The sequence below is a fragment of the Bordetella tumbae genome, from assembly GCF_965139195.1.
GTDB classification, from domain to species: domain Bacteria; phylum Pseudomonadota; class Gammaproteobacteria; order Burkholderiales; family Burkholderiaceae_B; genus Bordetella_A; species Bordetella_A tumbae.
Window position 1 is genome coordinate 169,803 of record NZ_CBCSJH010000003.1, and the last position, 112,635, is coordinate 282,437.

Annotated in this window: 106 protein-coding genes, 2 pseudogenes and 1 riboswitch (2 of these 109 running past the window's edge); of the genes and pseudogenes, 62 read left to right on the forward strand and 46 right to left on the reverse strand. The window is 58.2% G+C overall.

What is annotated here, in order from left to right; genetic code table 11:
* Positions 1-312: the 5' end (the start) of a TauD/TfdA family dioxygenase gene (locus ACNA0J_RS06125; RefSeq protein WP_415817450.1), read on the reverse strand. The gene continues 771 nt to the left of window position 1, outside the view; only the first 312 of its 1,083 coding nucleotides appear in the window; it begins with the start codon at positions 310-312; its stop codon lies off the left edge, out of view.
* Positions 313-358: 46 nt separating this feature from the next.
* Complete coding sequence (locus ACNA0J_RS06130) at positions 359-1,666, reverse strand: CaiB/BaiF CoA transferase family protein (RefSeq protein WP_415817452.1); 1,308 nt, start codon at positions 1,664-1,666, stop codon at positions 359-361.
* A gap of 104 nt (positions 1,667-1,770) precedes the next feature.
* On the opposite strand from ACNA0J_RS06130, the gene ACNA0J_RS06135 reads away from it, so the two are divergent.
* Positions 1,771-2,517, forward strand: coding sequence for an IclR family transcriptional regulator (locus tag ACNA0J_RS06135; protein ID WP_415817454.1), 747 nt, complete (start codon positions 1,771-1,773; stop codon positions 2,515-2,517).
* Between the two features lie 74 nt (positions 2,518-2,591).
* Here ACNA0J_RS06135 and ACNA0J_RS06140 read toward each other — a convergent pair whose 3' ends face one another.
* Both ACNA0J_RS06140 and ACNA0J_RS06145 read right to left on the reverse strand, forming a co-directional pair.
* On the reverse strand, positions 2,592-3,566 hold the full coding sequence (locus tag ACNA0J_RS06140; protein ID WP_415817456.1) for a Bug family tripartite tricarboxylate transporter substrate binding protein: 975 nt from the start codon (positions 3,564-3,566) through the stop codon (positions 2,592-2,594).
* 187 nt (positions 3,567-3,753) lie between these two features.
* Positions 3,754-4,575, reverse strand: a complete 822-nt coding sequence (locus ACNA0J_RS06145) for an AraC family transcriptional regulator (RefSeq protein ID WP_415817458.1) — start codon at positions 4,573-4,575, stop codon at positions 3,754-3,756.
* 114 nt (positions 4,576-4,689) lie between these two features.
* On the opposite strand from ACNA0J_RS06145, the gene ACNA0J_RS06150 reads away from it, so the two are divergent.
* Positions 4,690-5,640: an alpha/beta fold hydrolase gene (locus tag ACNA0J_RS06150; RefSeq protein WP_415817460.1), complete on the forward strand. Its 951-nt coding sequence runs from the start codon at positions 4,690-4,692 to the stop codon at positions 5,638-5,640.
* Positions 5,641-5,822: 182 nt separating this feature from the next.
* On the opposite strand, the gene ACNA0J_RS06155 is transcribed toward ACNA0J_RS06150, so the two are convergent.
* Both ACNA0J_RS06155 and ACNA0J_RS06160 read right to left on the reverse strand, forming a co-directional pair.
* On the reverse strand, positions 5,823-6,791 hold the full coding sequence (locus ACNA0J_RS06155) for a tripartite tricarboxylate transporter substrate binding protein (protein ID WP_415817462.1): 969 nt from the start codon (positions 6,789-6,791) through the stop codon (positions 5,823-5,825).
* Between the two features lie 59 nt (positions 6,792-6,850).
* Positions 6,851-7,759: a TauD/TfdA dioxygenase family protein gene (locus ACNA0J_RS06160; RefSeq protein ID WP_415817464.1), complete on the reverse strand. Its 909-nt coding sequence runs from the start codon at positions 7,757-7,759 to the stop codon at positions 6,851-6,853.
* Between the two features lie 172 nt (positions 7,760-7,931).
* Here ACNA0J_RS06160 and ACNA0J_RS06165 point away from each other — a divergent pair, with 172 nt between their 5' ends.
* Positions 7,932-8,663 (forward strand): GntR family transcriptional regulator, encoded by a 732-nt coding sequence (locus ACNA0J_RS06165; protein ID WP_415817466.1) that lies wholly within the window; start codon positions 7,932-7,934, stop codon positions 8,661-8,663.
* A gap of 116 nt (positions 8,664-8,779) precedes the next feature.
* On the opposite strand, the gene ACNA0J_RS06170 is transcribed toward ACNA0J_RS06165, so the two are convergent.
* A partial coding sequence (locus ACNA0J_RS06170; protein WP_415817468.1) for a PhoX family protein occupies positions 8,780-10,720 on the reverse strand: 1,941 nt, incomplete at its 5' end.
* A gap of 373 nt (positions 10,721-11,093) precedes the next feature.
* Between ACNA0J_RS06170 and ACNA0J_RS06175 the strand changes: the two genes are divergently transcribed.
* The 5 genes and pseudogenes from ACNA0J_RS06175 to ACNA0J_RS06195 all read left to right on the forward strand — a co-directional run.
* On the forward strand, positions 11,094-12,029 hold the full coding sequence (locus ACNA0J_RS06175; protein ID WP_415817470.1) for a helix-turn-helix domain-containing protein: 936 nt from the start codon (positions 11,094-11,096) through the stop codon (positions 12,027-12,029).
* Positions 12,030-12,096: 67 nt separating this feature from the next.
* A complete protein-coding gene (locus ACNA0J_RS06180) occupies positions 12,097-12,756 on the forward strand; it encodes a 2Fe-2S iron-sulfur cluster-binding protein (RefSeq protein ID WP_415817472.1) in 660 nt (219 codons plus the stop codon).
* 4 nt (positions 12,757-12,760) lie between these two features.
* Positions 12,761-13,753 (forward strand): FAD binding domain-containing protein, encoded by a 993-nt coding sequence (locus ACNA0J_RS06185; RefSeq protein ID WP_415817474.1) that lies wholly within the window; start codon positions 12,761-12,763, stop codon positions 13,751-13,753.
* A gap of 14 nt (positions 13,754-13,767) precedes the next feature.
* A pseudogene (locus ACNA0J_RS06190) lies at positions 13,768-14,130 on the forward strand (xanthine dehydrogenase family protein molybdopterin-binding subunit); the annotation flags it as partial.
* A 1-nt stretch (position 14,131) separates the two neighbouring features.
* Positions 14,132-16,020, forward strand: a pseudogene (locus tag ACNA0J_RS06195) (molybdopterin cofactor-binding domain-containing protein); the annotation flags it as partial.
* 6 nt (positions 16,021-16,026) lie between these two features.
* On the opposite strand, the gene ACNA0J_RS06200 reads toward ACNA0J_RS06195, so the two are convergent.
* A complete protein-coding gene (locus ACNA0J_RS06200; RefSeq protein WP_415817476.1) occupies positions 16,027-17,004 on the reverse strand; it encodes an Abi family protein in 978 nt (325 codons plus the stop codon).
* A 393-nt stretch (positions 17,005-17,397) separates the two neighbouring features.
* Here ACNA0J_RS06200 and ACNA0J_RS06205 point away from each other — a divergent pair, with 393 nt between their 5' ends.
* From ACNA0J_RS06205 to ACNA0J_RS06225, 5 genes are read left to right on the forward strand one after another with little or no spacing between them, the layout of a single operon-like run.
* The gene (locus tag ACNA0J_RS06205) at positions 17,398-18,339 is read left to right on the forward strand and encodes an ABC transporter permease (RefSeq protein WP_415817478.1); all 942 of its coding nucleotides are present in this window, start codon (positions 17,398-17,400) and stop codon (positions 18,337-18,339) included.
* On the forward strand, positions 18,339-19,172 hold the full coding sequence (locus ACNA0J_RS06210) for an ABC transporter permease (RefSeq protein WP_415817480.1): 834 nt from the start codon (positions 18,339-18,341) through the stop codon (positions 19,170-19,172). The genes ACNA0J_RS06205 and ACNA0J_RS06210 overlap by 1 nt, the downstream gene beginning before the upstream one ends.
* Before the next feature lie 2 nt (positions 19,173-19,174).
* Positions 19,175-21,019, forward strand: coding sequence for a dipeptide ABC transporter ATP-binding protein (locus ACNA0J_RS06215; RefSeq protein ID WP_415817482.1), 1,845 nt, complete (start codon positions 19,175-19,177; stop codon positions 21,017-21,019).
* Between the two features lie 30 nt (positions 21,020-21,049).
* Entirely contained in the window at positions 21,050-22,642 is a 1,593-nt protein-coding gene (locus ACNA0J_RS06220; protein ID WP_415817484.1) for an ABC transporter substrate-binding protein, read from the forward strand.
* Positions 22,643-22,660: 18 nt separating this feature from the next.
* Positions 22,661-24,205, forward strand: a complete 1,545-nt coding sequence (locus tag ACNA0J_RS06225; RefSeq protein ID WP_415817486.1) for a M81 family metallopeptidase — start codon at positions 22,661-22,663, stop codon at positions 24,203-24,205.
* On the opposite strand, the gene ACNA0J_RS06230 is transcribed toward ACNA0J_RS06225, so the two are convergent.
* The 11 genes from ACNA0J_RS06230 to ACNA0J_RS06280 form a co-directional block, all read right to left on the reverse strand.
* Positions 24,202-25,146, reverse strand: coding sequence for a LysR family transcriptional regulator (locus ACNA0J_RS06230; RefSeq protein WP_415817488.1), 945 nt, complete (start codon positions 25,144-25,146; stop codon positions 24,202-24,204). The genes ACNA0J_RS06225 and ACNA0J_RS06230 overlap by 4 nt on opposite strands.
* Positions 25,147-25,257: 111 nt before the next feature.
* On the reverse strand, positions 25,258-26,865 hold the full coding sequence (locus tag ACNA0J_RS06235) for an ATP-binding protein (RefSeq protein ID WP_415817491.1): 1,608 nt from the start codon (positions 26,863-26,865) through the stop codon (positions 25,258-25,260).
* A gap of 163 nt (positions 26,866-27,028) precedes the next feature.
* Positions 27,029-28,381 (reverse strand): MmgE/PrpD family protein, encoded by a 1,353-nt coding sequence (locus ACNA0J_RS06240; RefSeq protein ID WP_415817493.1) that lies wholly within the window; start codon positions 28,379-28,381, stop codon positions 27,029-27,031.
* Positions 28,382-28,455: 74 nt separating this feature from the next.
* Positions 28,456-29,322, reverse strand: a complete 867-nt coding sequence (locus ACNA0J_RS06245; RefSeq protein ID WP_415817495.1) for a polysaccharide deacetylase family protein — start codon at positions 29,320-29,322, stop codon at positions 28,456-28,458.
* 14 nt (positions 29,323-29,336) lie between these two features.
* A complete protein-coding gene (locus ACNA0J_RS06250; RefSeq protein WP_415817497.1) occupies positions 29,337-30,086 on the reverse strand; it encodes an ABC transporter ATP-binding protein in 750 nt (249 codons plus the stop codon).
* Positions 30,087-30,093: 7 nt separating this feature from the next.
* A complete protein-coding gene (locus ACNA0J_RS06255) occupies positions 30,094-30,927 on the reverse strand; it encodes an ABC transporter permease (RefSeq protein ID WP_415817754.1) in 834 nt (277 codons plus the stop codon).
* 75 nt (positions 30,928-31,002) lie between these two features.
* The gene (locus tag ACNA0J_RS06260; RefSeq protein ID WP_415817499.1) at positions 31,003-31,980 is read right to left on the reverse strand and encodes an ABC transporter substrate-binding protein; all 978 of its coding nucleotides are present in this window, start codon (positions 31,978-31,980) and stop codon (positions 31,003-31,005) included.
* 77 nt (positions 31,981-32,057) lie between these two features.
* Complete coding sequence (locus ACNA0J_RS06265) at positions 32,058-32,858, reverse strand: enoyl-CoA hydratase (protein WP_415817501.1); 801 nt, start codon at positions 32,856-32,858, stop codon at positions 32,058-32,060.
* A 16-nt stretch (positions 32,859-32,874) separates the two neighbouring features.
* Positions 32,875-34,071, reverse strand: a complete 1,197-nt coding sequence (locus ACNA0J_RS06270) for a CaiB/BaiF CoA transferase family protein (protein WP_415817503.1) — start codon at positions 34,069-34,071, stop codon at positions 32,875-32,877.
* Positions 34,059-35,453 carry an amidase gene (locus ACNA0J_RS06275; RefSeq protein WP_415817505.1) on the reverse strand — a complete coding sequence of 465 codons (1,395 nt, stop codon included), beginning with the start codon at positions 35,451-35,453 and terminating at the stop codon, positions 34,059-34,061. Before ACNA0J_RS06275 ends, ACNA0J_RS06270 begins: the two co-directional genes overlap by 13 nt.
* Complete coding sequence (locus ACNA0J_RS06280; RefSeq protein ID WP_415817507.1) at positions 35,450-35,653, reverse strand: hypothetical protein; 204 nt, start codon at positions 35,651-35,653, stop codon at positions 35,450-35,452. The genes ACNA0J_RS06275 and ACNA0J_RS06280 overlap by 4 nt, the downstream gene beginning before the upstream one ends.
* 78 nt (positions 35,654-35,731) lie before the next feature.
* Between ACNA0J_RS06280 and ACNA0J_RS06285 the strand changes: the two genes are divergently transcribed.
* The gene (locus ACNA0J_RS06285) at positions 35,732-36,403 is read left to right on the forward strand and encodes a GntR family transcriptional regulator (protein ID WP_415817509.1); all 672 of its coding nucleotides are present in this window, start codon (positions 35,732-35,734) and stop codon (positions 36,401-36,403) included.
* A gap of 60 nt (positions 36,404-36,463) precedes the next feature.
* Here the strand turns inward: ACNA0J_RS06285 and ACNA0J_RS06290 are convergent, their stop codons facing one another.
* The gene (locus ACNA0J_RS06290) at positions 36,464-37,213 is read right to left on the reverse strand and encodes an SDR family NAD(P)-dependent oxidoreductase (protein WP_415817511.1); all 750 of its coding nucleotides are present in this window, start codon (positions 37,211-37,213) and stop codon (positions 36,464-36,466) included.
* A 114-nt stretch (positions 37,214-37,327) separates the two neighbouring features.
* Between ACNA0J_RS06290 and ACNA0J_RS06295 the strand changes: the two genes are divergently transcribed.
* A complete protein-coding gene (locus ACNA0J_RS06295) occupies positions 37,328-38,248 on the forward strand; it encodes a LysR family transcriptional regulator (protein ID WP_415817513.1) in 921 nt (306 codons plus the stop codon).
* A 30-nt stretch (positions 38,249-38,278) separates the two neighbouring features.
* Here the strand turns inward: ACNA0J_RS06295 and ACNA0J_RS06300 are convergent, their stop codons facing one another.
* Both ACNA0J_RS06300 and ACNA0J_RS06305 read right to left on the reverse strand, forming a co-directional pair.
* Positions 38,279-39,031 (reverse strand): anti-sigma factor family protein, encoded by a 753-nt coding sequence (locus ACNA0J_RS06300; RefSeq protein WP_415817515.1) that lies wholly within the window; start codon positions 39,029-39,031, stop codon positions 38,279-38,281.
* Entirely contained in the window at positions 39,028-39,582 is a 555-nt protein-coding gene (locus ACNA0J_RS06305) for a sigma-70 family RNA polymerase sigma factor (protein WP_415817756.1), read from the reverse strand. Before ACNA0J_RS06305 ends, ACNA0J_RS06300 begins: the two co-directional genes overlap by 4 nt.
* A 236-nt stretch (positions 39,583-39,818) precedes the next feature.
* Here ACNA0J_RS06305 and ACNA0J_RS06310 point away from each other — a divergent pair, with 236 nt between their 5' ends.
* Together ACNA0J_RS06310 and ACNA0J_RS06315 are read left to right on the forward strand one after the other, a co-directional pair.
* Positions 39,819-40,922, forward strand: a complete 1,104-nt coding sequence (locus ACNA0J_RS06310; protein WP_415817517.1) for a catalase family peroxidase — start codon at positions 39,819-39,821, stop codon at positions 40,920-40,922.
* On the forward strand, positions 40,919-41,473 hold the full coding sequence (locus ACNA0J_RS06315) for a cytochrome b (protein WP_415817519.1): 555 nt from the start codon (positions 40,919-40,921) through the stop codon (positions 41,471-41,473). Before ACNA0J_RS06310 ends, ACNA0J_RS06315 begins: the two co-directional genes overlap by 4 nt.
* 20 nt (positions 41,474-41,493) lie before the next feature.
* Here the strand turns inward: ACNA0J_RS06315 and ACNA0J_RS06320 are convergent, their stop codons facing one another.
* A complete protein-coding gene (locus ACNA0J_RS06320) occupies positions 41,494-41,865 on the reverse strand; it encodes a Rap1a/Tai family immunity protein (protein WP_415817522.1) in 372 nt (123 codons plus the stop codon).
* A 13-nt stretch (positions 41,866-41,878) separates the two neighbouring features.
* Positions 41,879-42,232 carry a DUF7079 family protein gene (locus ACNA0J_RS06325; RefSeq protein WP_415817524.1) on the reverse strand — a complete coding sequence of 118 codons (354 nt, stop codon included), beginning with the start codon at positions 42,230-42,232 and terminating at the stop codon, positions 41,879-41,881.
* A gap of 194 nt (positions 42,233-42,426) precedes the next feature.
* Between ACNA0J_RS06325 and ACNA0J_RS06330 the strand changes: the two genes are divergently transcribed.
* Together ACNA0J_RS06330 and dbpA are read left to right on the forward strand one after the other, a co-directional pair.
* Positions 42,427-43,377 (forward strand): Bug family tripartite tricarboxylate transporter substrate binding protein, encoded by a 951-nt coding sequence (locus ACNA0J_RS06330; RefSeq protein WP_415817758.1) that lies wholly within the window; start codon positions 42,427-42,429, stop codon positions 43,375-43,377.
* Between the two features lie 109 nt (positions 43,378-43,486).
* Complete coding sequence (dbpA, locus tag ACNA0J_RS06335; protein WP_415817526.1) at positions 43,487-44,875, forward strand: ATP-dependent RNA helicase DbpA; 1,389 nt, start codon at positions 43,487-43,489, stop codon at positions 44,873-44,875.
* Here dbpA and ACNA0J_RS06340 read toward each other — a convergent pair.
* Together ACNA0J_RS06340 and ACNA0J_RS06345 are read right to left on the reverse strand one after the other, a co-directional pair.
* Positions 44,832-45,758, reverse strand: a complete 927-nt coding sequence (locus tag ACNA0J_RS06340) for a LysR family transcriptional regulator (protein WP_415817528.1) — start codon at positions 45,756-45,758, stop codon at positions 44,832-44,834. The two genes, dbpA and ACNA0J_RS06340, sit on opposite strands and share 44 nt — an antisense overlap.
* Positions 45,759-45,861: 103 nt before the next feature.
* Positions 45,862-46,773 carry a LysR substrate-binding domain-containing protein gene (locus tag ACNA0J_RS06345; RefSeq protein WP_415817530.1) on the reverse strand — a complete coding sequence of 304 codons (912 nt, stop codon included), beginning with the start codon at positions 46,771-46,773 and terminating at the stop codon, positions 45,862-45,864.
* A 108-nt stretch (positions 46,774-46,881) separates the two neighbouring features.
* Between ACNA0J_RS06345 and metC the strand changes: the two genes are divergently transcribed.
* The 9 genes from metC (at position 46,882) to ACNA0J_RS06390 (ending at position 55,967) form a co-directional block, all read left to right on the forward strand.
* On the forward strand, positions 46,882-48,033 hold the full coding sequence (gene metC, locus ACNA0J_RS06350; RefSeq protein WP_415817531.1) for a cystathionine beta-lyase: 1,152 nt from the start codon (positions 46,882-46,884) through the stop codon (positions 48,031-48,033).
* A gap of 73 nt (positions 48,034-48,106) precedes the next feature.
* Positions 48,107-49,186, forward strand: coding sequence for an amino acid ABC transporter substrate-binding protein (locus tag ACNA0J_RS06355; protein WP_415817533.1), 1,080 nt, complete (start codon positions 48,107-48,109; stop codon positions 49,184-49,186).
* Positions 49,187-49,210: 24 nt separating this feature from the next.
* Positions 49,211-50,353, forward strand: a complete 1,143-nt coding sequence (locus tag ACNA0J_RS06360; protein ID WP_415817535.1) for an amino acid ABC transporter permease — start codon at positions 49,211-49,213, stop codon at positions 50,351-50,353.
* Positions 50,350-51,444 (forward strand): amino acid ABC transporter permease, encoded by a 1,095-nt coding sequence (locus ACNA0J_RS06365; RefSeq protein ID WP_415817537.1) that lies wholly within the window; start codon positions 50,350-50,352, stop codon positions 51,442-51,444. The genes ACNA0J_RS06360 and ACNA0J_RS06365 overlap by 4 nt, the downstream gene beginning before the upstream one ends.
* 50 nt (positions 51,445-51,494) lie before the next feature.
* Positions 51,495-52,202: an amino acid ABC transporter ATP-binding protein gene (locus ACNA0J_RS06370; RefSeq protein ID WP_415817760.1), complete on the forward strand. Its 708-nt coding sequence runs from the start codon at positions 51,495-51,497 to the stop codon at positions 52,200-52,202.
* A gap of 145 nt (positions 52,203-52,347) precedes the next feature.
* Positions 52,348-53,553, forward strand: coding sequence for a chromate efflux transporter (gene chrA, locus ACNA0J_RS06375; RefSeq protein ID WP_415817539.1), 1,206 nt, complete (start codon positions 52,348-52,350; stop codon positions 53,551-53,553).
* A 27-nt stretch (positions 53,554-53,580) separates the two neighbouring features.
* Positions 53,581-53,973, forward strand: a complete 393-nt coding sequence (locus ACNA0J_RS06380; RefSeq protein WP_415817541.1) for a VOC family protein — start codon at positions 53,581-53,583, stop codon at positions 53,971-53,973.
* A gap of 134 nt (positions 53,974-54,107) precedes the next feature.
* Positions 54,108-55,064: a Bug family tripartite tricarboxylate transporter substrate binding protein gene (locus ACNA0J_RS06385; protein ID WP_415817543.1), complete on the forward strand. Its 957-nt coding sequence runs from the start codon at positions 54,108-54,110 to the stop codon at positions 55,062-55,064.
* A gap of 18 nt (positions 55,065-55,082) precedes the next feature.
* Positions 55,083-55,967: an amidohydrolase family protein gene (locus tag ACNA0J_RS06390; RefSeq protein ID WP_415817545.1), complete on the forward strand. Its 885-nt coding sequence runs from the start codon at positions 55,083-55,085 to the stop codon at positions 55,965-55,967.
* 125 nt (positions 55,968-56,092) lie between these two features.
* Here the strand turns inward: ACNA0J_RS06390 and ACNA0J_RS06395 are convergent, their stop codons facing one another.
* The 3 genes from ACNA0J_RS06395 to ACNA0J_RS06405 form a co-directional block, all read right to left on the reverse strand.
* A complete protein-coding gene (locus ACNA0J_RS06395) occupies positions 56,093-57,484 on the reverse strand; it encodes a type III secretion system effector BopA family protein (protein WP_415817547.1) in 1,392 nt (463 codons plus the stop codon).
* A gap of 214 nt (positions 57,485-57,698) precedes the next feature.
* A complete protein-coding gene (locus tag ACNA0J_RS06400; protein WP_415817550.1) occupies positions 57,699-58,571 on the reverse strand; it encodes a phosphonopyruvate hydrolase in 873 nt (290 codons plus the stop codon).
* 164 nt (positions 58,572-58,735) lie between these two features.
* Positions 58,736-59,077, reverse strand: coding sequence for a hypothetical protein (locus ACNA0J_RS06405; protein WP_415817552.1), 342 nt, complete (start codon positions 59,075-59,077; stop codon positions 58,736-58,738).
* Positions 59,078-59,309: 232 nt separating this feature from the next.
* Between ACNA0J_RS06405 and ACNA0J_RS06410 the strand changes: the two genes are divergently transcribed.
* The 5 genes from ACNA0J_RS06410 (at position 59,310) to efeO (ACNA0J_RS06430) (ending at position 64,229) form a co-directional block, all read left to right on the forward strand.
* Positions 59,310-59,720 (forward strand): lysozyme inhibitor LprI family protein, encoded by a 411-nt coding sequence (locus tag ACNA0J_RS06410; RefSeq protein WP_415817554.1) that lies wholly within the window; start codon positions 59,310-59,312, stop codon positions 59,718-59,720.
* A gap of 306 nt (positions 59,721-60,026) precedes the next feature.
* Positions 60,027-60,860: an iron uptake transporter permease EfeU gene (gene efeU / locus ACNA0J_RS06415; RefSeq protein ID WP_415817556.1), complete on the forward strand. Its 834-nt coding sequence runs from the start codon at positions 60,027-60,029 to the stop codon at positions 60,858-60,860.
* A gap of 24 nt (positions 60,861-60,884) precedes the next feature.
* Entirely contained in the window at positions 60,885-62,042 is a 1,158-nt protein-coding gene (gene efeO, locus ACNA0J_RS06420; RefSeq protein WP_415817558.1) for an iron uptake system protein EfeO, read from the forward strand.
* Positions 62,043-62,065: 23 nt separating this feature from the next.
* A complete protein-coding gene (gene efeB / locus ACNA0J_RS06425) occupies positions 62,066-63,361 on the forward strand; it encodes an iron uptake transporter deferrochelatase/peroxidase subunit (protein WP_415817560.1) in 1,296 nt (431 codons plus the stop codon).
* 40 nt (positions 63,362-63,401) lie between these two features.
* Positions 63,402-64,229: an iron uptake system protein EfeO gene (gene efeO / locus ACNA0J_RS06430; RefSeq protein WP_415817562.1), complete on the forward strand. Its 828-nt coding sequence runs from the start codon at positions 63,402-63,404 to the stop codon at positions 64,227-64,229.
* A 68-nt stretch (positions 64,230-64,297) separates the two neighbouring features.
* Here efeO (ACNA0J_RS06430) and ACNA0J_RS06435 read toward each other — a convergent pair whose 3' ends face one another.
* Positions 64,298-65,203: a dihydrodipicolinate synthase family protein gene (locus ACNA0J_RS06435; protein ID WP_415817564.1), complete on the reverse strand. Its 906-nt coding sequence runs from the start codon at positions 65,201-65,203 to the stop codon at positions 64,298-64,300.
* A gap of 137 nt (positions 65,204-65,340) precedes the next feature.
* Here ACNA0J_RS06435 and ACNA0J_RS06440 point away from each other — a divergent pair, with 137 nt between their 5' ends.
* The gene (locus ACNA0J_RS06440) at positions 65,341-66,408 is read left to right on the forward strand and encodes a LacI family DNA-binding transcriptional regulator (RefSeq protein WP_415817566.1); all 1,068 of its coding nucleotides are present in this window, start codon (positions 65,341-65,343) and stop codon (positions 66,406-66,408) included.
* A gap of 11 nt (positions 66,409-66,419) precedes the next feature.
* Here ACNA0J_RS06440 and ACNA0J_RS06445 read toward each other — a convergent pair whose 3' ends face one another.
* The 4 genes from ACNA0J_RS06445 to ACNA0J_RS06460 are packed head-to-tail and all read right to left on the reverse strand — an operon-like array spanning position 66,420 to position 70,298.
* Positions 66,420-67,325, reverse strand: coding sequence for an ABC transporter permease (locus ACNA0J_RS06445; RefSeq protein WP_415817568.1), 906 nt, complete (start codon positions 67,323-67,325; stop codon positions 66,420-66,422).
* Positions 67,322-68,275: an ABC transporter permease gene (locus tag ACNA0J_RS06450; RefSeq protein ID WP_415817570.1), complete on the reverse strand. Its 954-nt coding sequence runs from the start codon at positions 68,273-68,275 to the stop codon at positions 67,322-67,324. The genes ACNA0J_RS06445 and ACNA0J_RS06450 overlap by 4 nt, the downstream gene beginning before the upstream one ends.
* A gap of 8 nt (positions 68,276-68,283) precedes the next feature.
* The gene (locus ACNA0J_RS06455) at positions 68,284-69,255 is read right to left on the reverse strand and encodes an ABC transporter ATP-binding protein (protein WP_415817572.1); all 972 of its coding nucleotides are present in this window, start codon (positions 69,253-69,255) and stop codon (positions 68,284-68,286) included.
* A complete protein-coding gene (locus ACNA0J_RS06460; protein WP_415817762.1) occupies positions 69,252-70,298 on the reverse strand; it encodes an ABC transporter ATP-binding protein in 1,047 nt (348 codons plus the stop codon). The genes ACNA0J_RS06455 and ACNA0J_RS06460 overlap by 4 nt, the downstream gene beginning before the upstream one ends.
* Before the next feature lie 336 nt (positions 70,299-70,634).
* Between ACNA0J_RS06460 and ACNA0J_RS06465 the strand changes: the two genes are divergently transcribed.
* The 4 genes from ACNA0J_RS06465 to ACNA0J_RS06480 are packed head-to-tail and all read left to right on the forward strand — an operon-like array spanning position 70,635 to position 76,463.
* Positions 70,635-72,263 (forward strand): ABC transporter substrate-binding protein, encoded by a 1,629-nt coding sequence (locus ACNA0J_RS06465; protein ID WP_415817574.1) that lies wholly within the window; start codon positions 70,635-70,637, stop codon positions 72,261-72,263.
* A gap of 12 nt (positions 72,264-72,275) precedes the next feature.
* Positions 72,276-73,616, forward strand: a complete 1,341-nt coding sequence (locus tag ACNA0J_RS06470; RefSeq protein WP_415817576.1) for an amidase — start codon at positions 72,276-72,278, stop codon at positions 73,614-73,616.
* A gap of 12 nt (positions 73,617-73,628) precedes the next feature.
* A complete protein-coding gene (locus ACNA0J_RS06475; RefSeq protein WP_415817578.1) occupies positions 73,629-75,083 on the forward strand; it encodes a DHA2 family efflux MFS transporter permease subunit in 1,455 nt (484 codons plus the stop codon).
* A gap of 39 nt (positions 75,084-75,122) precedes the next feature.
* A complete protein-coding gene (locus ACNA0J_RS06480; protein WP_415817580.1) occupies positions 75,123-76,463 on the forward strand; it encodes an amidase in 1,341 nt (446 codons plus the stop codon).
* A 34-nt stretch (positions 76,464-76,497) separates the two neighbouring features.
* On the opposite strand, the gene ACNA0J_RS06485 is transcribed toward ACNA0J_RS06480, so the two are convergent.
* Together ACNA0J_RS06485 and ACNA0J_RS06490 are read right to left on the reverse strand one after the other, a co-directional pair.
* Positions 76,498-77,280, reverse strand: coding sequence for a GntR family transcriptional regulator (locus tag ACNA0J_RS06485; protein WP_415817582.1), 783 nt, complete (start codon positions 77,278-77,280; stop codon positions 76,498-76,500).
* Positions 77,281-77,355: 75 nt separating this feature from the next.
* Complete coding sequence (locus ACNA0J_RS06490) at positions 77,356-77,553, reverse strand: hypothetical protein (protein ID WP_415817584.1); 198 nt, start codon at positions 77,551-77,553, stop codon at positions 77,356-77,358.
* Positions 77,554-77,636: 83 nt separating this feature from the next.
* On the opposite strand from ACNA0J_RS06490, the gene ACNA0J_RS06495 reads away from it, so the two are divergent.
* From ACNA0J_RS06495 to ACNA0J_RS06535, 9 genes are all read left to right on the forward strand, one after another.
* Positions 77,637-78,782 carry a YbfB/YjiJ family MFS transporter gene (locus tag ACNA0J_RS06495; protein WP_415817586.1) on the forward strand — a complete coding sequence of 382 codons (1,146 nt, stop codon included), beginning with the start codon at positions 77,637-77,639 and terminating at the stop codon, positions 78,780-78,782.
* Positions 78,783-78,816: 34 nt separating this feature from the next.
* A riboswitch (TPP riboswitch) is annotated at positions 78,817-78,908 on the forward strand.
* A gap of 69 nt (positions 78,909-78,977) precedes the next feature.
* Positions 78,978-80,060, forward strand: a complete 1,083-nt coding sequence (locus ACNA0J_RS06500; protein WP_415817588.1) for a LuxE/PaaK family acyltransferase — start codon at positions 78,978-78,980, stop codon at positions 80,058-80,060.
* Positions 80,057-81,520 carry an acyl-CoA reductase gene (locus tag ACNA0J_RS06505; protein ID WP_415817591.1) on the forward strand — a complete coding sequence of 488 codons (1,464 nt, stop codon included), beginning with the start codon at positions 80,057-80,059 and terminating at the stop codon, positions 81,518-81,520. The genes ACNA0J_RS06500 and ACNA0J_RS06505 overlap by 4 nt, the downstream gene beginning before the upstream one ends.
* Positions 81,517-82,281 (forward strand): ABC transporter ATP-binding protein, encoded by a 765-nt coding sequence (locus tag ACNA0J_RS06510; RefSeq protein ID WP_415817592.1) that lies wholly within the window; start codon positions 81,517-81,519, stop codon positions 82,279-82,281. The genes ACNA0J_RS06505 and ACNA0J_RS06510 overlap by 4 nt, the downstream gene beginning before the upstream one ends.
* Positions 82,278-83,042, forward strand: coding sequence for an ABC transporter permease (locus tag ACNA0J_RS06515; protein WP_415817594.1), 765 nt, complete (start codon positions 82,278-82,280; stop codon positions 83,040-83,042). Before ACNA0J_RS06510 ends, ACNA0J_RS06515 begins: the two co-directional genes overlap by 4 nt.
* A 19-nt stretch (positions 83,043-83,061) precedes the next feature.
* On the forward strand, positions 83,062-84,078 hold the full coding sequence (locus ACNA0J_RS06520) for an ABC transporter substrate-binding protein (RefSeq protein ID WP_415817596.1): 1,017 nt from the start codon (positions 83,062-83,064) through the stop codon (positions 84,076-84,078).
* 1 nt (position 84,079) lies between these two features.
* Positions 84,080-84,859: a 3-oxoacyl-ACP reductase gene (locus tag ACNA0J_RS06525; protein ID WP_415817598.1), complete on the forward strand. Its 780-nt coding sequence runs from the start codon at positions 84,080-84,082 to the stop codon at positions 84,857-84,859.
* A 4-nt stretch (positions 84,860-84,863) separates the two neighbouring features.
* A complete protein-coding gene (locus ACNA0J_RS06530) occupies positions 84,864-85,487 on the forward strand; it encodes a cysteine dioxygenase family protein (RefSeq protein WP_415817600.1) in 624 nt (207 codons plus the stop codon).
* A 92-nt stretch (positions 85,488-85,579) separates the two neighbouring features.
* On the forward strand, positions 85,580-86,527 hold the full coding sequence (locus tag ACNA0J_RS06535; protein WP_415817602.1) for a LysR family transcriptional regulator: 948 nt from the start codon (positions 85,580-85,582) through the stop codon (positions 86,525-86,527).
* Here the strand turns inward: ACNA0J_RS06535 and ACNA0J_RS06540 are convergent.
* A complete protein-coding gene (locus ACNA0J_RS06540) occupies positions 86,499-88,172 on the reverse strand; it encodes a thiamine pyrophosphate-binding protein (protein ID WP_415817604.1) in 1,674 nt (557 codons plus the stop codon). The two genes, ACNA0J_RS06535 and ACNA0J_RS06540, sit on opposite strands and share 29 nt — an antisense overlap.
* Before the next feature lie 244 nt (positions 88,173-88,416).
* Here ACNA0J_RS06540 and ACNA0J_RS06545 point away from each other — a divergent pair, with 244 nt between their 5' ends.
* From ACNA0J_RS06545 to ACNA0J_RS06555, 3 genes are all read left to right on the forward strand, one after another.
* Positions 88,417-89,661: an alpha-hydroxy acid oxidase gene (locus ACNA0J_RS06545; RefSeq protein WP_415817606.1), complete on the forward strand. Its 1,245-nt coding sequence runs from the start codon at positions 88,417-88,419 to the stop codon at positions 89,659-89,661.
* 117 nt (positions 89,662-89,778) lie between these two features.
* A complete protein-coding gene (locus ACNA0J_RS06550; protein WP_415817608.1) occupies positions 89,779-90,777 on the forward strand; it encodes a Bug family tripartite tricarboxylate transporter substrate binding protein in 999 nt (332 codons plus the stop codon).
* A gap of 270 nt (positions 90,778-91,047) precedes the next feature.
* A complete protein-coding gene (locus ACNA0J_RS06555; RefSeq protein WP_415817610.1) occupies positions 91,048-92,610 on the forward strand; it encodes an ABC transporter substrate-binding protein in 1,563 nt (520 codons plus the stop codon).
* Between the two features lie 29 nt (positions 92,611-92,639).
* Here the strand turns inward: ACNA0J_RS06555 and ACNA0J_RS06560 are convergent, their stop codons facing one another.
* A complete protein-coding gene (locus ACNA0J_RS06560) occupies positions 92,640-93,554 on the reverse strand; it encodes a LysR family transcriptional regulator (RefSeq protein WP_094822782.1) in 915 nt (304 codons plus the stop codon).
* A 184-nt stretch (positions 93,555-93,738) separates the two neighbouring features.
* Here ACNA0J_RS06560 and ACNA0J_RS06565 point away from each other — a divergent pair, with 184 nt between their 5' ends.
* The 8 genes from ACNA0J_RS06565 to ACNA0J_RS06600 are packed head-to-tail and all read left to right on the forward strand — an operon-like array spanning position 93,739 to position 101,494.
* A complete protein-coding gene (locus ACNA0J_RS06565) occupies positions 93,739-94,878 on the forward strand; it encodes an NAD(P)/FAD-dependent oxidoreductase (RefSeq protein WP_415817612.1) in 1,140 nt (379 codons plus the stop codon).
* The gene (locus tag ACNA0J_RS06570; RefSeq protein WP_415817764.1) at positions 94,859-95,155 is read left to right on the forward strand and encodes a (2Fe-2S)-binding protein; all 297 of its coding nucleotides are present in this window, start codon (positions 94,859-94,861) and stop codon (positions 95,153-95,155) included. The genes ACNA0J_RS06565 and ACNA0J_RS06570 overlap by 20 nt, the downstream gene beginning before the upstream one ends.
* A complete protein-coding gene (locus ACNA0J_RS06575; RefSeq protein WP_415817614.1) occupies positions 95,152-96,552 on the forward strand; it encodes an FAD-dependent oxidoreductase in 1,401 nt (466 codons plus the stop codon). Before ACNA0J_RS06570 ends, ACNA0J_RS06575 begins: the two co-directional genes overlap by 4 nt.
* Positions 96,549-97,688 carry an NAD(P)/FAD-dependent oxidoreductase gene (locus ACNA0J_RS06580; RefSeq protein WP_415817616.1) on the forward strand — a complete coding sequence of 380 codons (1,140 nt, stop codon included), beginning with the start codon at positions 96,549-96,551 and terminating at the stop codon, positions 97,686-97,688. The genes ACNA0J_RS06575 and ACNA0J_RS06580 overlap by 4 nt, the downstream gene beginning before the upstream one ends.
* On the forward strand, positions 97,685-98,626 hold the full coding sequence (locus ACNA0J_RS06585) for an ABC transporter permease (protein ID WP_415817618.1): 942 nt from the start codon (positions 97,685-97,687) through the stop codon (positions 98,624-98,626). Before ACNA0J_RS06580 ends, ACNA0J_RS06585 begins: the two co-directional genes overlap by 4 nt.
* On the forward strand, positions 98,623-99,495 hold the full coding sequence (locus ACNA0J_RS06590; protein ID WP_415817620.1) for an ABC transporter permease: 873 nt from the start codon (positions 98,623-98,625) through the stop codon (positions 99,493-99,495). The genes ACNA0J_RS06585 and ACNA0J_RS06590 overlap by 4 nt, the downstream gene beginning before the upstream one ends.
* A complete protein-coding gene (locus ACNA0J_RS06595; RefSeq protein WP_415817622.1) occupies positions 99,492-100,487 on the forward strand; it encodes an ABC transporter ATP-binding protein in 996 nt (331 codons plus the stop codon). Before ACNA0J_RS06590 ends, ACNA0J_RS06595 begins: the two co-directional genes overlap by 4 nt.
* Complete coding sequence (locus ACNA0J_RS06600; RefSeq protein ID WP_415817624.1) at positions 100,484-101,494, forward strand: ABC transporter ATP-binding protein; 1,011 nt, start codon at positions 100,484-100,486, stop codon at positions 101,492-101,494. Before ACNA0J_RS06595 ends, ACNA0J_RS06600 begins: the two co-directional genes overlap by 4 nt.
* A gap of 63 nt (positions 101,495-101,557) precedes the next feature.
* On the opposite strand, the gene ACNA0J_RS06605 is transcribed toward ACNA0J_RS06600, so the two are convergent.
* The 5 genes from ACNA0J_RS06605 to ACNA0J_RS06625 all read right to left on the reverse strand — a co-directional run bounded on the left by ACNA0J_RS06605 (position 101,558) and on the right by ACNA0J_RS06625 (position 106,120).
* On the reverse strand, positions 101,558-102,373 hold the full coding sequence (locus tag ACNA0J_RS06605) for an aspartate dehydrogenase (protein ID WP_415817626.1): 816 nt from the start codon (positions 102,371-102,373) through the stop codon (positions 101,558-101,560).
* Positions 102,374-102,479: 106 nt separating this feature from the next.
* Positions 102,480-103,046: a FumA C-terminus/TtdB family hydratase beta subunit gene (locus ACNA0J_RS06610; RefSeq protein WP_415817628.1), complete on the reverse strand. Its 567-nt coding sequence runs from the start codon at positions 103,044-103,046 to the stop codon at positions 102,480-102,482.
* 9 nt (positions 103,047-103,055) lie between these two features.
* On the reverse strand, positions 103,056-103,898 hold the full coding sequence (locus ACNA0J_RS06615; RefSeq protein WP_415817631.1) for a fumarate hydratase: 843 nt from the start codon (positions 103,896-103,898) through the stop codon (positions 103,056-103,058).
* Positions 103,899-103,917: 19 nt separating this feature from the next.
* Entirely contained in the window at positions 103,918-105,084 is a 1,167-nt protein-coding gene (locus tag ACNA0J_RS06620) for an enolase C-terminal domain-like protein (protein ID WP_415817633.1), read from the reverse strand.
* Positions 105,085-105,157: 73 nt separating this feature from the next.
* The gene (locus tag ACNA0J_RS06625) at positions 105,158-106,120 is read right to left on the reverse strand and encodes a Bug family tripartite tricarboxylate transporter substrate binding protein (RefSeq protein ID WP_415817635.1); all 963 of its coding nucleotides are present in this window, start codon (positions 106,118-106,120) and stop codon (positions 105,158-105,160) included.
* Positions 106,121-106,294: 174 nt separating this feature from the next.
* On the opposite strand from ACNA0J_RS06625, the gene ACNA0J_RS06630 reads away from it, so the two are divergent.
* The 3 genes from ACNA0J_RS06630 to ACNA0J_RS06640 all read left to right on the forward strand — a co-directional run bounded on the left by ACNA0J_RS06630 (position 106,295) and on the right by ACNA0J_RS06640 (position 109,110).
* Entirely contained in the window at positions 106,295-107,077 is a 783-nt protein-coding gene (locus ACNA0J_RS06630; protein ID WP_415817637.1) for a GntR family transcriptional regulator, read from the forward strand.
* A gap of 59 nt (positions 107,078-107,136) precedes the next feature.
* Complete coding sequence (locus tag ACNA0J_RS06635) at positions 107,137-108,153, forward strand: MBL fold metallo-hydrolase (RefSeq protein ID WP_415817639.1); 1,017 nt, start codon at positions 107,137-107,139, stop codon at positions 108,151-108,153.
* Positions 108,154-108,219: 66 nt separating this feature from the next.
* The gene (locus tag ACNA0J_RS06640; RefSeq protein ID WP_415817641.1) at positions 108,220-109,110 is read left to right on the forward strand and encodes an alpha/beta hydrolase; all 891 of its coding nucleotides are present in this window, start codon (positions 108,220-108,222) and stop codon (positions 109,108-109,110) included.
* Between the two features lie 25 nt (positions 109,111-109,135).
* Here the strand turns inward: ACNA0J_RS06640 and ACNA0J_RS06645 are convergent, their stop codons facing one another.
* The 3 genes from ACNA0J_RS06645 to ACNA0J_RS06655 form a co-directional block, all read right to left on the reverse strand.
* Positions 109,136-110,434, reverse strand: coding sequence for a TRAP transporter large permease (locus ACNA0J_RS06645; protein WP_415817644.1), 1,299 nt, complete (start codon positions 110,432-110,434; stop codon positions 109,136-109,138).
* On the reverse strand, positions 110,431-110,895 hold the full coding sequence (locus ACNA0J_RS06650) for a TRAP transporter small permease (RefSeq protein ID WP_415817646.1): 465 nt from the start codon (positions 110,893-110,895) through the stop codon (positions 110,431-110,433). The genes ACNA0J_RS06645 and ACNA0J_RS06650 overlap by 4 nt, the downstream gene beginning before the upstream one ends.
* 95 nt (positions 110,896-110,990) lie before the next feature.
* Positions 110,991-112,007 carry a TRAP transporter substrate-binding protein gene (locus ACNA0J_RS06655; protein ID WP_415817648.1) on the reverse strand — a complete coding sequence of 339 codons (1,017 nt, stop codon included), beginning with the start codon at positions 112,005-112,007 and terminating at the stop codon, positions 110,991-110,993.
* Between the two features lie 253 nt (positions 112,008-112,260).
* Here ACNA0J_RS06655 and ACNA0J_RS06660 point away from each other — a divergent pair, with 253 nt between their 5' ends.
* Positions 112,261-112,635 carry the beginning of a LacI family DNA-binding transcriptional regulator gene (locus ACNA0J_RS06660; protein WP_415817650.1) on the forward strand. It continues 693 nt past the right edge of the window, so only the first 375 of its 1,068 coding nucleotides appear in the window; it begins with the start codon at positions 112,261-112,263; the stop codon falls past the right edge of the window.

Below are 112,635 nucleotides of genomic sequence, written 5' to 3' on the forward strand. Positions count from 1 at the left end.
GCCAAAATAGATGCGCGTCATGTCGTCATCCGAATAGGCCTGGCGATTCAACCCTCGCAGCATCAGGAACCCGCGGCCATGACGAAGACGCTCGGGCAACGCGCGCATCAGGTCGCCCACCTTGTCCAACGGAAACGTCTCCGGCGTGATGTTCGGAAAATCCAGATTGCCCTGCGTCAGCAGATGCTTTAGCGCCAGGTCGATCTCGCGTTGTTCGTTATCGCTCAGGATATGCAGGCCTTCTTTCATCCAGTCGATATCGGGGCCGTTCCAGGCACCCAGCGTGTCGATCTGTGTTCCGATTTTGCTCATGATTGGGGTCTCCTTCGATGTCAGTATGCGGTGCGGGTAGATGCGGTCAGGCTGTCTGGGGTAGGGCGGACGCGGATGGTACGGAGGCTTCGGTTTTATTGGCGGTTGATGTTTCCCCAAAGATCACGCCCTGGTCGAACAGAGGCTGCAAATCGGTGCCGCCCAACAACTCTGTTAAACATTCTGCGGTGTGCTGACCCTTGCGAGGTGCGGGTCTGCGTAATGCGCCCGGGGTGGTAGACAGCCGTGGCACGACGTTATGCATGGGCATGTAGTCCATGTCGGGGTCTTCTACGTCGATCAGGCTTTCGCGTGCGATCACATAGTCGTCGTGCAGCAGGTGGGACGCGTCGTAGATTGGCCCTACGGTGACTTCTGCGGCTTCGAAAATTTGCAGGTTCTCCGCCAGTGAGCGTTGGGCCACGAACTCGGACACGACAGCATCTACGTCCTGCACGTGTTCCAATCGCGCCACGTTCGTGCTGTAGCGCGGATCCGCATTCATGTCGGCACGCCCGATGGCGCAGAACAGGCGGGCTGCCATGGTCTGCGTCGACGTGGATACGCACACCCATTGGCCGTCTGCTGTCTTGTAGGTGTTGCGTGGTGCCGTGGTGCTGGACCGGCTGCCGGTGCGAGCCTTGACCTTGCCGGTAATGCGGTAGCTTGCAGCCTGCGGACCCAGTATGGAAATCATGGGTTCGAACAAAGACAGGTCGATGTCCTGTCCCTGCCCGCCGTTGATACGGACTTCCCATAATGCGGTCATGGTGGCGCTGGCGCCATATAGTCCGGCAGTCATGTCACCTAGAAACATGGGCGGCAGCACGGGCTCGCGATCCTGGAATCCGTTCATGGCCGCAAAACCGGAATACCCCTCGACCAGCGTGCCAAAGCCAGGGCGGCGTTTGTATGGACCCGATTGGCCCCAGCCAGAAATACGCACAACCACCAGTTTCGGATTAGTTTGGCGCAGCGTATCCGGCGCCAAACCCATTTGCTCCAACACGCCGGGACGAAAGCTTTCGACCAGTACGTCGGCGTGGTCGATCATTTTTCGCAGCAGGCCGATGGCGCGTTCGTGGCGGAAATCCAGGCACACACTGCGCTTGTTGCGGCAATAGACCTTCCAGAACGTTTCGACATCACGAGTCTTGAATGCGCGCAGCGTGTCGCCATTGCGGGGTTCCACCTTGATGACATCGGCGCCGAAATCGGCCAGTTGCAATGTCAGCATATTGCCCGCCACTAACCGTGACAGGTCGATGACGCGCAGACCACGCAGTGGACCGTGAGAATTCGCCGAGTACGACGTGCGTTTCAGACTATTGGCAGCAGGTGTTTTCTTGTCCATGATTTTGAGTTTATCAACAAAATAGACATGATGTCTATTTTTGAAAATATATAATTTGAGGCGTTTTTGCCGATCAGCGAACCTTAGAAATCCAGGAGTCCTTTATGCCGAAAGCCGCCGACTCGGGCGTGGCGTCAGTCAATCGAGCCCTTTCCATCCTGATGGCCTTTCAGGAAAGCGTCGAAGGCATGACCCTGACTGATTTGATGAATGCAACGGGCATGTATCACAGCACCATCCTGCGGCTGTGCGAATCGCTGGAGCAATTCGGCTTTATCAAACGCCTGGAGGACGGCCGCTACATGTTGGGGCCTACCCCGTTCTATTTGGGCATGCTGTATCAGGAGTCCTTCCGATTGTGGGATTACGCCGCGCCGGTATTGCGCGACCTGATACGCCAAACCAAGGAAACCGCAGCCATCTATATCCGCGAAGGCGATGAACGCATCTGCTTGCATCGCATGGTGCAACCGCGATCGGTGCGTATGCACGTACGCGAAGGCGATCGCGTCGATCTGGATAAAGGCGCCGCGGGCAAAGTGCTATTAGCGTTCGACGGTAAAAAGGGCGCTGTCTATGACGGCATTCGTAAAGCCGGGTATGCGATTTCGTTGGCGGAACGCGAAACGGAAAGCGCGGCGATTTCATGTCCCATCTTTGGGCCGGGGCAACGGTTGATCTGCGCCCTGTCGTTGGGCATGCCACTGTATCGCTTCAACAAATCCGTGTTCGAGAACTATCTGCCTATCGTGATGGAAGCCGGCGCGAAACTGACGCGTGATTTGGGAGGCGACACTGCGTTGTACGCGCCGCCCTATGCCAAGCTGGAAGGCGTAAAACTGCCGACGTAATAAATAGAGGGCAGTCCCGGCCGGTCAGCGTAGGCTGTCCGGTCTCGGCACCATGGTGGCGTACACCCATCCCACTATTTGCTCGCAACGATGTGCCGTTCAGATGCCAGCGTTTGCCACTTCGACAATTCTGTCTGCACATATTTTGCCGCGTCAGCGCTGTTCATATCTGAGGGTTCAGTGGCTTCGCGAGCGAACAACTCACGCATATCAGGCTCGGCACTGACCTTGCGTATGGCGGCATTCAGGCGATTCACGTAATCGGCCGGGGTACCCGCGGGCGCATAGACGCCCCACCATACATCGACGGAATAGCCTGGCACGGTTTCCGCGATAGTGGGTACGTCGGGAAAGAATTTCGAACGCGTGGTCGACGTGGTCGCCAGTACGCGTATGTCCTTGGCCTGCAAGGGACCGCTGACTGATGCGGGCGTGGTGATCATGGATTCCAGCCGGCCGCCTATCATGTCCGTCACGGCGTTCGAGATGCCTTTATAGGGCACATGGACCATATCTGTGCCTGTTTGTTGGCTCAGCAATTCCGAGCTCATTTGCCCGATGGATCCGATGCCGGCCGAGCCATAGTTCAGCTTGCCTTGCTGAGATTTGGCATCATCGATCAACTGTGCCACGCTGGTATACGACGTGGACTTGCTCACCACGAGCACCATGGCGCCGCGCGCCACCACGGCAATAGGCGTGAACGACTTTATCGCGTCATACGGCAGCTTTTCCTGCGTGGCTGCGTTCGTCACGAATGACACCGAACTGAACAACAGCGTGCTGCCATCCGGTTTTGCCCGTGCCACTTCGGACGAGCCAATCACACCGCCCGCGCCCGGCTTGTTCTCGACGATGACGTTTGTGCCTAGTTCCTTTGATAGCTTGGCGCCTAGCGCGCGGCCGAACATATCGTTGCTGGCGCCGGGTGAGAACGGCACGATCACCTTGATCAGATCGGGCAGGGGAGCTTCGGCGCGCGACGGCGCCGAGAGCAGACAGAGCGCACTGGTCATCAGCGCGCCGGCCAGGCGGGGAAGGGGTTTCATCGTTGTCTCCATTTTTAGACATAATGTCTATTATTGAAAAAGTATAGGCATATGTCGCGAGCCTGTCGAGCACGGGAATGCGGCGTTGGGTGACGCACAGGCGTGTTCGGGCCCACGTTTTCTCTATGAAGACGTGATGTTTTCTAGGGGTTTTCCTGTGGTGGGGAGGGGTAGGTATTGCGAATGTCTACCCAACCGACTTACGCCATTGCCCGGGTGATTGCCCCGTGTGTGCTTTAAAGGCGCGTGATAAGGCGACCTCGCTGCCATAGCCGACGTCGGCGGCGATGAGTTTGAGCGGTTGGCCTTGGCGTAATGCGCGTTGAGCCAGGCCGATGCGCCAGCTCTGTAGATACTGACCCGCCGTGATGCCCACCACCTCACGAAACGCCGTAGCGAACGCACTGCGTGACATGCCGGCGGTGCTGGCTAGATCCTCTAGCGACCATTCCCTGGACGGATGCTCATGCATGGCCACCATTGGGATGCGCAGGCGGGCATGCGCCAGTCCAGCCAGCATGCCGCTTTGCATCTGATTGCTCTCCATCAGTTGCCGCAGGATTTGGATGATCACTACCTCGAAGAGCCGATTTACCACGGCATGCCTGCCGCAGCGTTGCTCGAATGCTTCGTCGAACAGTATTCGCAGCACGTCGGTCGCGCCGGCAATTGAATCCAGTGGCAGACAGATGAAAGGCGGAAGGGCCGCACTGATTGGGTTGTGCAAACCCCCTTCGAAGCGCAAGTTGGCGCACACCATGTCCGCGCCCTCCACAGCGTCCGTGATAAATCGATGCGCCATCGGACGTGGATACAGCAGGAGGCTGGGTGTTTCGACGGTCAGCGAGGTATCGTCGTGAATCACCTCGGCCGGGCCGCGCCGTATCAGGTGCAATTGACCCAAGCCATCTTGTGCTTCCAATAGGTTGTGGCCGCATAGGGTCCCGGCGTGAAACACCTGCGCGTTAATGGCGAAGCGCTGCAACAGTTCCGCGAGTCTATCTGTCATTTTGTACTTTAAGTTAATTTTTTCGGATTTTATATCACCAATCGTCGTTTTTGGTCGAGCAGAATGTCGTTAAGCCACTCCGGCCCCTAACGAATGACTACGACGAGGTTGATCATGAACACCCTATCCAAAACTGTTGCGACGACATTGCTGGCTGCTGCTGTACAGGCCGGTGCGCCGGTTCAAGCTGCTCCGACGGAAGACGCGGTCCGCGTGACCAACGTCACTAAGAGCGGCAACTACATCACGACGCGCGATGGCGTACAGATTTACTTCAAGGACTGGGGCCCTAAAGACGGCCCCGTAGTGGCCTTCAGCCACGGTTGGCCACTGAGTTCGGACAGCTGGGAATCGCAAATGATTTTCCTGGCGTCTCAAGGTTATCGTGTGGTGGCGCATGATCGCCGGGGTCATGGTCGCTCCAGTCAACCCTGGGAGGGTAACGATATGGATCACTATGCCGACGATCTGGCCGCTGTGATTCAAGCCCTGGACCTGAAAGACGTCACGTTAGTGGGCTTTTCCACGGGAGGCGGTGAAGTGGCCCGCTATATCGGCCGCCACGGAACCAGCCGCGTCAAGAAGGCCGTACTCGTCAGCGCGGTGCCCCCACTGATGCTCAAGACCGCCGATAATCCCGGCGGCCTGCCTATCGAGGTTTTCGACGGCCTGCGCAAGGCATCGCTGGAGAACCGCTCGCAGCTATATCTGGACATCGCTTCAGGCCCGTTCTTCGGTTTCAATCGTCCTGGTGCCAAGTCCAGCCAAGGATTGATCCAAGCCTTCTGGGTGCAGGGTATGCAGGCCGGCCACAAGAACACGTATGACTCTATCGCTGCATTCTCGGCGACTGACTTCCGGGCAGATCTGCAGAAGTTTGACGTTCCCACCTTGGTGATCCATGGCGACGACGACCAAATCGTCCCGATTGATGCCGCGGGCAAGGCGTCCGCTGCGCAGATCAAGGACGCCAAGTTGATCGTTTATCACGGTGCTCCTCACGGCCTGACAGATACGCACAAGGACCGTTTGAACCAGGATTTACTCGAGTTCTTGCGCGACTGATCTTGGTTACGCAATGCTCTTATCGAATCGGCCAATCGCACAGGATTGGCCGATTTTTCCCACGTCACTTCAACGCTTTACTTCAACTTGATCGCACTCACATCCGCCGTCAGGTATCCGACATAAGCGCCATTCCACATCGTTGCTGGCGCCAGGCGAAAACGGCACGATCCGCTTGATTATCAATTGGGCTTGATGCCGACTTCTTTCACGACCTTGGCCCAGCGGTGGACCTCATCCTGCACAAAGCGGTCTGCTTCTTGTGGCGTGCTGGTTTTTACTTCTGCACCGAGTTTCGCCAGCTTGTCGGTCAGTTGCTTGCTTACGAGAATGGTGTTGAGCCCTTGGTTTAATTGATCTACGACATCGGCCGGCGTGCCGGCGGGAGCCAACAGGACGAACCAGCCTACGATATCGAAGCCTGGATAACCGCTTTCGGCTACTGTTGGACTATCAGGCAGGAGTGAAGACCGCTGTGCTGTCGTTACCGCAAGGGCATTGACCTTGCCGCTTTTGATATGTGGCAACATGACTGCGATGTTGTCGAACATCAGTCCCGTGCGGCCCGCCACGAGATCAGGCAAGGCGGCGGCGCTGCCTTTATAAGGCACATGCAGGATATCGACCTGTGCGGCTTTCTTGAAAACTTCTCCGGCCAAGTGTTGGCCTGTTCCAGCACTGGCTGACGCGAATGCGACTTCACCGGGGTGCTGCTTTAGATAAGCGACTAGCTCACCGACCGAACCGCTTTTCAGCTTGGGGTTAACCACCAGGACATAGGGCGTCGTTGCCACCATACCGACCGTTTTGAAGTCTCGCAGCGTATCGAATGGAAGGTCGGAGTAGATCGAGGCGTTCACCGCATGACTGCTAGGAGCGAAAAGCAGGGTATTTCCATCCGGTGCCGCCTTGGCTACTGACGCGGCGGCAATATTGCCACTCGCCCCTGCGCGGTTTTCGACAATGATGTCGCGATTGATCTGTGCGGAAAGTGCATTCGCAACGAGCCTGGCCATGACGTCGGTGGTGCCGCCGGGTGGGAATCCAACCTCGAGCCGGATGGGCGGGGCGGCATATGCAGGAATGGACAGCAGGTTCAAACAGGTCAGCACAGCGAGTACGCGGGCTCGGCGAAAAAATGGTCCGGGCATCTCAGGTCTCCTCCGAAGGTAATGGAGATTGTTGTAGTAGTGTTTAAGCGCGTGTCGTATCAGGACACTGACGCGAGTGCGCTTTTAAGCGATGCGCCGTCTTCTTTTTCGGGAGCAATGACGTAGCCCGATTTTTCGCCACGCATTGAGCAGCGCATCATGTGCCGAGCTTGATTCTGGTCGAAGTCCTTCAGCGCAATGTGCAGGGTGCAGCGGTTGTCCCACATCACGATATCGTTGAGCGCCCATTGATGCCGGTATACGAACTCGGGCGACGTAGCATGGCTATTCAGGAATTGCAGTAGCGGTTGGCTTTCTTCTTCCGTCATTCCGACGAAATTCCGGATGCGCTCGCTCACGAATAGCAGTTTGCGACCCGTTTCCGGATGCGTGCGAACCACGGGATGGGCGATAGGGGGATTGGCGCGCTTCATTTCTGCTATCTGGGCGGGATCGCGACGCTCGAAACCCTTGATCAATGTGATGTCGTGCACCGCATCCAGCGTCTCAATGAAGTCGCGCAGCACCGGGCTGAGCGTGTCGTATGCCATGTACATATTGGCGAACATGGTGTCGCCGCCTATGACAGGTTTCTCCTTGCACATCAGAACCGAGCCCTTGGCCGGCCGATCGGTATAGGTGAGGTCGGCGTGCCAATTACGGCCCGTATTTCGGGTTTCTGAAGGCTTGCCGTTGCGAGGTTTGTTCGATACCAGTAGCACTTCCGGGTAGTCGGGATCCCGGTAATAGGGCACGTTGTCATTGCGTTCGACTTCGCCCATTTGCCCCGTGAACGTGATGAGCTGCGGCGCAGTCAAGTCCTGGCCGGGGAATACCAGGATCAGGTGCTTGTGCCATGCGGCCTGTACGGCAGCTACTTGCTCCTGGGTCAGCGGATTGCGTAGATCCAGTCCTGTTACTCGTGCCCCAGCGGCATAGCCCAACGGCGTAATAACGAGAGAAGTCATGAAAAAAGGTCTCCTTTTATCGGCGGCAAATCACCGTCTGAGAACAGTATAGATTCGTCGATTGTCTTTTGTCGACAAAATATTTTTAGTGGAATTAACCCGTCTTTTATGCCGTTAGTCCCGGGGGCGGCAGGTATACTCGCCTACAACGTCCCTCATATCCTAGAGAGCCATGCCTGGCGCGCACGCCTACTTCAGCAAGAAATCGACACAGATCGGCCGCTTGGCAAAATCGTTACCAGAGCAGGTAGCCGAATCGCTGCTGGCGGCTATTCAAGACGGCGCGGTGGCTCCTGGTGAGCGCCTGAAAGAGGAGACCTATGCCGAGCTCTTCGCTGTCAGTCGCAGTACAGTGCGCGAAGCGATGTCGTTACTTGAGCGGCGGGGGCTGGTCGAACGTATTCCTCGGTATGGCGTGCGCGTCATTGCGATCGACGCCGAAGAAATCGAGGAAATTTTCAATATTCGGGCTCAATTGCTTGGACTGGCTGCGCGGCTGGCCGTGGAAAAAGCGTCAACTGACTTTGGGCCGCAGTTATTGGAGCGCGCTGCAGAGTTACGACGGTTGGCCGAAGCTCCCAGTACGGCGCCTGCAGATTACGCAGCATTATCGATCGATACGCAGCACATGCTGATCGGAGCGAGCCCTAGCAAGCGGTTGCGTGCCATTTACGAGGGGTTAAGTGATCAGGCGCTATGGCGTTATGCCATTCGCGAGAAGTCGATCAGTTTTCGCACTCAGCAACGGCGCCTGGAATCAGCAAATGATTGGATGAGAGTCGCGCAGGCCGTAGCTGCCGGAGACGCTGACGCGGCGGAAAACGCCGCCAAGACGTTGTTGCAGGCGTCCTATCGTGCCGTAGAGTCAAACGCGTCCGTGGCAGAAGATACCACCAAGAAATAAGTACGGCGGTGTGCCGCTAGGAGCGAGGTGGCGAGCACGGGTATCCGGGCAGAATGCGCCTGACGTAGGCGGCGTTGGCATGATGTGCCATCGCCTGCTGTGCCACCTCGCGCGACTTACTTCAGTTTGATCGCGCTCACATCTGCGGTCAGATACCCCACATAGGCGCCGTTCTTGTCCTTGAAGTTCTCGTCGATGGCCTCATCGATCTGGGTCATGAGCGCGGCCGGCAACCCACCGGTGGTGATCGATGATCCCGCCTCGTCGGCCTTGTTCATATAGCGTGCCCACTCGTCGCCCGCGTGTTGGAAATTGCTGGCGATGTAGGTCCAGCCGTTGATCTCGTCTACTGCATGCAGGCCGGTCGATTCGGCGCCGGCCGGGCATGACAATAGACGGTCCAGCGATTTGGTATCGACGTTGTATGCCCACAGGAAATTGTTCAAGTGGTTGCCACTGTCTTCGCCGATGAACAAGGTGCGCAGCTGCTCCGAGAACTTGAGATTGTCGGCGCTGGCGATCAGGTCGGGGTTGCTGGTGTTGCCCAGGCCGTCGGCCGTGCCGGAGGGCAAGTCTTCTCCAGCGATGAGCACGGCGGTGCTTTGCGGAGCCCATTCGCTGTTGATGGCATTGCCATCCGAGTCCACCATGCCGCCACCCAGGAAATGCTGCAGCACGCAGCCCGCATTGACTTTCTTCGGGAAATGCACATTGTGCTCGGCCACGTAGCCGGACAGGCCTACGATCATTGAGTCGGTGAGGTTAGCGATGGCCGAGTAGGCGATTTTGTCCTTGGCGTTCACCGTCGTGCCTTCCATTTTGGTGAAGGCCATGCTGCCGCCTCGGAGCGCGGCATAACGGTGGGTTTCCAGGAATGCAGCGGCTTTATGCGTCCTGTCGCTATCGTTGGCCAGCTTGACCCAACGCTGCGTTTTGTTGAGCGTTACTGATGTGTAGGTGCCGTCCGGCGCGGTGGCCGCATTGACCACATCCATAATGTCTGTGGGCTGGATATTGTCGGTGTTTACCAGTGCCGAGATTTCGTCGCTCGTGGCATGGCCGAGTTTGATCCATTGGATCTTGCCGGCGGTGGCCTGGTCGACAGACTGGTCGCTCAATACCGAGGTGTACTTGGCGACGTACAAGGTGCCGGCAGACAGATCGGCTTCCTTGTCGGCGACAAACATGAACAAGCCGCCGTTGGTGTAGTCGTCGCCCATCAGTACGGTGCGCTGATCGGGCATGACCTGGACCAGTTCGTGCGAGATGCGGCCGAGGCAATAATGTTTCTTGGCCGTACCGGTACCGTCGGGGTTCACGACGATCTCGGGCAAATGGCAATAGTTGTAGGGGTTGGCACTGTTCTCGTTGCCGTAGGTGAATTTGCTGTAGGCCTTGAGCGTGGACAGCGATTGGCCACCTTGATTCATGTCGAAGGCGTCCGGTTCGTATTCCTCGCTGGACAGGTGCGTGCCCCAGGGCGACAGGCTCGCACCACAGGTGATCCACAGTCCATGGACTTTCGACGTGTCGACGTTGTGATACTTGACCAGTGTCAGCTTGCCGGTTTCCGGATCCTGATCCAGCGTCAACACCGCAATCGGCGACGGTAGCGCACCGTAGGTACTGGAGCCGTCTTTTGCTTTGCTCTTGTACTCGAACTGCACGACCGCAAATACGGTATTGCCCTTGACGCCGTCGACTTTTGCGCCGTCGACTGTCAGGAACGAGGTGCCGTCCGGACAGTCCGAGTAGAACTGGCTGATATCTCCAGGCACTGAGGTGTCCATCAATGGCTGGTTGTTGATGTCATAGTAGCCGCCCGCGAGAATCTCGCCGCCATTGCCGTCCGGCACCATGTCGCCGGTCATGAAGAACGGCTGGTAGGCCAGCTTGTAATTGACGGTGCTACCATCAGTCAGCTCCAGCACCAGTTCCGATTTCACCGAGGTGGAGGCCAATTCGGCAGGGCTGCTTGCGGTGGGGGCCGGCATGCCGACGAACCTCGCGGATTTGATCTGCGGGGTGGGGGTAGGGGTCGACTCATCGTCGTCGTCNTCATCACTGCCGCTGCCACAGGCCGCGAGCATCGCGGTGGCGGCAGCGCCCAGGGGGAGAAATGCTGGGGTGCCAGCAATGAATTTCAGTAATTGACGGCGGTGGATATTTTTCAGTGAGTCAGGCATGTTCGTCGATTCCGGTTTGGGATATGCGGGCATTGAGGACGCAGAGCTAGTGACATGCCGTCGTTACATCCGTAGTCTCTGGCGCTTGCGTGAGAGGGGCATGCTAGGGAACCGGGGTGACACCTTCATGAAGCTGTCCTAACTGTCAGCTGAACGACCGCAAATTGACCGGCTTTTTTATGTACTTTGAGAGGATGAGGTGGTTCAGCAGCCCATAGCCCGCATCGACGGGGAGGATGATGGAATGGACACGACGCATCGAGCGACGGCACGATTGCTGCAGCCGTTGGTGGGCAATGGACACATCCACGCGCACCAGCCTGACGGACAGGCGTTGCAGACGCATTCGCTGTACGATGGGCAGATCACCATCGACCGTCGCCGCTGGACTTGCCGGGAGGCGGAGTTTCGCTGGACGGCGCCACAGCACGTCATCATCTTGACCGAGCGCGGCGGCACTGCGCGCACCCACATTCGTGACGGCGCGAAACCGATCTATGATGGCCGCGACCGCTCGGGAGTGATCAGTTTCGTGCCTGCCGGGGTGGAGCGTAATGGCTATTTCCGCGATGCCGATCTGGTCTACACCGCGTTGTGGGTCGATCCGCATCTGGATCTGCCAGGCTGTTCGCAATTGTCCACCGCGCCGTTGCGCGTCAATACCGGAGACTCCGTCATCCGGGCGCTGATGGCGTCGCTCGGTGCCGAAATGGCTGCCGGCCAACTGCCCGAGGCTGTGTACCTGGAACATTTGCTGGCGCTGATATCGCTGCGAATAGGTGGCAGCGGCGTTGGCAGGCAGTCTGCCGACGCTGCGGCCACAGTGCCTCGCCTGGGCCGCGGCGTAATCAAACGGCTGGATGACTATATCGAGTCTCACATCGAAGTCGGGATCTCGCTCACCGAACTGGCCCGATTAGCTGGCATGCCCATCGATACTTTTGCGCGGCGCTTCAAAGCCGAGACCGGCATGGCGCCCTATGCGTATGTGATCGAGCGCAGAGTGCGGCGGGCCGAAATATTGCTGCGTACCGCCACTATTCCTATCAGTGAGATTGCTTTCGGATTGGGTTTTTCCAGTCAAAGCCATCTCACTTCGACTTTCCGGCGCGTGATCGGCATTACGCCCCATGCCTACCGCCAACGCGCGGGCTTCCAGGATTCTGATATCGCGTCCTGATTCCTGAAAGAGCGGCAGGGCGATCTTATCCATACTGAGCGCCTGCCCCTTCTTTCAGGAGAAACTCATGGATAACAATGCGCCGACGCGTCCTTCTCGACGCGCGCTTCTGCAGGCTGGCGCCGCTACTGGCCTGTTGTTCGCAAGCGCGGCGCCGACTGCGGTGCGCGAGGCGCGCGCTGCCCAGACGGTGCCAGGCACTGCCACGCCATTGCCGACTCGTCCCGTTAGCTTGCGAGTTAATGCTGAGGTGTATGCGCTGTCGCTGGACCCGCGCACCACGGTCCTGGATGCGTTGCGCCACGAGATCGGGCTGACTGGCTCCAAGAAAGGGTGTGATCACGGCCAGTGCGGCGCCTGCACCGTACTGATCAATGGCCGCCGCATTAATTCGTGCCTGACCTTGGCGGTGATGCATGAGGACGATGACATTACCACCATCGAGGGCCTTGCCAATGATGAAAAACTGCATCCCATGCAGGCTGCTTTTATCGCACGTGACGGCTTCCAATGCGGCTATTGCACGCCCGGTCAGATCTGTTCGGCAGTGGGCATGTTGCAAGAGGTACGCGCCGGTTGGCCCAGCCATGCCAGCCAGGATGTAGCCACGCCCATGACGGCACTGACCGATGCCGAGATCCGCGAGCGCATGAGCGGCAATATATGCCGCTGTGCTGCGTATCCCAACATCGTTGCCGCCATCCATGATGCGGCCAAGGAGGCCTGATCTCATGATGCCCTTTACCTATGAGCGAGCTGCCAGCCCGGTTCAGGCCTCGGAAGCGGTCGCGGCAAAGCCACAGGCGCGTTTTATTGGCGGCGGTACGAACCTGCTGGACCTGATGAAGTTGGAAATCGAAAAGCCTGATCACCTCGTCGATATCAGCCGGCTGCCCATGGCCATCATAGAAGACACTGCCGAGGGTGGCCTGCGTATCGGCGCCCAGGTACTCAATAGCGACTTGGCCGCCGACAGCCGCGTGCGTAGCCGGTACCCTGTGCTGTCGCAGGCGCTGCTGGCAGGGGCTTCGGGCCAGATTCGCAACAAGGCCACGACCGGCGGCAATCTGCTGCAGCGCACGCGTTGCCCCTATTTCTACGATCCCAATACGCCCTGCAACAAGCGCGAACCGGGCGCGGGGTGCTCAGCCATGCAGGGCCATAATCGTATGAACGCGGTGATAGGCGCCAGCGCTGAATGCATCTCGGTGCATCCGTCGGATATGGCCGTGGCGCTGACGGCATTGGATGCCACAGTGCAAACCATCATGCCAGATGGCCAAGCGCGCAGCCTGCCCATCACCGAGCTATACCGGTTGCCCGGCACGACGCCGCATATTGAAACCCAGCTGGCGCACGGCGAGATGATTGTGGCGGTCACGCTGCCGCCTGCGCCGCGCGGCCACCAGCTCTATCGCAAAGTGCGCGATCGTGCGTCGTATGCGTTCGCGCTGGTCTCGGTAGCGGTGGTGCTAGATGCCTCAGGTGGCCAAGTGCGCACAGCCCGCATCGCATTAGGAGGAATTGCGCCCAAACCGTGGCGTGCCGTGGCCGCAGAGCAGAGCCTGACAGGACAGCAGGCCGCGGCAGGAGCCTATGCGGCTGCCGCCGAGGCCGCCCTGGCTGCAGCGCAGGGCCACGGCGGTAACGATTTCAAGATTCCGTTGGCCAAGCGGACCCTGCAACAGGCGTTGGCGACAGCCGCCCAAAACTCGCGAACCTGACCATGACCACATCCATGCAAACTCAGAGCCTCATCGGCCAGCCCGTCGACCGCATTGATGGTCGGTTGAAAGTCACAGGCCGGGCTACCTATGCATACGAACACACCGAAGCCGGGCAGGCTGCCCATGGCTACATCCTGGGGGCGTCCATCGCCAAGGGGCGCATCACGGACATTGATGACAGCGCCGCACGCCGCGCGCCGGGTGTCTTGTATGTCATGACCCATCGCAACGCGCCCGCACAGCCGGAATTCGGCCCTGCCGTGCCTCCCAAGGTGCCGGATGTCTTCACACGTGCCCGGCCCGCCCTGGCCAACGACCGCGTACGCTATTACGACGAACCGGTTGCGCTCGTCGTGGCCGAAACTTTCGAGGCCNCCCGGGCGGCCTCCCGTCTGATACGTGTGCGCTACGACGAGGAAAAGGCCGATGTCGAACTGACGTCACGCTTGGGGCAGGCCTATACGCCGCCACGTGTCAATGCGGGGATGGCCCCCGACAGCGCGGTGGGAGACTTTGAGGGCGCGTTCAAGCAGGCAGCGGTCGCCTTGGATCTGACGTACGCGACACCGTATCAAAGCCATAATCCCATGGAGCCGCAGGCTACCATCGCGGTATGGCGGGGCGATGACCTCACTGTATACGCGTCAGCGCAGACCCTGAATAACTTTCGTGCCACGCTGGCCAACACGCTGCGCATTGCACCTGAGCGTATCCGTATCATCAGCCCTTACGTAGGCGGAGGCTTTGGCGCCAAGCTGATTCCTCATGCCGACGCCATTCTGGCGGCGCTGGCCGCGAGGGTATTGCAGCGTCCCGTCAAAATTGCTCTGACACGTCAACAGATGTATGCCAACGCTGGCTATCGTGCGGCCATGGTGCATCAGCTGCGCCTGGGCGCGCAGCCGGACGGCAGGTTGACGGCGATGGGCTATGACGTGTATTCCGCTACCTCTCGCTTTGAGGAGTTTTGCGAACAGACCGCGGTTTTCGCCCGTCACTTGTATGCTGCCCCCAATCGTCTGACCCGTCATCGTCTGGTGCCTGTGGATCTGAATCGCGGCGAATGGATGCGCTCGCCGGGGGAGGCGCCTGGCATGCTGGCCTATGAGTGCGGCATGGACGAGCTGGCCGAGCACTTGGCGTTGGACCCGATCGAGCTGCGTGTGCGTAACGAACCCGCTCAAGACCCCGAGCGCGGTGTGCCGTTTTCTGCCCGCAATCTGGTGGAATGCATGCGCACCGGTGCCGAGCGTTTCGGCTGGAAGCATCGTAATCCCAAGCCGGCCAGCGTGCGCGAGGGGCGAAAAATGATCGGCATGGGTATGGCGGCTGCCATCCGCCCCAACTACATCGGGGCCTCCACCGCCCGCGTCGCTATCGATGCGATGGGCCGGGTTACTGTCAGTATGGACATGACCGATATCGGAACTGGTACCTACACGATCATCACTCAGGTCGCCGCTGAGAACCTCGGGGTTCCCATGTCGGCGGTACGAGTGCAACTGGGCGACAGTCGCCATCCTCGCACTGCCGGTTCGGGCGGTTCGTGGGGCGCCGCCAGCACGAGCAATGCGGTGTTAGCGGCCTGCCAAGCCATCAAGCGCCAGATTGCCGAGGCTGCAGGATCACCATACCGCGAGGCCGATGCGGCCACGCTGCGTTTTGCTGGCGGGAGGATCATCGCGGGTGCTCATTCAGAATCGCTTGCCACGCTGATGGCGCGCGTAGCGCCCCGTGGCCTGCAAGCCGACGGCAGCGTGGGTCCTATGGGTGAGTCGTACAAAGCGTACTCGCAACATTCGTACGGTGCGCATTTTGTCGAACTCGAAGTCGATATTGATACTGGCGAGATCCGCATGCGCCGCATGCTGTCGGTGATCAGTGCCGGGCGTATTCTCAATGCCAAGACGGCGCGCTCGCAGATCCTTGGAGGGATGACGTGGGGCATCGGGGCAGCATTGATGGAACAGACTCTGTTGGATACGCGTCATGGGCATTTCGTTAATCACGATTTGGCCGAATACCTGGTGCCGGTCAATGGCGACATCGCGCAGATGGATGTCGTGTTTCTCGAGGAGCCCGACGAACACGCCAATGCGCTGGGCGTCAAGGGTCTGGGCGAATTGGGGGTGTGCGGTGCGGGTGCGGCGGTGGCCAATGCTGTCTACAACGCAACGGGCGTTCGCGTGCGTGAGTTCCCGGTTACGCTGGATAAAGTGATGGCAGGTTGGACGGAAGCGGCCAGCGATCGGCCGAACGATTAAGCCAGGTCAAAGAGTTCGCCAGCCAAGCACATTGGGCCAGCCCTCTGGAAATCCGAGAGCACTGTCATAAGGAATTGTGGGATATCTTGAAAACAATGCCTCTAGATCTGATTTCCATCGGGGGCCGCGTCGTATGCTGTTGCACACGTAATTGATAACGGTTGCTGTTGCGAAGAAGGCTCGTGCCTGCGTGCCTTTGAACTGAAGGTGTCGTTTGTGATAGTCCCGCGGTGTCACACTGGTTTGTGCTCCGAGTAGACGGCCATGGTGAAAAACCGTATTTCGCATCACCGAAAAAGCATGTAACCATGAGGCAAATACTTCAGTATCTTCGACCTTGAATTGCCGGCTGATTTCTTTGCGGTATTCGACATTGCTCAGCGTCGGGTAAACAGTAGACCATGCGCCAAACGAAAGGCACTCACTGATCGCCCAACTCGGTGGAAATGCAGGTTCGTTGTACTGTTTCAAGTAATGCGCAATAAAAGGTTTGTGCCGCATTCGGCTGACTTCTTCAATCACGAGTTCGTATAGTGTCCGTTTGCGTGGTCTTTGTTTAACCTTCGCGGATCTTTCGACAGATGAGGGAGATGTTTTGAAGAGGGAGTCCTTCATGAACCAATGCGGGCCCTCGTGCTTGCTCATGGTGTTCGAGATCGAGGCGCGCACCATTAGCTCGATTCGCTCCAGCGCGTCACCGGTGATGCGCCGCAACTCTCTGTCGAACTCGTAGCGCTCGATGACCTTATCGAAGGAGGTTCCTTGTTGAAACCTCCTCGATTGCGGATCGATCCACTGATACCAATATCCTTTCATGCGATAGCCGCCGACCTGGGTCAAATAGGGAAGGGCTGTCCCGGCGTCGACTACCATGCCCCGCGCACGTAGTTTGGCTAACAGTTCTTTGGGATCTAGGTGCGGTTTGCTGAACGCTCTTTGATTGTTTTGAACAACATCTGGTGGCCGTGTATGGCTAGAAATCATGTGTTGCACAGGATATAGACGTGAAAAACCCGCCTTTTGCACTAGCCTCAGGAGAGGCACATTGTCCGAAGACAACAAGTGTGGCGGGTTGCGTTAGGAATATTTTCGCCTAGATCGAGGTGATGAGTCAACTGCGGAGGGGGGGCGGTTTGCGGTCGCAGCGCCTAGGGAATTCCCTAGGCGCNGCGGCGTCTTTCTTTCCGCAGAACCAACAACGCTAAGGCTTTGCTCAAGCCTTCCAATAAAAGCAACGTTGTTTTAGAAATATTGATATGGATTGAATGCTCCCCTCTATCTAGAATCCGGCGCAAGTCGTTCTGCGTAGTTTTGCAGGGCAATCCGGGGTAGCCGTCGGCGGTCGTGAGCCGCGGCTTGACTAGATAAAGGGAAACAATGCTTTCGTACACATTGCGGCGGCTGTTCATGACCTTACCCGTCATGCTGTTCGTCGCGCTATTCGTGTTCGGCTTGCTTGACCTGGCGCCGGGGGACCCCGCTGCCTTGCTGGCGGGGGAAGACGCAACGCCCGATGACATTCTGCGCATCCGGGCCACGTTGGGGCTGGATCAACCGTTCCTGCAACGCTTCGGTGTCTGGAGCTGGAACGTGTTGCACGGCGATCTCGGCATGTCGTTATTCACCGGTCAACCGGTGGCCCACATGATCAGCCAGCGGCTCGCCCCGACTTTCTCGCTAATGCTGATGACCTTGATCGTCTCGGTCATCATCGCCATTCCAATCGGTGCATTGGCGGCATGGAAGCATAACCGCCTGCAGGATCGCACCATCATGGTCCTGGCGGTATTCAGTTTCTCTGTGCCTTCGTTTGCCGTGGGTTACTTGCTGGCCTGGTTCTTTGGTCTGCAACTACGATGGTTCCCGGTGCAGGGGTACGTTCCTCTGTCGACGGGATTCTGGGCCTCCGTACATACCTTGGTATTACCGGCTCTGGCGCTGGGTAGCGTGTACGTCGCGCTGATTACGCGGATCACACGCGCCACGCTGTTGGAAACGTTGAGCCAGGATTACGTGCGCACCGCGCGTGCAAAGGGCGTAAACAATCGCGGCCTGCTGTTTCGCCATGCGTTAAAGAACGCCGCCGTGCCCATCATTACCGTGATCGGCAGTGGCGTCGCGTTGCTGATCAGCGGCACGGTGGTGACCGAGACTGTGTTTTCCATTCCCGGGCTGGGCCGGCTGGTGGTCGATGCCATTCTGCGGCGCGACTACCCGATCATTCAGGGCGTCATTTTGCTCTTCAGCTTTATGTACGTGTTGGTCAACCTGTTGGTCGATCTGTTGTATCGCGCCTTCGATCCGAGGATCAAATACTGATGATTACTTTTATCGGTTTTTTCAAGCGGCATCCGACGACAGCCATCGGTGGTCTGCTGCTGTTGTTGCTGTTCCTGACCGCGATTTTTGCGCCTTTTTTAGGAACAGTGGACCCGACGGCGCTGTCTCCTATTCATCGTACGCGTGCACCTAGTGCGCAGTTCTGGTTCGGCACTGATCTGCTTGGCCGCGATGTGTACTCTCGCGTGATCTATGGCGCGCGCATCTCGTTGATCGTCGGATTCTCGGTGGCGGCGTTGTCTACCGTGATCGGGGTCGCGATCGGCTTGGCTGCGGGTTTCGTCCGGTGGGTCGATGCGGTGGTGATGCGCATTATGGATGGCTTCATGTCCATTCCTACGATCCTGCTGGCGATTGCATTGATCGCACTGACGCGCGCGTCGTTGCAGAATGTGATCATCGCCATCACGATCGCCGAGGTGCCGCGCGTAGTGCGTCTGGTGCGTGGATTGGTGCTGTCGTTGCGTGAGCAACCTTATGTAGAGGCAGCAGTGGCCGCTGGTGCCAGCCCGTTGCGTATCGTGTTGCGCCATATTTTTCCCAACACCTTGGCAGCATTGATGGTGCAGGCTACCTATATCTGCGGCGTAGCCATCCTGGCTGAAGCCAGCCTGTCCTTTATCGGCGCCGGTGTACCGCCCTCGGTGCCGTCGTGGGGCAACATCATGGCCGAGGGCCGTGCACTGTGGCAGATCAAGCCGCACTTGATCGCTTTCCCTGCGCTGTTTCTGTCGATCACGATCCTGGCTATCAACATGCTGGGCGACGGACTGCGTGACGCGGTGGATCCGCGCATGGCCAAGAGGATTTGAAGATGGATGCACATACCTCAAAGACCCGGCGCGTGCTCGAGGTCGAGAATTTGTCGATCGCTTTTGGCCAGGGTGAAAAGACCTTCCGCGCGGTCAATTCGCTGAACCTGCACGTGGATCGTGGCGAAACGCTCGCTATCGTAGGTGAATCCGGTTCGGGTAAATCGGTAACCTCGTTAGCGGTGATGCGGCTAGTGGAATTTGGCGGCGGCCGTATCGAAAGCGGGCGCATGACCCTGCATCGTGCCACTGGCGAGGCCGTGGACCTGGTCGCAGCGTCCGAAGACAGTATGCGGGCCATGCGAGGCAACGATCTGGGCATGATTTTCCAGGAGCCCATGACGTCGTTGAACCCGGTATTCACGGTGGGAGCACAGATCGTCGAGGCCATTCGTTTGCATCAGCCCGGCGATGCCGCGACGGCGCGCGCTGCGGCCATTCGTATCCTGGATCAGGTTCGCATCCCTGGTGCCAGTGCCATCATGGGGCGCTATCCGCATGAACTGTCCGGTGGCATGCGGCAGCGCGTGATGATTGCCATGGCCTTGTCATGCAAACCGACACTGTTGATCGCTGACGAACCGACCACCGCACTGGATGTCACCATCCAGGCGCAAATCCTGCAGCTCATCCGCGAGCTGCAGCGCGAGATGGACATGGGCGTCATCTTCATTACGCACGACATGGGCGTGGTGGCCGAGGTAGCCGACCGCGTGATGGTGATGCGTAAAGGTGATGTGGTCGAAAACAACGATGTCCATGGACTGTTCAAAGCGCCCAGCCATCCGTATACGAAAGCGTTGATGGCGGCGGTGCCACGACTAGGTGCGATGCGCGGCACGACCTTGCCGGCGCGGTTTCCTCTGCTGTCGGAAACCGGCCAAGCGGAGCCGCCGCCCGCTGTGGCGGCCAAGCCGGACGTCGTGCTGGGCGTGCGGGATCTGGTGACCCGGTTCGACGTGCGCGGCGGCGTGTTCGCTCGCGTCAAGAAACGCGTCCATGCCGTGGAACAGGTCAATTTCGACTTGCACGGGGGCGAGACGCTGGCATTGGTAGGGGAGTCCGGGTGCGGAAAGACTTCGACTGGCCGGTCATTGCTGCGTTTGGCCAAAACCACACGCGGCACGATCACCTTTGAGGGGCGGCCGATCAACCAGGACGACGCTGCAGGGCTGCGTTTGCTCCGTCGCAATATGCAGTTCGTGTTCCAGGACCCGTTTGCCTCGTTGAATCCCCGCATGCGGGTGGGCGATTGCGTCAAAGAGCCGATGCTGATCCATGGTCTCTACGGTGGCGCTCAGGCAGATCGCCGAGCGGCGGAGCTATTTGAACGCGTGGGGTTGGATGCATCGATGCTGAGACGCTGGCCGCACGAGTTTTCAGGCGGCCAACGGCAGCGCATCTGCATTGCGCGCGCGCTGTCGGTTGATCCCAAAGTATTGATTGCCGACGAGTCCGTGTCTGCCCTGGACGTGTCCATACAGGCACAAATCGTGAACTTGCTGATTGATCTGCAGCGCGACCTGGGCGTGAGCCTATTGTTCATTTCCCACGATATGGCCGTAGTGGAACGGATCAGTCATCGCGTCGCGGTGATGTATCTGGGGCAGATCGTCGAGATCGGCCCGCGCCAGGCGATTTTCGAGAATCCTCAACATGCTTATACCCGCAAGCTGATGCAGGCGGTACCCATCGCGGATCCGAGCGCTCGTCGTGGTGGCGTGTTGGAACTGAGCGAGTTGCCCAGTCCTGTACGAGCCGTGGGTGATGAGCCCGATGTGCAACCGCTGGTTCAGGTCGGCGACGGCCACTTTGTTGCGCGGCACCGGATTGGCGGTGCGTACTGAACGTTTTTCCTTTTTATCCCGGAGATCAAAATGGATCGTAGAAGTTTTCTGCTGGCCTCATCTGCATCGGCTGCCGCCTGGGCGTTGCCGGGTATGTCTTTCGCACAATCTGCCAAACTGGCGTTTCGCTGGGTGCCGCAAGCCGACCTGACGTTGTTGGATCCGGTGTTCACGACTGCTGCCGTGACGCAGGTGCATGGACAATTGGTATTCGACACCTTGTACGGCCTGGATAATGACTATCAGCCCAGCCCGCAAATGGTAGCCAATCACGTCAGTGAAAACGACGGCCTGATATGGAAACTCACGCTGCGTGACGGTTTGGTGTTTCACGATGGCTCGCCGGTACGTGCGCAGGATGCGGTAGCGAGTATCTTGCGTTGGGCCAAGAAAGACCTGATGGGGAAATCCCTGATGCAGTCGACGGAATCGTTGACGGCCTTGGACGACAAGACGCTTCAGTTCAAGCTGAAGAAACCTTTTCCATTGATTCTGAACGCACTTGGGCGCCAGTCGGGCAACATGGCATGCATCATGCCGGAGCGCCTGGCCCAATTGCCAGAGACCGAGGCTGTCAAGGAAATGGTGGGCAGCGGTCCGTTCAAATTTGTCGCCGACAAATGGATGTCCGGTTCACGGGTGGTGTATGAGAAGTTCGCCGGCTATGTGCCGCGTCCGGATGACCGTAAACCCGAGTTCACTGCCGGGCCGAAGGTCGCGCACGTAGATGAGGTGCGTTGGCACATCATCCCTGACCGTGCTACCGCTATCGCGGCATTGCAGGCGGGTGAGGTCGACGGCGTAGAGATGGTGGACAACGATTTCCTGCCTATTTTGACCGCAGATCCCAGCGTTCATTTGGTCAAGCGCAGCCTGCCAACCATCGGTGTGATGCGTTTCAATCATCTGCATGCACCGTTCAATAATCCTGCTATTCGCCGTGCCGTACTCAGCGCGGTGAATCAGACGGAATATATGACCGCCATGAATGGCGCGGATTTCCCTGAATACTGGAGCGATAAGTGCGGCGTGTTCGTGCCTGGTTCGCCGATGGACAGCGATGCCGGCATGGAGAAGATCACCGGCAAGCGTGACATCGAGGCGGCTCGCGAGGCGATCAAGGCTGCTGGATATAACGGGGAAAAAGTCGTGTTGTTGGACCCGGTGGATTTTCCTACGTGGCACGCCGCTGCGCTCGTCACGGCCGATTTGTTCAAGCGCCTGGGTTTCAATGTCGATTTGCAGACGATGGATTGGGGCACTGCCGTACAGCGCCGCAACAATCAGGATGCGCCCACCGCAGGCGGCTGGAGCGTCGCTTTCACGGGCAATACCGGTCCGAACAACCTGGACCCTGCAGGTCACCTGGCACTGCGCGGCAATGGTAAGCAAGCCTGGTTCGGATGGCCGACCAGCGAACGCATCGAAAAGCTGCGTCTGGATTGGTTCAACGCGCCGGACCTGGAAACACAAAAGAAAATATGCCGCGAAATCCAGCTGCAGGTATTTGAGGATGTGCCGTACATTCCGCTGGGCGCGAGCTATCCCGTCAGCGCCTTGCGCAAGGAATGGAAGGACTTCCAGCCGCAAATGTCTTTGTTCTACACCGTGCACAAGGGCTGAGGCAAAAGGGAGATCCACATGAGTAGCAAAACACCGAAAGTCGCTGTTCTGGGCTTTCACCTGGAGGCCAACGCCTTTTCTCCCCTGTCGGTAGAGGAAGATTTCCGAGCCCAATGCTGGGAAGAGGGCGAGACGATTACCGAACTGGCCCGTGGCGTGAGCCGCTTGCCTAGCGAGGTGACGGGGTTCTATGCCCGTATGGACGAGCTAGGGTCCTGGACGCCAGCGCCATTGATCGTGGTCGGGGCGCCTCCGGGCGGCCCGGCCAGCACCGAGGTATGGGCAACTTTTGTGGCAGAGGTGGAACGCCGCCTGTTGGCTGCCATGCCTGTGGACGCGGTGTACGTGGCGAACCACGGTGCTTCGTCGGCAGAGGGCGAAGACGATACCGAAGGCGTTCTGGCGCAGCGGTTGCGCCACATCGTGGGGCCAGACGTGCCCATCATCGCCACGCATGATTTGCATTGCAATGTGTCTCAGGAAACCGTAGACGCGCTGGACGCATTGGTGGCATACCGTACCAATCCGCACGTCGATCAGCGAGAGCGTGCAGCTGATGCGGCCGACCTGATTCATGAGATGCTGGGTGGAACGCGCATGGAGACGGCATTCATACGTTTACCATTGACACCACCGTCGGTCACGTTATTGACGTCTAGCGGGCCTTATGCGGATATGGTAGCAATGGGCACGCGTTTGACGCAGAAACGCGGCGAAGGCCCCATCGCCCACGTTTCCGTTTGCGCAGGTTTTGTGTTTTCCGATCTGCCTAAATGCGGTGTCACCATCACAGTGACGTCACGCGGTGATCTGCAAGCCGCGCGTCGTACGGCGTTGCAAGTGGCCCGCGCGGGGTGGGCGGATCGGGCGCGCTACGTGGCTAACACCATCTCTGTCGAGCGCGCAGTCGAGTTGGCGCGAGAGGCCAGCAAACCTCTGCTATTTGCCGATGTTGCGGATAACCCCGGAGGCGGCGGTCGAGGCAATACGTCATGGTTGTTGACGGCTTTCGACGAGGCGCGTATCCCGAACGTCGTGCTCGGTGTGTTCGTGGATCCGGCGTTGGTGGCCGACGCAGAGAAACTCGGTGTCGGCACGGAGTTCGATGCCGTATTTAATCGCGAGGAAAGCCTGTATTCGCGGCGCTATACCTCGCGTGCTCGAGTGCTGAAACTGACCGATGGCGAGGGTATGGGGCGGCGCGGCATTATGCGGGGACGCAAGTTCTCGTTAGGGTCGACTTGTCTATTGGAGTTGGTTGAATCAGGGATGTTGGTGGTGGTGGGCAGTCTGCGCCGTCAGTTGGCCGAACCGGCGATCCTGGAGATGCATGGCGTCGATATTGCTCGCGCTGGCCACGTCATTGTCAAAAGCCGCGGTCACTACCGAGCGGGGTTTGACGAGTTCTTCCCTGACGAGCGTATTCACGACGTTGATAGTCCCGGGCTGACCACACCCAATCTGAAACAGGTCGACTTCAAACGCCTGCCGCGGCCGGTATGGCCGTTGGACAATGACGTTGTCTGGCACGAGCCGGAGTGGGCATCAGAAGTTACCGACTAGCGCGGTGTATCGGTCTCGATGGCGGCCATCATCCACGCCGGATGGTCATAGGCCGCCTCGATATGCTCGCGCAACATGTCCACAAAGCGCACCACGCTGCTGGGCAGGTGACGGTCAGCCATGGTCTGAATGTGACAGTTGCGCTGGTGCAAACTGCTGTTCGATAGCGGGACGGCGATAAGCTCGCCGCGTTCGGTCAGCCCCCTGACCGTCAGGTCGCTGGAAAAGCCAATGGCGCCCCAGTCCGTGCAGCTGGTGTGAATGCCCTCTTGGTTATTACAGGTGAGGGCCACGTTGAGCTTGATATTCTCATGCATGCAGCATAGATCGACCATGAAGCGTATCGTGCTGCCTGCCCCCATGAGTGCCACAGGGTGATCTTTTAATTCGCGTAGCGACAGCACTTTGTGTTTCGCGAGCGGATGAGCAGGCGACATGATCGCAAATACGGGCATTTTCCTGGCATATTGAACATCCACCCCTTGCGGCGGAGACAGGTTGTAGCTGACACCGATGTCGTCTTCGCCCTCGCGCACGCGGCGATTGATTTCCAACGACTGCAGGGTAGTCAGTTCAAAGCGCAGGGTAGGTTCCATGGCCAGAGCCTTGCCGATGACACGGGGCAACAATTCGCGGCCAAACGCCTGATTGGCGGAAATTCGGATGAGTTTCTGGCCGACTTGGCTTAATTCACGGATGTCTGCGCGGGCACGCTCGGATTCCAGAGCGGCGCGGCGCGCATAGGCTTTGAGCAGTTGTCCTGCCTCGGTCAGCACCATGCCGCGCGCATGACGATCGAACAACAGCGTCTGGTGCTCTTCTTCCAGTTTGCGGATCATCCGGCTGACGGCTGATGGCGCAACATGCAGTTTTTGCGCGGCCCCGGTCAATGATCCTGTATCTACGACTCCCAAGAAATACTGCAAGGCGGTGTTTAGCATGACGTGAGCCGGGGCTGGTCGAAATGGATTGGGTCCTTATACTAACTGACAGTTGCCGGTAGAGCGTCCGTGCTGGCTCGATGGGCCAGCCGGCGCAAGGGCGGCCGCCCCTTAGGGAGCCGCATGGGGTCTTGTGGCGCCTTTGCGCAACACCTGCCTCAGCATGTCCAAGGAATACGGCTTCTGCATCAATGGGAATTCAACGGCCTCTGGTCCCGTTATGACGTCGCTGTATCCGCTCGCTAGTGCGATGTATATGCTGGGCCACTGCGTGCGAATTTGTCTCGCTAGGTCGACGCCGTTCATGCCCGGTAATACGACGTCCAAGATGGCGATGTCGAACTGCCCGTCATTTTTTTCTAGAGCACGTAACGCAGACGGAGCGTCTTTCTGCCAAACCGGATGCTGGCCGAGGTCCTTGAGCATGGCAAAAACGACCTCGCCGACCATGACATTGTCCTCAACCAACAGGATGTCATTTTGAGCGCCAATGGCATGACTCAGGTCTTTGTCGATGGATGTGCCGGCGATGCGCAGCAGAGGCTCCGCGGCAGGTAGATATAACGTGAGTTCCGTTCCTTGTCCGGGAACGCTCTGCACTCGTACGTCGCCGCCCGATTGCCGCACAAAACCTTGTACTTGGCTAAGCCCGAGTCCGGAGTTTTCGTGAGCACTTTTTGTCGAGAAAAACGGCTCAAAGACATGTGTCAGAATATCCGGCTCGATGCCTGTTCCCGTATCGCGCACTGACAGAGCAACATGACCTTCTGGCTTATTGGAAACGGCAGTAGAGGAAGGAATATTCTCAATATGGCGGACAGCTATGGTCAGTGTGCCTCCTGCCGGCATGGCATCTCGTGCGTTGATTACAAGATTGAGTAACGTCGATTCAAGTTGACCGGGATCGGCGAATATCGTGCAATTCCCTGGGCCCAGTTCATAGGTCAACGCGATTGACGATCCGACCGAGGCCTCAAAGAGTTGCCTCAGCGCTGATAGATTCTCTCGTACGTCGAATACATGCGGCTGGAGCGGTTGTTTCTTTGCATAGGCCAGCAACTGCCGGGTCAATTGCGCGGCGCGTTCGGTCGTATCCCAAATGACATCGACATAGTGCTTCATCGGCTCTGGAAGGTCCTTCGACCTTTTCAGGAATTCTGCCGAGAATCTGATCGCAGTCAGGAAGTTGTTGAAATCGTGTGCCACACCGCCAGTTAAGCGGCCTATGGCTTCCATCCGTTGCGCATGGTGCATGGAGTCGCGAGCGGCCTGCAGTTCCTCGCTATGGGATTTTTGCTCCGTAATATCCCTGGTAATTTTTGCAAATCCGATAAGTTTTTTTTGGTCGTCGTAGACGGGGTCAATTACGACGCTGCACCAAAATCTGGTTCCATTCTTACGGACTCTCCACCCCTCGGCTTCGAATCGGCCGTCTGTTCTCGCGGTGGCCAAGGCTAGCTGCGGAATACCGGCAGCTCGGTCCTCTTCGGTATAGAAAACCGAAAAATGCTGGCCGATAATCTCGTCCGCTGAGTAACCTTTGAAGCGCTCGGCGCCCGTGTTCCAGCTGATAATCTGTCCGTTGATGTCCAGGAGATAGATCGCGTAGTCCCGGACCGCGTCGATCAATAACCGATATAGATCTTCCGTCGGAAGTTTTGCCGAGAAATCCATTTTTTTCCCTCGCCCTGAATAGCCCAGGTAGGCAGCAAGAATCATGCCGGAGTGTTGCGACGAAGCATTCCAGTGCAATTACGCGGAATGCTTCGCTCTGGCAAGTATTTTATTCAGGTCAAGGCAATCTCGCCCTCAATCCAGATTCAACACAACCCCCGTAAGGGGAGGCTTTCAGAGGAGGTGCGAGCAGGGGCGTTCACGCCGATTATGAGCTCGGCGATGTATCCCTGGGCCGTAAGGGGGATAGCGCGGCCACCCCTGTTCCTGTTGTGTCTTGAGTCAGTGCGCAGGTGTGTGCGAGCCGTGCATGGCGCTCGGATTCCTGCCAGCCCGCGCTCGCCAATGCGTTATCGGCAATGCCCAATAACACCGTCTCACTTAATGGGCATTCTGGATCGCCCAATGTGTCGTGCACCGCATGACTCAGGCATTTGCCGTTGTGCCAGTACACCGTCACCCTGGCACCGAAGTGAAGCGGGTAGCGTTGACAGTATTCGGCATCGGCGACTAAACGGACCGTCTTGCGCAACGTGAAAATCTGCGGGTCTGCGATGGCAGGTGCGTCGAACGCTGCCGGTGAGGGGGCTCCATGACAGAGCGCGACGGCCACGCCGTGCTGCAAACTGAACCGTGCCTGAGCGGCATCGCTTGGATCGGGGCGATCGCAAAATGCAATGGCATCGTCATAGGTCCGGATTTCTATGTGTTGCACTTCGGCCCAAGGTAGAGCGTCGGCCTGGGACGACCACGTATCACGCAAGCCGACTGCGGCATGGATGGCCGGATGGGCATGGCGGCAGGCTGCCCAGGGTTTGAAGCTGGTCGCGTGGATCTGCCAGTCGGCATCCAGCACTGCGGCCAACATTTCTGGCCGCGCGTCAGGGCAGGTCGCGGCGAAGAATCCCTTTTTTCCCTCCAAGGCAAAGGCGGGACCGCGAAGGCCTGCTTGAGCCAAATAGGCAGCTTGCACCCCCGTTTGTGCAGTGCGTGACAGGTGCCATGGTTTCGCATCGCAGGGATCGAGCCGCGTTTGCCATAGTCCGGATGTCTGCACCAGCGCAAGACGGATAGCGTGTGCCGTTTGCTCGGCACTCAGGCATAGCAGATGAGCAGCGGTAACAGCGGCGCCCACCGTACCGCATGTGGACGTGTTGTGCCAGTAACGGTAGTGTGTGGGTCCGACACTCATGCCCATGCGAATCATCGCTTCGTAACCGCGCACCATTGCGTCGAGAATCGCCTGGCCACTGGCACCGTTCTGGCGGGCAACGGCGAGCGCGACAGGGACGATGACCGGGGCGGGATGCACCAGCGCCTGACGATGCGTGTCATCCATTTCGAAAAGACTGCCCAGGCTGGCCTCGAACAATAGCGTGTGCCACGGATCGTCAGGCAATGATAAGGCCTTCAAGCCCTGCCAGAATGGCTGGGCAGATGGTGCTGACGCGGCCAATGCTGCGGCACCGGTCCACGCCACCAGGTGCAAACTGGCACGTTTGCGATCGCCTGCGCGAATCGGGCGAGCGCAGTGTTGGGCCAACCGGTCGGCGAGCGTCATGTTGTTTGCCGCGCTGCGCCTGCATGGACATGAATCGCGAGGCGTATATCGCGGCGATGGGATGCAGGCATGGGTTATATCTCTTGGCCCATGAACCAATCGGCTATGGCGCTGCCATTCATGAAGACCACCTGTGGATGCTGCACTAGTAGATCCAGCATTTCTTCGAAATAACCGAAGCGGTGCGGTACTCCCATCAAATGGGGGTGAAGGCCGAGCGCCAACACTCTGGGTTGTTTTTCAATCTCGCGTTCGAACAGTGCGAGCGTGCGCTGCAGGCGCAGCAAGAACTCTGGCGATGAGTGCTTTTCAACAGCGTAAATGACCGAGTCGTTCAGCTCCAGGTTGTAGGGCATCTGAACGAGGCGGCCTTCTTTGACCTTCATCCAATTGGGTAGGTCGTCGATGACCCAGTCGCAAACATAATCAACCCCGTTGGCGGCCAGAATATCGGCCGTATCGTATGTTTCGCGCAACCCGGGGCTGAGCCAGCCGCGCGTGCGTTGACCGGTGAACGATTTGATTTTCTCCAGACATGCCTGGATCGTCTCGAGTTCAGAGCCGCCATGGTTGATGGCTTTCTGGTGCATGCCGTGACCGATGAATTCCCAGCCAGCCTGCAGCATGGCTTGTGCCGCGCGGGGATAGGCGTCGATCACACTGGCATTGCAGCTCGTCGACGCAGGCAGGCCGCGGGACGTGATGGCCTCCAACATGCGCGGCAAGCCGGCGCGCATGCCATAGTCGGCCCAACTGAAGTTGGGCACATCCGGTACCGTTTCTTTGCCATGCGGCGGTGTGATAATGGTTCGCGGCATGGGGTGGTCGAGGCTCCAGTTCTCGACATTGACCACCAGGTGCACGAGAATCTTGCCTGCGTCCGGAGGTGTCAACGGGGGACGATCATTTGAAAACGCATAGGGAACTCGAGGATTTGCCATGAGGGTGGTCCAGGTCAGTGACGCATCTGTTGCATGATGTCGCGCTTGAGGCCGTTGAAAACCTTGCTCGTGATGAGATCCAGGCTGCGCGGACGTTCGATGGGAACGGTGATTCGAGTGGCGATGCGTCCTGGACGTGCGGACATGACATAAATCGTATCGGCCAGCAGGATGGCTTCATCGATGTCGTGGGTCACAAAGACCACGGTTGTTCGCAGCTTTTGCCAAACCGACAGCAGCAGTTCCTGCATGGTCAGGCGGGTCTGCGCGTCGAGTGCGCCGAACGGTTCGTCCATCAACAGGACCTTCGAGCCCAGTGTCAGGACACGGGCTATGCCTACGCGTTGGCGCATGCCTCCCGATAATTGCACAGGCAGGTGTTTTTTAAATGCGGACAGCCCCGTAATGTTCAGCATGTCTTCGGCCCGTTCGACATATTCCTTTTTGGGCCTTCCTGCGATCTTTGGGCCAAATACGACGTTCTCCCATACATTCAACCAAGGGAATAGCGCCGCTTCCTGAAAGACAACACCGCGAGCAGGACCTGGGGATGCGACGGGTTCGCCGCCGACTTTCAAGGTGCCGGACGACGGTGTCTCGAAACCGGCAATGAGGTTCAATAGCGTGGATTTTCCACAGCCAGATGGGCCTAGTAGCGCCACAAACTCACCTGCCTCGACCGTCAAATCGATGTTATCGAGCGCCTGGACTGGGGAGGCTCCGCCGTAGGTCTTGCTGAGTTCATTTACAAAAATATCAGACATGGGTTTCTCAATGATTTTGCAGCATGCGCCATACCAGGACCTTGCGCTCCACCGCGACGATCAAGCGATCGCTGATGAAGCCCATCAACCCAATGGATGCCATATCCGCCAGCACGATGTCCATGCGGCCGACGTAATACGCGTCCCACAATACGTAGCCCAGCCCCGATTTCACGGCCACCATTTCCGAGACGATGACGGCGGTCCAGGAAATGCCCAGCCCGATACGCAGACCCGTGAAGATCGAGGGCATGGCCGCAGGCAGAACGACTCGGCGCAGCAACTGGCTCGACGAGGCTCCCATCATCGAGGCTGCACGCACCAGATTTCGATCAATGTCGCGTGCGCCTTGGGTGGTGTTTACGACGATGGCATAGAAACCGCCCAGGAAAATGAGAAAGATTGAGCCCATATCGCGAATGCCGAATACGGCAATCGAAAAGGGCAGCCATGCTGTGATCGGTATGGGTCGCAGGCCCTGTACCATCGGATCCAGCGTCAGCGATGCAATACGGCTCCAGCCGATCGCCAGCCCTAGCGGTATACCCAGCAGCATCGCCAGTGCGAAGCCCTGAATTACGCGCATGGTGGAGTACTGAACATTGCTGAACCAGGTACCCAGATAGGGATTCAGTCCCATTCCCGCCTCGGCGAAGATCCAGTCATACCACGCCGAGGCGACACGTCCAGGTGTGGGGACCGCACCGGCGAACTGGTCAGATTGGCCAATCACCTGCCAACCAATCAAGACGAGTACGGGTACCAATAGCGCCAAGGCTGTTCGCTTTACCGCGGCGTTATGGCGCCGATCGGCTCGCCCAGCTACGGTCGGGACGGGAATTTTTACACTTGATTCGCTCACGCGCGACTCCTCTGTCCTGCTCGTTCCCTTCTGGAAACGAGCAGGACGTAGTGATTACATGACTTCTTTCAAGAGGCTGGGGTCCCAGACTTTGCCTATCTCGCCGCTGACATCTTTGGGGATGACGCCTAGTTCATTGAAGGTCTTGGCTTGACGTTGCAATTGTTCGAGGTCCAACACTCCACCCAGGTTGATGAGCTTGACGGATTCACGAGTGACCTCGACGGGCAGGCCGGTATATTTCGAGTAGGTCTGTGCGAAGAGCTCAGGGTCCTTGGCCAGTTTTTCTTCCGCTGACTTGTAGGCCCACAGAAAGCACTTTACGGCTTCACGCTTATTGGTCACCGCATCGCGAGTCGCGGCGAGCAGGCCGAGTTCCGCACCCACGGCTTTTGATTGGCTGTATTCGAGATTCTTGGAGAATGTCGCGGTGCCGTCGGCCACCAACTGGGATTCGAAGGGTTCCCATAGCGCGACGGCATCAATGTCTCCACGCTTGAGCGCTTGCACGAATGCCGTACCGCCGCCTTGTATATTCACCGCCGTGAAACTGTTGTATGGAACACCTTTTTCGGCCAGTGTGGCCGCCCATTGGAACCATACCGCGGAACCCGGTGCAATACCGATACGCTTGCCCGCGATATCCTTCCACTCGTCGATCTTTACCCCTTTACGCGTGACGAGATATTTAGGCGAGGCCGCGACGCCTGTCAGGCCGATCAGCTTGTCGCTGCCTTGCGCCAGCGCAATGGCGAGATCCGCAGGGCCTATGCCCGAGATGTCGACCGATCCCGACAACAATGCGGTACGCGCGTCGGCATAGCGCACGAACTCGATGGGTTTGATTTCGACGTTGCACGCTTTTACTGCCTCAGGGACGTCAATAATGGGAGAAAGATGCCCCACCTTGACGAAGCCCACAGTCAGTACTTGTTTTTCTTTGCCTGCGGGAGGCTGAGGGCCCACTGCCTGGGCCAGACCGCAGTACATGCCGAGAGCGGCGACCAACATCAACACATTGCACTTTCTCATTTTCACTTCCCCTGATCATTTATTAAGGACCGCAAGGTGTACCAACGAAGCTTCGGATGATGACTCGATATTGAACGCTATCGCCCGTTGAACGCTGGCGGGCGCTTGTCGCGAAAGGCTTGTTGCCCTTCTTGGTAATCCTGACTCAAAAAACAGGCGTCGGTGGCGGCGTCGACCTCGCTGCTGGACGGCGCATTCTCGCCTCCCGCCAGATGACGTAATGCCAGCTTGGCTGCTGTTATCGTCAACGGCGCGTTGCCAGACACTGCGGCAATACGCTCGGCGACGCTTTGATCGAAACTCGCGCGGGCAAATACTTCATGCACCATTCCAATACGGGCGGCTTCGATACCGTCGAAGGTGCGTGCGGTCATAAAGAGCTCTGTGGTGCGGGCGCTGCCTAGAACTTCGCGCATCCGTTGGACCCCTGGGCGGGCATAGCCCAATCCCAATTTTGCTGCCGGCATACGAAAACGTGAATCATCCGTGCAATACCGTAGATCACACGCCAACGACAGGCCCATACCGCCGCCCATGCAGATGCCGCGAATCACGGCAATGGTCGGATGCCGCGTTTCACTGAGCGCGTTCTGGGCATTGTTCACGGCCAGGCCATAACGCGCTATCTGCTCGGGGTCATTGCGTAATCTGCCGAACTCGGAAATATCCGCACCCGACATGAATGCACGGTCACCTTCGCCGGCCAACACCAGAGCTCTGGTAGTCGTTGATCGTTCCGCTTGCGCGACTATGACGGCCATCTGTTCCCACATCGAGAGCGACATTGCATTAAAGCGTGCCGGGTTGCAGATATGGATCGTGACGATGCCGTTTGTCTCATCGACTTTCAAATGCCCTGGTTGAGTATGCACGCTCATCTTGGTCACCTCCCACTCAGACAGCGCCTGCGCCGCGCAGTGCTTCAATGTCCCGCTCGTCATAGCCAATCTCGCGCAGTACCTCATCAGTGTGCTCACCCCAACCAGGCGCCGTGCGGGCGATGTCGGCTGGCGTACGTGCGAGTGTGACGGGCTGTGTAATCATGGTGCGCTGCCCTCCTTGCCAGGCGGCTACGGTCTTGGCCACTCCTAGATGCCGGACCTGTTCGTCTTCGAACATTTGTGGGACCGAATACACGGGCCCCGCGGGGACGCCCGCGGCGTTCAGCCGTTGGACCCAGTCTGCCACCGTCGCCGTCATGAAGACGGTTTGGATCATTTGATTCAAGCGCTGACGATGTTTCACGCGCAGCTTTTCATTTTCGAACTCGGGATCGTCCATCCATTCGGTGTGTCCGATGGCCTCGCAAAAACGCCTCCAGTTGCCCTCGCCCGATGCTCCCAAGTTGAATTGACCGTCTTTCGCGTGAAACAGGCCCATCGGACTGCTGGTCGGATGATCGTTGCCTTCTTGACGAGGGATGTCCCCGTCATTGAGATACCGCGCCCCTTGGAAATCCATCATCGCAATCTGCGCATGGAGTAGGGACGTATGTAGCCATTGGCCTTCCCCAGACTCTTCGCGTTCGAGCAATGCCGTCAATATGCCGAGCGCCGCGTATAGACCGGCGCTGGAGTCAGCCACGGCCAAACCCGCGCGCACTGGGCCTTGTCCGGGAAGACCGGTAACCGACATCAGACCGCCCATGCCTTGGATGATCTGATCGAACCCTGGCCGCTTGGCATACGGACCATCTTGGCCGAATCCGGAGATGCTGGCCAGAATGATGCGAGGATTGATCGATCGCAATGACTCATAATCCACACCTAGGCGTGCTTTGACATCGGGACGCCAGTTCTCCACCAGCACGTCGGCACCAGCGACCAGACGCTTGAGCACCTCGCGGCCTTCGGCAGTCTTGAGATTCAAGGTCAACGATCGTTTGTTGCGGTTTAAATTTTGAAAGTCGCCGCTCCACCGGTCAGCTGCGAACATGGCCTCATTGGGGTCTATGCCCGCCGGCGGTTCGACTCGGATCACATCGGCCCCGAAGTCGGCCAGCATACGTACACAAGTCGGGCCTGCGCGCACACGCGATAAGTCCAGCACACGGAAACGCTGCAAGGCTTTTGATGCAGTTATTTGAGGCATGTCTGGTTTCTTTCTTTATTTGAAGTGGACAGAGATGAAAAGGCGTCTGGCCAACGTTGTTCTACCTGCTGTGCCCATGCGATCAGCAGCCCCTCCTTGCCCGGACGGGCGATCGCCTGGACCGAAATCGGCCGTCCGCCTATATCGCAAGCAATGGGCAGAACGATGGCGGGTAAACCCAGGTAATTCACAAACGACATCCAACTGAACATCGCCACGAGTTCGCGTGGTTGAAAGTCGGCAGATGTCGTCGTGACAAGTCCGCTGTCTGGCACGCCGCGCGGCAGGGCAGGGGTGAGCAGGATGTCGGCATCGGATAACGCAGTGCTCAAGAATTCCCGGCATCGGCTTGACTGCTCGCGGCGGGCATTCAGATACCAAGTGACCGGGATGGCTGAGCCGGTCAGCGCCAGGTTGCGAACCAGGGTGGGCAGATGTGTGCGAGCACGCAGTGCCGGTGCATGGACGCTGGCTGCCTCGGCATACAGAGATATTTCTGCCAAACGCTGCAATTCGCGCAAGTCTTTTATCGAACGCTCTGCCGGGACGTTTAGCGCGCAGGCCAACGAGTCCAGCGCTTGCGCGACGCCGGGCGAAAGCTCACCGATTGGATTCGCATGTGTCCAGCTCACCGCGATGCGTAAGCCGTCGCGTTGCGCCGCGTCATACGTGGCATGCAGTTTGCGCGCTTGAGCGGCGGTCAACGCGCAGCTTAGGGTTGTCATCACATCCGAGCTGCTGCGCGCCAGCAGCCCTACTGTATCCAGTGACGGCGCCAGCGGTGCTACGCCTTGGGCAGGAACCAGGCCATGGGTAGTTTTCAGGCCTACTATGCCGCATGTCGCGGCAGGCATGCGTACGGATCCCGCCGTATCGGTGCCTAGCGAGGCGTAACACAATCCGGCCGCTACGGCGACGCCTGATCCACTGGACGAGCCGCCCACGGCGGCACCGGGGTCGATCGGATTGTGCATAGGCGGATACGCGCTATTTTCGGCGGTTGCTCCGCCGGCGAATGGTGCCATGCCCAACATCGCCAACGGGGGGGCTCCTGCCTTCGTCAGGCGCTGCACTACGGTTGCGTGTCGTGTTGCCGACCATCCTGACGGTGGGCCATCCACACCGCAGCTGGGGAGCCGGTTCGGCAGGACAAAGATATCTTTGTGCGCCACGCCCACGCCGGCGAGGGGCAATGACGCATCCAGCTGTACTTCGGGCAATTCCGGTATGTGCGCGACACAATGCCAGCGGTCTTTGCGCAACGCTTGCTGTTGGACGGCCAGCGCCTCGGGTACGGTCAATTCGCCGTCGCGCAACAGGGCACGCAAGGCGTCAATGCTGGCGGGCAGTCCTGCAGGTGTTCGGAGAGCGGTCTGGGTCACGCCGATTTCCTCGGCAGCACTTCACTGTCGGGCGGAGCAATGCGCCGCAAAGATTTTGCGATATGTGCGCACTCCGCCTCGCTTGCAACGATGTGCTGGAGAGAGAGTGTATGTTGCAATGCAACAGCGATGACGTCCTCCTGGGGAGCGGTCTGAGCCAGGTTCACATCAGCGATGGGGCAGGCGAGTGATCTCTTCATGTATTTTCCGATCTCTTAAATATATTTATAAATCACCTTATAATTTTTCTATATCAGTGTTTGTATGTATTCATAAACGTGAAAATCAGCGAACAAATCCGCCTGGCCATCGAGGACGACATCCGAAACGGTGTTCTTTTGCCTGGCGACGCTATCGATGAAAATGAACTGGCGGCGCAGTTCAATGTGTCGCGCACACCGGTGCGCGAGGCGCTATTGCAGTTGAAAGTCCAAGGCATGCTGAACAGCTTGCCGCGTAACGGGATGACCGTCGCAAAAATGGACGTACAAGAGCTACTTGCCGTGTGGGAGCTGCTGGGGGAAATGGAGGCTGTGGCGGCCCGCATGGCTTGTCAGCGGATGACGCAGCAAGAACGTGCCGAGTTGGCGCGCGTCCATGCTGACGCGGCAGCGGTGATTGAAGCGGAAGACGCAGACGGCTGGCGTCAGGCTAATCACGACTTTCATGAGGTGCTTTACAAAGGCTGTCGCAATCCGTATTTGCGCCAAGAGCTGCTACGGTTGCGCGCGCGTACTGGCGCCTATTTGAAGCATGCCTTCACCGCGGTGGGTCGTTTGCGTGAGTCGTACGATCAGCACGAGGAGTTATTACAGGCGATTCTGGCGGGCGACGCGATGCTTGCTCAGGAGAAAATGTCACACCACATCAGCCTGTCGCAGAGTTCCAAAGGATTGGCGGACTTTCTGATCAATCTGCCTCGCTCCATGCTGACGCAGGCGGGGGACTGAAGGCGTGGCGTCTGTCACGATAGGTGAGGGGGGCGATATTGCGCCCGCTTCACTTGACGCTTAAGTCAACGCAATCCCTCCATCAACATTCAACACAACTCCTGTAATGAAGCTCCCGTCATTACTCGCTAAAAACAACGCAGCCCGCGCCAACTCCTCTGGTTGACCCAAACGCCCCAGGGGAATCGCCTGCGCAACCCCCGCCTCAAACGCCGGCCGATCGGCAGCAGCGACGCCCAGCTTCGCGAGAATCGGCGTATCGACTGGTCCCGGACTAATGACGTTCACCCTGATGCCGCGGTCCTTGAATTCCAGCGTCCAACTGCGTGCAAAGGCCTCAATCGCGGCCTTTGTCCCTGCATAGACGGCATGTCCTTCCAGGACCTTGCCGCTCGCTATCGAACTGGTCAGCAAGATCGCGCCACCGTTACGCATCAGCGGCGCGATCTTTTGCACGCCGAAGAATACGGCTCGAGTGTTGGTATCGAACTGAGCGTCGTACTCTTGGATTCCGACCGCGTTTGAAGGCGTAATCGTGTTGACGCCCGCGTTGGCCATATAGATGTCAGCGCCGCCAAAGCGTTCGGCTACTAACGCTGCGACGCGGTCATGCGTCGTCAGGTCGGCCAGATCGCCCGTGACGCCCAGCGCCCTGGGCCCGAGTTCCGCGACAGCGCCATCGACCGCGTCACGACGGCGCCCGACGATCACGACGTATGCACCTTCCTCGATGAAAAGCCTTGCGGTGGCCAAGCCGATGCCGCTGTTTCCGCCAGTGATGATGGCGACTTTATCTGTCAGTTTGTTCACGTCAAATTTTCCTTTCAGGCGGTGCCTGTTGTGATGTGTGACGCCAATGTAATTTGGAACAAAATGACGCAATAGTCCTACAATGGTGCTTTGATTTATGCCTGATAGTCATTAATGACGGTCGAACATTTCCACGGCTTGTCCGCCTTTGTGCGGTCCGTTGAGGCTGGCTCATTTACTGGCGCTGCCCGGTTGCTCGGTACGACACCGTCGGCCGTCTCGAAAAGCATCGCCCGACTGGAACGGCGCTTGGGCGTCAGGCTGTTTCAGCGCTCAACTCGCGCTTTCATTTTGACCGGCGAGGGACAAGCCTATTACGAGCGCGTCGCATCGCTGGTGCGCGGCCTCGAAGACGCCGACGAGTCACTGAAAGCGCCAAATACCGCGATCGGGACATTGCGGGTGAGTATGCCGGTCGATCTCGGGCGCTTGCTGCTGGAGCCGATCACCTCGCAGCTCATGCCTGATCATCCCGCCTTGGCGCTCGATGTCAGCCTGAGCGATCGATATGTCGATCTGATCCGAGAGGGTTTTGATCTGGCGCTGAGAGCCGGGACGGTAATGGATAGCGGGTTGTACGCCCGCAAGTTGATCGATTTGCCGCTGGTGCTGGTCGCATCACCGCAATATCTCGCCCGGCATGGTGAACTGCAGACAGTCGCCGATCTCGGCGCGCATCGTCATGTGCGTTATCGATTAGATGGTCACGTGTTGCCGATCATGTTGGCCGACGGCACGCGCGTTCCGATTGAAGGAGTGTTCGACGCCGATAGCGGCCAAGCGATGCAAATCGCGGCAGTCAATGGACAAGGCATCGCGCAAATCCTGAGGACGACAGTGCAGGATGATCTCGATTCCGGAAAATTAAGCCATGTGTTGCCACATGTGCCGCTCATGCCTGTACCTCTGCAGGTGGTGCATGGATTCGGCCGCAATCTGCCGATCAGGGCAAAGATGTTTATAGACTTTATTGCCTCGCATCTCGCACCATTGGCCACGTCGACGCGCGCAAAATCACGCCGTCTGGGCCGGTGAGGTGTTGGCCGTCATCCGTGGTTTCGTTGCCTAACTACGAACGGCGCCCGATGGCGGCAGGACTCCATCTGCTGCGCCATCGCCTGATGTCACCAATGCATAGTTATATCCCTGTCCAGACCAATAGCGAGCCAGCAGATTCCCATCGCGCCGGCTGCCTTGCGGCAGAAACTGTTTGCCGGGCCCTGGCGGGCGGATGTAGAAGGTCGCGCGCTGTCCAGCATTGTCGTAAATCACGATCGCGGCGGGCCCTTGATCAGTCGCCAGCAGGCGAGCCGCAACGGGCTGAAAGCCGCTGGCACTCAGATTAGGCAGACGCTCGGCGTTAGCAAAATACTCGTCCAGCCAGCCTTGCAGATCCGCCGTATCGGCACGCACATCGGGCTGTGGAGCGTCCGCTGAGGCAAACAGGCGATAGGCTTGCATGGCATCCTGCATGGGCAGGATTCGGTTGGCGACGACTGTGGTGTCGCGCATGCTCCATCCGGTGACGCCACCGATAGCTAGCGCCATGACCAGACTGGCCGCCATCGCCAGGCGACCCCGTGCACGGTTGCGCAGCCGTGCGCGTACTGCCGTGGGGTCCAGGGCTGGATTCGGCGGCAGGCTATCGTGACTAGCCATCGCGCGCAGCCGCTGTGTATCGCGCTGCCAGGCGTCGAGTTCTTGCGCTTGTTCGGGGTGCTCCCGCAGGTAGGCTTGCATGGCTTGCCGCTGTGCGGGATCAAGTTGCCCATCCACAAACGCATTACGCGCCAGATCGTCCATAGAGCGTTCGTTCATTTTAGGATCCTCAGGCGGGGCTCGCCTGCCCGGCCTTCATGCAAATCGCGCAACGCACTGCGTGCACGGGACAGGCGCGACATGATGGTACCCAGCGGGACATCGAACATGTCGGCCACAACCTTGTAGCTCAGCCCTTCCACGCAGACCAGCCACAACAAGGTACGCTGCGCCTCGGGAAGTCGTTCGAAGTCGTCCAGCGAGGCGCGTGCCATTACCTCTCGCTCTGCCGACGGCGCCGTGACGTCGGATCCTGTAAACCAGTCGAGCAGCCGCGCATAACGGCGCGCGCGGCGCTGGGAGTCCAGGAACTGGCGGTACAGAATGGTGAATAGCCAAGCGCGCACATTGCCCTGCGGACGTCGGCTGGGCCAGCGCGTCAGGGCTCTTTCCAGGGTGGACTGCACCAGGTCGTCAGACGACATGGCATCACGAGTCAGATGCAGCGCAAACCGTCGCAGCCGAGGCAATAGCTGGCGCACGACGGCATCAGACAATTCGTCCGCCTCTATCGCGTCATCATCGGAGGGTACCGCTTCGTGTATCGGCATGCGTACCGGCTGATTCATCAAATGCCTCAATAAACCCCGGTATCCAAACCGGGGAGGAGGGCGCAGAGAGAAAGGAACAGCCAGGCTGTTCCTGTCCGGGCGCTGCGCCCGTGGCGTCAAAGACTGACAGGCTAATGTCGTAAGACGCCGCTCAGGTGAGTTTATTCCGTCGCGGAATAAATTTTTTGGCCTCCCGTCTTACAGGGGTATTCAACGCCCCATGGGCAAGGAACCTCATGCACCAAGGACCTGAACGCGAAGCCCGGCCGCTCAATGCCCGGCAAACCTGCCTGCGCCTGGCCGCGATCGGCGCTATTGTGGTGTGTTCTGGGGCGGCGTTTGCCTATGTGGGCGGCTGGCTGGACCCCGATCGTCTGACTCCCGACCGGGTGGTGGATGCCCTGGAAACCAATAGTGGCGTTCACGCAGGCTTTCGACGAAATCACGCAAAAGGCGTATGTGTCATAGGCCATTTTGAAAGCAATGGGGCGGCGCATGCCTTGTCCGCGGCAGCCCTGTTCGAGCGCGGTAATACGCCAGTGATAGGGCGATTGGCGCTACCCGGCGGCAATCCCTATGCTCCGGACTCCAGTGTCCCTATTCGCAGCTTTGCCCTGCAATTCACCTCGCCCAATGGCGAGCAGTGGCGCACCGGGATGAACAGTATGCCGGTATTCCCGCTGGCGACCCCGCAAGCGTTCTATGACCAGCAGCTTGCTGCTCGTCCCGACCCGAATACGCACAAGCCCGATCCAAAGCGGATGGGGGCGTTTTTCGCAGCGCATCCCGAGGCAGGGGCCTTTCTCGCGTGGGTGAAGACGGCCAAGCCTTCGGCCAGCTATGCGACGGAAAGCTATTACGGCCTGAATGCCTTTTACTTTGTCGATGCGCAGGGCAAGCGGCAAGCCGTGCGCTGGCATCTGGAGCCTTTAGGTGCAGAGGCCGCGCCTGCCGCTCAGCCGCAGCATGACGCCAATTACTTGCAGGGTGACTTGCAGCAGCGCTTGGCACAGGGACCGTTGCGCTGGCGCTTGGTAGTGACGCTGGCCGCCTCAGGTGATCCCACCAACGATGCGACGAAACAGTGGCCGGCAGATCGGCCCACTGTCGACGCGGGCACTGTGGTGATAACCCGCAGCGCGCCGCAAGACGACGGCCCGTGCCGTGACGTGAACTATGACCCGACCATATTGCCACGCGGCATCGCGATTTCCGATGATCCGCTGCTGCCGGCGCGTTCTGCGGCCTATGCCTCGTCTTACGAGCGCCGCACCAGTGAGGGGCCACCTCAAAGCGCGTTGGCCCCATCTCATTCCAGTCAACCGGAGCGTGCGCAATGAACTTTTCCGCTTATCCCATTCATCGAGCGCCCGCTAAATTCAGCCTGTTTGCACGCCTGTTGCATTGGTTGATGGCTATCGGCATGGTGGCGATGTTATTCATCGGCGTGGGCATGGTGGCCTCGGTTTCGGAGCGGCATCAATGGCTGATGCAGATTCACAAACCATTGGGGCTGGCGTTATTGGCGTTGGTGTGCCTGCGCCTGGGCAGGCGCCTTATTTACGGCGTCCCGGCCTTGCCTGCGGATATCCCGGGCTGGCAACGCGCGGCAGCGTTGGGGTCGCATATTCTGTTGTATGCGCTGATGTTTGCGATGCCGCTGATAGGATGGGCGATGGTGTCTGCTGGAGGTTATCCGGTGATCGTGGGCAGTTGGCAACTGCCGCCTATTGCGCCGACCGATGCTTCGTTATTTGCGTGGTTGCGTGGTGCTCATCGGTATCTCGCATTTTTGCTGTTTGCCACGGTACTGCTGCATCTGGCTGCTGCATTGTTCCATGGCTGGATACGGCGTGACGGTGTTCTGGAATCGATGACTCGAGGCCGCTAGCGGTCTTTGCCGTGACGATCTCAGGGCTTTGAGCAGGGCAGTTCTTTCTGCAAGGCCTCGCCCACCAGCGAGGCCGCATTGCCACGCAGCTGTTCGGCCGACAGTCCCGACAGATAGGTATGGACGCGATCCGCCATCTCGTGTGGCAGGATGCCCGTGCTGGAACACCAACGCTTGCCGCGCGTGTCGTCAGCCACGCCGAGGATATAGGCTTGCCCATACGCGCTCGAAAATTGGCGTTGCGTCTCACCCTCGTGAAATTGCGTGGGCATCTTGCCTTCCAATGCGCGCGCCAGGTCAGAGCCTGACATTGCCCATGTGCGGGTCGTGTCAGCATGACAAGCCGCAGCAGCACTCAGCCCGAGGAAAACTGCCAGAATCTGTTTACGCATCAATATCTCTCTGTCACTCGTGTTTCCAATCAGGAGGAAGGCGATTTTCCACCTGTTTCCAGCATCTGTCGATCTCCCTGGCAATAAAGCCTTTCGGCATTCTCACTGTTTCCGTACACGGGCGTAAATGCTCCACGAGCCACTCGTCCGGCCATCCCGCCCATTCCCCGGCAAGACTCCTGAGATTGGCCTTCAGAACAGGAAAGACTTCTCCCCACAGAATGTGATGTACTTCCCGCTGCGAATACCCTGTTTCGAGAACGACACGTGCAATATAGGAAAAGGTCGTATCGTCGGCCTCAGTATCCAGGAACAGCGTGGAAAGCGCTTGCCAGATCTTGATGCGGTTCGGATCAACGGCTTGCATAATAGGCGTGTTTCTAGAGGCGATATAAAAAGAGTATCAAGGCTGAATTTTTAAATATTAGACACCGATAATCGCCCGGCATAGAGTCTCCCAGGCAATAGCAACGCCAAAAAAGGCAGAAGGCGCTTTCGCGCCGTCGAGGCCATTACTCAAGGAGACACGCCGTGCATCAACGCAGATGTTTTCTATCGGCCATGCTGGGTTTGGCGTTGGTTGGCCTGGCCGGGCAGACGCCTCAAGCTCTTGCGCAGGCTTTCCCGAACCGGCCCATTAAATTTATTGTGCCATTCGGACCAGGTAGCGGCACCGATACGTCAGCCCGATATTTCGCGCGTCAACTGCAGGAACTCACCGGCCAGCCTGTGGTGGTCGAAAATAAGCCCGGCGCCAACGGCTTTATCGCGGTCAAGAGCGTGCTTTCCATGCCACCCGATGGTTACACGGTATTCATTGGCAGCAATTCTACGTTGGCTGTCAATGCTGCGCTCTTTAAGGCGTTGCCCTACGATCCCGTCAAGGACTTCTCGCCGCTGACAATGATGATGCGCTCGCCAGCGATGCTGGCAGCTAGCCCCAAGGCTCCCTATAGTACGCTCCAGGAGCTGATCCGTTACGCACGCCAGAACGCAGGCAAGGTGAATTTCGGTGCCGGTTCGGCAGGCTATCAATTGATGGGCGAGCTGTTCAACGACACAGCCGGCATAAAGACGGTACATGTGCCGTTCAAAGGGGCAGGCGAGGCGATCACTGCCGTCGCGTCTGATACGGTAGGCTATACCTTTGCTGAGGTGACCGCAGTCCAAGAATTGGCCAAGAGCGGCAAGGTAAAAGCGTTGGCCGTAGCTGCCGACCAGCGGGTCGGCACGTCGCCCGATGTACCAACGGCGGCAGAGGCGGGTTTGCCGGGTTTTGAGGCCTACACCTGGGTCGGAGCCGTGGTCAACGTCAAGACGCCTGCCGCGGAAACCGCAAAACTGGCCGAGCTATTCACGACGATCTCAAAGATGCAGGAAACACGGGAGTTTTACGAGCGCCTGGGGGCTACGCCCATGACCGGTGGCCCGATGCAAATGCATGAATTCCAGAAAAAGGAAATCGCGTTGTGGCAACGCATCGTCCAGAAGGCCCACGTGCCGCAGCAGTGAATGTGCTGCTGAACTACGTTGCCTCGGCGTTGGAGCGATGATCCGCCCAATACAGAAAAGACCATGAGCGCATACACTGTCGGTCAATTCAGCTTTTTCGCCCCTTATTGTGACCAACGCTCCTTTTTCCTCTCTGCCCCTCTTGCCCGCCTTGCTGGACAACCTGCAAGGCCTGGGTTTCGAACAGATGACGCCCATCCAGGGGCAGAGTCTGCCGCTCATCCTCGAGGGCCGCGACCTGATTGCGCAAGCAAAAACCGGCAGTGGCAAGACCGCGGCGTTCGGCCTGGGCGTGTTACAAAAGCTGGATGTGAATCGGCTGACCCCGCAATCGCTGGTGCTTTGCCCCACCCGGGAGCTGGCCGACCAAGTGGCGCAGGAGCTGCGCCGATTGGCTCGCCAAATCCCCAATGTCAAAATCTTGACCCTGTGCGGCGGTGCCGCTGCGCGGCCTCAGGCCGAGTCGCTGGCCCGCGGGGCACATCTGGTGGTGGGCACACCCGGCCGAATCCAGGACCACTTGCAGCGCGGCAGCCTGGATCTGTCCGGTCTGACTACGCTGGTGCTCGACGAAGCCGATCGCATGGTGGACATGGGGTTCTACGACGATATCGTCGCCATTGCCTCGCATTGCCCGACCAAGCGCCAGACCTTGCTGTTTTCGGCGACTTATCCCGATAATATTCGCAAGCTCAGCGCACGTTTCCTGCGCAATCCGGCAGAGGTCAAGGTCGAGGCCCAGCATGATGCCAGCCGCATCGAGCAGATTTTCTACGAGATCGATGAGGGCGACAGATTGGACGCCGTCGTGACGCTGCTGGCGCATTTCCGTCCGGTGTCGACGCTGGCGTTCTGCAATACCAAGATCCGCAGCCATGATCTGGTCGAACGCCTGCAGGCTGAGGGTATCAGCGCACAGGCGCTCAACGGCGATCTTGAACAACGAGAGCGTGACGAAATCCTGATCCAGTTCGCAAACCAGAGTTGCGCCGTGCTGGTCGCGACCGACGTTGCCGCCCGTGGCCTGGATATCCAGAATCTGGGCGCCGTGATCAATGTGGATGTGACCAAGGATACCGAGGTCCACGTACATCGCATCGGCCGCAGCGGCCGTGGCGACCAGAAGGGACTGGCGTTAAGCCTGTGTTCCCCCAACGAAATGCGCTGGGCCAATCTGATTGAGGAATATCAGGGTTCCCCGTTGAAGTGGGCCGATATCAAATCGCTGCGCGCGAAAGCCGATCGCCCCTTGCGCGCGCCCATGATCACCCTGTGCATACAGGGCGGAAAAAAAGACAAACTGCGCCCCGGCGATTTGCTGGGCGCACTGACTGGTGATGGTGGCCTGACATTCGAGCAGGTCGGAAAAATCAACATCACCGAGTTCAACTCCTATGTGGCGTTGGACCGCCAGATCGCCAAACAAGCGTTTTCGCGGCTTTCCAACAGCAATATCAAGGGGCGTCGGTTCCGGATGCGGTTTTTGGAAGAGTTCTGATTTTCTTGCTCGAGCCCTGAAATCGAGCGGCAGCCTCCGCAATACGTTGCGCCAGCAACGTCGCGACAGGTTGCCTCCGATCGGAAGGGCGTTCGACCAAGCCGATTTCTCTAAAAAAAGTGGCATCGCCTAAATCGATGGCGGCGACCCCTTTCGGTATCCGGAGCGCGTCGCTCATCGGCAGCAGCGCGACTCCCACTCCCAGGCGTACGAGTTGAGCGATGGCCTGCAACTCGTCGAGCTCGATGGTTTCTCTGACGGTGAAACGCGCGTGCCGCAAAAATTGATCAACCAGCCGTCCTCCAAACGAACCTCGGTCGTACCGAATAAATGGTTCGGTTTCCAATAGATCTTGCCAGCTGCGATCTTGCATCTTTTGAGGTGCGAGCAAGGCGAACGGCTCGGCGTAGAGTTCGCGCCATTGCAAGTCCGACGGCAACGCAAAGGGCGGCTTGAGCATCACTGCAATGTCGATCTCACCGGAGTCAACCTGACCCAGCAGATTGAGTGATATGCCTGGCACCATGCGAATCCGGTATCCCGGATTGATTTTCCAGAATTCCGCCAGGGCCTCGGCCAGGAACGTTTCCTGCGCAGACGCGATCGACCCGATACGGATCAATCCCGTTTTCGGGACATCCGTATTGCGTCCAAATTTTGAGTAAACCGACATCAGTTCTTCTGCAACAGCGAGAGCCTCACGTCCATTGCTATTGAGATTGGCAGACCTGCCCGTCCGGTCAAAAAGGGGATAACCCAGTTCCTCTTCCAACCGCTGGATTTGAGCACTGACTGCGGACTGTGTGAGGCCGATGTGAGCGGCCGCATTGGCAAAGGTGCCATACCGCACCACCGCCATGAAGGTCTGTAGTTCTCGGAGCATGATGTCGTTAAATCAAAAGTGCGGTTCAGGCCAAAGATACATTGTTTGATGTGAAGCATAGCCTTTCAGCGCAACGAGGAACATAGTCGCCAGGCTGACCGGCTTAACCCAAGGCAGCCTGCATCTTTTTGAGATCGTTCTCCAACTGGATGCGCATGACTTTCAACATCGCTTTGGCATTGCCTGACAGAGGTGTACCGGAGCGAAACACCAACAAACACGTGAAGCTGACTTCCAATGACAGCCGTTTGATCGTCAGGCCGCGAGAGAGGTAGTCCAGCGCCATGATGGGATGCACCATGCCTATACCGACGCCATTGAGAGCGAATTCGCAGACTGAGTTCGAATACGGTGTCTCCAGCATCGGACGAAGATTGAGATCAACGGTTTGAAGCGCAGCCTCGAGTCGTCGCCGGCTGGCATCCTCCGGATTGAGTGCTATGAATGGGTGTTCGACCAGATCGCGAGCGTCGATGACTTTCTTGTTTGCCAGCGGATGGCGGCTGTGCATGGCGATCACTCCTGGCGTACGCAGGAATACCGAATGCTCCAGGCCCGCAACGGACAGCTCATCGGCCATCAAGCCAAAATCGAGTTGGCCTGCTGCTACCTGGCGCAGCACCTCTCGCGAGCTCATGATCTGAAACGACATTTGCAGTCCGCGATCGACCAAGCCGAAAGCGGCAATCGCGCGCGGCATGAATCCCGTGCCTAGCGCGGGCAGCGAACCAATGGCCAGGCGGCCTACGCCAAAGGACTTGAGGCTGCGGATCCGGTGTTCGATCAGCTCAAAGCCCGCGAAGCATCGGTCGACTTCCTCCATCAGCGCGCCCGCCTCGGGCGTGGCGACCAGCCGCCCACGCACCCGTTCGAATAGGCGCAGCCCGGAGGATTCCTCGAGCTTTCGAATCGATTGGCTGATGGCCGGCTGAGATATCCCGAGCAAATTGGCGGCTTTGCTGGTCGTGCCAGCTTGCATGACGGCGCGGAAGACCTGGATTTCACGCATGTCCATGTATAAGTCCTGCTTATTGACTAAGTTACTTCAATTGTTGAACGAATTGCCTCGGCAAATCAAACTGCGCCTCATCGAAACACCTCTTAAGCTCAGCGCATAGACCAAATGAACTCTATCAGCCCTTCTAATACCGACTTCGCCAGTTTGTCCCCGGCCGTCCAACGCGCCTCCACGGTGGTATTCGACTCATTGGCCGATTTTGTCAATCGCAAGCAACGCCAACCCGACGGCTACAGCTACGGGATCACGGGAACACCTACCGCGCGGTTGCTGGAACAGCGCATCGCGGCGCTCGAAGGCGCCCGGCACTGTGTGATCACGCCCTCCGGCGCTTCTGCCCTGATGACCGTGGTGATGGGATTTGTGCGCGGTGGTGATCATTTACTGGTCTCGGCCGCCTGCTATGGCGCGCTCAAGACCTTCGCCGAAAAGTGGCTGGCATATATGGGGGTGGACGTCGAGATCTATCCACCCGCGATGGGGGCGGAGATCGAGGCACTGATTCGCCCCACAACCCGGATGATCTGCATGGAAGCTCCCGGGACTGTCACGATGGAGATGGCCGACATTCCCGCCATCTCAGAGGTGGCGCGCCGCCATAAGGTGTTGACGATGATGGACAACACGTGGGCTAGTCCACTGGGATTCCAGCCGCTTGCCCATGGTGTCGATTTCAGTGTGGAGGCCGCTACCAAGTTCTTCAGCGGTCATTCCGATGTATTGATGGGAAGCATCAGCATGAACGACGCCGAGCACTATGCGGTGCTGCGTGAAACGCAGAGCATCCTGGGTCAGCAGGTCAGTCCAGACGATTGTTTCCTGGTGCTCAGGGGATTGGAAACGCTGGCTTTGCGGGTACAGGCGCAGAGTGCTGCGACTTTGGACATCGCACAGTGGTTACAGGCACAGCCGCAAGTGGAGCGTTTGCTGTATCCGCCGCTGGAAAGCGATGCGGGGCACACCCTCTGGAAGCGCGATTTTCGTACTAATGGCTGCCTGTTTTCAATGATTCTGAAACGGGGGCCAGAATCAGCCTTCAGTGGTTTCTTCGATACGCTGCAACATTTCTCCATTGGCGCCAGCTGGGGGGGAGTGCACAGTTTGGCTGCTTATTATCCGGCGTCGTTACAAGCCAACCGGGTTCATCCTGCAACAGACCAGCCAGTGGTACGCCTGTCCGTAGGCCTGGAAGACGTGCAGGTGTTGAAAGACGACTTGCGCAATGCGCTGGCTGCCTATGAGAGCCAGGCGCGCTGAATCCCGCTTTTAGGGCCAATAGCCGTTACGAGTTTCATGGCCCGTCTACTTATACATTGCAAGGGGAATTGCTATGCATCGCATTCGTACGCTTCAGGGCGCGTTTGTCCTGTTCGCAGCTGCTGTATTGCCCAACGTGTCTCACTCGCAGCAGGCTGCTCCCGCCGAGCCGGCTTCGCCGGTTACCCCGGCCACGAGCAACAGCCCGACGGTGGACCAGATCCGCGCACGCGGCTATGTTATCTGCGGTTCGGGTCACGGCACCACAGGATTTTCGGCACCCGACAAGGATGGCAATTGGAAAGGCCTGGACGCCGAAACCTGCCGTGCCATCGCGATTGCGGTCCTGGGCGACGGCAGCAAGGTCAGGTTCGTACCGCTGACCGGCCAGCAGCGTCTGACTGCACTGCAGACTGGCCAGATAGATGTGCTGCCGCGCACCACCTCGTGGACGCTGCGGCGCGATGCCAACGGGATCAATTTCACCTATCCCAACTACTACGAATATGATGCCTTCATGGTTCGCAAGGACCTGGGCATTACGCAAACCAAAGACATGCAGGGCGCCACGATCTGCGTCCAGACAGGCTCGACCAACGAGGTCACGGTCGCAGACCTGTCACGTAAATTCAACTTGGGCCTGAAGACAGTGCTGTTCGACAACGTCGCCGCATCACGCCAGGCGTTTTTTACCGGACGTTGCGACGGTCTGATCACCGATGCGTCGGCTCTGGCTGCCGTGCGAGCCACTCAGGCCCAGAATCCCGATGACTACATCATTTTTCCCGCCAGCGGCAACAGCGAAGCCCTGACACCGTCGGTGCGGCATGGTGACGACCGTTGGTTCGATATCGTCAAGTTCGTCGTCCAGGCACCCATCGCGGCAGAAGACATGGGTATTACTCAGGCCAACGTGGACACCATGTTGAAATCCGATGATCCGCGCATCGCACGTTTCCTGGGCGTGGAGCCAGGCAATGGCAAGGCGCTGGGCCTGGACGAACGCTGGGCGTACAACATCGTCAAGCAATTGGGCAACTATGGCGAGATGTTCGAGCGCAACGTCGGAAAGAACAGCCCCATGAAGCTCGATCGTGGCCTGAACCGGCTCTATCGCGATGGCGGGCTGATGTATCCCTACGTTTTCAATTGAGCATCACGCCGAGCGAGACGACGCATGTTCAAGCGACTTTGGTACAACTCGCGGGCACGTTCCGTCATGATGCAGGTGCTCATCGCCTGCCTCTTTTTCGGGACGCTGGCCTGGTTGGTGTGGAATGCCCACTACAACCTGACCCAACGCGGAATCGCGACCGGCTTTGGCTATCTCTCCGACGCGGCACGATTCCCTATCTCGGAAAGTCTATTGGCTTATCGACCGACGGACAGCTATGCGAGAGCGTTCGCGGTCGGTCTCATGAACACCTTGTACATCTCAGTGCTCGTGATCGTGGCATCGACCGTGTTGGGGTTTCTGCTCGCATTGGCGCGTCGCAGCCGGCATCCGCTGGTGAATGGTATCGCGACCTTCTATCTGGAAATCACACGCAACACGCCGCTGGTAGTGCAGTTGTTGTTCTGGTACAGCCTGGTCACGATCAATCTGCCTTCTCCGCGACAGGCGCTTAATCCGCTGCCGGGCGTATTCCTGTCGATTCGTGGCCTGTTCTTTCCCAGCGTGCAGGTCGAGGGCGATTGGCTTGCCCTGGTCTGGGTAATACTTGCGGCCGCGCTGGTCTGGCTGGGGCTGCGCCCGCTGCGTCGGCGCCGTCCGGCACTGCCATTAGGCCGCATCTATTTTGCCGTGGTACTGCTCGCCTGCGTGCTGGCGTGGCAGTGGGGTGAAGTGACGCTCATCAGCCATTCGCCGCAGTTGCGTGGGCTCAACTTCGTCGGTGGTACCGCACTGACTCCGGAGTTCACCGCGCTATTGCTCGGCCTGACTTTGTATTCGGCCGCTTTTTCCGGCGAGATCATTCGCGGTGGTATCGAAGCCGTTGCACAAGGGCAATGGGAAGCTGCTCAATCCCTCGGACTGCGGCCGTGGACGACGTTACGGCGTGTCGTTGTGCCTCAGTCCTTGCGCGTGATTGTGCCTCCCATGACGAGCCAATATCTGTCCATCGTAAAGAACACCACCTTGGCTTTGGCAGTGGGTTATCCGGATCTGTCGTTCGTGATTACCACCACAATCAACCAGACCGGGCAGGCGATCGAGGGGCTGGCGATCCTGATGGGCGTATATCTATGCATCAGCTTGAGCGTTTCGCTGTTTATGAATCTCTACAACCGTCGCATCCTGCGGACTGAGCGAAAATGACTACGATCTCGATATCCCCGGATGTCTCCGCACGATCAGCCCCGATTGATCGTCGGGATGGCACCATGCATCGCTTGTTCGGTACGGCGATCAGCAGCGTCGCGACTGTAGTCGCATTGGGATTGGGTTTATACGCGCTGAGCCGATTCGCAGACTGGTCGCTTATCAACGCGGTATGGCCAGGGGAATCCGGTGCCATGTGCCGCGAAGCCACCGGAGCATGCTGGGCTTTCCTGGGCGAGAAACTGAATCAGATTCTGTTTGGAATCTACCCGCCGGCTCAGCAATGGCGGCCTGCGCTCGTGTGTGTCTTCATCCTGTTCATGGTCGTCATGTCGCTGAATCCTCGGCAGTGGCGGCTGCGCACGGTGGTGCTTTGGCTGGTTGGCATGGCCGGTTCACTCGCGCTGATGCAGGGTGGCTGGTTCGGATTGGAGCGTGTGCCGACTGCCTCCTGGGGCGGCCTGCCTGTCACGTTGCTGTTGGCAGTCTGTGCGTTGGGAATAGGCATGCCCCTGGGAATTCTGCTGGCGCTGGCGCGGCGGGGCTCGTTGCCAATGGCGCGTTTCATCGCGACGTGCGTGATTGAATTGATCCGTGGCTTGCCGCTGATCAGCCTGCTGTTCATGGCCTCGATTGTGTTGCCCATCATGTTGCCGGCAGGAATGACGATAGACAGCCTCCTGCGGGCGGGAATTGCCCTGACAATCTTCTCGGCCGCCTACTTGGCCGAGGTGATTCGTGGCGGGTTGCAATCGTTGCCGGCCGGGCAGCTGGAGGCCTCGCGAGCGCTCGGCCTGTCATGGTGGCAGATGACACGATTGGTGGTGTTGCCGCAGGCCATGCGAAAGGTGATCGCGCCCCTGACCAATACCGCCATTGTGATGATCAAGAACACCAGCCTGGTGTTGATTGTGGGGCTATTTGATCTGCTGAGTTCCGGACGTGCGGCGCTGACTGACCCCGCCTGGCCGACTCCGTATGTAGAGACCTATTTCTTTATCGCTGCTATCTATTTTTGCATTTGCTTCGGTCTTTCCCGTTATTCAATGTGGCTGGAGCGGCGCTTCAAAAAAGGGGAACTTCGTTGAATAGGCAGAATAGCGGCGCGTCCGTGCCTTTGGCCGTGAACATCGCCGGGATGAGCAAGTGGTATGGCGACTTCCAGGTCTTGCGTGACATCGATCTGCAGGTCGCGTCCGGAGAACGTCTGGTGATATGCGGACCGTCAGGTTCAGGAAAATCCACCATGATCCGTTGCATCAATCGGCTGGAGCGCCATCAAGAGGGCAGTATCATCGTCAATGGAGTGGAGCTGGCTGACGATCTGCGGGCCATTGACGAAGTACGTGCCGATGCGGGCATGGTGTTTCAACACTTCAATCTATTTCCGCATCTCACGGTATTGGAAAACTGCATTCTTGCACCTATGCACGTCAAGCGTATGCCGAGAGACCAGGCTACGGATCTGGCGATGCAGTATCTCGCGCGAGTACGTATCCCCGATCAAGCCAGTAAATTTCCTGCGCAATTGTCTGGCGGGCAACAGCAACGCGTCGCCATCGCCCGCTCGTTGTGCATGCAGCCACGCATCATGCTGTTCGACGAGCCGACCTCTGCACTCGATCCTGAGATGGTCAAGGAGGTACTGGACACGATGACTTCCCTGGCCGAGGACGGCATGACCATGCTGTGCGTCACCCACGAAATGGGTTTCGCCCGCAGCGTTGCCGATCGTGTTGTGTTCATGGACGGCGGACGCATTCTGGAGTCAGCCGATCCGGGTTCGTTTTTTGATCACCCTCAACACGAGCGAACCCGCGCGTTTCTTGAGCGGATATTGCATTGAGCATTGTTCGTATAGGGCTGTTCGATATGGCGGGAGCGGGGGATGGCCGCGCGGTGTTGCGTTGATCTTACGATGCGCGATGTAATGGCGCGCACTGGTCCATTTTCGATTAACGTTGGCCAGTCCACACCATGCTGCGCCAATCATGACCGAAACCCCCACGAACGACCACAGTCCTTGGACTGTCTTTCTGATTTTTCTGCGATTAGGCTTGACCTCATTCGGCGGGCCTATTGCACATTTGGGCTACTTTCGTGACGAATTCGTGACACGCCGGCAATGGTTGACCGAGCGCAGCTATGCGGACTTGGTTGCCCTATGCCAGTTTTTGCCGGGGCCTGCCAGTAGCCAGGTAGGACTGGCGATCGGATTGTCTCGCGCGGGATATACGGGAGCTCTGGCTGCCTGGGCCGGTTTTACGCTGCCATCGGCGATCGTCTTGATTCTGTTTGCCCTGGGTATATCCAGCTACGGAGACGTGGTGCCATCTGGGGTGCTGCACGGTCTGAAGGTCGTTGCCGTGGCCGTCGTGGCGCAGGCCGTATGGGGCATGGCTCGTAATTTATGCCCTGACGCGCCACGCGCCACCCTCATGGCTGCTGCCAGTTGTTTTGTGTTGCTGGTTCCATCGATTTGGAGCCAAGTAGCGGTCATTGTCATGGCAGCCGTCGTCGGTCTGTTGTGGTTCAAGCCGCAACAGGCGTCATCGGACGATCGGTTTCCCATCCCGATCAAACGCCGGACTGGTGTGCTGTGGCTGACCATATTCTTTGCCTTGTTGATTGTGCTGCCAATGCTGGTAACGGTATTCCCGAATCAGGCATTGGCAATGGTTGACGCGTTTTATCGTGCGGGGGCTCTCGTTTTTGGCGGTGGGCATGTCGTTCTGCCGTTATTGCAAGCCGAGGTGGTGCCTACTGGATGGGTCAGCAATGAGTCTTTTCTGGCGGGCTATGGTGCCGCGCAAGCGGTTCCGGGCCCATTGTTTACCTTTGCCGCGTTTCTCGGCGCGTCGATGAATGCGGCGCCTTCGGGTTGGCTGGGAGCTTGGATTTGCCTGCTCGCTATCTTTGCGCCCGCGTTTTTGCTGGTGGCAGGTGCATTGCCATTCTGGGAAAGCTTGCGCCGCAACGCGCGTATGCAAGCCGCTTTGTCCGGAATCAACGCGGGCGTAGTGGGTTTGCTGTTGGCTGCGCTTTATCAACCCGTATGGACGAGCGCAATTCTCGCGCCGCAGGACTTTGCACTGGTATTGGTGGCACTGGTTGCCTTAATGTTCTGGAAACTGCCCCCATGGCTCGTCGTCCTGGGTAGTGCGTTGGGCGGTTGGTTGTTGAGTATCGTTCTATAGAGGTACAGAGCCAGGGAGGAACTGACCATGTTTTCACATGTATTCGTCGGCGTTACCGATTTCGAGCGGGCCTTGCGTTTCTATGATCGCTTGTTTTCCGTATTGGATATAAAGCGACGGTTTTACGATGCGGACGTGCCTTGGGTTGGCTGGTGTCCCGCCGCAGGAGGGCGTCCGTATTTCGTGATCAGCAAACCATTCAATGGCCAGCCGCACGACGTAGGCAATGGCCAGATGTCGGCCTTTCTTGCTTCTTCCCGTGAACAGGTTCGCCAAGCCTATGCAATCGCACTGGCCGAGGGCGGTACGAGCGAGGGGGAGCCAGGTTTGAGACCTCAGTATCACCCCAACTATTTCGGCGCCTATTTCCGAGATCCCGACGGCAACAAGCTCTGCGTGGTGTGCCATCAGCCTGAGTAAGACGCTTTCTTTTCATCAGGCAGAACGTGTTGCGCATCTCGCGACAGTGTTGTATTAAATGAAACGTCATCCCACAATACGCGGGCCTGCCAGACGTCAGTCGGCAGAGCACATAATGATCCTGGGAGACATAATTGAAAAAATCCATTGGCGCCTTCGCCTTGGCCGTCTTGGCCACCCCCACGTTTGCCGCAGCTGCTTATCCCGACCAGCCTATTACCCTTGTGGTGCCGTATGCGCCGGGCGGAACAGCTGACGCATTGGCTCGCGTCATCGCGTTGAATCTGGGCAAAAAGCTGAATCAGAGCGTGATTGTCGAGAATAAATCCGGTGCGAGCGGGATGATAGGCGAGGCCTACGTCGCCCGGGCAAAGGCGGACGGCTATACCGTGCTCTACGATGCAACGCCGTTGTCGATCAATCCGGCGTTGCACAACATGAATTTCGACCCCGCAGCCGATCTGATGCCGCTGGCTATGGTGTCGGTCACGCCCAATATCCTGGTAGTGCCCAAGTCGTCGGCATTGAACAGCTTGAGCGATGTGGTGGAAACCGCAAAAGCAAAACCTGGGCAATTGACCTTCGCTTCAGGCGGCACGGGAACGGTGCAGTTCATGGCAGGCGAGTTGTTCCGGCAGGGCCGCGATTTGAACATGTTGCACGTGCCTTATAAGAGCGGCGGCCCCGCCATCATGGCCACGGTCGGTGGGCAGGTGGATATGATGTTCACGAACATTTCTTCTTCGCTGCCGCTGTACCAGAGTGGGCAGGTCAAAGTCCTGGCCATCACCTCTCCCAAGCGCAGTGCGCTGTTGCCGGACGTTCCGACCGTTGCCGAGTCGGGATTGACGGACTATCAGGTCTACGAGTGGAACGGCATGTTTGTACCGAAAGGCACGCCCGCGGACATCGTCGACAAGCTGCAGGCAACCATTCGCGAGGTGTTGAAGGAGCCCAGCGTCAAAGAGAAATTCGACTCTCTGGGCGCGGATATCGTCGCCGCCGGTCCAGCGGATTTCAAGCAGTTCCTCGACAAGGAGTTTGCCAAATGGGCAGGTGTTGTGAGCAAATCCAATCTCACAAAGCAATGACATCCATATCCGTATTCAATGAACATGTCTCGTCCTGACATAGCGGTTCCTCACTCCCTCGGCGTGAATCTGCCAGCGCATGTGTTGCCGGCGGGGGCGTGTGACAGCCACATGCACATTTTCGATCCACGGTTTTCACCGTCGCCGCATTGGACGCGTACCCCTCCCGTGGCCGAGGTGAGCGCGTATCGAAAATTGCAGCAGAGGCTGGGCACGTCGCGCACGGTTGTCGTCACGCCGTCGACATACGGTACCGATAATGCCTGCACTGTCGATGCGCTGTCGCAGCTAGGTGACAGCGCCCGTGGCGTTGCGGTGGTCGATGCCAGCGTGTCACCCGAGGCGCTCGATCAGCTGGCCGCGAGCGGTGTTTGTGGTCTAAGAGTCAACTTTGTGACCCCACAGTCTTGGGGGGAAACAACAGTTGATATGCTGACCACACTGGCACGCAAAATCGCGAGACTCGGATGGCACATACAGATCTTTGTGCATCCCGAGCAACTCATTGCGTTGGCGCCGGTCTTGTCCAGCCTGCCTGTGCCATTAGTGATCGACCATATGGCGAGAATTTCGCCCGCTGAGGCCGATCATGGGGAGGCTCATACGACCCTGCGCCGCTTGCTGGACGAGGGAAATACCTGGGTCAAGCTATCAGGTGCTTATATGCGATCGGCTGTGGGAGAACCGGATTACGCGGACACCCTGCCGCTGGGGCGCGCGCTGGTCAAATCCGCTCCAGAACGACTGGTCTGGGGTAGCGATTGGCCGCACACCACTCAACCATTGAATAGCGTCAATGATGCAAGTCTCGTTGACGTGCTGTGGCAGTGGTGTGAAACGGAAACCGCCCTGCGTCGAGTCCTGGTTGATAATCCATGCCTGCTCTACGGCTTTAGGTCCTGACTGCCCATTAAACCGGCGCATCGTTTGATGCGCCGGTTTAAATGATTCCTTGCCGTTAGTCGTAACGGCGAGACGATCTCTCGATACAAGCAGCGACGACTCGCCGTTTTTTCCTACTTGGGAATTCAAGCTCGCCGTACGAATTTCTCTGGCATGCCGAAATTGAAGGTGTTGGAGACTTGGAATGGGGGGCGAACACGCTCTCTGCCAGTAACGGCGAAACTGATCATTTTTGCTTGTTCGCTTCGATTGATGTCTTGTCCCCGTTCCACGGTTTCATCATCATGCAGTGTCCACGAGCCCTGCTCGCATCGACTATACATATAGTAGTGGCCTGCGGTGTCAGATTCGCCGACAGCGCCTCCTGCGTGAATGATGATGTCCCTGGGCTCCAACGTGAGCATCCATTCGACACCCGTTTTTTGGTCGATGACGGGGATGCGTACCGGTTTCGTGACATCCGCATTCAGGATGAGACGTGCCAGGCCGTCGCTATAGTCCATTGCATTGATATGCAGGTTGAATCGGTCCACTTCCTGGATGCTTGGCGTAGTCCATTGCTGAACGCGGGTAACCGTCGTGTTTTCGCTGTCGTTGTCATTCCACCTGACGCTGACATCATCCTGCCTCGTAGTGAGTGTGTCCACGATTTGCTGCAAACTGAAGTCCACTTGCTCGCGGCTCGACAGGTTGGCATCCTGGCAATACGCGGCATCGGCGATTTTGGGATCGCGTTTTTCTTGGCCATTGACCAAAGTCGTCTGTATCTGCAAGACGTTGGTATTGAGATTTCCGAGGTCAAAGCAATCGGAAAGTTTCATCAGAAACTCTTGTGCATCATTCTGATCGCCGACGACGGTGAACCCTGAGCCATTCGGCCCGTCACGAAAATTTTCCTGCGCCTGCAAGCTCTTGAAGAAATCGTGCAGTTCTCGACGCAAGGGTTTTTCGCTATCGTAGGCGGCCTTGATCAAATCGATGAATTTTTTCGCACAATCCTGCTTGTTTGGGTCAGAGGCATTTTGCCGGATTTGTTCCAGGTGTGCGACGAGTCGATTTTCGCCAATAGAATGGATCAGGAACTTCAAACCCGTATTGGCATAGCAAGTATTTCCCAGATTATCGAACCCGCAAAGGCTCGGTCCTTTCTCCGCGATTTCAATAAGGCGTTCGATCGTGCGGCTTTGCAATGCGGTAGCGCCCGTCAGGTCCAGATTGCGAATCGCATTTTCCGCATTCGTCTGGCCGTAGCGTGCCGATAGCGATTGAATGAGTACGCCGAGAACCTGAGCATTTTTTATCTCGAGTTCCCGGGTGAAATTCGCTACGGGCTCCCAGTGCTTCAGAACAGGGACGTAGCTCAATGCATAAAGAATTCTGTCGTTCAGGGTGAGCTGTGCGGCTCGCAGCGCGGGGTCTCCATCGATGTCATAAATTTCCATGTGGTGACCCGCGTCGGCGAGGGCGCGGAAACTGTCAGGCGAGAGGAACTGGTTGTGGTACGTGTGGGTGATCATGATGTTTTGCGTGTCGGCGTGAATGTCGGAGCCGCTTGCTGGCGCGGTGATGTGCGGACCTCGTTCTCCCCACCTTGGTAACGCTGTGTTGCTTACAGTTCCATAACTCCCTGATGTCACGTCATTTTTTCGTGAGCCAGGCTAGCTGTCGCTAAGCGCAGCAAGGTGCCTGCCTACTTGTGCAATGACCCGATCACGGTCAGGCCCGGGAATATCAGCGCAGGTATCCGGTTTCTATCGATCGCATCGCATTGTCGCCTTGCAGTTCAATGATTTCCTTGACGCTCGGTAGCTGGCTATCCACCGTTTTAATTCCGCCATCTCGCCGGATCTGTGCGAACACCTGCCGCATTGCGCCTACCGCTGCCCGGATAGCATGATTGCCGTAGATAACCACACCGACTTTACCCAGTGCGGCAATATCGGACTCGGTGAGCTGCGGATAGGCAGTCGGTACCAATACCAGCGGTACGTGGCCCGGCCAGGCGCGCACGAACGCCAGAATCTCGTCGGGTGTTTTTTGCTTGGAATGAATCAGGATCGCGTCGGCGCCGGCCTCCTCGTAGGCGATGCCGCGCCGGATAGCCTCATCCTGTCCTTGGCCTGCAATGAGTGCCTCTACGCGGGCGATCACTACAAAGTCTTTATCACGGCGTGCATCTGTGGCTGCAGCGACCTTGCCTTGAAACTCTTCGATGCGCACGAGTTCCTGGCGGCCATCGGCGCGCAAGCTGGTGTCCTTGGGAAAAGTCTTGTCTTCGATCACAATGGCCGATGCACCAGCAGCTTCGTACTGGGGCACCACATAGTGCACATTCACGGCGTTGCCAAACCCTGTGTCGATATCTGCGATCAGTGGCACCGACACAATAGAAGCGATGGCACGCATCATGTCCAAATGTGTGCTCATCGACAGGATGCTGGCATCGGGTACGGCATAGCTGGCTGATAACTCAAAGCCGCTGCCCCAGATTCCGTCAAAGCCGGCTTCTTCCGCCAATTTCGCGGCTAGCGGGTTGTGCGCAGCCATCGCAGTGAAAAGCTTGCCACTTTCCAACGCAGCACGCAGCGCCTGATTCTTGTTCACGAGCGATCTCCTTGGACGGACGGCGAAGCAATATTTGGACGTGCATCGACTGATACTGCCGAATATAAACGAACCCCCAGCGATTGGAGGGATGTCCAATCTGCTGGGGGCTGCTTGCCGTTCGTTTAAATCAACGAGCCTGTGTTGACTCCATCGCAATGTATTCAGTCGCGATGACGTTTCCAGTGCTTGTTGCCACGATGCCTGTCATGATCTCGATAGTTCGCGCGTCTATAGGAATCACGGTGGCCGCGATCCCGGTCCCAGTGATGGCGACGGCCGCCACGGTCATCGTCTGTGATCACATGTCCCAGTACACCACCCGCAGCTGCGCCGCCCAGCGTGTATAGAGGGTCGCCCTCAGATAGCAATGCGCCCGCTACGCCGCCCAGACCCGCACCGATGATCGTGTTACGGGTTTGTTTGTCGGCCAGTGCAGTTGTGCTGATGCCTAGCGCCAGCACACTGGCGAGCATGGCCTGAATCAGTCGTTTAGTCATAGTCATATCTTGTTCTCCTATGTTGGCTGTCCCTGCGATGCAGCCAGCATGTCGTATCGAGTTGGACGGTAAGTCACTCGTGTAGGATGAAGTTAGCATCTCAGGCCTGTATCAGTCGCGCAGGCCGGGCTACGGTGTGTATAAGCTGTTTCAGTCGCTTTCTCGGCGAAAAAGCTGGCAGTATCACTAGTCAGTAATAGAATCAGTAAATCCCAACCAGCAACGGAGCCGTCCCGTCATGCGTCGACAGTTAATGCTCTTAGCCGTTCCTCTGATGGCCCTTCATAGCATCGCGTCCGCGCAATCCGATCCCTGCGCTGATGCGGCCACACAAGCGGATATCAACGAATGTGTAGGAAAAGCTTACAAAAAGGCCGACGCTGACCTGAACGCTGCCTATAAGCAGGCGGCTACGCGCCTGAAGGGCGATGATGACCAGCACAAGAAGCTGATCACTGCTCAACGAGAGTGGATCAAGTTTCGCGATGCCGAGTGCGATTTCGTCACTGCTGATGCCGGTGGAGGCTCTGCTTATTCAATGGCTTTGTCGGCTTGCCTAACTACATTGACGCAAGATCGTACAAAACAACTGAAAGGCTATCTGGCGTGTCCGGAAGGCGACATTTCATGCCCCATTACCAAACCGTAATCTAAAAAGATTTATGCAGTTTGCTTTGAGTCGCCGGCTGCCGAATTTTCGCGCAGTTGAGGGTCTCTATCACTCTGGACGAGTGCAGATATCGAGTCTGCAGCCGGCCTAAAAAACGCCATCGTAAAACTCGAAAAAATACGGCGAAATTTACTCTCTTAACCCTTCATTAGAAGGGCTTTTTACTTACGTAGTCCTGAATCAAAAAAGCAGCCCTAACAGGTCTGTGGACTTCGTATATGCTTCGCGCTTTGGTTTGTAAAATAAATAGCTTCTTATTCTCATTCTGCTCTTGGACGGTTGTTAATGTTAGTGCCATTTCTGATCATGCTTCGGGAAGGGATCGAGGCCGCGCTGATTGTTGGCATTGTTGCCAGCTACCTTAAACGCAGCGGTTCTTCTTCGATGATGCCCGGCGTCGTGATCGGCGTGCTGTTGGCAGTTGCCCTTTCTTTTTTTGTTGGCGCAGGACTGCAAATCGCGATGGCCGAGTTCCCTCAGAAAGAGCAGGAGTTCTTCGAAGGCGTGGTCGGTTTGATCGCCGTCGTGATGCTGACGTCCATGGTGTTCTGGATGCGCAAAGCAGGCCCCTCGGTGCAGGGTGATCTACAGGAGTCTGTGCGTTCGGCGCTGGCTGGTGGCAAACGTCGCGAATGGGCGCTGATCGGCGTGGTGTTTCTTGCTGTGGCTCGCGAGGGGCTGGAGTCTGTGTTCTTTCTGCTTGCGATCTTTCAGCAGAGCGCTGGTTGGCATGCGCCATTGGGGGCGGTGCTGGGATTGCTCTGCGCAGTCGTGATCGGTTATGGCATCTACAGTGGTGGCCTGCGTTTGAACTTGCGCCGGTTTTTCCGCATTACAGGCGTGTTCATTTTGCTGGTCTCCGCGGGGCTATTGGCCGGCGTGCTGCGCAAGTTCCACGAGGCAGGCGTGTGGAATCATTTCCAGCATGTCGTGTTTGACATCGATCATGTTCTGCCGATGGATAGTCCCGTGGGCGCAGTACTGTCGGGCATGTTCGGCTATCAGTCGGCACCGGTGACGGGCGAGGTCGTCGTGTATCTCGTTTTCCTGGCGGTGAGTCTCTATTTCTTTCTGCGGCCTAGGCCCCAAGTCTTTTCTCAGCCGAAAACTTCTTCCTGATTCTGGGCTAGCACCTTATTTACGATGTCATCCTCACCACAAAAAAAGCGCTCTCCTCTGATATGGGTCGCCGTTCTGGCGTCTGCTGTGCTGGCCGTAGCCGGCCTGGCCACGTTCTGGTGGGCCTCGACGGCGAAACGCCCCGCGACGCAGGCTGATGCCAACGCCGTCAAGGTCACCATCCGTGATGATGTTTGCGAGCCGAACGATATTACGGTGCCGGCCGGACGGACCACGTTCGTGATTACGAATGCTTCCAAGCGGATCCTGGAGTGGGAAATCCTGGACGGCGTCATGGTGGTCGAGGAGCGCGAGAACATCGCGCCTGGTTTCTCGCAAACCATGAAGGTGAAGTTGCAGCCGGGCAAATTCGAGATCACCTGCGGTCTGCTGAGCAATCCGCGCGGCACGCTGACGGTGACGCCGTCGGCCGCTTCTGATGCCGAAGCTGCGAAGCCGTCCTTGGTCGCCTATATAGGCCCGCTGGCTGAGTACCGTGTGACGCTGTTGACCCAGGCCGCCGCCTTGCAAAAGGCGCTGAAAGCACTGGACGCAGCCGTCAAGGCAGGCAATCTGGACCAGGCTCGCCAAGCGTACCTGCAGGCTCATCAGGCCTATGCACGGCTAGAGCCTATGTCGGATCTGTTCTCCGATCTGGACGCGCGCCTGAACGTACGTCCGGAATATCTGGAAAAGCGTGAGGACGACAGCGCTTTTGTGGGGCTGTTCCGTTTGGAGCGTGAGTTGTATCGCGCAAACAAACTTGATCAAGCGCAACCCGTCGTGGATGGCTTGATTGCAGATGCAGACACGTTGCGTGAACGTGTGCGCGCGCTGAACATCGAGCCGCCGCGTCTGGCCATCGGTGCGTCGCGTTTGATGCAGCGTTCGGCTGACCGATTTGCCAACGATGCGCAATCGTTGCCGGCAGCGGTTGCCGTCAATTATCTGCAGGGCAGTATCGCCGGCGCCAAGGGGATCGCACAGTTGCTGGCCCCGCTGGTGACCAAGGCGGACGCAGCGTTGCAAGAGCAAGTCGATAGCGCGTTTGCCGCAGTCGAGTCGCAGCTGAGCGCTTATCAGCAAAAGCAGGACGACAGTACCAGAGAGGCATTGACCCAGGCGCTGAGGCACGCTGCCGCGACGCTGGAGCAGATCAACGCCAAGCTCGGACTGGACTAACTTTATTTGTACAGGTTTTCATCATGTCAGGCAGTCATTCAGATTCCCGCGGGCCGTCGGGTTCGCTATCGCGCCGTCATTGGCTAAAGGGCGCAGCGTCCCTGGCAGGCCTTGGCGCATTGCCCGTCCATGCGCAAACGCCGCCTGCCGACAGCCAGGTCACTGATGCGCCGCACAGCTTGCGTACAGATGAGCATGTCAGTTGCTGGGGAGAACACCAAGCCGGCATCGTGACGCCACGGCCATCAGCGGGGATGTTGGCATCATTTGATGTCATCGCTACCGACCGCAAGGAACTGGAACGTCTGCTGCGTGGACTTTCTGAACGCATTGCGTTTTTGACGCAAGGTGGCGACGTGCCCAAGCTGGATCCTCGCTTGCCGCCCGCGGACTCCGGGATCATGGGGCCACATGTACAGCCGGACGGCTTGACGGTTACCGTGTCTGTCGGCGAATCGTTGTTTGATGACCGCTTTGGTTTGCAGGATCGCAAGCCGCGGCATCTGCAACGCATGAGCGCGCATTCGAACGATGCACTGGATGCTGCGTTGTGTCATGGCGATCTATCGATTCAGTTTTGCTCGAATACGCCCGATACCAATATTCATGCACTGCGAGACATCATCAAGCAGTTCCCGGATTTGTTGATCCTGCTCTGGAAGCAAGAAGGCACCGTGCCGCCCGTGCCGGAAAAACCCGGCGTTCCGGCGGAAAGCGCCAGGAATTTCCTGGGTTTCCGTGATGGGTCGGCCAATCCCAATGCCAATGACAATGCGGCGATGAGCCAGATCGTGTGGGTGGGGCCGGATGACGAGGGCGAACCGGCCTGGGCGCATGGTGGCAGTTATCAGGCGGTACGGATTATTCGGAACTTCGTCGAGCGTTGGGACCGCACACCGCTACAGGAACAAGAAGCCATCTTCGGCCGTCAGCGCGACAGCGGTGCGCCACTGGATGGCGGCAAGACCGAGCACGACGTCCCCGATTTCACCAAGGATCCAGAAGGCAAGAAAACGCCGCTGGATTCACATATCCGCTTAGCCAATCCCCGCACTAAAGGGTCTGAGAAAAATTTGATTCTGCGCCGTCCCTTCAATTACTCGAATGGCGTGACCAAGTCGGGCCAGCTCGAGATGGGGCTGCTTTTCATCTGTTATCAGTCCAACCTGGAAAAAGGCTTTATCACTGTTCAGAAACGACTGGATGGAGAGCCGTTAGAGGAATACATCAAGCCGATTGGCGGTGGGTTTTTCTACACGCTTCCAGGGATGCGCGACAAACAGGATTGGCTCGGACGCACGCTTCTGAGCGCTGCCTAGTTCGTCGTTGGCCATTGTTTACATCACACAAGGAGATCTCATGCCGTTTTCCCGCAACCGTCTGCTCGCCGCAGCGATTTTTGCCGGCGCGATGACGATGCAAGCCCATGCTGCCGTGGCGCCGCTGGAATTGGTCGGGCCGGTAGCCGAGTACAAGCTTTACGTGAACGAAAACATCGACAAATTTGTCGAGGACGTTCGCAAGTTCACCGATGCCGTCAAAGCCGGCAAGATCGACGAGGCCCGTGCGCTATTTGCGCCTACGCGGATGAGCTACGAGCGTATCGAGCCGGTGGCAGAGCTGTTCAGCGATTTGGATGCGTCGATCGACTCACGTGCCGATGACCATGAGAGAGCCGAGAAGGACCCAGGCTTCATCGGTTTTCACCGCATCGAATATGCACTGTGGGAAGAAAAGAACACCGACAAGGTTCGCGACGTAGCGGACAAGTTGATGGCTGATGTCCTGGAGCTGCAAAAGCGCTTGTCGCAGTTGACCTTCCCGCCGGAGAAAGTCGTGGGCGGTGCTGCCGTGCTGATGGAAGAGGTCGCCGCCACCAAGATCTCGGGCGAAGAAGACCGCTATAGCCACACTGATCTGTGGGACTTTCAGGCCAACTTCGAAGGGTCGTATCACATCTTTGAATTGCTGCGCCCCTTGGTAGAGCGCGAAGACAAAGCCTTTGTCGAGAAGACCGACGGCAACTTCAAGACCGTATTTGATACGCTGGCCAAGTACAAGACAGCCGAAGGTGGTTTTCAGTCGTATGAGAAGCTGACCGACCGCGATCGAAAGGTCCTCGCCGGCCGCGTCAATACGTTGGCAGAGGATCTTTCGCAAATGCGTGGGATGCTGGGCCTGGATTGAGGCGATAGACCGCAGTGCTTGCAAGGGGTGGTGTTGCCTCGGCAGATTGATGCCGAGGCAGTACCACCTTATTTCCTTGCAGCCACGGCCTTTTCAACACGGCTGACCAGCAGATCTATGTCTTTCAGATCAGCCGCCGTTAACACCGGACCCGGTGCACGCATCGTGGCAGAGCGTATCGCGCCGCGGCGCTTGAGCACTTCTTTGCGCACGGCTACGCCCCATTGCGATTGGTTTTCAAAGTTCAACAGGGGCAGGTAGGTGTCAAAGAGGTCATGCGCTTCTTGGACCTTTCCCGCGCTATACAGCTTGTGCACGCCAGACAGCATTTCTGGATAAGAGAACCCGGCCATCGGCCCTTCAATACCGTGCGCTAGTTCTTGCAGCAGGAATACGCCGTTGTTGCCGGTCAGGATCGGTACATGGCGGGGCAGGGCGGCACGCATGCGGGTGATCTTGGCTGCGCTCGGGATGTCTTCTTCCTTGATCGCCTGGATTTGTGGATGGCGTTCAACGAGGCGGGCAATGGTCGGCACAGATAGCCAGACCCCCGTGGAAAAAGGAAAGTCCTGCAGCACCGTCGGTACATCGCCGATGCGCGAGAACACGGCGTTGAAATAGCTGAAAATATCTTCTTCGGTCTTCAGCCCCGTTGCTGGTGCGATCATCACGCCATAGGCACCTGCCTCCACAACGTCTTTAGTCAGCGTCGCCAATTGTGCAACGCTGGGATTGCTGACGCCCGCGATCACGGGTTTGCCCTGCGCGCGTGTCACGTAGCGGCGTACGGTCGCGAGCGATTCTTCCATCGACAGCTTGGCCGCCTCGCCCGCGACACCGAGTACGGTGAGTCCCGCGGCACCATGCTTGATATAGAAATCGCATAGCGTGTCGACGCTCTCGAGATCCAGGGAGCCATCATCGGTGAATGGGGTTTGCGCGACGACAAATAGGCCGCTGAACGTTTGAGACATCGTGGGTTCCTGTATTGCTGGCTTGGTGAGTTTGAATGTTAGCGCTAATATTAGCGCTAACATTTGTCGGAATGATGTTAGGGTTATCCCTCGGTGATTCGCCGTGACTCATTCTGCAACCGTGCTATCTTCCCGCCATGAGTCAGCCTCCGACATTCTCCGATCCGGATATCCTGGCGCCACCTCGACGCACTCGACGTGGCGCCGGGCGTGCCACGTTGGCCGATGTCGCTCGAGTTGCGGGCGTGTCCGCTCAGACCGTCTCGCGCGTCCTCAACAGTCCTGAATCGGTGCCGCCTGCAACACTGGAGCATGTGCGCGCTGCTATTGCTCAGGTGCGATATGTGCCGAATCGGCTGGCAGGCAGCTTGGCCTCTGGACGCAGCAAGTTGGTCGCTGCTCTTGTGCCCACCATTGCGTCGCCCGTGTTCCAGGAAACGATACATGCGTTGACGCAAGCGCTGGCCGCCAAGGGCTATCAGTTGATGCTGGGCGAGAGCGGCTTTGATGATGCCGATGAAATTGAACTGTTGGAGAACCTGATCAGCCGCGGTCCTGACGGCATTGTGTTGACGCGTGTCGTGCAATCTGAATTGGCTAGACAACGGCTCGCCTCGTCGGGGATTCCGGTGGTCGAGACGTGGGATCTGACGGATACGCCGGTCGACATGCTGATCGGGTTTTCGCATGAGACTGTCGGTGCGGCCGTCGCCGATTTGCTGATCGATCGGGGCAGCAAGGCACCCGCGTTGATTTCGGGTAATGACCCTAGAGCGCGTCGGCGCCGAGCAGGATTCGTGAATCGCTTGATCGCACGAGGGGCTATTCGTGTCGAGGCTGATCTGCCCGTGGTTGAGATCGCGGCACCTGCGCATTTTGGCGATGGGCGCCGCGCATTTGTCGACTTGCTGGCAAAAGGGGGCGATATAGATGGGCTTTGGTGCAGCACGGATGCGCTAGCGCTGGGGGCGCTGATTGAAGCCAAGGAGCGAAATATTGTTGTGCCCGACCGCTTGGCGGTGGTGGGGTTCGGGGACCAAGTGACTTCGCCTTATACGAGTCCAGCGCTCACGACCGTGCGTATCGATGGCAGAAGAATGGGCCAGCTCGCCGCACAGCTTATTCTGGAACGGGCGGCGGGGGAGTCGGCTTCAGCTCGCGTTCACGATATTGGGTTCGAGATGGCGAGGCGGGCGAGTGCGTGAGCGAGCGGTCTTCAGCGGCGGACCTCCATCGCCGTCCGCAAGCCATCGCTGAGTATGTTGAAACAGAGGCTGGTGACACAAATACACAGCCCAGGCAGCAGGGTGATGACAGGTTGAGTGTAAATCGCCGATCGTAGCGTATTTAACATCAAGCCCCATTCCGCTTCGGGCGGACGAGTCCCTAGTCCCAGAAAGGACAGGCCCGACGCCAGAATCATGGCGACGCTGATCAGGCTTGTGGCATAGGTGAAGATGGGACCCGTGACGTTCGGCAGCACATGTACGCGCATGATGGTGAACGCGCTGGCTCCGCTGGCGCGCGCGGCCTCGATATAGTCATTGTTTCGCACGGCGGTCGTGGTGGTTTCCGCCACTCGTATGATTTGCGGGATGAACACGAGCGTCAACGACAGCATGGCATTGAACAGGCCAGGGCCCAGCGCGCCACTGATTGCCACTGCCAGAAGGACCGACGGAAAGGCATAGAACACATCGGTGGTGCGCATGATGGCCATGTTGACCCAGCCGCCTGCGTAGCCGGCCAGAATTCCGAGCGCGGAGCCGATCATGCAGGCTAGTAGCACAGGCGTAATGCCCAGAAACCAGGATAGTTGTCCGCCATAGAGCAGGCGGGTCAGCATGTCACGGCCCAATTCATCCGTGCCAAGCAGATGGCCAGGTGTTCCGATGGGTTTCAACCGCTGAGCCATACTGCCCTGAAAAGGATCGTGCGGCGCGATCAAGGGGGCGAATATGATTGCCAGCAAGATCAAAAGCAGTACGCCGCCGCATAGCATCGATATAGGATCGCGCCGCAGGCGTTTGGCCACGCCCCGCCAATAGCTCTGCCCGCGCACGACGGCGAGTGCCGGGGCGGACGCGATGGGGGGCGAGGGGGAAATCTCGAGTGTGCTCATGCGCGTCGAATCCTCGGGTCGAGTGTGGTCTGAATGATGTCTACGGCGAGATTGAGGGCTACGAATACCAGCGCCAGGATCAGTATGGTTCCCTGCAGGACGGGAATGTCGCGTTGGAAGATGGCGCGGTTAAGCAGAAATCCTGTCCCTGGCCACGAGAATACGGTTTCGACCAGAATCGAGCCGCCCATCAAATAACCCAGCTGCAACGCCATGATGGCGGCGACTGCGGGCGCGGCATTTTTGAGAACGTGTATGGCAATGCGTCCACGGCGCAGACCTTTGCCGCGCAGTGTCGTGGTGAAGTCTTGCGACAATACGTCGACCACGACACCTCGTACTGTGCGGGTGACAATACCCATGGGTATGATCGCCAATGTCAGTGCGGGCAGAACCATGAATTTCAAATGTGCCCAGTCCCATACCCAGTTTTGTGAGCCTGCTCCGCCCGCTCCCATCGACGGCAGCCACATCAGCTTCACGCTGAAGATCACCACTAACAGCATTCCCAGCCAATAGTGCGGCACGGATACGCCGGTAGCAGCCACGGCGGACAAGGCTTTGTCCAGCCAGGTGCCGCGCCAGACCGCGCATATCGTACCCAATAGGGTGCCTAGCGCAAATCCTATCAATGCCGCCACCAGTGACAGGCGCAACGTATTGATGAAAGCCTTGAATAGATCGACGGATACAGGGCGCCCATTGGCCAGCGATGTGCCGAGATCGCCTTGGACGACTCGCGACAGCCACAAACCGAATTGCACGGGTAACGGGCGATCCAGTCCGTATTCTTCGCGAATCTGATCGACGACCTCTTGCGGCGCGTCTGGCGAGACAATGGCATTGACGGGATCGCCAGGAGCAATGTGAGCAAGCATGAAGCACACCAATCCCACGGTGACGGCAATGGGAATGGCGTAAGCAACGCGTCGGATGATGTATAGCAGCATGAGTGGCCTCAGTGTGTGCTGACGTGTACGCAGCGTGCCATGTGACCGGGCGCGGGTACTTGCATATCCGGGACAGCGATGTGGCAAGTGTCCACGGCCTGACTGCAGCGGGGCGCAAAAGAGCAGCCTGGCGGCAGTGCGTGTAGCGGAGGTGGGGCGCCGGGGATGACGGTCAGACGCTGGCCTCGTAATCCAGGGTGTACCGTGGCTCCCATTAAGCCTTGCGTATAGGGATGTAGAGGGGTGCTCATGACTTGCTTGACGTCGCCCTGCTCGACAATACGGCCCGCATACATCACGGCAATACGGCGCGATATCTCGCTGGCGACGCCCAGATCGTGCGTGACGAAGATGATTGCCATCCCCAGTTCCTCCTGCAGTTTGCGCAGCAATAGCAAGATTTGGATTTGCACGGTGGCATCCAATGCCGTAGTGGGTTCATCCGCCAGGAGCAGTTTGGGCCGGCAGGCCAGTGCCATGGCGATCATGGCTCGCTGGCGCAGACCTCCAGACAGCTCGTGAGGATAGGCATCGAGGCGGCGAGCCGCGGATGGTATTTGCACCAGTTCCAGCAACTCCAGGGCGCGTGCGCGTGCCGTGCGCCAGGAGACCGCCTGATGCCGTACTACGCTTTCCGCGATCTGATCGCCGACCGTGAATACGGGATCAAACGCACTCATGGGTTCTTGAAAAATCATGGCTACCGATCCGCCGCGCAGGTTATTCATGCGCGCTTCGTCGGCGGCAATGATGTCGTGTCCATTCAGGAGCAAGGTGCCGCTCATGCGAGTGCTGCGGGCGGGGTTCAGCCGCATCAGCGCGCGCAGCGTGACGGATTTTCCCGAACCGGACTCGCCCAGGATGCACAGTGTGTCGCCGGCGTTCAGATCAAAGCTGATGCCATTGACTGCATTGGTGACGCCGTCTGGCGTGTGAAAAGCGATTTGTAGGTCGCGTGCCTGTACTAGCGGTTCGTTCATGCTGCTTTCGCACTCAGTAAACGGCTGGACATGCCGTCATTGTTGGCCGGATCCACTCGCAGGCACGCAACCTGATGCAATGGCGTGCCGACATTGACGAGCGGCGGCACGTGTTCGGCGCACATGGGTTGGGCGTTGACGCAACGCGTGCGAAAACGGCAGCCGGAAGGCGGGTTGATAGGATTGGGAGGATCGCCCGTCAGTGGCGGCGCAGTGCGGCGGCGGTCGGGGTCCATGGACGGACGGCTTGACAGCAGCGCCGACGTATAAGGATGGGCGGGATGGTTATAGATGGAGTCCACCGGCCCGATTTCCGCCAGTTTGCCCAGATACATCACCAGAACCCGGTCGGCGAGGTACTGTACGACGTTCAAATCATGACTGATGAACATATAGGTCAACCCAAATTGGGCCTTCAAGCCGACCAGCAGGTTCAATACCTGGGCCTCTACGGATTTGTCCAAGGCGGATACAGGTTCGTCCAGAATGATCAGCCGTGGCCGCAGCGCGAGCGCGCGTGCGATGTTCACGCGTTGCCGTTGTCCTCCTGATAGCTCATGGGGGAATCGACGTGCGTACAGTGCTGGCTCCAGGCCAACCGCGTGCAGGAGTTCGTGTGCGCGTTCAATTGCGGGGCGACGGCGCATGCCGTGCACTTGCGGCGCGAAAGCAATGGAGTCTTCGATGGTTAGCCTGGGATTCAACGAGGCGTAGCTATCTTGGAAAACCATCTGGACTTGGCGGCGATATTCCTTGAGTGACAGCCCGCCGCCCGGGCCAATCGTTTGTCCATCGAAAACGAGTTCACCTGCAGTCGGGTTCATGAGCGACATGATCAGCCGTGACGTCGTGGATTTGCCGCAACCCGACTCGCCTACGATGCCTAGGGTCTCGTTCTTGAGCACATCAAAACTGATGTCGTCCACGGCTCGTACGACCTGCCTTTGTGCACCACGTATCCCATGCAGAGGAAAGTGTTTGACTAGTCCGCGGACCGACAACAAGGGTTGCGCGGGTCCGCCGACATCGGGCAGGGCTTCCAAAGCACCGTCGGTTTTAGGTTTCGCGGTGACTGGCGTGGCATACGTCATGATTTCCCTATTTTTAAAAAATAAGTACGTACATATATTACGTCGCAGCGCAGCAAGTGTTGAGTTTATTTTGTCAGAGTAAACCCTTGATATGGTTATTTTCCCTGTATTGGTGCGGAAAATCCCTATGTTCGTGCGATCGGCACCATGTATGTGCAACGCACAAAAAAATAATATTTTTATTGTAAATAAGTACGGACACATTTTATGATGACTGCACATTAACTCGGGTAAATCGAGTCGCCGCCCGATCCTCTTCTGCCTTGTCTTTAGCCAGGAATCTTCCGCATGTCGATCAATCTACGCCGACGTCAAGTCATGGGTGGCATGGCCGCCACCGCGTTCGCTGTCACGTTTCTGCGCGGCGAACTGGCCCGCGCACAGACTCCATCTGGCACATTGCGTGTCGGGATGACAGTGGGGGCCGTGCCTAACTCCAACGGAGCTCCTGATCAAGGCGGCGAGGGCCTGCGTTTCATGGGGCTGACGCTGTATGACCAACTGGTGTCATGGGATTTGTCCAGTGCCGACAGACCTGCCGTGCTGCGTCCTTGCTTGGCCTCCTCGTGGCGCAATGATCCGGAAAATCGCAAGCGGTGGCTGTTCGAAATCCGCCAAGGCGTCAAATTTCACGACGGTCATGAGCTGACAGCCGATGATGTGGTGTTCAGTTTTGATCGCACGTTCAAGCGTGATGCACCATGGTTCGATCAGCGTGCCTTCAGCCAGATGCTGCCGCAGATTCCCAATATTGCTGCGTGGGGGGCTGATGGAAAGTATTCGTTCTGGATTGAGACAGCGGTCGTTGATGGCGCGCTGCCTTACTCATTGACCTGGCTCGGTATCGTGCACAAAGGCGCCTGGGAGGCCGCTGGCAAAGATTGGAACGCCTATATGTCCAAGGCGGTAGGAACGGGTCCTTGGAAACTGGAGACTTTCGAGCCCGCCGAACGCTGCTCGATGACGCGCAACGACGTCTATTGGGACAAGGCGCGCGTCCCGCACTGTCAGCGTCTGGTATTGCTGCCCATCCCTGACGCAAATACCCGCGTGGCGGCTTTACAGTCTGGTCAAGTCGACTTCATTGAAGCTCCCTCGCCTGATATGGTCGGCATGTTGAAAGCCAATGGCTTTCAGGTCGTGACCAATATCTATCCACACAATTGGATGTGGTTCCTGTCGCAGACCCCTGATTCTCCGTGGCGTGACGAGCGCGTGCGCAAGGCCGCCAATCTGGCGATTGACCGGGCCGGCTTGAAAGCATTGCTGGGTGGCCTGATGCTGGAGGGGGCAGGGATCGTTCCTCCCCGCCATCCTTGGTATGGACAGCCCACATTCAAATTGGAATACAACCCCGAGCAGGCGCGCAAGCTGCTGGCCGAAGCGGGATACGGGCCCGACAAACCGTTGCGTACCAAGGTCGCCATTTCCAGCAGTGGCTCAGGCCAGATGCAGCCATTGCCCATGAACGAGTTCATCCAGCAGAATCTACGCGAGGTGGGAATCGAGGTGCAGTTCGAGGTCTTCGAATGGCAAGCCTTGATCGAGGCCTGGAAGGCGGGCGCGGGCTCTCCGACGAGCCGTGGCTGCACGGCACTGAATATTTCGCAAGGGCCTTTCGATCCGTTCCGTGCTTTCGCCCGTATTCTGCAGACCAACATGGCCGCGCCCGCCGGTGTGAATTGGAGCCGATTCAGCGACCCCGAACTCGACAAGCAATTTACTGCGGCTCAACAAGAGACCGATCTCACCAAGCAGGATGCGTTGCTTGCCAGTATCCATGGGCAAGTTGTGGACCGGGCGCTTTTCCTGTTTGCCGCGCATGACTTGAACCCGCGCGCGCTCGCGCCGAATGTCCAGGGGTTCGTCCAGGCGCAGTCCTGGTTCCAGGATCTTTCTCCCATTTCCATTGCCTGATTGGATGCAGACATGACGACGCTTGTTTCTCGTACTGAAGATTGTCTGGCTGCTATTGAGCAGCAGAACGGCGCACTCAAGGCGATCATCTCGATAAATCCCGTCGCCGTGGATGAGGCCCAAAAAGCCGAAGCAGCAGCGGCGCGTGGGCACGGCCCCTCCGTCGGGCTTGTGGTCAGCCTCAAAGACAACATCGACACGGCAGGTTTGCTTACTACGATGGGTTCTGCATTCTATGCGGACCATGTACCCACCGTTGATGCGCCTGTGACGACACGCCTGCGTGAGGCGGGTTGCGTGATGGTGGGCAAAGCGAATCTGCACGAGTTTGCCTTTGGCGGCACGACGCAGAATCCGCATCATGGACTGGCTCGCAATCCTTGGCATCCAGAGGCGATTCCAGGCGGTTCCAGTGGTGGATCGGGATCATCCGTCGCGGCGGGTATGTGCGAGGTATCGCTAGGGACCGATACGGGCGGCTCTATCCGTATTCCTGCCGCGCTCAACGGTGTCGCGGGACTGCGGCCGACGCACGGGGCGGTTCCCAACACAGGTTGTTATCCGGTCAGTGCAGCCTATGACACGATTGGCCCGCTGGCGCGGACGGTAGCGGATGTGGCGCGTGTTCACGAGATCATTGCTGGCCATGATGCCGGGGATGACTGCTGCTTGCCGCATGCCGTTGAAAGTTGGACCAATCTCTATCTCCGTGGTGTTTCTGGCCTGCGGATCGGTGTGCCTGAGTCCTGGTGTTTTGCCGATATTGATCCGGATGTTCTGCGTTTGGTGCGAAGCGCGGTCGACGTGCTGCGCGACCTAGGCGCCTCGATTCGAACCATTGAACTGCCCGAGGCGCCGCAAGCACAGGCCGCCTTGATGCCCATGGTGCATGCCGATGCCGCGGCAGTGCATGAGGCGCGCTTACGCGACGCGCCGGAACGCTTCGGTCCGGACGTGCTGGAACGACTGCGTCAAGGCGAGGCGGTTACCAGCCAGCAGTATGCGCACCATATGCGGTTCAAAGAGCGTTGGTTGCGCCGTATCGACCAAACCTTTCAGGAAGTCGACGTCATTTTGACGCCGACGTGTCCAGTCACTGCGCCACTGGCCAGCAATTCCGTGCGCATGATCGAAACTACACGAGGCATTTCCCGCTTTACCTATGCGTGGTCCTTGGCGGGGACGCCGGCACTCTCCGTGCCGGTAGGCTTTGCGTCAAATGGTCTGCCGGCGGCGATGCAACTGATTGGGCCACGTTGGCATGATGCTCGTGTGCTGGCTCTTGGAGCACGTTACCAGGAGGCCACCGATCATCATATGCGCCGCCCTGGCGCAGTGGTGGCCAACCGTTGAGGTGTTGTTGTCGTGAGCATTCTGTCTGAGACGGACCCCATTGCCTCGGAACGCTACGGATGGCGGGTTCTGTCGGTCACTACACTGGGAGTGATGCTGTGCTTTATCAATGCGAGCACCTTGAATGTTGCTTTGCCCCGGGTCGCCGATGACTTGAACGCGTCGGCGACGCAGGCAAGTTGGATTCTGCTCAGCTATATGCTGCTGACCACCGTGTTGATCCTGGTCTTCGGCCGTCTTGCTGATTTGTTTGGGCGTAAACGCCTCTACATGGCGGGTTTGGGGACGTTAGTACTGGGGAGCGCAGGTTGTGGGTGGGCGCAAAGCGCCGAAATGCTGCTGGTGTTCCGGTGTGTACAGGCTGTGGGCGCGGCCGCCGTCATCACGAATACCACCGCGCTCTTGGCTGACGCATTTCCGGTGCGGCGCCTGGCACTGGGGCTGGGCATCAACGCCACCATATCGGCCGCGGCGCAGAGTATGGGGCCTGTCATCGGCGGTTTGATTGTCAACTCTCTGGGGTGGCGGGCCATTTTCCTGCTCAATCTTCCGTTGGGCCTCGTGGCCCTCGCGTGGGCATGGCGAACGCTGCGTCATGTCTCCTTTTCAAGCAGCGAGCGCTTTGACTCCGTGGGGGCGGCGCTGTCCATGATAGGAATGGCAGGCCTGGTATACGCGATATCGATGGGAGGGCCCAACGGCTGGTCCGATCCGCATGTGTTGGCGGCGGCGGCGGTGGGAGTCTTGGGGATGGTTGCCTTTGTCATCAGCCAGCGCCGTAACGAGGATCCGTTAGTGGATCTGAGCCTGCTCGCAGAGTCGACCCGCAGCGTGGCCTACGTCTGCGTCATGCTGATCTCCATGGCGCATGTTTCCACCATTCTGTTGGTGTCTTTGTTTTTGCAGGCTGTGCACGGTTTTGACGCAATGTCTGCCGGGTTGGCCGTCGCACCGACACCCATAGGAATGATGTTGGCGTCGCCTGTTGCCGGGCGATTGATAGGGAGACATTCGAACTTCTCTCTATGTTTGTGGGGGCTGGGATTTACCGCCACGGGACTGTTGATGTTGTTTCTCGTGATTGGCTGGACAGAACCCTATGCATGGATTGCTCCCGCCTTGCTATGTGTGGGGATAGGAAACGGTTTGTTCTTGACGCCAAACAATAGCGGCATCATACAAAGCGTGCGGCCGGCTCGGCGAGGGATTGCCAATGGTATGCGCTCTGCATTGCAGAACACCGGATATGTGGTTGGCACGGCACTGGCGTTGAGCATCGCCACCGCGCCGCTGTCGCGCGCCAGTCAAAAGGCCGCCTATGCAGGACGGCTGTCCATGGTCTCTCAGAGCGAGGTCCATGCGTTTACCAGCGGCTGCCGCATGGCGATCGCTGTGCTTTTTTTCTTGTGCGCAACCGCGATTGCGCTGCTGTTGTGGACGCGTCAGCGCACACGCGCGACGCTTTGAATGTCTTTCGATCTATAGAAACTGACTTAAGGAACCTTGATGAGCACCTATCGCGAAAGTACCGAAGTACAGTTGGCCCGGGCAGAGCAGCTCAATCCCTCGCTCTGCATTATGACGCGCATGATGCCGGATTCGGCAAGAGCCGATGCGGATCGAGCCGATCGCGCGCAAGCAGCCGGAGAAAGTCTGGGGTTGCTGCATGGGATGACGATCTCCGTAAAAGATAACATCGATACTGCTGGTGTAAACACGACAGCGGGAGCGGCGTTCTTGGCCGATAATGTGCCGACGGCCGATGCCCCTGTTGTTGAGCGATTGCGGCGGGCTGGTGCCGTTATTGTGGGCAAAGCGAATATGGCTGAACTCGCTTTCGGATCCAGATCGTTCAGTGCAACGGGCGGGCAATGTCGCAACCCGTGGAATGTGGATCGCATTCCCGGCGGGTCCAGCGGAGGCTCTGCCGCTGGTGTCGCGGCTGAGTTTTGCACAGGATCGCTTGGGACGGATACCGGAGGGTCTGTGCGACTGCCCGCTTGCTATAACGGTGTATCGGGGTTGCGGCCGACGCACGGCCGTGTGCCGATTCGCGGGGTGGTCCCTGTCAGTGAGCATAACGATACTGTCGGGCCAATTGCCCGGCGTGTGAGTGATGTTGCACGGATCTTCGCGGTGATTGCCGGTTACGATCCACTCGATCCGACGACGGTAGATCATCCCGTAGGGAATTTTTTGCCACATCTGAATGCAGGCATTGCGGGGAGGCGCATCGGTATTCCGCGACAGCACTACTTTGATGGCCTGGAACCGGGCGTCGGAGAGGCAGTGATGGCCGCCGCCAAGCAGTTAGAAGCCTGCGGAGCAACGTTGGTTGATGTGGATGTGCCGTTGGCTTCGCAGGCACATGTGCACCATACCAATATGGTTTTCTCGGATGTGTGCAGCGTGTTCCATGAGCGTTTGACGAAGCAGCCCGAGACCATCACGGCTTCTGTTGTGGAGCGCATGAGTAATGGTTTGCGTGTTACCGGTGTGCAGTATGCAGAGGCAGCTAGCTTTCGACTGGTGTGGCGTCGCACATTGGCGGCGTTGTTTGCCGACGTGGATATACTGCTGTCGCCCACCGCGCCTTGGACGGCGCCGGTAATCGACGATGGCGCCTCATTGCTCGAGGCGACCAAAGCCTCGACACGCAACACCTATGCTGGTGCGCTAGCATCCATTCCGGGTTTATCAGTTCCATGCGGATTGACCGCCGCGGGTATGCCTATTGGCTTGCAACTCGAGGCGGCGTGGTGGAATGAGCCCATGTTATTGCAGGCTGGCGTTGCCTATCAACAGCGTACGGACTTTCATCTGCTGCGCGCGCCGTTATTGCGCTAGCTACGGCACGGGTGCGCCGTGCCGTCCACGGCATTCACAGGGAGGCAGGCGCGCGTCGCAGCTTTATGGAAAATTGAAACTGCGTAACCGGGTAAAGATTGTAGGAAACCTCGATGACCTTGCCATCGGCCAGGCGATAGATGCGTTCTACCTCGATCACGACTGAGCGTTTCTTCAGCTTCAGGGCCTTAGCTACGTGATCAGGGGCCTCGATGCCGCGTATGGTTTGCGTGGCCTCATTGATGTGAATGCCGTAGAGATCCTGGATTAATTCATACATGGCACGCTGCTGCTTGCCTATCAAGCGTGCGGCCTGGGCATAGTCCGAATGCAGATAGACTTCGGTCCAGCAGGGCGGCGCGGTATCGTCTTGTTGATAACGCAGTGCATGAATGCGTACCCATCGGGTGTCACAATCGCTGTCTATGCGCTCAGCCAACGCGTCGTCCAGCGTTACCATTTCGCTGCTCAGAATATCCCAGCGGTGTCCAACATACTGAGAAAGCTCGTCAAACGATCCGCTCTGGTGGACGTAGGTATGGGGGGCTTCGCTCGGTGGTATGACCGTGGTGCCAGAACCGCGTCTCGATGTCACCAAACCCTGTGCACGCAATTCGCGCAATGCTTCGCGCACGGTGTGCCGGCTGATGTTAAAGCGCGCGCAAAGCTCGATTTCCGTAGGTAGCAGGCTGCCTACCGGAAACTCCCCTCGTACGATTTCATTGCGCAGAATAGAAACGACTTTTTTGTAGAGTGGCGCATCGGACGCTGTGGGTTGCCTGTGTTCGGTCAGGTCGACTGCAGGGGTTTTGTCCATATTGCGCAGAAATAAAGAAACCGGGATACGAAGAGCGGTGTTACCGGAAACAAGGTCACCGCAGACTTCAATGAATTATACGGTTGATGGTTTGCGTTGACGGCAATCGATAGCGCTGAACGCATGGCGGCCAGCATGCAGTGGCGTGGCTTTGTCGCTCGATATCGTGTGGCCGTTGAATCGCGGATTGGGACGCGCCGCACGGCAACTCGAGGCGAGTTTGCTACGAGAGTTGGCGACGTTCAATCGGGAATAAAGTGATGGTTCTCTCATGGAGAACAATCCGGATGATTTATTCTTAAATAAGGAATAAAATAAAAACCTGTTCTTGATTTGAGAATAAAAGAGAGCCGGACATGGAACTCGCGGTGACACCTTCTCGCCATTCCCAACTGCGTTCTGCGATCGAAGCTGCGTTGATTCTGGCCGTCGGGATGGGATTTGGACGTTTCGCATTTACTGCCATCTATCCACACATGGTGGAGGAGGGCGTGGTCAGCATGCAAGGCGGCAGTTGGGCGGCTTCGGCCAACTACGCGGGATATCTGCTTGGTGCGGTGCTTGCCGTGCGGATGCGGGCCCACAATGCGCATCGTCTGTGTATCTGGTCCGCCGCCGGTACTGCGATGTGCCTGGCGTTATTAGCCTTTCTCGATTCCACCAGCGCCATCGTTGTGACAAGAGGAATTGCAGGCATATTCAGCGCGCTTTCCATGGTCGCCGCGTCATTGTGGCTGTTAGAGCACAGGGGCCATGGCAAGGGCGCGCCGCTGTTGTATGCGGGGGTAGGCGTTGGCATCGCCTTGTCCTCGGAAATATTGGTATTGGGAGCGCATGCGGGACTCCAGAGCCAGGGCATGTGGCTATTGCTGGGGGTTGTGACATTGGCGCTTGGTTTGGTGGCCGTGCCAGGAATACGTTCGGCCGCTCCTATTTCAACCTCCGATACCGCTCCAGGGACTGACGATGCTGCGACTGTTGCGGCATGGCCTCTGATCTGCATGTACGGTTTGGCAGGGTTGGGGTACATCGTGACGGCGACGTATCTGCCTTTACTGGTCAAAACGGCGTTGCCCACTCTGGACGCTGCGCATGTGTGGGCCGTATTCGGCCTGGGCGCGGCGCCTTCCTGTTTCCTTTGGCACAAACTGCACCAGCGCATCGGTACGAGAGACGCATTGCTTGCCAATCTGGTGCTGCAGGCTATGGGCGTCGCTTTGCCGGCTGTGTCGCAATCTGCCGCCAGCTATCTGCTGAGCGCGCTGCTGGTGGGTGGCACCTTTATGGGAACTGTAACCATAGCCATGCCTGCTGCACAACGTGTCGCCCGCGCGACGGGCAGGAACCTGCTCGCGGCGATGACGCTGGTCTATGGCGTAGGCCAGATACTGGGGCCCGCGTTGGCTGAACGCTTGTATGCGTCTAGCCAGAGTTTTTCCAGCTCGCTTTTCGCGGCAGGGGCGGCCTTGATCGTGGGGGCGTTGCTGTGCTTTCGGCTGTAGCGGTTCTGCAGGGCGGTCATTGCGGGTTAACATACTCCTTGCTCCGGGGTGCACGCCAGTGCTGAGATTCAGACCCGCGAACTTGACCCGGTTTATACCGGCGTAAGAAGAGCATTGACCTTGACAGGGCCGCATGATTGGTCGGCTTGTGCAGGCGGGCTTCGGAGCTTCCATGTATAGGATTCACCAAAGCCCATGAACTACGCCGAACCGCCTGATGCGGATATTCTCGAATTCATTGCCCAGGACGGCTGCACTGACGAGCAATTTGACAGGCTCGCCTTGCGTCTGTTTGCCTACCAGTACCACGCCAACGCGCCGTTTCGCAGTTTTTGCCAGCGGCGTGGCGCGACCATACGCAATGTGAAATCCTGGCGCGATATTCCGGCTGTGCCTATTGACGCTTTCAAAGCAATGGAACTGCGTTGCGAGCCGCAGTCGCCCACCGAGCGCGTTTTCATGACCAGTGGGACGACTCGCGCCGATATGCGCGGGCGGCATTTTCATCCTCGGCTGGATGTTTACGACCTATCGATGACGCGCAATTTTTCCTTGCGTTTTATGCGAGGTGTCGAACGTATGCCGATGGGGATTTTATTTCCGGACGAGATCGCCATGCCTAACTCGTCGTTGGCGCATTATCTGGCCTTGGCGAAATCCACGTTCGGCAGTGCAGACAGCCGATATTTCATGTCGCCGGAGGGGATCGATCTGGAGGGGCTGTGGCTGCGGCTCGAGCAGGCCGAGTGCCTCGGTGAGCCGTATGCGCTGCTGGGGGCGAGCTATAGCTTTGTGCACGTGATTGACGCGTTGCGTCAGTCGGGCCGATCCTTTCATCTGCCACCAGGTAGCCGTATCCTCGATACGGGAGGGTACAAGGGCCAATCCCGTGAACTCCCGTTGGAAGCTTTTTACGCGGCGCTGACCGAGCTGTTAGGCGTACCTCGTGAACTGTGCATCAATATGTACGGCATGACGGAGTTGAGCACGCAGTTTTATGACGACGGCAATGCGGTGGTGCCTTCTGTGAAATCCGGACCGCATTGGATTCGCTCGCGTTTGGTCGATCCCGCAACGGGCAATACGGTACCCGATGGCGAGCGTGGCATCTTGGCGCACTGCGATCTGGGCAACTTTAATTCGGTCACCACGATTCTGACTGAGGACGTAGGTGAACCGGCCGAGAATGGTTTCCTATTGTTGGGACGTGCCGAGGGGGCGCAAGCCAAAGGCTGCTCATTAGCGGTGGAAGAGTTCATCCGGTCGGCGGCATCATGAACACGCTGCGGGTCGAGGCTGGCTATTTACCGGGGCTGTCAGCCCATGAGGTGCAATGGCAGATATTGCCATTTGCTCAAGGCGACCAACGCGTCGAGGTATCGGTGCCGGTGTTGTCGCCGCAGCAGATGAGAACGCTGGCCGAGCGCGTCAGGCGAGCCAGTGCGCAGCATCTCAAAACGTTGCCGGTATCAGAGATTATTTCGATCATTGATCGTGCAGTTGCCCGTTTGCTGGATCCCAACGATCCATATCGCCGCCAAGCCGATGCCTTGTTGCCGCTGGTCAGTGGCTATGACGCAGAGATGGTGCGCCTGGGACTGACGGGTTTTTTCAAGACCTTTCGGGCGCCGCAGTTGCATCGTTTTGTCGTGGAAGACTTCGCCAATCCCAAAGTCCTGGATGCTTTTCAGCCTGCAGCCAAGGGTGGTGCAGTGCGGGCCTATGGGCCTGAGTTGTTGGTGCATAGCTGGGCGGGGAACGTACCTGCCTTGGCGTTGTGGAGCTTTGTGTGCGGCTTGCTGGTCAAGGCGGGCAATATCGGCAAACTTCCCAGCGCTGAGCCCTTATTTGCGGGATGGTTTGCACGGCTGCTGGCCGAAGTGCATCCGCCCTTAGCGGATTGCTTTGCCGTAGTGTGGTGGCGTGGGGCCGGTGACGAGGAGGCAGACGCGCTCTATGCGCAGGCCGACACGGTGGTAGCCTACGGCGGCAATGATTCACTGCAGGCGATTCAGCGCCGTCTGCCTGTTACGACACGATTTCTGCCGCATGGGCATAAGCTGGGTTTCGGCGTGATCAGTGCTGCTGCGCTTGACACGTTAAAGGCGCCCGCCGTCGCGCGACGTGCGGCTTGGGACGTGATGCGTTACGACCAGCAGGGGTGTTATTCGCCGCAAGTGTTTTATGTACAACGTGGCGGACAGGTTGCTCCTCGCGAGTTTGCGGGCTATCTCGCGGGCGAATTGGCGAACCTGCAGCGCCGCTATCCGAGGCGTGCGTTGGATTTGGCGGAGTCGGTATCGCTGGCGAAATGGCGGCAGTCCATTGAGTGGAGTGCCGCAGCCCAACGCGGCGTGGACGGGTTGATTGGCGATCATGAGGCGCAATGGAGTGTCGCCTATACGGACGATGCTCAGCCGCTGTCGCCGTCCGCGTTACAGCGCACTATCGTTGTTGCGGCGATCGACGTTTTGGAGGATGTGGGGCCTGCGGTGCAGGAGCGCAGTGCGTTGTTGCAGACCGCAGGCATCGCCGCTACACCAGAGGAACTCTATTGCCTCGCCGAGCAGCTCGGAGCAGTGGGCGTGACCCGCATCAGTGCCATGGGTTCGATGAGTATGCCCGAAGCGGGCTGGCATCATGATGGCCGTTTTAATCTGCTTGACCTGGTTCGTGTGGCCGAGATCGAGCAATCGGCTGAGGCGGCGGCCGAGCCCTTCGCCCCGTATGAAACATGAGCGTGGATGTGGACAGGCCGTTTCTTGATATGCGGCAGGTGGTGTACACCTATGCAGGCGGGCGGCCGATTGTGGATCGCGTCGACTGGCAATTGAAGACCGGCGGTTTTCATTGCCTGGTCGGCCGCAGCGGTTGCGGCAAGACGACGTTGCTCAAGCTCGCTGCCGGTCTGTTGGTACCGCAGTCGGGACGTATACAGCAAGGGGACGGCAAGCGCGTCGAGCCCGGGCCGCAATTAGGTTATATGTTCCAGGCGCCGACACTATTGGAGTGGCAGCGGGTTATCGACAATGTGCTCCTACCTGTGTCGTTGCAACGCCGGCCGCTCGCCGATGACGTCGCGCGAGCGCACGAGCTGTTGGCCATGTTGGGATTGTCGGGGCATGCGCAACACTATCCTCGGCAATTGTCCGGCGGGCAGCAAAGCCGGACGGCTTTGGCGCGGGCATTGATTCTTGAGCCAGCGCTGCTGTTGTTGGATGAGCCCTTTGCAGCGTTAGACGCTATCACGCGCGGCGAGCTGCAGGATGACCTGACGCGGATGTGCCAGTCGCGCAAGACGACGGTGCTGTTCGTCACACATGACATTGGCGAGGCAGTGTATTTGGCTGATCGCATTGGGGTCATGCATGAGGGGCGATTGCTGGCCGATATTCCGGTGGAATTGCCTGCGCCTCGTACTCAGTCCATGCGTCATGGTGCAGCGTTTAATACGTATTGCGCGCAGATATTCGACACGATGACGGGGGTGGCGAAATGAGACAGGTGCTGAGCCGCCGTGTGCTGCCTATGGTGTTGTTGATTGTGCTGTTGGGCGCATGGGAGCTCGTCGTGCGGCAAGCGGACATTTCCGCACTCGTGTTGCCGGCGCCTTCGGCGGTGGTGCGTACGTTATGGACGACGCTCTCCACGGGATACTTATGGCCGCACATCGGCGCGACGCTGGCGGAAATGCTATTGGGGTTGGCTCTAGGAGGTGCAGCGGGGCTGGCAATGGGCATCGCGTTAGCGGAATCAGCGCTGCTCGATCGCGTCTTCAAACCTTATGTCATCGTCAGCCAGGTGGTGCCCAAGCTGGCGCTGGCACCGCTGTTTGTGTTGTGGTTCGGTTTTGGCATCGCGCCCACAGTGGTGATGACAGCGCTGATCTGCTTTTTCCCCCTGATGGAAAACACGCTGACCAGTTTGCGGCAGGTCGATCCGAATCGCTTGCAGTTGTTCCGCATGTTGGGGGCGTCGCGTACGAAGACATTGTTGCGACTGAAACTGCCGGCGGGGTTGCCGGGGATTCTGGCGGGATGGCGGGTTGCGTTAGTGCTGGCCTTGGTCGGTGCCGTCGTCGGTGAGTTCATCGGCGCCAGCCGTGGGCTAGGTGCAGTCATTATCGCGGCGCAAGGCATGATGGATACCCCTCTGATGTTCGCCGCGTTGACCGCCATTGCTGCGATCGGATTGCTGTGCTATCAGGCCATGCTGATGTTTGAGCGGCGTTTGTTGCGTCCGTACGGCGATCATTTTTGAAATCTCTCAGGACTTTTTCATGCTTTGTTCACCCTCTCGTCGCGTCTTCTTGGCTGCTGCAGCGAGTCTGACTGCCGCATCGATTTTTGCTCCGATTGTGCGGGCTGACGAAGCCGCGTCCGGCAAAGTCACGTTGGCAGGTTGGAGCAAACCCATCTCAGAAATCACCAATCTGTTGGTGGAGCCGGACAAGGGATTCTTCAAGGCCCAGGGTATTGAACTGGTCTATCTGCCGGGTACAGGCGGTGGTGATGCCATTCGCAATATGCTGAGCGGACAGGCCGATGTGGCATTTACCGATCCCGGGTCCTTTTTCATGGCGTTGGACAAGGGAGAAAAATTACGGGCTATCTACGACATCTACCCACAGAATGTCTTTAACGTGGTCTCGCTCAAGTCCGCTAACATCACGCGTCCAGAGGATCTGAAAGGCAAACGTATCGGCGTCTACAGCCTGTCCAGCGGTACGCGGCAAAATCTGTTGGTGATGCTGCACCAGGCGGGCTTGACCGAATCCGATGTGGAAATCGTGGTGACGGGGGTGTTGAACTTTGCGCCGCTACTGCTGGGCCAGGTCGATGCCACTGCTGCTACGGACACGGGCCTACTTGTCGGCAGGCGGCGCGGTTTGGGCGACGTTGACGTGATGCAAGTCCGTGATCACATCAACGTGTCCAGCGATTTATTTGTCGTGCGTGAAGAAACCTATCAGCAGAAACAAGCATTGCTGCGCTCGTTCCTGAAGGCCTACCGTGACAGCGCTGCCTGGATGATCGCGCAGCCAGAAGAAGCCGCCGACTTGGCGAGCAAACGGGCGATCGATGGTACGGATCGGGATATCAACCTGGAAGTCATACGGTTACGTAACGATTCGGCGATGGCGCCTGCCGGCCCGGATGGGGTCAAACGCGCGCTGGGTGCCTTTGACCTGACGCTGCTGCAAAAGGCGGCCGACGCTTATCGCGATCTGGGTTTGATCCAACATTCGATTGATGTGGCGAATGTCGTTGATAGCAGCTTGTTGCCGGAGTCTTGATATGAGCGCCAGCCAGAAATTTACAGGCAAGGTCGTGTTGGTGACAGGCGCCAGCCGAGGCATCGGTGCCGAAATCGCGCGTGGTTTCGCCCGAGAGGGCGCAACCGTGGTCGTCAATTACCTGAGTAACGCCGCGGCGGCTGAGGCCGTGGTTGCCCAATGCCAAGCGTTGGGCGGCGATGCCTGGGCGGTACAGGCAGACGTTGGTTCCGCCGTAGCGGTACAGGCCATGGTCGATGCCATTGTGCAGGAGGCAGGCCGACTCGATGTGGTGGTCAACAATGCGCTGCGTCACTATGCGTTCGATCCGCGACGCCGTACGGTATTCGACGATCTGACATGGCAGGATTATCAATCGCAATTTGAAGGCTCTGTGGGGGCGGCGTTTAATGTTTGCCGCGCTGCGTTACCGCATTTCAAACAACGGGCCCAGGGTTGCATTGTCAATATCTCGACGAACTTGGTCGAGAACCCTGTGATTCCGTATCACGACTACACTACCGCGAAGGCCTCATTGGAGGCATTCAGCCGTAATCTAGCCGTTGAATTGGGTCCGTTTGGCATCCGGGTGAACTGTGTCGCGCCGGGTTTGGTTTATCCGACGGACTCCAGTGGCGGCACCCAGGAATCATTCCGCGATTCGCTGATCGCGGCAACGCCGCTGCGGCGTATCGCCAGGCCGGAAGATATTGCGGGACCGGTGCTGTTCCTGGCCTCGGATTGGAGCGGATTCATGACGGGGCAGGTTCTGTTGGTGGATGGCGGCTTGGTGATGCGGTAATCTGATGACTATGATCCATTTACCCTCTACGCCCAACATCGCCGCTTTACGCACGTTCGTGGTCAGCTTCGCGGATCTGCTATCGCGCCACAGTGACGAGCCGACGATTCTGCGCGAGGGCGGCGCATTGTTGGGCGAGCTCGTATCAAGAGACGATTGGTTGCCAGACGAGTATGCACAGCCCGATCCCGTTTACTATCGTCAGTATTTGCTGCACGCGGATTCTGCGCAGCGATTCTCGGTCGTGAGTTTTGTCTGGGGGCCTGGGCAGGTCACGCCCATCCATGACCATACGGTATGGGGCTTGATTGGTATGTTAAGGGGCGCAGAGTACTCGCAACCGTATGTGTTGAACCCTTCAACGGGTGTCGACAAATCGGGGAAAGCTGTCAGATTGGAACCTGGGCAGGTAGAGGCCGTTTCCCCTTCTGTGGGTGATGTGCATCGGGTCTCTAACGCTTACGACGATCAGGTGTCGATCAGCATTCATGTCTATGGTGCGAATATCGGCGCAGTGAGGCGTTCCGTCTACACGCCAGAGGGCGAGCGTAAACCGTTCATTTCCGGTTACCACAATACAAGCCTTCCCAATCTTTGGGATGTTTCCAAGGAACTCAAGCGCCAATGAGGGGTAGAGGTATGGGAGCCTCGACTTTGGGCTGGGGAGGATGTCAATTAACATGGCATTGCCCATAACCCTCTGCTTTTTAAGTTATTTCGATGGATCTCGTCGCGCTTGAGTATTTCTATGTCGTTGCACAGGCTGGCAGCGTGTCTCGCGCCGCCTCCGATCTAGGCATCGAGCAATCCACGCTGACCCGGCACATCACGCGTCTGGAGCACAGCGTGGGCATGAGGCTCTTTCACCGTTCGGGGCGAGGGATGATCCTGACAGAGAAGGGCCAGGCGATGTTTCGGGCGGCAGAAGAGGTCGTCGGCGCGGTTTCCCGCGCCCGCAGGACGGCAGCGGAGTTGGCCTCATCCGGGCCGGGCAAGATCACTATCGCGTCACAGCCGACGATCGCGAATACGACGTTTGGGGCGATTGGCCATGCATTGAAAGCCGAGTTTCCGCGTTCGACGATCCGCTTTGTCGAGGGGCTGGGGTCTCACATCATCAGTATGCTGCAGGACGGCGAGGTCGACGTAGCCTTGTTGTATCAGCCCACGCAGTCCAAGCTCATTGACTATGAGGAACTGCTCCGGGAAGATCTGTACTGCATTTGTTCATCGTCCATGACCAGCCCGCGCACCAAGTTCAGCGGCGCGGAATTGCTCAAACTGCCCATGGTCCTGCCCAGTACTGCGCATGGGCTGAAAGCGTGGCTGGAGGCATTGGCTCAGGATATTGGCGAACCGCCGAATATCGCTATCGAATGTGATGGTTCCACGCATCTGATGCGTCGGTTGGTGCAGCAAAACCATGGCTACACCATTCTGCCCCTGGCAGCGGTCACGGCAGAGTTGGCCGCGGGAACGTTGAAGGCCATTCGTATCGACCATCCCAGAGCTACCCGTACGGTCGCGTTGGCAACACCGCGCGGGCGTGCTCAGGTCGATAGCTACTGGACTGTCGTACAAATCATCAAACAGACCGTCGCGGATCTGGTCCGCTCCGGTCAATGGCCGAACGTTCAAGCTACGCCTGGATCCGCTTGTCAGGCGTGATCTGCAACGGATCGGTGACCAGTTCGAGGACGGCAACGCCGCCGGCTTTTTGCGCGCGCTCGAATGCCTGGGGAAAATCGGCCGCGTCCTGCACACGCTCTGCGTAGGCACCTAGCGAGGTCGCCAAGCTCACGTAATCCGAGCCGTGAATACGGGTGCCTGACACACGTCCCGGATATTCGCGTTCCTGGTGCATGCGGATGGTGCCATACATGCCGTTATTGACGAGCAACACGATCAATGGGGCACCGAACTCGACGGCGGTTGCGATTTCCTGCGGGTACATCATGAAGCATCCGTCGCCTGCGACGCAGACAACCGGACGTTGACCCTTGAAGCGCAACCCGGCCGCGACTGCAGCAGGCAGTCCATATCCCATTGCACCGCAGGTCGAGGCCAACTCAGTTCGGGCCGTGCGATAGCGGTAATAACGGTGCAGCCAGACAGAGAAGTTGCCTGCTCCATTCGTCAAAATGGCGTCCTCAGGCAGCACCTCGTTCAGATGCAGCATGACTTCGGTGAGATCTACGCCATTGAGCGATGGTTTTGGTTCACGACGCGACGTGAATGCGACAAAGGCTTCACGTGCCTGGGCTGTGCGCTGACTCCACGGAGCTTGGTTCGGGGCTTGCAGTTGCACCAGCGCACGCAGGGCGGCGTCCGAGGTAGCCTGAATCGCCAGGTCTGGCCGGAAAACGCGCCCGATCTCATCGGGCGACGGGTGGAAGTGAATCAGTTTCTGTTTCGGCGTGGGCAGGTCCAGCAGCGTATAGCCATCGGTGGGCACATCACCCAGGCGAGTGCCGACGGCTATGATCAAATCCGATTCTTGCACCAGGGCTTTTAGCGCCGGGCTCATGCCCAGGCTCATGTGGCCAACGTATTGCTTATTCTCGTTGTCCAGCAGGTCTTGGCGGCGGAACGAGCAGGCTACAGGCAGGTTCCACGCCTCGGCAAAGGTACGGAGATCCTCGCAGGCTTGTGCCGGCCAGTTGCTGCCTCCGATGATGACGAGCGGGCGCTGGGCAGTCTGCAAGGCGGAGGCGATTTGTTCGCGTGTAGACGCGCCCACCTCGGCCGTTTGGAGTTGAATCGGCTGGCAATCAGGCGCTGCCGTGAGCTCGGTCAGCATATCTTCGGGCAACGACACGACCACCGGACCCGGACGGCCGGACGCGGCAACGTTGAATGCCTTGGCCAGCAACTCGGGAACGCGGTGCGGGTCGTCGATTTCGATGACGAGCTTGGCGATGCTGCCGAAAAACTGTTGGTAGTCCACTTCTTGAAAGGCTTCGCGGCCACGATGGCTGCGGGCAATCTGGCCCACGAACAGGATCATCGGTGTGGAGTCCTGCTGGGCGATATGCAGACCAATGCTGGCATGCGTGGCGCCGGGGCCGCGTGTCACCATGCAGATGCCGGGTTTGCCCGTCAGCTTGCCATCGGCCTCGGCCATGTTGGCCGCCGCGCCCTCGTGTTTGGTGACGATCAGATCGATCTGACCTTCGACGTCTTTCAGGGCGTCCAGGACTTCCAGGTAGCTTTCACCGGGGACGCAGAATACGCGCTCTACACCGTGAGCGACGAGCGAGGAAACGAGGGCGCGGCCAGCGGTGCGCCCGGCCTGTTGTACTGGAGTGTTCATGGCGATTGTCAGTAGAGAAAGTCAGTCACCTTGGGCGGATCGGCGTGATGCCGGGGCTTGCGGCAATGGATGGCGGCAGGTTATCCCGCTTTAGGGGCGTTATGCGCTGCGTTTCGTGCATACCTGATGTGCCGAATCCGCATAGCGGTTCCATACGCGCGCGTATAGCATCGTCGATGCCGCTGGTCCGAAAGATGTTCCTGATCGCGGCACATAAAGGGGATTGTTCCCAGAAAAACGAGACATGACCGCTCCTACGAACTACACAACCTCGATTCCTCAAGACACGAGCGAGGCGGCCAATACGAAGCCCGTCGCTGCCAAGCCGTTACCCGCGGTGCTAAAACAGGTGCTCTGCCTGGATGATTTTCAGCCGCTTGCTCGCAACAAGCTTCCTCGACAGCTCTACAGCTACATAGCCAATGGCGCCGACGATGAAGTCTCGATGGGCCGCAACCGCCAGGCGTTTAACCGCTGGGCGTTTTCTCCGCGTGTGCTGGAGGGCGTGGAAAAGCGGACGCAAAGCATCACGTTGTTCGACCAGCAATACGCGAGCCCATTTGGGATCAGCCCCGTGGGATTGGCGGCAATGTGGAGCTATCGCGGGGACATCGTCCTGGCCAAGACGGCTCGTGAGCATCGCGTCCCGGCGGTCATGAGTGGCGCCTCGCTCATCCGGATGGAAGACGTCGCCGAGGCGGCCCCCGGGACCTGGTTTCAGGCCTATCTGCCGGGAGATGAAAAGCGTATCGCCGAGCTGCTGGCGCGTATTGAGGCGGCGGGTTTTGGCACCTTGGTCCTGACGGTGGACTTGCCGGTTCAAGTGAATCCCGAACGCTATGTGAAAAATGGCTTCTCTACGCCGCTGCGGCCCAGTGCGCGTTTGGCATGGGACGGCATCAGCCATCCACGTTGGCTGGCGGGGACTTTTTTGAGAACCCTTGCCCGCCATGGCATGCCTCATTTTGAAAACTGGCGTGCCGAGCGCGGTGCGCCGATTCTGTCAGCATCGGTGAAGCGCGATTTCGTCGCGCGCGACCATCTGTGCTGGGAACATGTCAAAGTTGCCCGCAAGCTCTGGAAAGGTCCCCTGGTCATCAAGGGGATCATGCGCAAAGAGGATGCCCTGCTCGCGCGTTCGGCAGGGGCAGACGGCATCATCGTATCCAATCATGGCGGACGTCAGTTGGACAGCGCGCTCTCGCCGCTGGACGTGTTGCCAGAGATCGCCGAGACGGCCGAGGGCCTCGTCGTGATGATGGATAGCGGTATTCGGCGCGGCACAGACGTTCTGAAAGCGCTGGCGCTAGGGGCCCGCTGTGTTTTCAATGGGCGCTCGTTCAACTATGCTGCAACCGTGGCGGGCGAAGCGGGCGTGGCGCATGCGATCCACATTCTGCGCACTGAAGTCGATCGTGATATGGCCTTGCTGGGGATCAATCATCCCTATGAGATCGACCACACGTTATTGCGCAGGGCGCCTCTCTAGGGGCCGGATATCGCCGGCAGGCAGGCTGATCCCCACAGATCATCGCCAAGGTTCAGGCTGACTGGACTGGCCTTGGATCATTGAATTAGAAAATCCAATATTGAGGAGCGTATAACCATGTCTCGTGTCATTGACCACCACCGTCGTTCGCTGCTGAAAGCCAGCGCTGCTGCCGTTGCTGCCGGCGCTGTCGGATTGCCCTTTACTGCACTGGCGGCAGAGTGGCCTGATCGGCCCATCACTTATACCGTGCCATTTGCGCCAGGCGGCGCGACCGACATTATCGGCCGCATTTATAGTGTTTCGGCAGCGAAAATCCTCGGTCAACCCCTTGTTGTGGAAAACATGGGTGGTACCGGCGGCAGCCTCGGGTCTGCCAAGGTCGCGCGCGCCAAGCCTGACGGCTACAACATTGTCGGCGGTACGATCAGCTCCCACGCGATCAATGTCAGCATTTATCCCGATATCGGTTATGACCCCGTCACGTCGTTCAAGCCCGTCATCCTGACAGGGAGCTTGCCCAATGTATTGGTAGTGCGAGCCGACAGCCCGTACAAGACGGTCCAGGATCTGATCGATGCGGGGAAAAAACCCGACAGTCAATTGAATTTTGGTTCGTCTGGTGTGGGCAGCTCGCAGCATTTGACCGGGGAGTTGTTCATGGATGTCACCGGCGTGAACATGCTGCACGTCCCGTACAAGGGCAGCGCCCCGTCTTTGCAGGCACTGGTGAGCGGCGAGATCGACCTGGTCTTTGACAACATCACGTCTTCGGTGCCGCTAATCCAGGCGGGTAGGTTGCGCGCGTTGGGTGTAACGTCGACGACGCCGTCGCCCGTCCTGCCGGACGTTGCCCCGCTGGACAAGCTGGGTCTGCCCGGTTTCGAGGTCCTGTCCTGGCAGGCCGTTTTCGCGCCCGCTGGCACGCCGGATGATGTGATTCAAAAACTGTATGCCGCGATGAGCCAGACGCTGAAACAGCCTGAAGTGCTGAAACAGCTCCAAGGACTCGGGTTGGATGTGTCCGGTGCCGGTCCAGAGGAGCTCGGTAAGTTTCAGAAGGCCGAAGTAGCGAAATGGGCCGACGTCGCCAAGAAAGCGAACATCAAGATGTAAAGAGGAGCCTGTAGGCGGTCTCATTCGCCTAGTGTTTTCCCTAGGTTCGAAAATTTCGGGGCATCAGTAATAACCATAAGCCCCGTTCATCGCTTCCTGGCGGGCGAGTATGCACCAGGCCCACCTTATAACCTTTAAGAATAGGCGGTGTAGTTGAAGGACTTTGACGGGGTGAGTGGCACGCGCCTAAGGTGGCGACCGTGCCGCTCCATTCGCGGCTGATGTGTCAACCACCATCGCCGCGTGCGTCACGTGGCCCCAAGGGAAACCATGAAACGTCCTGCACTTACTGTTCTGGCCGCTGCTCTTCTTGCTTTGGGCGCGGGATTGCAATCTACGGCTTACGCTCAAGATCGTCCGACGCTGCGTATCAGCTCGGGCGCTGCCGACAACGCGACACTGGATCCCCATCGTGCCACATCGACTGCGGATAAGGGCGTAGCGTCGGAGATGTTCGATGGCCTGGTTCGTTTTCCGCCGGGCAGCGCCGATCCAAAGGCCCTCGAACCGGACTTGGCAGAAAAATGGGAGTCCTCGCCGGACAGCAAGGTCTGGACCTTTCATCTGCGTAAAGGTGTGCAGTTTCATGGCGGGTACGGAGAGCTGAAGGCCGCTGACGTGGTGTACTCGATTGGGAGAGCGGCAGACCCCAAACGTTCCAGTTTCGCGGCGAATTTCGCCATCCTGGACAAGGTCGAAGCCGTCGACGACTACACCGTGAAATTCACATTGAAGTACCCAGACGCGGCCTTCCTGGGGCGCGTGTCTGATTATCATGGTGGCAACATCGTCAGCAAGGCCGCGGCAGAAAAACTCGGCGACAAGTTTGGGCAGGCGCCGATAGGTACGGGTCCATTCGCCTTTGGCGAGCATGTGACACAGCAATATGTGAAGCTCGTCGCCAATGATGCCTATTTCCGTGGCAAACCAAAACTGGCGGGCATCACGTATCGAATGATTCCTTCGGATAGTGCTCGCGAGCTGGCCTTTACGTCGAACGAAATCGACGTGATGCAGGGCAAGCGGGAACAGCGTTGGGTGGAGCGATCCGTCAAGCGTGGGATGAAGGTCGATATTTTCGAGCCGGCCGAATTCCGTACGTTGTTCATCAATCGCAGTATCAAGCCTCTGGATAATCTGAAGGTACGTCAGGCGATTGCCGCGGCTATCAATGTCGATGAGATTGTGCGTTATGCAGGCAAGGACGTCGCTGAAAAGGGCTGTTCGGTTGTGCCGAACGGGTATCTGGGCCAAGACTGCAGCGCGGGCGCGTATGCCCATGATCTAGACCGCGCCAAGGCGCTATTGACCGAAGCCGGCTTTCCGAACGGTATTGCGATCAAATCGATCGTCTCGAATATTTCGGCGCAACAGCCCATCATGGAGATTATCCAGGCGCAGTTGGCCAAGGCGGGGATCAAGCTGGAAATGGAGGTCGTAGACCATGCGACCTATCAGGCCAAGAGTCGAAAGGACCAGAGTGCGCTAGTGTTTTACGGTGCGGCGCGGTTCCCTAATGCGGACGTGTACCTGAGCGAATTCTACGATTCGGCAGCCGCTATCGGGGCTCCTGCTGCGATGTCGAATTTTGGACATTGCGCGGTAGGGGATGCGGACATACGCGCCGCACGCATCGAGCCGGATCCACAAAAGCAGCTCGCCCTCTGGAAAGACGCGCAAGCCAAGATTCACGACGATGTCTGCTCCGTGCCGCTTTTTGGGTTGAAGCAAGTATGGGCGCGGGGCGACGGTGTGAACTACGGCTATGACCTGAAGGGAGCGCTGAATCTGCAGCCCTCCATCACAGAGGCGGCCACGTTGTCGGCCCCTTGAGTGGCGAGGGGCCTTGGCCGGCCCTTTTGTTAACCCTTTAGCACCTCGCGGGATACTTGCGACGCGACGTTCCGGGCTTCCTGGATGAATGTATCTGTCAAGCTCGCGTTGCGCGATGCATGTGCGCGACAGAGCTGGAAATGGAACTGCATTTCGGGATCAAAGCGTCGCAATACCAGGCGATTTTGCAATCCATCGGCAAATAACGGATGAATCAAGGACACACCCAAGCCAGCGGCGACCAATTCGCATGCGGTGGGTGCCGTGTTCGCATCCAACACCACATTCAAGGTGGCGTTGCTGCGTTCGAATGCGGCCTCTACCAGCTCATGTGTCTGGCTGTCCGACGCAAAGGCCACAAAAGGTTCGCCGCTCAAGTCCCGCGGGCGGATCACGCGTTTGCGTGTCAATGCGTGATTGACATGCATGGCACAGACCAGGGGATGTTGGAACAACGTCTCTCGCTCGATATACGGATTGTCCACGCGGCTGCCGACCAACGCTACATCGATCTGACGGGTGGCCAGCCAGTTTGCCAAAAACAGCGAGGCCCGGTTTTGGACGGACACATGTACATCGGGATGAATCTTCAGAAAATTTTCGATGACACGGCGTATGAAAGATCCAGACAACGCCGGCATCACGCCCACCACCAGATTGCGGGCTTCGTTGCGACGGATAGAGTCAACGGCTTGCTCGACCTGACGCAGACCGGCAAAGACTCGATCGACCTCGTGATAGAGCTGCATGCCTTGCGGCGTCGGGGCGAGCTTGCCGCGTACGCGGTCGAACAAGGTCAGTCCGGTATCTGCTTCCAGATGCGCCAGCAATTTGCTGACGGCGGGTTGGGATACGTTCAACACCAGCGCTGCCTGACTGACAGTGCCGTGTTCGATGATGGCTTTGAAGGCCTCTACTTGTCTCAGATTCAAGGGTTGCTGCATGACCTCGGTCCTATAACTTTTAATCGATTGGCGAGTGGTCGTTCCTGTTTTGGTTATAGGGTGATTTATAGCGCAAACCGCCCCGCGCAGCATAGGCGATGGCACCAGCGAGGGATGTATGGCAAGTCAGTGTTCTATCGTCGCGCAGATGCGCGTCGTACTGTCAATAGAGGTCTGAACTGCCATGGCTAAGGACTACGACTACATCGTTGCTGGCGCAGGGATGGTGGGTGCCGCGATTGCCGCAGGTCTGGCCGGGCAGGGGAAGCTTGTGCTGATGCTGGACGGTGCAGACACCGATTTGCGCGCCGCCAAGGCGAATTTCGGTCTGGTCTGGGTGCAGGGAAAAGGCTACGGTAATCCGCACTACCAGCGTTTATCCCGCTTGGCTGCGCAGTTATGGCCCGCGTTCGCTGACGAACTGGAGCGAGAAACGGGCATAAAGCTGGACTACGAGCGGCGAGGCGGCTTGCATTTTTGTCTAGGGCAGGCTCAATGGGATGAGCGTGCGCTGCGCATGGGGCAATGGCAGGCACAAGCCGCCGAGACAGAGTCCTGTATCGACATGCTGGATCGTGGCGGACTCGAGCGCATGTTCCCTGCTGTGCGGTGGGGAGCCGAGGTCTCCGGCGCGAGTTTTGGCCAGATGGACGGGCATGTGAATCCACTGCGTCTGCTGGCTGCGTTACAGGCAGCATTCCTGTCGCGCGGCGGGGCATTGCGCAGTCAGCATCCTGTTCTGGATATTCAAGCCCAGCAAGGCGGTGGGTTTCGGGTGCATGCGGGTACAGAGGATCACCCCGCCGTGTATGGCGCCTCGAATGTCGTATTGGCTGCTGGTTTAGGGTCCGTGGCGTTGGGGCCGATGGTGGCGCTGGATGTGCCGCTGCGCCCGCAGCGTGGTCAGTTGCTCGTGACCGAGCGTGTCGCACCGCTGTTGCCCGTGCCAGCCAGTGGACTGCGGCAAACCGGCGAAGGCACGGTAATGATAGGCGTGACCCAGGAAGAGGTCGGCTATGACCTGAGCACGACCACCGATGCTGCCGTGCGCATGAGCCGCAAGGCACTGCGCGTGTTGCCGGATCTGGCTGATGCGAGATGGGTGCGTCATTGGTCGTGCCTGCGTGTGATGACTCCCGATGGTGTACCGGTCTATGCCGAGTCCACCCAGTATCCCGGCGCGTGGACCGCGCTTTGTCACTCTGGCGTCACGCTGGCGTCGTTCCACGCGGGGCCCTTTGCCCGTGCGTTGGCCGAACGCGAGCTGCCGGATTCTTTGGAAATTTTTCACCATGAGCGCTTCGATGTTTCGCAAGCTGCATGAACCTGGCGCACAGGCGCTGACTTTGACGATAGATGGGGTGCCGGTCCGTGCCGAGCCCGGCGAAACGGTAGCGGCCGTATTGCTGCGCCAGCAAACGGCAGCATCGCGTACGACGCCGGTCAACGAAAGCCCGCGCGCGCCGTACTGCATGATGGGGGTGTGCTTCGATTGCCTGGCCATTGTGGATGGTGTGGCGTCTACACAGACCTGTCTCGTGACAGTGCGTGAAGGCATGCGCGTCCAACGTCAATTCGGAAAACGGAGTGTCCTGCCATGACGCGCGAAGTGAATGTGTTGATTGTGGGGGCGGGGCCTGCCGGCATGAGCGCGGCGATACGTTTGCGGGCGGCGGGACTGTCGGTGCTGGTGGTGGATGAGCAGCCTGCACCGGGAGGACAGATCTGGCGCGCGGTAGAAACGGTGGCTGCGACCTCGACAGGAAAGTTGCTGGGTGACGAGTACCGGGCTGGGCAGCATCTGGCTGCCGCATTTCGTGCCTCTGGTGCAGGCTATGAGGCTCAGACGCAGGTCTGGCAGATCGAGCCGGGCTGGCATGTCTACAAGAGCCGGGGCGGGCAGGCCGAAGTCATACGTGCCGATCAGGTGTTGCTGGCCACAGGAGCACAGGAACGGCCCGCGCCATTTCCGGGCTGGACCTTACCCGGCGTGCTGACAGTGGGGGCTGCGCAGATCCTGTTGAAAACCTCGCAGCAAGTTCCTGCCGATCCCATCTGGGTGGTTGGCAGCGGCCCCTTGCCATTGTTGTACATGGCGCAGTTGGTGCGCGCAGGCGGCCGTGTTGCAGGGTGGCTGGATACTTCGCCTGCCGGTGGTTGGCGGCGTGCCATGCCTTATCTGGGCGACGTGTTGCAACGCTTTGGTGAAATCCGCAAGGGTTTAAGCTGGCTGCGTGAGTTGAAACAGGCGGGTGTCAAACGGATCCGAAACGTGCAGTCGTTTCGTGCACTGGGTGACGGCAAGCTGGAAACGCTCGAGTACACCGTGAATGGCGGAGCTACGCAACGAGTCCCTGCGAAGGTCGTCTTGGTCCATGAGGGTGTGGTGCCGTCCATCCATATGACGCGCGCGCTCGACTGTGCGCATCATTGGAGTGATCAGCAGGCATGCCTGGTGCCCGATGTCGATGAGTGGGGGCAAACTTCGCTGCGCGGCGTATATCTCGCAGGCGATGGCGCCGGTATTGCGGGGGCCAACGCCGCCTGCACCCGCGGCGAACTTGCGGCAATCGGGATAGCGTTGCAGACGGGAAAGTTGACTGCACAGCAGGCTGCCGAGCAGGCGCTACCGTTGCGAAAACAATTGGCAGGCCAGCAACGCTTGCGTCCTATGTTGGACGCTATGTATCCGCCGCGAGCAAGCATCTTTGCACCGAGCGACGATACGATTGTTTGCCGTTGCGAGGAATTGACTGCAGGCGATATCCGTCGCGCAGCAGCACTGGGGCAACCGGGACCTAATCAGATCAAGTCATTCACGCGAGCCGGGATGGGGCCATGTCAGGGGCGGCAATGCGGCTACACCATCGCGCATATCCTGGCCACCGAGCAGCAGCGGCCAGTGGCGCAGGTGGGTTTCTATCGTATTCGTCCGCCACTGAAACCTCTGACACTGGGTGAACTCGCCAGCTTGGATCTGGATGGTGAAAAAGAATGACTCAGGCCTATGACGTTATTGTGATTGGGGGCGGCCTGCACGGGTTGTCTGCAGCGCTGCATCTGGCACGGCGTAGCGCGCGCGTATTGGTGGTGGAAAAACACTGGGTAGGCCGCCATGCCTCTGGCGCCACGGCGGCTGGTGTGCGCACGCTGAACCGGGATCGAGGCGAGTTGGATCTGTCACTGGAGGCTCTGGACATGTGGCATGCGCTGGAGTCCCTGGTGGGGGACGACTGCGGATTCCATCCCAATGGACAAATCTGCGTGGCCGAAAATGCCGGTGCATTGAGCAAGCTGGAAGCGCGCGTAAATGGTTTGCGTGCAGATGGCTATACGCACGAGGAAATGATAGGCCCAGCGGAATTGCGCCGTTTATTGCCGGAGCTGTCGCATCATTGCCTCGGGGCATCCTACACGCGGCGTGATGGCGCGGCAGATCCCCATCGCGCATTGCGGGCATTTCGACGCAGCGCGGTCGATGCAGGCGTGACCTTGGTCGAGCACTGTGGTGTAAACGCGCTTAAAAAAACTGGCCAGGGTTGGCTCGTGTCGGCCGATGGCGGCCGCGAATGGAGCGCTGGTGCGATTGTGAACGCCGCCGGAGCATGGTCGGGACGGGTTGCAGCGATGGCGGGTGACGATATTCCGCTGGCTACCAAGTCATCGATGATGATGGTCAGCGAACGATTGCGCCCATTCATCAAGCCGGTGGTGGCTATCATGGGGCGTTCGTTATCGTTCAAGCAATCCGATCAAGGGACATTAGTCATAGGCGGCGGCTTGCAAGGCATTCCCGACCTGGACCGCGAAACGTCCACGGCGCGTATGCAGGTGCTCGCCAAGGGAGCACGTTCGGCCACCGATCTCTTTCCCTCAGTGAGGGATATCCGGATCGTGCGAGTGTGGGCAGGGTTGGAGGCCAAGACGGATGACATGCTGCCCGTAGTGGGACCCTCGCCCAATGCTCCCGGGGTGTTCCATGCTTTCGGATTCTCTGGCCACGGGTTCGAGCTGGTGCCCGTCGTCGGCGCGACGCTGGCCGATCTGATACTGACTGGGAAGACGTCTCGTCCCATCCAGGCCCTGGATGCACGCCGTTTGATGCCGGCCTTCGCCAAGGAGAAAAGCTCATGATGCGCTATGCAGCCAAGCGATTGTTGCTGGCTATCCCCACGCTGCTGGCGATGTTGACGGCGGTGTTCATTCTGGTACGTCTCGTGCCTGGCGATCCCGCCGCTGTGATGCTGGGCGATCAGGCCAGTGCCGAGGCGCTGCAAGCGCTGCGTACGCGTTTGGGCCTGGATTTGCCGACGCATATTCAGTATTTGAATTTCCTGAAAGACATGTTGTCGGGCAATTTTGGCGTGTCGATGGCCAGCGGCAGGACGGTCTTGCAGGAGGTCTCCCTGGTGTTGCCGTGGACGATCCAGCTCACGCTTGCGTCGATTCTGATAGGAGTGGTGTTTGGATTGCCACTCGGTATCTGGGCGGCGCTGCGGCGCAATGCCTGGCCGGACTATCTGGGGCGGCTGCTGTCGTTGACGGGTCTGTCCTTTCCGGCCTTTGTATCCGCCATTCTGATGTTGTTGGTGTTTGCGATCCAGTTGCGTTGGTTCCCTGTCATTGGCAGCTCGGTAGCCGGGGACTGGAAAACACAACTGCACAACTTGGTATTACCCGCATTCAACCTCGGTTTGATCATGACGGCGTATGTAATGCGCGTGACACGCTCATCCATGCTGGGAGTGCTGGGGGAAGACTACGTACGCACGGCCAAGGCGAAAGGCGTCAGGCCCATGCGATTGATTTTGCGACACGGTCTGCGTAATGCATTGATTCCCATCGTGACGGTGGTGGGGTTGTATTTCGGCACATTGATCGGCAACTCCGTATTGACGGAGATTGTGTTCAACCGCCCTGGCCTGGGGAAACTTATCCTGGGGGCGTTGAACGCGCGTGATTACACGCTGCTGCAGGGGCTGATGGTGGTGTTTGCATCGTGCGTGATTGTGGTGAATCTATTGACTGACCTGGTGTATGGGTTAGTGGACCCGAGGGTGAAATACAAATGAGCGCTATCGCCGCACCTGTGGCCGCGAGGCCGAATGCCTTGTGGCAAGCCCTGTGCAAGAACCGGCTCTCTTGGCTGGGAATAGGGCTGTTGTTATTGATCGTGCTGGCCGCCGTGTTTGCGCCATGGCTGGCGCCGCACGATCCGCTGTCGCAAAACATCGCTTATCGCCTGGAGCCGCCGTCCGCCGAGTTCTGGCTGGGGACCGATAGCTATGGCCGTGATGTGTTATCGCGCTTGATTTATGGAGCTAGGGTTTCATTATTGGTAGGGTTCGTGGCGATTCTGATCGCCATGTGTATCGGGTCAGCGCTGGGGATTCTGGCAGGCTATGTCGGTGGTGTGGTCGACCAATTCATCATGGGGTTGGTGGATGTCCTGCTGTCTTTTCCGACCTTGCTGTTGGGCCTGATGGTGGCGGCCATGCTGGGCGCGAGTCTGGAAAACCTGATCATCGCGATTGCGATCACCGAGATTGCGCCTTTTGTGCGGGTAGCTCGCGCGCCCACGATTGCTTTAAAGCAGCGTGATTTTGTGGAGGCCGGCCGCGCATTGGGCTATGGCCCATTCCGCTTGATGGGTGTGCATATTCTGCCCAACATGATTTCGGATGTGGTGGTGTTAGGATCATTGTGGATGGCTTCTGCTATACGCACGGAAGCGTCGCTGAGCTTTATCGGTCTGGGTGTGCCGCCACCTGCAGCGACCTGGGGCAGCATGATTCGCGAGGGTTTTGAAAACATCCTGGACGCCTGGTGGCTGACCGTATTCCCCAGTATTGCGATTCTGGTGACTGTGCTGGCACTGAACCTGTTGGGCGATGCCTTGCGCGACGCCATTGACCCCAAACTGCGATCGGAGCGGTCATGAGCACACAAGATGCTGTCCTGGAGCTGCGCAACCTGCGCACCGAGTTTCGCGTGGGTGGCGCCTGGCATGCCGCTGTGCGGGATGTGTCTCTGGCGGTACGGAAAAACGAAACGCTGGCTGTGGTGGGGGAGTCGGGTAGCGGAAAAAGCGTGACCGCGTTATCCGTGCTGCGCCTGCTGCCACAGGCAGGGGCACGTCATGGTGGCGGCCAGATACTGCTAGAGGGCCGTGATCTGACGTCGATGCCGGAAAAGCAGATGGCGGCGTTGCGTGGCGATGCGATCGCCATGATCTTCCAAGAGCCGATGACCTCGCTGAACCCGACGATGACGGTGGGTGACCAGATTGCCGAAGCGATTCGCCAACACCGCCATTTGTCATGGCGCGAGGCGAGAGCGCTCGCGCTGGAAGCCCTGGAAGAGGTCAAAATACCTGCCGCAGCGAGCCGGTTTGACGACTATCCCCATCAGTTCTCCGGTGGCATGCGTCAACGTGTGATGATTGCCATGGCGCTGGCCTGTAAGCCCAAGGTGTTGTTGGCTGATGAGCCAACCACGGCGCTGGACGTCACCATACAGGCTCAGATTTTGAGTCTGTTGTCAGAGTTGAAAGAGGCGCACGGCATGGCCGTTGTCTTTATCACGCACAATCTGGGCGTGGTGGCACAGATCGCGGATCGCGTCGCCGTGATGTATGCCGGCGAGGTAGTGGAGACTGCGGATGTGAATACCTTGTTTGCGCGTCCGACGCATCCGTATACCGAGGCCTTGTTGCGGGCGATGCCTCGCGTGGACCTGGATACTGCTGTACTGGAGCCCATCCCAGGCAGCGTACCGGCGATCACTGCCATGCCGCGCGGTTGTGCCTATGCCTCTCGTTGTCCGTTGAGGGAGGCGCGTTGTGAGGCGCAAGCGCCCACGCTGGAGCCTATCAGCCAGGATCATCAGGTCCGTTGCGTCGTGCGCGTCGAATCGAACAAGAGGCCCATATGACTGACATTCTGCAAGTCCGTAACCTGGTCAAGCGTTTTGAGAGCGGCGGCGGCTTTCTCGGCGGGAAAAAAACCATCGTGCGTGCGGTGAACGATGTGTCGTTCAGCGTGGCGCGGGGACAGTCGCTGGGCCTGGTCGGAGAGTCCGGCTGCGGAAAATCGACGGTGGCCCGCACGCTGCTGCGTCTGGTCGAGCCCGACGAGGGCAGCATCGTATTCGATGGGCAAGATCTGAGGCAGGCCAGCGCATCGCAGATGCGGGCCCTGCGTCAACGTATTCAAATCGTGTTCCAGGATCCCTACGCCTCGTTGAATCCGCGACGTACCGTGCGTCAGACCTTGTCCGAGCCCTTGGTCGTGCACGGTTTTGGCTCTGCACGCGAGATCGAGGAAAAGGTTCAAAGCACGATTCAGGAAGTGGGTTTGCCCTTGAGCGCATTGGACCGCTATCCGCACGAGTTTTCGGGAGGCCAGCGTCAACGTATCGGTATCGCGCGGGCGCTGGTGCTGGACCCGGAACTGATTGTGGCGGATGAGCCGGTATCGGCGCTGGATGTTTCGGTGCAGGCGCAGATTCTGCAATTGCTGGATCGGTTAAAGCGCGAGCGTGGATTGTCTTTCGTGTTTGTGTCCCATGATCTGGGCGTAATACGGCATTTTTGCGATACGGTTTGCGTGATGTATTTGGGCCGGATCATCGAACAGGGGCCGACACAGCAGGTGTTGGATGCGCCGCTGCATCCCTATAGCCGTATCTTGCGGGACTCGTCGCCGGTACCGGACCCCGGTGCACGCATTGCGTTGTCCCGGATCGTAGGGGAAATTCCCGCGCCGACCAATCTGCCCTCAGGGTGCACGTTTCATCCTCGATGCTCGCGTGCGCAGGATAACTGTCATCGGCATATTCCGCTGCTGACCTGTGAAACACGCAAGGATAGAGTGGTTGCCTGCTTCTATCCTTTGGCTGCAGAAGGTGTGGCGCGGGCCCCGGAAGTCATCACGCAATGATGGTGACATCGCATGATGATTTCCTGTACTCGCACAGCGTCGCCGTGCGAGTGCGCGGGTACGTCAGGTGCCGATACGTAATGGCGCCACGAGCTTGCGCAGCGCGGCTATGGCAGACAATGCCGTAATCCGGCCGGTTTTTGGATTTTCGCTGGGCACGTTCTGGATTTCCATGCTCAGCTTGGCGTCATCCGAGTCCACTTCGATACGGTGGATATTGCGGGATATCGTCGGATCGGCCCAGATCTCGAGGATCGTGCGATCCGGCCCTACGCCAGCGAGCGATAGGGACACAGCGACGTTCAGGTTGGCGGGAAAACCCGTCGCGGCTTCGCGTGCCGTGCCGGTGTAAATGCGCGTGGGCTCCTTGATCGCGTCCAGATCGATATTGTTCTGAACGACGTACGGCGCCCCGGCAAACCCTATCGGAGGTTTGCGGCTGACCATTCGTACCTCGTTGATCTTGCCTTCCGCTGCAGCGGTCACGGCGTCCAGGCCGAGCAGCGCCCCGGTGGCTACGATAATCTGCCCGCCGTGTTTGCGCGCGACCTCGATAAGCTGCTCGTTCAACAGCAGCGCCCCGGAACTCAGTACCAGCAGCTTTTTCCCTGCCTTGAGTACCGGCTCGGCGATGCGAGGCAACAGCGCAGCCGGCGCGCACTCGATCACCACGTCGCAATGCTCCACCAGATGATCTATGTCGGTGTAAACAGGCGGTGTGGCAAAGGTGTATGCGCTGCGCGCTTTGTCGACATCACGAACACCGAGGGCGGTCAGTTGCAGTCCGGGTATGCCGGCATCGATCTTTTTCGCGATCGATTTGCCTATCGATCCAAAACCGGCGATGCCAACACGCAGGGTAGAGGGTACAGCACTCATTTTGGGTTCCTTGTGGCTTGATGCGAGAAAGTATAGGCCGAACTGTGACGTTTCCCGTTTCCCGTTTCCCTGGCCTACCCCCCGAGCGTGCACCACAGGATGTCTATTAAGTTGTGCTCAGTTGAGAACGGTACTTTTGGACTTCTTCTTCGTAAAGGTCCCGGCCGTGCGCGTCATTCGTGACCAAGAGTGGAAAGTTTTCGACTTCCAGCCGTTGGATGGCTTCTGTTTTCAGGTCTTCATAGGCGACGATGGTTGCGCTTTTGATGCACGCAAACAGCGTGGCCGATATTCCCCCGATAGCGGAGAAACCTACGGCGCAATTATCCTGACAGGATTGCCGTATGTCGGTACCCCGATTGCCTTTTCCGATCGCCGCTTTGACGCCGTAATCGAAGAGCACCGTGGCATAGGGATCCATACGGTAAGCAGACGTAGGTGCTACCACACCAATGACATGGCCCGGCTTTGTCGGGCCTGGGCCGCCATAGAACACCGTTTGTCCGCGCAGATCCACGGGCAAGGGCTTATTCTCGCGCAGCAGATCGATCAGGCGTTTGTGTGCCGCATCGCGTGCCATGTAGATGACGCCGCTGAGCAACACTTCATCGCCGATGGTCAATTGCTTGATGGCATCATCCGTCAACGGCGTGGTCAATCGATATGTGGTCATGCTTTTCCCCTAGATGACGGCGGTTTTGCGGCGCGATGCATGGCATTGAATATTGACTGCGACGGGCAGCGCGGTGATGTGGCAGGCGTAGGTTTCTACAGCCACCCATAAAGCGGTGCTGGATCCTCCGTAGCCTTGTGGTCCTATGCCGGTTTTATTGATGTCTTCCAGGAGTTCGCGTTCCAGTTGAGCGACGTGGGCGTCAGGATGATGCTCGCCGATGTCGCGCAGAATGGCTTTTTTCGCGATCTCGGTGACTTTGTCGAAGCTGCCTCCCAGGCCGACCCCCACGGTCAGCGGCGGACAGGCGCTGCCTCCGGCAGCGTTGATGGCATCCAGAACAAAGCGTTTTACTCCCGCGGCGCCTTCGCCTGGCAATAGGAATTTCATCGTGCTCCAGTTTTCGCTGCCGCCGCCTTTGGGCAGGACGGTGATGCGGACTTGGGAGCCCGGCACGATTTCCGTGTGTATCACGGCGGGCGTATTGTCATTGGTGTTCACGCGCAGCAAGGGATCGCCCACGACTGATTTGCGCATGTAGCCCTTGGCATAGCCCTGGCGAACGCCCTCATGTACTGCCTCTTGATAAGGGGCGCCCGTCAGGTAGACCTCCTGGCCAATTTCCACGTACACAATCGTCAAGCCCGTATCATGGCAATAGGGGACCTGGTTATCGCGCGCAATTTTGTCGTTTTCGATGAGCTTGAGCAGCACCGATTTCCCTAGAGGCGAGATTTCGTTCTGTGCTGCGCGGTGAAAGCCTTGTACAACATCGTCAGGCAGGTTGTGTGTCGCGTCAACGCACAAGTCGGCTATGCATTGCGTGATCAGGTCAGTGTCTAGTTGTCGCATGAGCAGTCTCTATGAATTATCAGGCCAGCAGCTGCTGGAACGCTTGCAGCAGCGCGTTTTTGTACTCAAATCCAAATCCTGGATGATCTGGAACACGAACGAATCCGTCGGCAAAACGGCTGTCGTCGCAAAAGCCGCCGAGGGGTTGGAAAATGCCCGGATAGGCTTCCGAGCCGCCCAAGCCAAATCCGGATACGGCATGCAGGCCCATCAATTGGCCACTGTGCGGGTAGCACTGGCGCCGGTTGAATCCACGGCTTTCCAACACGTCAAGCATGCGGTTGTATTCGGTCATGCCGTAGCTCAAGCCTGGATCCATCTGGAAAACATCTTTGCCGGGCCGGCACCCGCCAAACAACGCCAGATTCTTGACGTCTTGATGGGAGAACAGGTTTTCGCCTGTCGCCAGCGCGCCGCCATACGCCTCGGACAGCGCCGCATTGAGCTCCAGATCCAAGGGGTCCCCCGCCTCTTCGAACCACATCAGTCCATAGGGTTCGAGGGCTCGCCCATATTCGAGCGCTGTTTGCAGGTCGAATCGTCCATTGGCGTCGACGGCCAGATTGGACGCTGTACCTGCCACGGTGAGTGCGGCATCAATACGCTTCAGATCGGATGCCAGATCTGCACCGCCGATTTTTATTTTGTAGCGAGTGAAGCCCATTTGTTGATAATGCTTCAGCTCATCGATGAGTTTTGTACTGGCTTCGCCGTCATAGTAGTAGCCGCCTGCCGCGTAGACCGCTACCTGCTCGTCCCGCCCAGGCCTGTCGAAATGACGGGCGATGGTGACGCTGACAGGTTCGTCATGTAGTTTGGCGTTCAGATCCCAGATGGCCATTTCCAGGGCGCTGGCGGCCATGGCCCGATCACCGTGTCCGCCGGGTTTTTCGTTTTTCAAAGCGCAGGCCAGCACTTTTTCAGGGCTGATTCGCGACCCGCATTCAGTCAGCAGAGCATCCGGAGAGACCTGCAGCAACCGAGGGGCCATGCGTTTATTGATGATGTCGCTTTGCGCGTAGCGGCCGATAGAGTTGAACGACAGTCCGACTAGCGGCTTGCCGTTGAGGATCTGGTCTGTGACGACGGCGAGCAAAGAGACAGTATGTTGCGAGAAGTTCACGTACGCGTTGGAAATATTGCTGCGTAGCGCGATGGGAGCTTCGATGATACGCGTGATTTTCAATGCAGACTCCATTGGGAATCAAGAGCGCGGCGGCAGCCGCGCGTGATGTCGGGCCGGTATGGTCGAGCCGGCGTCAGTCAATTTTGGCGTCCGCGTCGTCCACGATTTTTTTGTATTTCTCGACTTCGGAGGTCAGATACGCCGCAAATTCAGGCGCCGTTTTCAGCTTGGCTGGTGTGAGTGCCAAGGCCTGGAATCTGGCTTGAACCTCGGGCGTCTGCAGAATCTGATTGACCGTGGTGTTCAACTGATCCACGATCGGCTGGGGCGTGCCTTTTGGCGCCATCAACCCAAAAAAAGCCAGGGTGCTGACTGTCTGATATCCCTGTTCATTCAAGGTCGGAACGTCAGGCAAAAAGGCGCTACGCTCTGTATCCACGACAGCCAGAGCCCTTAGTTTGTTTGCCTTGATTTGGGGCAGGATGGCGGGCAGCGAGTCCGACGTCACCGGGATCAGGCCGCTGATGACCTGGGTTTGCGCCTCTGCACTGCCCTTGAATGGGATGTGCGTCATCTTGAGGCCAGTCTCCTTGTTGAAGACTTCCATCGTCAGGTGTTGGGTAGAGCCATTGCCTGCAGAGGCGAACGACAGGTCTTCTTTCTTGGCCCGGGCGATCAGGTCTTTGATCGACTTGATGTCCGAGGCTTCATAGGTGGCCAGGATTTGCGGCGTGGCAGCGATGTCGGCCACCGCCTCGAAATCCTGCAGGGGCTGATAGGCCAGCTTGGAATACAGCGACGGCGCAATCGCAAATGGGCCGGTACTGGTCAAGAGCAGGGTGTAGCCGTCCGGGTTGGCGCGGGCGGCATAGCCGGTACCTAACGTTCCCCCGGCGCCTGGGCGGTTCTCGACGATAAAGGGTTGACCCAGTTTCTTGGCCAATTGCTCGCCGATCGTCCTGGCGATGATGTCGCCAGTCTGCCCGCCGGGGAACGGAACGACGATGGTGACGGGCTTGTCCGGGTAGGCCGCCAGGGCAGGACTGGCATGCAGGGCACAGGCGCTCAGCGCGACCGACAGGATTTTCTTGAACACGATGTCTCCTCGATTTAGGATTATTAGTAGGTACTAATTAATAGTACGTACTAATTGTAGGCAAAATTTTTTGGAATGGTCAATGCATGCCGGAAGGCCTCGCCGCCAGGGGGAGGGGCATAGGACTGGATCTGTACAATGGGCTGCCCCTGGATCGGTCCTGTGCGCCGGCCTATGGCCGACCCTGTTGCAACACGCCGCACCTATTCTCAGAACACTATGGAAGTCCGCTACACCGAGCTTGCAAACCTGCTGGTAAAGCAGATTACCGACGGTAAATACGTGGTGGGCGACCGCCTGCCCAGTGAAGTCGAGTTGGGTGAGCAGTTCCAGGTCAGCCGCACGACCGTGCGGTCGGCGTTGAATATTGTCGAAGGGTTGGGCCTGATCTCTCGCAAACGGCGCGCGGGCACGGTGGTGCAATCCACAGAGACCAGCAATAGCTATACCAAATCCCTGCATAGCATCGAGGATCTGGTGAACTACGCCAGCTATACGGAGCGGCATATCCTGGGTATTGCCGACATTGTCGCCGATGAACATCTAGCGGCCGCTTTGGAATGCAAACCGGGTCAGCATTGGCTCAAAGTGCAGATGCTGCGTTCAGAAAAGAACGAGCCCAAGGTGCCGATTTGCTGGACCGATGCGTATCTGGATCCCAAAGAAGGCCACGACATCGTGCACTTGATCCAAGACGGGACAGGTTTGATTTGCAACCTGATCGAAAAGCACTCCGGCCGTGCGGTCCAGGATCTAAAGCAGCAGATCGGAGCGACTTCGATTTCAGAGGAAATGGCGCCGCATTTGCAAGCAGAGGCGCATACTCCAGGATTGGAAATTACGCGCCAGTATCTGGATCAGGCCAAGCAAAAATTCTTGATCACTGTCAGTACATATCCTGCAGATAAATTCAAATTCACGTTCTGGATGCATAGAACGGTGGCAACGGAGTTGTAGATCGATAGAATTGTGTAATACCCACAACGGAGGCGAGGATGCAGCTTTTCAGAAGATGGATGAACGGCAATAACGATAGTCAGGAGGTATCGCCCAGCCGGCGCTACTTTCTCGCTGCAGGGTGCGTTTGTTGCGCAGCCTATGCATTGAAGATCACTCCCGCACAGGCTGAGTCAGCAGAGGTGCAACGCCATCTGGCCGCAGCACGCGCCGCGGCCGGCGACGATCTGAAACAGTATCTGAGGCTCGCGGAAGTCGCACAACCCATCCCTGGAAAGAAGTCTCCCTCGATAGCGGAGCTGATGGCGCTGCCTGCGCCGCCGCCAGGCAAGGCGTTCGACAATCTCTATTTCGTGGGCGGGAAATGGGTCAGTGCCTGGGCCATTCCGACGTCAGAGGGCATTATCCTGATTGACGCCATGAACAACGCTGATGACGCTGAACATGTGATCGATGCAGGCATGCGCAAGCTGGGATTGGATCCCGCGCAAATCAAAATGGTCGTGATCACGCACGGCCACGGCGACCATTATGGCGGCGCGGATTATTTCGCGCAGAAATATCAATCCAAGATTGTTGCCAGCAAGGCCGATTGGGACATGATGGAAACCAAGCTGGAATTCGATATACCCAGCTGGGGCAAGCCTCCAAAACGTGATGTCGCAGTGGACGATGGTGCGAAGCTGACGCTGGGTGACACCACTGTGGATGTGGTGCTGACGCCGGGACATACAATGGGCACGATTTCGTTGGCGTTCGATGTCAAAGACAAGGGCAAGACGCATCGTGCTTTATTGTGGGGCGGGACGTCGTTCAATTTTGGCAAGCAGCCCAACCGCATGGAGCGTTTGCAGGCCTATCTCGATGCGACGGCTCGTGTGCATGAGCTGGCCGGCAAGCAGAACGTCGACGTTTTCATCTCGAACCATGCGGGTTTTGATTTGGCTGACGTCAAGTTGGCACAGATGAAATCGGGTGGTCCGAATCCGTTTGTGATGGGGGTGGATACGACGCAACGCGCATTAACCGTGATGCGCGAGTGCGCGTTGGCAACGCAGGTGGTCTGGACCGCGTAGGATGGGGATGCAACTGATGCACAGCATATCTCTGCGGCTCCGTATTCCCTCCGGGATGGAGCGTCGATGAGCAGCAAGCTTTATCGCGATTTTGATCAGGCTGAACTGGACGTGCAGTACAACGCCCGCAATACGGTGCCGCTGGCGTTGTTCCAGTCTCTCATGCAGCAGTACGCCGATCAGAGCCGGGCGGCGCGAGCGACGTTGTCTTGTACCTTGGACGTCGCGTTCGGAGAGCATCCGGACGAGACCATGGACATATTTCCGCCGGCTGCCGGCTCGATTGTGGGTCCGGCACCGGTCTTTGTGTACATACACGGCGGTTACTGGCGAGCCTTGTCCAAGAACGAGTCCAGCAGCATGGCCCCCGCCTATACGAGAGCAGGGGCGGTCTATGTGGCGCTGAATTATTCATTGGCCCCTGGTGCAAGCTTGGACCGGATCGTGGATCAATGCCGGCGTGCCATGGGCTGGTTGTATCGCAATATCGAAAAATTTGGCGGTGATCCTGAGCGCATCTATATCGGCGGCAGTTCGGCTGGCGGGCATCTGTGCGGGATGATGCTGGCCAGTGGCTGGCAGGCTGACGTGGGTGTGCCAGACAATCTGACTAAAGGCGCACTATTGCTGTCCGGGCTGTACGATCTGACGCCGATTCCACATACGCACATTAATGCGTGGATGCATCTATCTGCTGCCGACGCAGCGCGCAATAGTCCGGCTCGGTATGAGCCTGCATCCGGTTGCCCTATCATTGTTTCCTATGGGGATAACGAGACGGACGAGTTCAAGCGTCAGAGTATGGACTATCTGGCGCAATGGCATGCATTGGGATACCCAGGGGAATACCTGCGTGTCCCTGGCTTGAATCATTTTGATCTTGTGCTCGAATGCGGCATACCTGATAGCCCGTTGGCTAAAGGTATGTTCAGCATGATGGGGCTGACTCGAGGCTGAGTCAGCCCGGTGTTGGCGGGGCGCCTTAACCCCCGCCGATGACCTTGTTGGGGAGCCACGTCACGATTTCTGGGAACAGCATGATCGATATCATGACCAGGACAACGACGGCGAGGAATGGCCAGACAGCTTGAACACCCTGTGCGAATGGGATCTTGGCGATACTGGTGGTGATGAACAGCAAAATGGCAACGGGCGGGGTCAGGCCGCCGATTTGCGTGATCATGACCATGATGATACCCAACTGCAGCGGATCGATATGAAAGGCGCTACCCACGTACACAATCGTGGGAACCATGACGACGACAACTGCCAGGCCATCGAGGATCATCGTCAAGACCAGCATGATGACCACGAGCAGGGCCAGCATCAGCAGCGAGCTGTCGGTCACGCCCTTCAAGGCACCCAGGACCGTGTCGTTGAAGTCCAGGTAGTTCAATAGCCAACCGAGCACGCCCGCCATGCCGAGTACGCCGGCCACCATCGCTGTGGTAACTGCGGCATCCACGACTACGCTGGGCAGATCTTTCCATTGCAGTTGTCGATACCAGACTTTGCTCACGATCAGGCTATACACGCATGCCACTACACCAGCCTCAGTGGCGGTGAATATGCCGCTGAGGATGCCTCCCATGATCACGACGGGGGCCATCAGGGCCGGCCAGACACGCAAGGTTTCCCGGTAAATCTGCTTCAGCGATGAGCGCGGTTGCGTGGCACGCAATGCAGCATTCGAGGGCAAGTACGACAGCGCATAGATCACCGCCATCAGCAGCGCGGCGATCATCAGGCCTGGAATCACGCCTGCCATGAATAGCCCGCCGATAGAGACCCCCGTGATCGAACCATAGACAATCATGGTCATGCTGGGGGGAATAATGGGGCCGATAGTCGCGGCTGCAGCGACGATGGCGGCGGCCAGTCCGGGCTTGTAACCTCGTTCCTTCATGGCGGGGATCGTCACAGAGCCTACCGCTGCCGCCTCTGCTGTGGATGATCCGGAAATGTTGGCCATCGCCGTGCACGACAGGACCGCAGTGTGTCCCAGGCTGCCGCGGATGTGCCCGACCAGCGCTTGCGAGAATTCAATGAGTCCTCCGCTCAGGCCGCCCCGCGTCATGATGGCGCCTGCCAGGATAAAGTAGGGCAGTGCCAGCAGGCTGAACGAATCCAGCATGGCGAAGGCCTTTTGCGGCACCAGGGCCGGTACGAGTCCGGGTATCACCATGGCTCCGGCCAGACTGACCGACGCAATGGAGAGCAGGATGGGGATGCCGAAGAACACCAGCACCAACATGGCCGCAAAGATGATGATCAATGTCATGATGGGCGTCCCTCTGCTTTGATGCGAACCGCCATCTTTGTAAGCACACACAGTACGAGATAGGCGCCGCCAATGACCATTCCCGCGTACACCAGCGACATGCTGATGCCCAGGCCCGGGCTGAGCTGATATTTCGTGACCTGCATCAATCGCCAGGTGTATGCGACCAATGACACGCCCAGCCCGATCCACAATAGATCGATGATCCATTGCATGAAGCGCTGCATGGATACGGGAAATCGCTCAAAGAAGGTATCGACCCGCAGGTGGGCTGCGCGGTTATAGGCGACAGGAATGGCTAAAAAGACCAGCCAGACGAACGCGAATTTCTGGAATTCCTCGCTCCAGCTGAGCGAGATGTTCAGAACAAAGCGGTTAAAGACCTGCAGTGTGCCAACGATGACGATGGCCGTGAATAGCAGGGTGATCAGGGCCTCGACAAACTTGTTGATGTAGCGCATCGGCTTTCCGGAGTGACAAAACGGAATCGGACGGGTGCCTGTGAATACGCGCGGGGTAGCGCACTGGCTACTTCCCGCGCGAACCCTAGCGGACCTTACTGAGCAGCACGAATCTCGGCGAGCAGTTCGGTGCCGCCTATGTCTGCGGCGATCTTGTCTTGCAGCGCAGTGGCTTTTTCACGGAATACCGTGGTGTCCACGGTCGTGATGGTGACACCCTTGCTGCGCAGGAAGTCCAGCGCTTCTTTCTCGCGGATGGGGGCGAGCGACCGGTTGATATCGCTGGCCAGTTTGGCGCCCTCCATCACGACTTTCTTTTGGGCATCGGTCAGCTGATTCCATTCGTTCATGGAGCAGGCAAACACCGCCGGGCCCAGGAAATGGTTGGTGATGGCGATGTTTTTGGCGACTTCGTAGAGCTTGTTGGTGACGACGACCGCCGAGCCGTGTTCGAAACCGTCGAGCACGCCGGTTTGCATGGCGGTGTAGACCTCGCCAAATGACATGGGAGTGGCATTCGCGCCCATGGCATTGATCGTCTCGACATATACCGGGCTCTGGATGGTGCGTATTTTCAGGCCCTTGAGGTCTTCGGGCTTGTTGATGGTCTTGTTCGCGGTGACCACATTGCGAGACCCCCAGTTCGTGGTCCAGGCCAGCACCTTGAATCCGGACTTTTCGAGATCGGCTGCAATTTCGTCGCCGACTTTGCCGTCGAGAGCGCGATTCATGTGATCGTAGTCTTTCCAGAGAAAGGGCAGGTCGATCACGCCTACGCGTTTGGAGAAGTTGTTGAGGATGGCCGTACCTGCGACGGCGCAGGACGCGCCAGCACCGAGTTGCATCGCCTCGAAAACCGCACGCTCATCACCCAGAGCGCTGGTGGGGTAGATGCGGGCGGACAAGGTGTCGGAGTGGTCTGCCAGGTAACTCTTGAACACCCACGCTACCAGATGATGCTCGGACGTGACGTCGCCATGGGCGGAATGGGAAATTTTCCACTCTTTCTTGGCCTGGGCGTGGGCGGTCGGCGCAAGAGCGACGACCATGGTGGAAAGCAGGGCGGCGAACAGCGGTTTTGCTCGGAAACTGAGCGGCGTGGGGCTCATCATGTGCCTCCTCCTGTGGTTGATTCGATTTTGTTAAAAAATTAGGTATATCGATTTAGTAGATCGTTTTACTAATAACATATCATGGCCTGATTTTTATAGACAGTAATCGCGTATTAGGCTTTACCCTTATATCTAAAACTACGTGTTGTACCTCTAATTAAGGCTCTCAATAGAGCTATTCACTATGTGCGTGATATAGTGAAAAAAACGATTTACTATAACGATTTACTTGATCAGCAAAGCGAGGAGCCTGATGGCAACGATTCAGGATGTCGCCCGGTTAGCCAATGTCTCGGTCAGCTCGGTGTCCAATGTGCTCAATGGCCGCGCCGAACGGATGCGGCAGGACACATTTGCCCGTATTGAACAGGCGATCGAAAAGCTGGGATATCGTCCGAATCAAATCGCCCGGCATCTGAAGACCGGGCATATTCCCATTCTGGGTTTGCTCGTTCCGACGACGTCCAATCCGTCGTTCGGTCAATTGGCGGTCGCTATCGAACAAGTGGCGCAGGCCAAGCACAACTACCGCGTGTTGGTGTGCAACACCTATCGCGACAAGCAGCTCGAGTCCAAGATGTTGGACGACCTCATTGGACTGGGGATCCGTGCCGTCATTGTTATTTCT

Excerpts from the sequence above, each read along its gene's own strand:
- ACNA0J_RS06635 (WP_415817639.1), top strand. The coding sequence starts at position 107,137 with ATGAACGGCAATAACGATAGTCAGGAGGTATCGCCCAGCCGGCGCTAC.
- ACNA0J_RS06355 (WP_415817533.1), top strand. The coding sequence starts at position 48,107 with ATGCATCGCATTCGTACGCTTCAGGGCGCGTTTGTCCTGTTCGCAGCT.
- ACNA0J_RS06345 (WP_415817530.1), bottom strand. The coding sequence starts at position 46,773 with ATGGACATGCGTGAAATCCAGGTCTTCCGCGCCGTCATGCAAGCTGGC.
- efeO (WP_415817558.1), top strand. The coding sequence starts at position 60,885 with ATGTCATCCTCACCACAAAAAAAGCGCTCTCCTCTGATATGGGTCGCC.
- ACNA0J_RS06640 (WP_415817641.1), top strand. The coding sequence starts at position 108,220 with ATGAGCAGCAAGCTTTATCGCGATTTTGATCAGGCTGAACTGGACGTG.
- ACNA0J_RS06455 (WP_415817572.1), bottom strand. The coding sequence starts at position 69,255 with ATGAACGAACCGCTAGTACAGGCACGCGACCTACAAATCGCTTTTCAC.
- ACNA0J_RS06505 (WP_415817591.1), top strand. The coding sequence starts at position 80,057 with ATGAACACGCTGCGGGTCGAGGCTGGCTATTTACCGGGGCTGTCAGCC.
- ACNA0J_RS06315 (WP_415817519.1), top strand. The coding sequence starts at position 40,919 with ATGAACTTTTCCGCTTATCCCATTCATCGAGCGCCCGCTAAATTCAGC.
- ACNA0J_RS06440 (WP_415817566.1), top strand. The coding sequence starts at position 65,341 with ATGAGTCAGCCTCCGACATTCTCCGATCCGGATATCCTGGCGCCACCT.
- ACNA0J_RS06495 (WP_415817586.1), top strand. The coding sequence starts at position 77,637 with ATGGAACTCGCGGTGACACCTTCTCGCCATTCCCAACTGCGTTCTGCG.
- efeO (WP_415817562.1), top strand. The coding sequence starts at position 63,402 with ATGCCGTTTTCCCGCAACCGTCTGCTCGCCGCAGCGATTTTTGCCGGC.
- ACNA0J_RS06295 (WP_415817513.1), top strand. The coding sequence starts at position 37,328 with ATGACGGTCGAACATTTCCACGGCTTGTCCGCCTTTGTGCGGTCCGTT.
- ACNA0J_RS06220 (WP_415817484.1), top strand. The coding sequence starts at position 21,050 with ATGGATCGTAGAAGTTTTCTGCTGGCCTCATCTGCATCGGCTGCCGCC.
- ACNA0J_RS06370 (WP_415817760.1), top strand. The coding sequence starts at position 51,495 with ATGAGCAAGTGGTATGGCGACTTCCAGGTCTTGCGTGACATCGATCTG.
- ACNA0J_RS06215 (WP_415817482.1), top strand. The coding sequence starts at position 19,175 with ATGGATGCACATACCTCAAAGACCCGGCGCGTGCTCGAGGTCGAGAAT.
- ACNA0J_RS06300 (WP_415817515.1), bottom strand. The coding sequence starts at position 39,031 with ATGAACGAACGCTCTATGGACGATCTGGCGCGTAATGCGTTTGTGGAT.
- ACNA0J_RS06630 (WP_415817637.1), top strand. The coding sequence starts at position 106,295 with ATGGCCGACCCTGTTGCAACACGCCGCACCTATTCTCAGAACACTATG.
- ACNA0J_RS06305 (WP_415817756.1), bottom strand. The coding sequence starts at position 39,582 with ATGCCGATACACGAAGCGGTACCCTCCGATGATGACGCGATAGAGGCG.
- ACNA0J_RS06565 (WP_415817612.1), top strand. The coding sequence starts at position 93,739 with ATGGCTAAGGACTACGACTACATCGTTGCTGGCGCAGGGATGGTGGGT.
- ACNA0J_RS06160 (WP_415817464.1), bottom strand. The coding sequence starts at position 7,759 with ATGACTTCTCTCGTTATTACGCCGTTGGGCTATGCCGCTGGGGCACGA.
- ACNA0J_RS06245 (WP_415817495.1), bottom strand. The coding sequence starts at position 29,322 with ATGGCAAATCCTCGAGTTCCCTATGCGTTTTCAAATGATCGTCCCCCG.
- ACNA0J_RS06525 (WP_415817598.1), top strand. The coding sequence starts at position 84,080 with ATGAGCGCCAGCCAGAAATTTACAGGCAAGGTCGTGTTGGTGACAGGC.
- ACNA0J_RS06450 (WP_415817570.1), bottom strand. The coding sequence starts at position 68,275 with ATGCTGCTATACATCATCCGACGCGTTGCTTACGCCATTCCCATTGCC.
- ACNA0J_RS06135 (WP_415817454.1), top strand. The coding sequence starts at position 1,771 with ATGCCGAAAGCCGCCGACTCGGGCGTGGCGTCAGTCAATCGAGCCCTT.
- ACNA0J_RS06225 (WP_415817486.1), top strand. The coding sequence starts at position 22,661 with ATGAGTAGCAAAACACCGAAAGTCGCTGTTCTGGGCTTTCACCTGGAG.
- ACNA0J_RS06405 (WP_415817552.1), bottom strand. The coding sequence starts at position 59,077 with ATGACTATGACTAAACGACTGATTCAGGCCATGCTCGCCAGTGTGCTG.
- ACNA0J_RS06480 (WP_415817580.1), top strand. The coding sequence starts at position 75,123 with ATGAGCACCTATCGCGAAAGTACCGAAGTACAGTTGGCCCGGGCAGAG.
- ACNA0J_RS06235 (WP_415817491.1), bottom strand. The coding sequence starts at position 26,865 with ATGATTCTTGCTGCCTACCTGGGCTATTCAGGGCGAGGGAAAAAAATG.
- efeB (WP_415817560.1), top strand. The coding sequence starts at position 62,066 with ATGTCAGGCAGTCATTCAGATTCCCGCGGGCCGTCGGGTTCGCTATCG.
- ACNA0J_RS06165 (WP_415817466.1), top strand. The coding sequence starts at position 7,932 with ATGCCTGGCGCGCACGCCTACTTCAGCAAGAAATCGACACAGATCGGC.
- ACNA0J_RS06470 (WP_415817576.1), top strand. The coding sequence starts at position 72,276 with ATGACGACGCTTGTTTCTCGTACTGAAGATTGTCTGGCTGCTATTGAG.
- ACNA0J_RS06445 (WP_415817568.1), bottom strand. The coding sequence starts at position 67,325 with ATGAGCACACTCGAGATTTCCCCCTCGCCCCCCATCGCGTCCGCCCCG.
- ACNA0J_RS06500 (WP_415817588.1), top strand. The coding sequence starts at position 78,978 with ATGAACTACGCCGAACCGCCTGATGCGGATATTCTCGAATTCATTGCC.
- ACNA0J_RS06465 (WP_415817574.1), top strand. The coding sequence starts at position 70,635 with ATGTCGATCAATCTACGCCGACGTCAAGTCATGGGTGGCATGGCCGCC.
- ACNA0J_RS06610 (WP_415817628.1), bottom strand. The coding sequence starts at position 103,046 with ATGACCACATATCGATTGACCACGCCGTTGACGGATGATGCCATCAAG.
- ACNA0J_RS06265 (WP_415817501.1), bottom strand. The coding sequence starts at position 32,858 with ATGAGCGTGCATACTCAACCAGGGCATTTGAAAGTCGATGAGACAAAC.
- ACNA0J_RS06650 (WP_415817646.1), bottom strand. The coding sequence starts at position 110,895 with ATGCGCTACATCAACAAGTTTGTCGAGGCCCTGATCACCCTGCTATTC.
- ACNA0J_RS06325 (WP_415817524.1), bottom strand. The coding sequence starts at position 42,232 with ATGCAAGCCGTTGATCCGAACCGCATCAAGATCTGGCAAGCGCTTTCC.
- ACNA0J_RS06240 (WP_415817493.1), bottom strand. The coding sequence starts at position 28,381 with ATGACGCTCGCCGACCGGTTGGCCCAACACTGCGCTCGCCCGATTCGC.
- ACNA0J_RS06575 (WP_415817614.1), top strand. The coding sequence starts at position 95,152 with ATGACGCGCGAAGTGAATGTGTTGATTGTGGGGGCGGGGCCTGCCGGC.
- ACNA0J_RS06590 (WP_415817620.1), top strand. The coding sequence starts at position 98,623 with ATGAGCGCTATCGCCGCACCTGTGGCCGCGAGGCCGAATGCCTTGTGG.
- ACNA0J_RS06260 (WP_415817499.1), bottom strand. The coding sequence starts at position 31,980 with ATGAGAAAGTGCAATGTGTTGATGTTGGTCGCCGCTCTCGGCATGTAC.
- ACNA0J_RS06185 (WP_415817474.1), top strand. The coding sequence starts at position 12,761 with ATGATGCCCTTTACCTATGAGCGAGCTGCCAGCCCGGTTCAGGCCTCG.
- ACNA0J_RS06555 (WP_415817610.1), top strand. The coding sequence starts at position 91,048 with ATGAAACGTCCTGCACTTACTGTTCTGGCCGCTGCTCTTCTTGCTTTG.
- ACNA0J_RS06595 (WP_415817622.1), top strand. The coding sequence starts at position 99,492 with ATGAGCACACAAGATGCTGTCCTGGAGCTGCGCAACCTGCGCACCGAG.
- ACNA0J_RS06510 (WP_415817592.1), top strand. The coding sequence starts at position 81,517 with ATGAGCGTGGATGTGGACAGGCCGTTTCTTGATATGCGGCAGGTGGTG.
- ACNA0J_RS06250 (WP_415817497.1), bottom strand. The coding sequence starts at position 30,086 with ATGTCTGATATTTTTGTAAATGAACTCAGCAAGACCTACGGCGGAGCC.
- ACNA0J_RS06365 (WP_415817537.1), top strand. The coding sequence starts at position 50,350 with ATGACTACGATCTCGATATCCCCGGATGTCTCCGCACGATCAGCCCCG.
- ACNA0J_RS06150 (WP_415817460.1), top strand. The coding sequence starts at position 4,690 with ATGAACACCCTATCCAAAACTGTTGCGACGACATTGCTGGCTGCTGCT.
- ACNA0J_RS06390 (WP_415817545.1), top strand. The coding sequence starts at position 55,083 with ATGAACATGTCTCGTCCTGACATAGCGGTTCCTCACTCCCTCGGCGTG.
- chrA (WP_415817539.1), top strand. The coding sequence starts at position 52,348 with ATGACCGAAACCCCCACGAACGACCACAGTCCTTGGACTGTCTTTCTG.
- metC (WP_415817531.1), top strand. The coding sequence starts at position 46,882 with ATGAACTCTATCAGCCCTTCTAATACCGACTTCGCCAGTTTGTCCCCG.
- ACNA0J_RS06360 (WP_415817535.1), top strand. The coding sequence starts at position 49,211 with ATGTTCAAGCGACTTTGGTACAACTCGCGGGCACGTTCCGTCATGATG.
- ACNA0J_RS06205 (WP_415817478.1), top strand. The coding sequence starts at position 17,398 with ATGCTTTCGTACACATTGCGGCGGCTGTTCATGACCTTACCCGTCATG.
- ACNA0J_RS06485 (WP_415817582.1), bottom strand. The coding sequence starts at position 77,280 with ATGGACAAAACCCCTGCAGTCGACCTGACCGAACACAGGCAACCCACA.
- ACNA0J_RS06655 (WP_415817648.1), bottom strand. The coding sequence starts at position 112,007 with ATGATGAGCCCCACGCCGCTCAGTTTCCGAGCAAAACCGCTGTTCGCC.
- ACNA0J_RS06600 (WP_415817624.1), top strand. The coding sequence starts at position 100,484 with ATGACTGACATTCTGCAAGTCCGTAACCTGGTCAAGCGTTTTGAGAGC.
- ACNA0J_RS06570 (WP_415817764.1), top strand. The coding sequence starts at position 94,859 with ATGTTTCGCAAGCTGCATGAACCTGGCGCACAGGCGCTGACTTTGACG.
- efeU (WP_415817556.1), top strand. The coding sequence starts at position 60,027 with ATGTTAGTGCCATTTCTGATCATGCTTCGGGAAGGGATCGAGGCCGCG.
- ACNA0J_RS06210 (WP_415817480.1), top strand. The coding sequence starts at position 18,339 with ATGATTACTTTTATCGGTTTTTTCAAGCGGCATCCGACGACAGCCATC.
- ACNA0J_RS06380 (WP_415817541.1), top strand. The coding sequence starts at position 53,581 with ATGTTTTCACATGTATTCGTCGGCGTTACCGATTTCGAGCGGGCCTTG.
- ACNA0J_RS06540 (WP_415817604.1), bottom strand. The coding sequence starts at position 88,172 with ATGAACACTCCAGTACAACAGGCCGGGCGCACCGCTGGCCGCGCCCTC.
- ACNA0J_RS06645 (WP_415817644.1), bottom strand. The coding sequence starts at position 110,434 with ATGACATTGATCATCATCTTTGCGGCCATGTTGGTGCTGGTGTTCTTC.
- ACNA0J_RS06535 (WP_415817602.1), top strand. The coding sequence starts at position 85,580 with ATGGATCTCGTCGCGCTTGAGTATTTCTATGTCGTTGCACAGGCTGGC.
- ACNA0J_RS06330 (WP_415817758.1), top strand. The coding sequence starts at position 42,427 with ATGCTGGGTTTGGCGTTGGTTGGCCTGGCCGGGCAGACGCCTCAAGCT.
- ACNA0J_RS06545 (WP_415817606.1), top strand. The coding sequence starts at position 88,417 with ATGACCGCTCCTACGAACTACACAACCTCGATTCCTCAAGACACGAGC.
- ACNA0J_RS06515 (WP_415817594.1), top strand. The coding sequence starts at position 82,278 with ATGAGACAGGTGCTGAGCCGCCGTGTGCTGCCTATGGTGTTGTTGATT.
- ACNA0J_RS06310 (WP_415817517.1), top strand. The coding sequence starts at position 39,819 with ATGCACCAAGGACCTGAACGCGAAGCCCGGCCGCTCAATGCCCGGCAA.
- ACNA0J_RS06230 (WP_415817488.1), bottom strand. The coding sequence starts at position 25,146 with ATGCTAAACACCGCCTTGCAGTATTTCTTGGGAGTCGTAGATACAGGA.
- ACNA0J_RS06130 (WP_415817452.1), bottom strand. The coding sequence starts at position 1,666 with ATGGACAAGAAAACACCTGCTGCCAATAGTCTGAAACGCACGTCGTAC.
- ACNA0J_RS06410 (WP_415817554.1), top strand. The coding sequence starts at position 59,310 with ATGCGTCGACAGTTAATGCTCTTAGCCGTTCCTCTGATGGCCCTTCAT.
- ACNA0J_RS06490 (WP_415817584.1), bottom strand. The coding sequence starts at position 77,553 with ATGAGAGAACCATCACTTTATTCCCGATTGAACGTCGCCAACTCTCGT.
- ACNA0J_RS06270 (WP_415817503.1), bottom strand. The coding sequence starts at position 34,071 with ATGCCTCAAATAACTGCATCAAAAGCCTTGCAGCGTTTCCGTGTGCTG.
- ACNA0J_RS06200 (WP_415817476.1), bottom strand. The coding sequence starts at position 17,004 with ATGATTTCTAGCCATACACGGCCACCAGATGTTGTTCAAAACAATCAA.
- ACNA0J_RS06580 (WP_415817616.1), top strand. The coding sequence starts at position 96,549 with ATGACTCAGGCCTATGACGTTATTGTGATTGGGGGCGGCCTGCACGGG.
- ACNA0J_RS06435 (WP_415817564.1), bottom strand. The coding sequence starts at position 65,203 with ATGTCTCAAACGTTCAGCGGCCTATTTGTCGTCGCGCAAACCCCATTC.
- ACNA0J_RS06615 (WP_415817631.1), bottom strand. The coding sequence starts at position 103,898 with ATGCGACAACTAGACACTGACCTGATCACGCAATGCATAGCCGACTTG.
- ACNA0J_RS06320 (WP_415817522.1), bottom strand. The coding sequence starts at position 41,865 with ATGCGTAAACAGATTCTGGCAGTTTTCCTCGGGCTGAGTGCTGCTGCG.
- ACNA0J_RS06520 (WP_415817596.1), top strand. The coding sequence starts at position 83,062 with ATGCTTTGTTCACCCTCTCGTCGCGTCTTCTTGGCTGCTGCAGCGAGT.
- ACNA0J_RS06140 (WP_415817456.1), bottom strand. The coding sequence starts at position 3,566 with ATGAAACCCCTTCCCCGCCTGGCCGGCGCGCTGATGACCAGTGCGCTC.
- ACNA0J_RS06395 (WP_415817547.1), bottom strand. The coding sequence starts at position 57,484 with ATGATCACCCACACGTACCACAACCAGTTCCTCTCGCCTGACAGTTTC.
- ACNA0J_RS06530 (WP_415817600.1), top strand. The coding sequence starts at position 84,864 with ATGACTATGATCCATTTACCCTCTACGCCCAACATCGCCGCTTTACGC.
- ACNA0J_RS06605 (WP_415817626.1), bottom strand. The coding sequence starts at position 102,373 with ATGAGTGCTGTACCCTCTACCCTGCGTGTTGGCATCGCCGGTTTTGGA.
- ACNA0J_RS06340 (WP_415817528.1), bottom strand. The coding sequence starts at position 45,758 with ATGCTCCGAGAACTACAGACCTTCATGGCGGTGGTGCGGTATGGCACC.
- ACNA0J_RS06560 (WP_094822782.1), bottom strand. The coding sequence starts at position 93,554 with ATGCAGCAACCCTTGAATCTGAGACAAGTAGAGGCCTTCAAAGCCATC.
- ACNA0J_RS06180 (WP_415817472.1), top strand. The coding sequence starts at position 12,097 with ATGGATAACAATGCGCCGACGCGTCCTTCTCGACGCGCGCTTCTGCAG.
- ACNA0J_RS06145 (WP_415817458.1), bottom strand. The coding sequence starts at position 4,575 with ATGACAGATAGACTCGCGGAACTGTTGCAGCGCTTCGCCATTAACGCG.
- ACNA0J_RS06280 (WP_415817507.1), bottom strand. The coding sequence starts at position 35,653 with ATGAAGAGATCACTCGCCTGCCCCATCGCTGATGTGAACCTGGCTCAG.
- ACNA0J_RS06155 (WP_415817462.1), bottom strand. The coding sequence starts at position 6,791 with ATGCCCGGACCATTTTTTCGCCGAGCCCGCGTACTCGCTGTGCTGACC.
- ACNA0J_RS06585 (WP_415817618.1), top strand. The coding sequence starts at position 97,685 with ATGATGCGCTATGCAGCCAAGCGATTGTTGCTGGCTATCCCCACGCTG.
- ACNA0J_RS06175 (WP_415817470.1), top strand. The coding sequence starts at position 11,094 with ATGGACACGACGCATCGAGCGACGGCACGATTGCTGCAGCCGTTGGTG.
- ACNA0J_RS06550 (WP_415817608.1), top strand. The coding sequence starts at position 89,779 with ATGTCTCGTGTCATTGACCACCACCGTCGTTCGCTGCTGAAAGCCAGC.